This is a genomic window from Lysinibacillus sp. DFXJR4 (genome assembly GCF_057196045.1).
The window spans coordinates 1,146,297-1,261,639 of record NZ_JBXUNW010000001.1 but is presented as its reverse complement, the minus strand read 5'-3'; the positions used below and the strand labels follow the sequence as shown (position 1 = coordinate 1,261,639).

General features: G+C 36.4%; 126 protein-coding genes, 4 pseudogenes and 1 riboswitch (1 of these 131 only partly in view). Of the genes and pseudogenes, 35 read left to right on the top strand and 95 right to left on the bottom strand.

Annotation, left to right across the window (positions count from 1 at the left end; all coding sequences use genetic code 11):
- Window positions 1–154, bottom strand: partial view of a PepSY domain-containing protein gene (locus AC2CGN_RS06405; RefSeq protein WP_484513179.1) — the 5' portion only. 44 nt of this gene lie to the left of the window's left edge; the window shows 154 of its 198 coding nt (coding positions 1–154); the start codon lies at window positions 152–154; the stop codon falls past the left edge of the window.
- 437 nt (window positions 155–591) lie between these two features.
- Here AC2CGN_RS06405 and AC2CGN_RS06400 point away from each other — a divergent pair.
- The 5 genes and pseudogenes from AC2CGN_RS06400 to AC2CGN_RS06380 all read left to right on the top strand — a co-directional run.
- Window positions 592–1,539: pseudogene (locus AC2CGN_RS06400) on the top strand (beta-propeller fold lactonase family protein); the annotation flags it as partial.
- Between the two features lie 876 nt (window positions 1,540–2,415).
- Window positions 2,416–2,886, top strand: a complete 471-nt coding sequence (locus tag AC2CGN_RS06395; RefSeq protein ID WP_429981442.1) for a DinB family protein — start codon at window positions 2,416–2,418, stop codon at window positions 2,884–2,886.
- A gap of 199 nt (window positions 2,887–3,085) precedes the next feature.
- A complete protein-coding gene (locus tag AC2CGN_RS06390; RefSeq protein WP_429985115.1) occupies window positions 3,086–3,391 on the top strand; it encodes a DUF3784 domain-containing protein in 306 nt (101 codons plus the stop codon).
- Window positions 3,392–4,402: 1,011 nt separating this feature from the next.
- Window positions 4,403–4,603, top strand: a complete 201-nt coding sequence (locus AC2CGN_RS06385; RefSeq protein WP_429987096.1) for an RNA polymerase subunit sigma — start codon at window positions 4,403–4,405, stop codon at window positions 4,601–4,603.
- A 28-nt stretch (window positions 4,604–4,631) separates the two neighbouring features.
- A complete protein-coding gene (locus AC2CGN_RS06380; protein WP_484512754.1) occupies window positions 4,632–4,820 on the top strand; it encodes a hypothetical protein in 189 nt (62 codons plus the stop codon).
- A 444-nt stretch (window positions 4,821–5,264) separates the two neighbouring features.
- On the opposite strand, the gene AC2CGN_RS06375 is transcribed toward AC2CGN_RS06380, so the two are convergent.
- A complete protein-coding gene (locus AC2CGN_RS06375; protein ID WP_429985112.1) occupies window positions 5,265–5,426 on the bottom strand; it encodes a hypothetical protein in 162 nt (53 codons plus the stop codon).
- 390 nt (window positions 5,427–5,816) lie between these two features.
- Entirely contained in the window at window positions 5,817–6,887 is a 1,071-nt protein-coding gene (locus AC2CGN_RS06370; RefSeq protein ID WP_484512752.1) for a collagen-like domain-containing protein, read from the bottom strand.
- A gap of 227 nt (window positions 6,888–7,114) precedes the next feature.
- Here AC2CGN_RS06370 and AC2CGN_RS06365 point away from each other — a divergent pair, with 227 nt between their 5' ends.
- Both AC2CGN_RS06365 and AC2CGN_RS06360 read left to right on the top strand, forming a co-directional pair.
- Window positions 7,115–7,579, top strand: coding sequence for an aminoacyl-tRNA deacylase (locus AC2CGN_RS06365; protein ID WP_429981437.1), 465 nt, complete (start codon window positions 7,115–7,117; stop codon window positions 7,577–7,579).
- Window positions 7,580–8,127: 548 nt separating this feature from the next.
- Window positions 8,128–8,331 (top strand): translation initiation factor 2, encoded by a 204-nt coding sequence (locus AC2CGN_RS06360; RefSeq protein ID WP_429981435.1) that lies wholly within the window; start codon window positions 8,128–8,130, stop codon window positions 8,329–8,331.
- A gap of 138 nt (window positions 8,332–8,469) precedes the next feature.
- Here AC2CGN_RS06360 and AC2CGN_RS06355 read toward each other — a convergent pair whose 3' ends face one another.
- On the bottom strand, window positions 8,470–8,676 hold the full coding sequence (locus AC2CGN_RS06355) for a hypothetical protein (protein ID WP_484512749.1): 207 nt from the start codon (window positions 8,674–8,676) through the stop codon (window positions 8,470–8,472).
- Window positions 8,677–8,768: 92 nt separating this feature from the next.
- On the opposite strand from AC2CGN_RS06355, the gene AC2CGN_RS06350 reads away from it, so the two are divergent.
- On the top strand, window positions 8,769–9,212 hold the full coding sequence (locus AC2CGN_RS06350; protein ID WP_429987094.1) for a carboxymuconolactone decarboxylase family protein: 444 nt from the start codon (window positions 8,769–8,771) through the stop codon (window positions 9,210–9,212).
- Between the two features lie 261 nt (window positions 9,213–9,473).
- Here the strand turns inward: AC2CGN_RS06350 and AC2CGN_RS06345 are convergent, their stop codons facing one another.
- Window positions 9,474–9,725: a hypothetical protein gene (locus AC2CGN_RS06345; protein ID WP_429981433.1), complete on the bottom strand. Its 252-nt coding sequence runs from the start codon at window positions 9,723–9,725 to the stop codon at window positions 9,474–9,476.
- Between the two features lie 400 nt (window positions 9,726–10,125).
- Here AC2CGN_RS06345 and AC2CGN_RS06340 point away from each other — a divergent pair, with 400 nt between their 5' ends.
- The 3 genes from AC2CGN_RS06340 (at window position 10,126) to AC2CGN_RS06330 (ending at window position 11,753) form a co-directional block, all read left to right on the top strand.
- Window positions 10,126–10,515 carry a spore coat protein gene (locus AC2CGN_RS06340; protein ID WP_286923001.1) on the top strand — a complete coding sequence of 130 codons (390 nt, stop codon included), beginning with the start codon at window positions 10,126–10,128 and terminating at the stop codon, window positions 10,513–10,515.
- Window positions 10,516–10,956: 441 nt separating this feature from the next.
- Window positions 10,957–11,178: a DUF2642 domain-containing protein gene (locus AC2CGN_RS06335; RefSeq protein ID WP_484512747.1), complete on the top strand. Its 222-nt coding sequence runs from the start codon at window positions 10,957–10,959 to the stop codon at window positions 11,176–11,178.
- Between the two features lie 59 nt (window positions 11,179–11,237).
- On the top strand, window positions 11,238–11,753 hold the full coding sequence (locus AC2CGN_RS06330; RefSeq protein ID WP_484512745.1) for a ribosomal maturation YjgA family protein: 516 nt from the start codon (window positions 11,238–11,240) through the stop codon (window positions 11,751–11,753).
- 107 nt (window positions 11,754–11,860) lie between these two features.
- On the opposite strand, the gene AC2CGN_RS06325 is transcribed toward AC2CGN_RS06330, so the two are convergent.
- Genes AC2CGN_RS06325 through AC2CGN_RS06310 form a run of 4 tightly spaced genes read right to left on the bottom strand, consistent with a single transcriptional unit; the run spans window position 11,861 to window position 14,942 of the window.
- Window positions 11,861–13,033, bottom strand: coding sequence for a hypothetical protein (locus tag AC2CGN_RS06325; RefSeq protein WP_484512744.1), 1,173 nt, complete (start codon window positions 13,031–13,033; stop codon window positions 11,861–11,863).
- A gap of 15 nt (window positions 13,034–13,048) precedes the next feature.
- Entirely contained in the window at window positions 13,049–13,870 is an 822-nt protein-coding gene (locus AC2CGN_RS06320; RefSeq protein WP_429987090.1) for a hypothetical protein, read from the bottom strand.
- The gene (locus AC2CGN_RS06315; RefSeq protein WP_429985104.1) at window positions 13,867–14,556 is read right to left on the bottom strand and encodes an ABC transporter ATP-binding protein; all 690 of its coding nucleotides are present in this window, start codon (window positions 14,554–14,556) and stop codon (window positions 13,867–13,869) included. The genes AC2CGN_RS06320 and AC2CGN_RS06315 overlap by 4 nt, the downstream gene beginning before the upstream one ends.
- Window positions 14,553–14,942 carry a GntR family transcriptional regulator gene (locus tag AC2CGN_RS06310; protein WP_429985103.1) on the bottom strand — a complete coding sequence of 130 codons (390 nt, stop codon included), beginning with the start codon at window positions 14,940–14,942 and terminating at the stop codon, window positions 14,553–14,555. The genes AC2CGN_RS06315 and AC2CGN_RS06310 overlap by 4 nt, the downstream gene beginning before the upstream one ends.
- 394 nt (window positions 14,943–15,336) lie before the next feature.
- On the opposite strand from AC2CGN_RS06310, the gene AC2CGN_RS06305 reads away from it, so the two are divergent.
- Window positions 15,337–16,230 (top strand): DUF3221 domain-containing protein, encoded by an 894-nt coding sequence (locus tag AC2CGN_RS06305; protein ID WP_484512741.1) that lies wholly within the window; start codon window positions 15,337–15,339, stop codon window positions 16,228–16,230.
- Window positions 16,231–16,638: 408 nt separating this feature from the next.
- On the opposite strand, the gene AC2CGN_RS06300 is transcribed toward AC2CGN_RS06305, so the two are convergent.
- The 23 genes from AC2CGN_RS06300 to AC2CGN_RS06190 form a co-directional block, all read right to left on the bottom strand.
- Window positions 16,639–16,884, bottom strand: coding sequence for a cold-shock protein (locus AC2CGN_RS06300; protein WP_484512739.1), 246 nt, complete (start codon window positions 16,882–16,884; stop codon window positions 16,639–16,641).
- Window positions 16,885–16,931: 47 nt separating this feature from the next.
- Entirely contained in the window at window positions 16,932–17,477 is a 546-nt protein-coding gene (locus tag AC2CGN_RS06295) for a GNAT family N-acetyltransferase (RefSeq protein WP_429987087.1), read from the bottom strand.
- Window positions 17,478–17,587: 110 nt separating this feature from the next.
- Window positions 17,588–18,184 (bottom strand): DJ-1/PfpI family protein, encoded by a 597-nt coding sequence (locus tag AC2CGN_RS06290; RefSeq protein ID WP_429981426.1) that lies wholly within the window; start codon window positions 18,182–18,184, stop codon window positions 17,588–17,590.
- Window positions 18,185–18,635: 451 nt separating this feature from the next.
- Complete coding sequence (gene mdh / locus AC2CGN_RS06285) at window positions 18,636–19,574, bottom strand: malate dehydrogenase (protein WP_484512737.1); 939 nt, start codon at window positions 19,572–19,574, stop codon at window positions 18,636–18,638.
- A 49-nt stretch (window positions 19,575–19,623) separates the two neighbouring features.
- Window positions 19,624–20,016: a BMC domain-containing protein gene (locus AC2CGN_RS06280; RefSeq protein ID WP_484513177.1), complete on the bottom strand. Its 393-nt coding sequence runs from the start codon at window positions 20,014–20,016 to the stop codon at window positions 19,624–19,626.
- 10 nt (window positions 20,017–20,026) lie between these two features.
- Window positions 20,027–20,296: a EutN/CcmL family microcompartment protein gene (locus tag AC2CGN_RS06275; protein ID WP_054771700.1), complete on the bottom strand. Its 270-nt coding sequence runs from the start codon at window positions 20,294–20,296 to the stop codon at window positions 20,027–20,029.
- Between the two features lie 6 nt (window positions 20,297–20,302).
- Entirely contained in the window at window positions 20,303–21,160 is an 858-nt protein-coding gene (locus AC2CGN_RS06270) for a phosphate propanoyltransferase (RefSeq protein WP_484512735.1), read from the bottom strand.
- A 15-nt stretch (window positions 21,161–21,175) separates the two neighbouring features.
- A complete protein-coding gene (locus AC2CGN_RS06265) occupies window positions 21,176–21,454 on the bottom strand; it encodes a BMC domain-containing protein (RefSeq protein WP_054771699.1) in 279 nt (92 codons plus the stop codon).
- 21 nt (window positions 21,455–21,475) lie between these two features.
- The gene (gene fabG / locus AC2CGN_RS06260; protein WP_429981423.1) at window positions 21,476–22,246 is read right to left on the bottom strand and encodes a 3-oxoacyl-ACP reductase FabG; all 771 of its coding nucleotides are present in this window, start codon (window positions 22,244–22,246) and stop codon (window positions 21,476–21,478) included.
- A gap of 33 nt (window positions 22,247–22,279) precedes the next feature.
- Window positions 22,280–22,567 (bottom strand): BMC domain-containing protein, encoded by a 288-nt coding sequence (locus tag AC2CGN_RS06255; protein WP_429985098.1) that lies wholly within the window; start codon window positions 22,565–22,567, stop codon window positions 22,280–22,282.
- A 15-nt stretch (window positions 22,568–22,582) separates the two neighbouring features.
- Entirely contained in the window at window positions 22,583–23,191 is a 609-nt protein-coding gene (locus tag AC2CGN_RS06250) for a hypothetical protein (protein WP_286924902.1), read from the bottom strand.
- 5 nt (window positions 23,192–23,196) lie between these two features.
- Window positions 23,197–23,811 (bottom strand): phosphate propanoyltransferase, encoded by a 615-nt coding sequence (pduL, locus tag AC2CGN_RS06245; RefSeq protein WP_429990428.1) that lies wholly within the window; start codon window positions 23,809–23,811, stop codon window positions 23,197–23,199.
- A 17-nt stretch (window positions 23,812–23,828) separates the two neighbouring features.
- Window positions 23,829–24,110 (bottom strand): BMC domain-containing protein, encoded by a 282-nt coding sequence (locus AC2CGN_RS06240; protein WP_053995836.1) that lies wholly within the window; start codon window positions 24,108–24,110, stop codon window positions 23,829–23,831.
- A 14-nt stretch (window positions 24,111–24,124) separates the two neighbouring features.
- Window positions 24,125–25,612 carry an aldehyde dehydrogenase family protein gene (locus tag AC2CGN_RS06235; RefSeq protein ID WP_484512731.1) on the bottom strand — a complete coding sequence of 496 codons (1,488 nt, stop codon included), beginning with the start codon at window positions 25,610–25,612 and terminating at the stop codon, window positions 24,125–24,127.
- A gap of 15 nt (window positions 25,613–25,627) precedes the next feature.
- Entirely contained in the window at window positions 25,628–25,933 is a 306-nt protein-coding gene (locus tag AC2CGN_RS06230; RefSeq protein ID WP_484512729.1) for a hypothetical protein, read from the bottom strand.
- Between the two features lie 4 nt (window positions 25,934–25,937).
- Window positions 25,938–26,681: an HAD family hydrolase gene (locus AC2CGN_RS06225; RefSeq protein ID WP_286924906.1), complete on the bottom strand. Its 744-nt coding sequence runs from the start codon at window positions 26,679–26,681 to the stop codon at window positions 25,938–25,940.
- A gap of 21 nt (window positions 26,682–26,702) precedes the next feature.
- Window positions 26,703–28,109: an ethanolamine permease gene (eat, locus tag AC2CGN_RS06220; protein WP_484512726.1), complete on the bottom strand. Its 1,407-nt coding sequence runs from the start codon at window positions 28,107–28,109 to the stop codon at window positions 26,703–26,705.
- Between the two features lie 31 nt (window positions 28,110–28,140).
- Complete coding sequence (locus tag AC2CGN_RS06215; protein WP_484512724.1) at window positions 28,141–29,154, bottom strand: phosphotransferase enzyme family protein; 1,014 nt, start codon at window positions 29,152–29,154, stop codon at window positions 28,141–28,143.
- A gap of 43 nt (window positions 29,155–29,197) precedes the next feature.
- Window positions 29,198–30,463 (bottom strand): class-III pyridoxal-phosphate-dependent aminotransferase, encoded by a 1,266-nt coding sequence (locus tag AC2CGN_RS06210; protein WP_429981418.1) that lies wholly within the window; start codon window positions 30,461–30,463, stop codon window positions 29,198–29,200.
- Window positions 30,464–30,476: 13 nt separating this feature from the next.
- On the bottom strand, window positions 30,477–31,268 hold the full coding sequence (locus tag AC2CGN_RS06205) for a DeoR/GlpR family DNA-binding transcription regulator (protein WP_283872052.1): 792 nt from the start codon (window positions 31,266–31,268) through the stop codon (window positions 30,477–30,479).
- Between the two features lie 247 nt (window positions 31,269–31,515).
- Complete coding sequence (locus AC2CGN_RS06200) at window positions 31,516–33,000, bottom strand: aldehyde dehydrogenase family protein (RefSeq protein WP_429986689.1); 1,485 nt, start codon at window positions 32,998–33,000, stop codon at window positions 31,516–31,518.
- A gap of 24 nt (window positions 33,001–33,024) precedes the next feature.
- Complete coding sequence (locus AC2CGN_RS06195) at window positions 33,025–34,191, bottom strand: iron-containing alcohol dehydrogenase (RefSeq protein ID WP_283872051.1); 1,167 nt, start codon at window positions 34,189–34,191, stop codon at window positions 33,025–33,027.
- A 15-nt stretch (window positions 34,192–34,206) separates the two neighbouring features.
- Complete coding sequence (locus AC2CGN_RS06190) at window positions 34,207–35,364, bottom strand: M20 family metallopeptidase (RefSeq protein ID WP_429985091.1); 1,158 nt, start codon at window positions 35,362–35,364, stop codon at window positions 34,207–34,209.
- Window positions 35,365–35,642: 278 nt separating this feature from the next.
- On the opposite strand from AC2CGN_RS06190, the gene AC2CGN_RS06185 reads away from it, so the two are divergent.
- A complete protein-coding gene (locus AC2CGN_RS06185; protein ID WP_429981415.1) occupies window positions 35,643–37,244 on the top strand; it encodes a PucR family transcriptional regulator in 1,602 nt (533 codons plus the stop codon).
- A 63-nt stretch (window positions 37,245–37,307) separates the two neighbouring features.
- Here the strand turns inward: AC2CGN_RS06185 and AC2CGN_RS06180 are convergent, their stop codons facing one another.
- The 7 genes from AC2CGN_RS06180 to AC2CGN_RS06150 form a co-directional block, all read right to left on the bottom strand.
- A complete protein-coding gene (locus tag AC2CGN_RS06180; RefSeq protein WP_484512721.1) occupies window positions 37,308–38,075 on the bottom strand; it encodes an SDR family NAD(P)-dependent oxidoreductase in 768 nt (255 codons plus the stop codon).
- A gap of 11 nt (window positions 38,076–38,086) precedes the next feature.
- On the bottom strand, window positions 38,087–38,914 hold the full coding sequence (locus AC2CGN_RS06175) for a mycofactocin-coupled SDR family oxidoreductase (protein WP_283934533.1): 828 nt from the start codon (window positions 38,912–38,914) through the stop codon (window positions 38,087–38,089).
- Between the two features lie 15 nt (window positions 38,915–38,929).
- The gene (locus AC2CGN_RS06170; protein ID WP_484512719.1) at window positions 38,930–40,261 is read right to left on the bottom strand and encodes an ArgE/DapE family deacylase; all 1,332 of its coding nucleotides are present in this window, start codon (window positions 40,259–40,261) and stop codon (window positions 38,930–38,932) included.
- A 15-nt stretch (window positions 40,262–40,276) separates the two neighbouring features.
- Window positions 40,277–41,800, bottom strand: a complete 1,524-nt coding sequence (locus AC2CGN_RS06165) for a sodium:solute symporter family protein (RefSeq protein WP_429990433.1) — start codon at window positions 41,798–41,800, stop codon at window positions 40,277–40,279.
- A complete protein-coding gene (locus tag AC2CGN_RS06160; RefSeq protein ID WP_283872038.1) occupies window positions 41,800–42,075 on the bottom strand; it encodes a hypothetical protein in 276 nt (91 codons plus the stop codon). Before AC2CGN_RS06160 ends, AC2CGN_RS06165 begins: the two co-directional genes overlap by 1 nt.
- A gap of 262 nt (window positions 42,076–42,337) precedes the next feature.
- Window positions 42,338–43,285, bottom strand: a complete 948-nt coding sequence (locus AC2CGN_RS06155; RefSeq protein ID WP_429981410.1) for a stalk domain-containing protein — start codon at window positions 43,283–43,285, stop codon at window positions 42,338–42,340.
- A 127-nt stretch (window positions 43,286–43,412) separates the two neighbouring features.
- A complete protein-coding gene (locus AC2CGN_RS06150; protein ID WP_484512717.1) occupies window positions 43,413–45,185 on the bottom strand; it encodes a glycerophosphoryl diester phosphodiesterase membrane domain-containing protein in 1,773 nt (590 codons plus the stop codon).
- Window positions 45,186–45,432: 247 nt separating this feature from the next.
- On the opposite strand from AC2CGN_RS06150, the gene AC2CGN_RS06145 reads away from it, so the two are divergent.
- Window positions 45,433–45,657 (top strand): hypothetical protein, encoded by a 225-nt coding sequence (locus AC2CGN_RS06145; protein ID WP_286924922.1) that lies wholly within the window; start codon window positions 45,433–45,435, stop codon window positions 45,655–45,657.
- A gap of 105 nt (window positions 45,658–45,762) precedes the next feature.
- Here the strand turns inward: AC2CGN_RS06145 and AC2CGN_RS06140 are convergent, their stop codons facing one another.
- The 12 genes from AC2CGN_RS06140 to AC2CGN_RS06085 all read right to left on the bottom strand — a co-directional run bounded on the left by AC2CGN_RS06140 (window position 45,763) and on the right by AC2CGN_RS06085 (window position 58,612).
- On the bottom strand, window positions 45,763–47,337 hold the full coding sequence (locus tag AC2CGN_RS06140; RefSeq protein WP_484512715.1) for an amidohydrolase: 1,575 nt from the start codon (window positions 47,335–47,337) through the stop codon (window positions 45,763–45,765).
- A 13-nt stretch (window positions 47,338–47,350) separates the two neighbouring features.
- Window positions 47,351–47,908 carry a biotin transporter BioY gene (locus AC2CGN_RS06135; RefSeq protein ID WP_286924925.1) on the bottom strand — a complete coding sequence of 186 codons (558 nt, stop codon included), beginning with the start codon at window positions 47,906–47,908 and terminating at the stop codon, window positions 47,351–47,353.
- 279 nt (window positions 47,909–48,187) lie between these two features.
- Window positions 48,188–48,922, bottom strand: a complete 735-nt coding sequence (locus tag AC2CGN_RS06130; protein ID WP_286924926.1) for an ABC transporter permease — start codon at window positions 48,920–48,922, stop codon at window positions 48,188–48,190.
- The gene (locus AC2CGN_RS06125) at window positions 48,919–49,839 is read right to left on the bottom strand and encodes an ABC transporter ATP-binding protein (protein WP_484512713.1); all 921 of its coding nucleotides are present in this window, start codon (window positions 49,837–49,839) and stop codon (window positions 48,919–48,921) included. Before AC2CGN_RS06125 ends, AC2CGN_RS06130 begins: the two co-directional genes overlap by 4 nt.
- Before the next feature lie 37 nt (window positions 49,840–49,876).
- Window positions 49,877–50,554, bottom strand: a complete 678-nt coding sequence (locus AC2CGN_RS06120; RefSeq protein WP_484512711.1) for a TIGR04104 family putative zinc finger protein — start codon at window positions 50,552–50,554, stop codon at window positions 49,877–49,879.
- Window positions 50,541–51,056, bottom strand: coding sequence for a sigma-70 family RNA polymerase sigma factor (locus AC2CGN_RS06115; RefSeq protein WP_283872023.1), 516 nt, complete (start codon window positions 51,054–51,056; stop codon window positions 50,541–50,543). The genes AC2CGN_RS06120 and AC2CGN_RS06115 overlap by 14 nt, the downstream gene beginning before the upstream one ends.
- 141 nt (window positions 51,057–51,197) lie before the next feature.
- Window positions 51,198–51,956: an ABC transporter ATP-binding protein gene (locus tag AC2CGN_RS06110; RefSeq protein ID WP_286926412.1), complete on the bottom strand. Its 759-nt coding sequence runs from the start codon at window positions 51,954–51,956 to the stop codon at window positions 51,198–51,200.
- Between the two features lie 3 nt (window positions 51,957–51,959).
- Complete coding sequence (locus AC2CGN_RS06105; protein ID WP_484512708.1) at window positions 51,960–54,281, bottom strand: ABC transporter permease; 2,322 nt, start codon at window positions 54,279–54,281, stop codon at window positions 51,960–51,962.
- 52 nt (window positions 54,282–54,333) lie between these two features.
- Window positions 54,334–54,978, bottom strand: coding sequence for a TetR/AcrR family transcriptional regulator (locus AC2CGN_RS06100; protein ID WP_429981404.1), 645 nt, complete (start codon window positions 54,976–54,978; stop codon window positions 54,334–54,336).
- 239 nt (window positions 54,979–55,217) lie between these two features.
- Entirely contained in the window at window positions 55,218–56,663 is a 1,446-nt protein-coding gene (locus tag AC2CGN_RS06095; RefSeq protein WP_484512706.1) for a tetratricopeptide repeat-containing diguanylate cyclase, read from the bottom strand.
- Between the two features lie 244 nt (window positions 56,664–56,907).
- Complete coding sequence (locus tag AC2CGN_RS06090; RefSeq protein ID WP_484512704.1) at window positions 56,908–58,113, bottom strand: hypothetical protein; 1,206 nt, start codon at window positions 58,111–58,113, stop codon at window positions 56,908–56,910.
- Window positions 58,106–58,612 carry a sigma-70 family RNA polymerase sigma factor gene (locus tag AC2CGN_RS06085; RefSeq protein WP_283872017.1) on the bottom strand — a complete coding sequence of 169 codons (507 nt, stop codon included), beginning with the start codon at window positions 58,610–58,612 and terminating at the stop codon, window positions 58,106–58,108. The genes AC2CGN_RS06090 and AC2CGN_RS06085 overlap by 8 nt, the downstream gene beginning before the upstream one ends.
- Window positions 58,613–58,727: 115 nt before the next feature.
- On the opposite strand from AC2CGN_RS06085, the gene AC2CGN_RS06080 reads away from it, so the two are divergent.
- The gene (locus AC2CGN_RS06080) at window positions 58,728–59,168 is read left to right on the top strand and encodes a MerR family transcriptional regulator (RefSeq protein WP_286926417.1); all 441 of its coding nucleotides are present in this window, start codon (window positions 58,728–58,730) and stop codon (window positions 59,166–59,168) included.
- Window positions 59,155–59,508 (top strand): DUF4260 family protein, encoded by a 354-nt coding sequence (locus AC2CGN_RS06075; RefSeq protein WP_286926418.1) that lies wholly within the window; start codon window positions 59,155–59,157, stop codon window positions 59,506–59,508. The genes AC2CGN_RS06080 and AC2CGN_RS06075 overlap by 14 nt, the downstream gene beginning before the upstream one ends.
- A gap of 244 nt (window positions 59,509–59,752) precedes the next feature.
- Here the strand turns inward: AC2CGN_RS06075 and AC2CGN_RS06070 are convergent, their stop codons facing one another.
- From AC2CGN_RS06070 to AC2CGN_RS06040, 7 genes are all read right to left on the bottom strand, one after another.
- Window positions 59,753–59,887, bottom strand: coding sequence for a hypothetical protein (locus AC2CGN_RS06070; protein ID WP_429981400.1), 135 nt, complete (start codon window positions 59,885–59,887; stop codon window positions 59,753–59,755).
- Window positions 59,888–59,967: 80 nt separating this feature from the next.
- Window positions 59,968–60,189 (bottom strand): hypothetical protein, encoded by a 222-nt coding sequence (locus AC2CGN_RS06065; protein WP_054771675.1) that lies wholly within the window; start codon window positions 60,187–60,189, stop codon window positions 59,968–59,970.
- A gap of 10 nt (window positions 60,190–60,199) precedes the next feature.
- The gene (locus AC2CGN_RS06060; RefSeq protein ID WP_484512701.1) at window positions 60,200–61,264 is read right to left on the bottom strand and encodes a LolA family protein; all 1,065 of its coding nucleotides are present in this window, start codon (window positions 61,262–61,264) and stop codon (window positions 60,200–60,202) included.
- A 2-nt stretch (window positions 61,265–61,266) separates the two neighbouring features.
- The gene (locus AC2CGN_RS06055) at window positions 61,267–62,712 is read right to left on the bottom strand and encodes a HAMP domain-containing sensor histidine kinase (protein ID WP_484512699.1); all 1,446 of its coding nucleotides are present in this window, start codon (window positions 62,710–62,712) and stop codon (window positions 61,267–61,269) included.
- A complete protein-coding gene (locus AC2CGN_RS06050; protein WP_429990443.1) occupies window positions 62,709–63,407 on the bottom strand; it encodes a response regulator transcription factor in 699 nt (232 codons plus the stop codon). The genes AC2CGN_RS06055 and AC2CGN_RS06050 overlap by 4 nt, the downstream gene beginning before the upstream one ends.
- Before the next feature lie 243 nt (window positions 63,408–63,650).
- Complete coding sequence (locus AC2CGN_RS06045; RefSeq protein ID WP_286926422.1) at window positions 63,651–64,667, bottom strand: inorganic phosphate transporter; 1,017 nt, start codon at window positions 64,665–64,667, stop codon at window positions 63,651–63,653.
- A 15-nt stretch (window positions 64,668–64,682) separates the two neighbouring features.
- Complete coding sequence (locus AC2CGN_RS06040; RefSeq protein ID WP_429981396.1) at window positions 64,683–65,303, bottom strand: DUF47 domain-containing protein; 621 nt, start codon at window positions 65,301–65,303, stop codon at window positions 64,683–64,685.
- 387 nt (window positions 65,304–65,690) lie between these two features.
- Here AC2CGN_RS06040 and AC2CGN_RS06035 point away from each other — a divergent pair, with 387 nt between their 5' ends.
- Together AC2CGN_RS06035 and nhaC are read left to right on the top strand one after the other, a co-directional pair.
- Window positions 65,691–66,455 carry a sulfite exporter TauE/SafE family protein gene (locus AC2CGN_RS06035; protein WP_429985074.1) on the top strand — a complete coding sequence of 255 codons (765 nt, stop codon included), beginning with the start codon at window positions 65,691–65,693 and terminating at the stop codon, window positions 66,453–66,455.
- A gap of 149 nt (window positions 66,456–66,604) precedes the next feature.
- Window positions 66,605–67,987 carry a Na+/H+ antiporter NhaC gene (nhaC, locus tag AC2CGN_RS06030; protein ID WP_429981395.1) on the top strand — a complete coding sequence of 461 codons (1,383 nt, stop codon included), beginning with the start codon at window positions 66,605–66,607 and terminating at the stop codon, window positions 67,985–67,987.
- A gap of 103 nt (window positions 67,988–68,090) precedes the next feature.
- Here the strand turns inward: nhaC and AC2CGN_RS06025 are convergent, their stop codons facing one another.
- From AC2CGN_RS06025 to ytaF, 3 genes are all read right to left on the bottom strand, one after another.
- Window positions 68,091–69,041 carry an LCP family protein gene (locus AC2CGN_RS06025; protein WP_286926426.1) on the bottom strand — a complete coding sequence of 317 codons (951 nt, stop codon included), beginning with the start codon at window positions 69,039–69,041 and terminating at the stop codon, window positions 68,091–68,093.
- Between the two features lie 30 nt (window positions 69,042–69,071).
- A complete protein-coding gene (locus tag AC2CGN_RS06020) occupies window positions 69,072–69,716 on the bottom strand; it encodes a helix-turn-helix domain-containing protein (protein ID WP_484512696.1) in 645 nt (214 codons plus the stop codon).
- Window positions 69,717–69,810: 94 nt separating this feature from the next.
- Window positions 69,811–70,431 (bottom strand): sporulation membrane protein YtaF, encoded by a 621-nt coding sequence (gene ytaF / locus AC2CGN_RS06015; protein WP_429981393.1) that lies wholly within the window; start codon window positions 70,429–70,431, stop codon window positions 69,811–69,813.
- Window positions 70,432–70,727: 296 nt separating this feature from the next.
- On the opposite strand from ytaF, the gene AC2CGN_RS06010 reads away from it, so the two are divergent.
- Window positions 70,728–71,486 (top strand): class I SAM-dependent methyltransferase, encoded by a 759-nt coding sequence (locus AC2CGN_RS06010; RefSeq protein ID WP_429987068.1) that lies wholly within the window; start codon window positions 70,728–70,730, stop codon window positions 71,484–71,486.
- 186 nt (window positions 71,487–71,672) lie between these two features.
- Here AC2CGN_RS06010 and AC2CGN_RS06005 read toward each other — a convergent pair whose 3' ends face one another.
- Together AC2CGN_RS06005 and AC2CGN_RS06000 are read right to left on the bottom strand one after the other, a co-directional pair.
- Window positions 71,673–72,410 carry an urease accessory protein UreH domain-containing protein gene (locus AC2CGN_RS06005; RefSeq protein ID WP_429981391.1) on the bottom strand — a complete coding sequence of 246 codons (738 nt, stop codon included), beginning with the start codon at window positions 72,408–72,410 and terminating at the stop codon, window positions 71,673–71,675.
- 866 nt (window positions 72,411–73,276) lie between these two features.
- Window positions 73,277–74,146, bottom strand: a complete 870-nt coding sequence (locus tag AC2CGN_RS06000; RefSeq protein ID WP_484512693.1) for a LysR family transcriptional regulator — start codon at window positions 74,144–74,146, stop codon at window positions 73,277–73,279.
- A 111-nt stretch (window positions 74,147–74,257) separates the two neighbouring features.
- On the opposite strand from AC2CGN_RS06000, the gene AC2CGN_RS05995 reads away from it, so the two are divergent.
- Window positions 74,258–75,031, top strand: a complete 774-nt coding sequence (locus AC2CGN_RS05995; RefSeq protein ID WP_429987064.1) for a sporulation protein — start codon at window positions 74,258–74,260, stop codon at window positions 75,029–75,031.
- 45 nt (window positions 75,032–75,076) lie between these two features.
- Here the strand turns inward: AC2CGN_RS05995 and AC2CGN_RS05990 are convergent, their stop codons facing one another.
- The 10 genes and pseudogenes from AC2CGN_RS05990 to AC2CGN_RS05945 all read right to left on the bottom strand — a co-directional run bounded on the left by AC2CGN_RS05990 (window position 75,077) and on the right by AC2CGN_RS05945 (window position 83,766).
- Window positions 75,077–76,024, bottom strand: coding sequence for an ABC transporter permease (locus AC2CGN_RS05990; protein WP_484512691.1), 948 nt, complete (start codon window positions 76,022–76,024; stop codon window positions 75,077–75,079).
- Window positions 75,993–76,916, bottom strand: coding sequence for an ABC transporter ATP-binding protein (locus AC2CGN_RS05985; protein WP_286926434.1), 924 nt, complete (start codon window positions 76,914–76,916; stop codon window positions 75,993–75,995). Before AC2CGN_RS05985 ends, AC2CGN_RS05990 begins: the two co-directional genes overlap by 32 nt.
- 5 nt (window positions 76,917–76,921) lie before the next feature.
- Entirely contained in the window at window positions 76,922–77,617 is a 696-nt protein-coding gene (locus tag AC2CGN_RS05980; RefSeq protein WP_484512689.1) for an ATP-binding cassette domain-containing protein, read from the bottom strand.
- A gap of 10 nt (window positions 77,618–77,627) precedes the next feature.
- Window positions 77,628–77,984 (bottom strand): GntR family transcriptional regulator, encoded by a 357-nt coding sequence (locus AC2CGN_RS05975; RefSeq protein ID WP_484512687.1) that lies wholly within the window; start codon window positions 77,982–77,984, stop codon window positions 77,628–77,630.
- On the bottom strand, window positions 77,981–78,766 hold the full coding sequence (locus tag AC2CGN_RS05970) for a hypothetical protein (RefSeq protein WP_484512685.1): 786 nt from the start codon (window positions 78,764–78,766) through the stop codon (window positions 77,981–77,983). The genes AC2CGN_RS05975 and AC2CGN_RS05970 overlap by 4 nt, the downstream gene beginning before the upstream one ends.
- A 105-nt stretch (window positions 78,767–78,871) precedes the next feature.
- Window positions 78,872–79,128, bottom strand: a pseudogene (locus AC2CGN_RS05965) (hydantoinase/oxoprolinase family protein); the annotation flags it as partial.
- Window positions 79,129–79,163: 35 nt separating this feature from the next.
- On the bottom strand, window positions 79,164–79,322 hold the full coding sequence (locus tag AC2CGN_RS05960) for a hypothetical protein (RefSeq protein WP_429985065.1): 159 nt from the start codon (window positions 79,320–79,322) through the stop codon (window positions 79,164–79,166).
- A gap of 348 nt (window positions 79,323–79,670) precedes the next feature.
- Complete coding sequence (locus AC2CGN_RS05955; RefSeq protein ID WP_429981383.1) at window positions 79,671–80,708, bottom strand: hypothetical protein; 1,038 nt, start codon at window positions 80,706–80,708, stop codon at window positions 79,671–79,673.
- An 18-nt stretch (window positions 80,709–80,726) separates the two neighbouring features.
- Window positions 80,727–82,184 (bottom strand): MBOAT family O-acyltransferase, encoded by a 1,458-nt coding sequence (locus tag AC2CGN_RS05950; protein ID WP_484512683.1) that lies wholly within the window; start codon window positions 82,182–82,184, stop codon window positions 80,727–80,729.
- A 427-nt stretch (window positions 82,185–82,611) separates the two neighbouring features.
- Window positions 82,612–83,766, bottom strand: a complete 1,155-nt coding sequence (locus tag AC2CGN_RS05945) for a hypothetical protein (protein WP_484512681.1) — start codon at window positions 83,764–83,766, stop codon at window positions 82,612–82,614.
- A 406-nt stretch (window positions 83,767–84,172) separates the two neighbouring features.
- Between AC2CGN_RS05945 and AC2CGN_RS05940 the strand changes: the two genes are divergently transcribed.
- Entirely contained in the window at window positions 84,173–84,328 is a 156-nt protein-coding gene (locus tag AC2CGN_RS05940) for an Arm DNA-binding domain-containing protein (protein WP_484512679.1), read from the top strand.
- On the opposite strand, the gene AC2CGN_RS05935 is transcribed toward AC2CGN_RS05940, so the two are convergent.
- Window positions 84,276–84,614, bottom strand: coding sequence for a hypothetical protein (locus AC2CGN_RS05935; protein WP_429983965.1), 339 nt, complete (start codon window positions 84,612–84,614; stop codon window positions 84,276–84,278). The two genes, AC2CGN_RS05940 and AC2CGN_RS05935, sit on opposite strands and share 53 nt — an antisense overlap.
- 350 nt (window positions 84,615–84,964) lie before the next feature.
- Between AC2CGN_RS05935 and AC2CGN_RS05930 the strand changes: the two genes are divergently transcribed.
- Complete coding sequence (locus tag AC2CGN_RS05930) at window positions 84,965–85,831, top strand: pentapeptide repeat-containing protein (protein ID WP_429981381.1); 867 nt, start codon at window positions 84,965–84,967, stop codon at window positions 85,829–85,831.
- Between the two features lie 46 nt (window positions 85,832–85,877).
- Here the strand turns inward: AC2CGN_RS05930 and AC2CGN_RS05925 are convergent, their stop codons facing one another.
- The 10 genes from AC2CGN_RS05925 to AC2CGN_RS05880 form a co-directional block, all read right to left on the bottom strand.
- A complete protein-coding gene (locus AC2CGN_RS05925; RefSeq protein WP_484512677.1) occupies window positions 85,878–87,593 on the bottom strand; it encodes an FTR1 family iron permease in 1,716 nt (571 codons plus the stop codon).
- Complete coding sequence (efeB, locus tag AC2CGN_RS05920) at window positions 87,568–88,827, bottom strand: iron uptake transporter deferrochelatase/peroxidase subunit (protein ID WP_283871964.1); 1,260 nt, start codon at window positions 88,825–88,827, stop codon at window positions 87,568–87,570. Before efeB ends, AC2CGN_RS05925 begins: the two co-directional genes overlap by 26 nt.
- Before the next feature lie 6 nt (window positions 88,828–88,833).
- Window positions 88,834–89,703 (bottom strand): iron uptake system protein EfeO, encoded by an 870-nt coding sequence (gene efeO / locus AC2CGN_RS05915; RefSeq protein WP_484512674.1) that lies wholly within the window; start codon window positions 89,701–89,703, stop codon window positions 88,834–88,836.
- A gap of 163 nt (window positions 89,704–89,866) precedes the next feature.
- The gene (locus AC2CGN_RS05910; RefSeq protein WP_484512672.1) at window positions 89,867–91,066 is read right to left on the bottom strand and encodes an MFS transporter; all 1,200 of its coding nucleotides are present in this window, start codon (window positions 91,064–91,066) and stop codon (window positions 89,867–89,869) included.
- Window positions 91,067–91,077: 11 nt separating this feature from the next.
- Entirely contained in the window at window positions 91,078–91,497 is a 420-nt protein-coding gene (locus AC2CGN_RS05905) for a MarR family winged helix-turn-helix transcriptional regulator (protein ID WP_286926454.1), read from the bottom strand.
- A 386-nt stretch (window positions 91,498–91,883) separates the two neighbouring features.
- A complete protein-coding gene (locus tag AC2CGN_RS05900) occupies window positions 91,884–92,828 on the bottom strand; it encodes a nuclease-related domain-containing protein (RefSeq protein ID WP_429981377.1) in 945 nt (314 codons plus the stop codon).
- A 176-nt stretch (window positions 92,829–93,004) separates the two neighbouring features.
- Window positions 93,005–94,012, bottom strand: coding sequence for a FecCD family ABC transporter permease (locus AC2CGN_RS05895; protein WP_484512670.1), 1,008 nt, complete (start codon window positions 94,010–94,012; stop codon window positions 93,005–93,007).
- Complete coding sequence (locus AC2CGN_RS05890; protein ID WP_484512668.1) at window positions 94,005–95,006, bottom strand: FecCD family ABC transporter permease; 1,002 nt, start codon at window positions 95,004–95,006, stop codon at window positions 94,005–94,007. Before AC2CGN_RS05890 ends, AC2CGN_RS05895 begins: the two co-directional genes overlap by 8 nt.
- Window positions 95,007–95,029: 23 nt before the next feature.
- Window positions 95,030–95,956, bottom strand: coding sequence for an iron-hydroxamate ABC transporter substrate-binding protein (locus AC2CGN_RS05885; protein WP_484512666.1), 927 nt, complete (start codon window positions 95,954–95,956; stop codon window positions 95,030–95,032).
- 13 nt (window positions 95,957–95,969) lie between these two features.
- A complete protein-coding gene (locus AC2CGN_RS05880; protein WP_286926460.1) occupies window positions 95,970–96,758 on the bottom strand; it encodes an ABC transporter ATP-binding protein in 789 nt (262 codons plus the stop codon).
- Between the two features lie 511 nt (window positions 96,759–97,269).
- Between AC2CGN_RS05880 and AC2CGN_RS05875 the strand changes: the two genes are divergently transcribed.
- Complete coding sequence (locus AC2CGN_RS05875) at window positions 97,270–97,407, top strand: hypothetical protein (protein WP_484512664.1); 138 nt, start codon at window positions 97,270–97,272, stop codon at window positions 97,405–97,407.
- 44 nt (window positions 97,408–97,451) lie between these two features.
- Here AC2CGN_RS05875 and AC2CGN_RS05870 read toward each other — a convergent pair whose 3' ends face one another.
- A complete protein-coding gene (locus tag AC2CGN_RS05870) occupies window positions 97,452–97,694 on the bottom strand; it encodes a hypothetical protein (protein ID WP_429981372.1) in 243 nt (80 codons plus the stop codon).
- 198 nt (window positions 97,695–97,892) lie between these two features.
- Here AC2CGN_RS05870 and AC2CGN_RS05865 point away from each other — a divergent pair, with 198 nt between their 5' ends.
- The 4 genes from AC2CGN_RS05865 to AC2CGN_RS05850 all read left to right on the top strand — a co-directional run bounded on the left by AC2CGN_RS05865 (window position 97,893) and on the right by AC2CGN_RS05850 (window position 101,612).
- The gene (locus tag AC2CGN_RS05865; protein ID WP_484512662.1) at window positions 97,893–98,600 is read left to right on the top strand and encodes a class I SAM-dependent methyltransferase; all 708 of its coding nucleotides are present in this window, start codon (window positions 97,893–97,895) and stop codon (window positions 98,598–98,600) included.
- Window positions 98,601–98,753: 153 nt separating this feature from the next.
- Window positions 98,754–99,884, top strand: a complete 1,131-nt coding sequence (locus tag AC2CGN_RS05860; RefSeq protein WP_429981370.1) for a DUF418 domain-containing protein — start codon at window positions 98,754–98,756, stop codon at window positions 99,882–99,884.
- 499 nt (window positions 99,885–100,383) lie between these two features.
- Entirely contained in the window at window positions 100,384–101,010 is a 627-nt protein-coding gene (locus AC2CGN_RS05855) for a sensor histidine kinase (protein ID WP_484513174.1), read from the top strand.
- Window positions 101,007–101,612 carry a response regulator gene (locus tag AC2CGN_RS05850; protein ID WP_429981369.1) on the top strand — a complete coding sequence of 202 codons (606 nt, stop codon included), beginning with the start codon at window positions 101,007–101,009 and terminating at the stop codon, window positions 101,610–101,612. Before AC2CGN_RS05855 ends, AC2CGN_RS05850 begins: the two co-directional genes overlap by 4 nt.
- 124 nt (window positions 101,613–101,736) lie before the next feature.
- Here AC2CGN_RS05850 and AC2CGN_RS05845 read toward each other — a convergent pair whose 3' ends face one another.
- From AC2CGN_RS05845 to AC2CGN_RS05815, 7 genes are all read right to left on the bottom strand, one after another.
- Window positions 101,737–102,408, bottom strand: a complete 672-nt coding sequence (locus tag AC2CGN_RS05845; protein WP_484513172.1) for an ankyrin repeat domain-containing protein — start codon at window positions 102,406–102,408, stop codon at window positions 101,737–101,739.
- A 146-nt stretch (window positions 102,409–102,554) separates the two neighbouring features.
- The gene (locus AC2CGN_RS05840; protein ID WP_429981368.1) at window positions 102,555–103,241 is read right to left on the bottom strand and encodes a response regulator transcription factor; all 687 of its coding nucleotides are present in this window, start codon (window positions 103,239–103,241) and stop codon (window positions 102,555–102,557) included.
- The gene (locus AC2CGN_RS05835; RefSeq protein ID WP_484512659.1) at window positions 103,213–104,697 is read right to left on the bottom strand and encodes a sensor histidine kinase; all 1,485 of its coding nucleotides are present in this window, start codon (window positions 104,695–104,697) and stop codon (window positions 103,213–103,215) included. The genes AC2CGN_RS05840 and AC2CGN_RS05835 overlap by 29 nt, the downstream gene beginning before the upstream one ends.
- 169 nt (window positions 104,698–104,866) lie before the next feature.
- On the bottom strand, window positions 104,867–106,228 hold the full coding sequence (locus AC2CGN_RS05830) for a PepSY-associated TM helix domain-containing protein (RefSeq protein ID WP_484512657.1): 1,362 nt from the start codon (window positions 106,226–106,228) through the stop codon (window positions 104,867–104,869).
- Between the two features lie 176 nt (window positions 106,229–106,404).
- The gene (locus tag AC2CGN_RS05825; protein WP_283871933.1) at window positions 106,405–106,581 is read right to left on the bottom strand and encodes a hypothetical protein; all 177 of its coding nucleotides are present in this window, start codon (window positions 106,579–106,581) and stop codon (window positions 106,405–106,407) included.
- A gap of 61 nt (window positions 106,582–106,642) precedes the next feature.
- Window positions 106,643–106,765, bottom strand: coding sequence for a hypothetical protein (locus AC2CGN_RS05820; RefSeq protein ID WP_283871931.1), 123 nt, complete (start codon window positions 106,763–106,765; stop codon window positions 106,643–106,645).
- Between the two features lie 30 nt (window positions 106,766–106,795).
- Window positions 106,796–106,987: riboswitch (cobalamin riboswitch) on the bottom strand.
- A 228-nt stretch (window positions 106,988–107,215) separates the two neighbouring features.
- Entirely contained in the window at window positions 107,216–107,953 is a 738-nt protein-coding gene (locus tag AC2CGN_RS05815) for a hypothetical protein (protein WP_484512655.1), read from the bottom strand.
- A gap of 314 nt (window positions 107,954–108,267) precedes the next feature.
- On the opposite strand from AC2CGN_RS05815, the gene AC2CGN_RS05810 reads away from it, so the two are divergent.
- The 4 genes from AC2CGN_RS05810 to AC2CGN_RS05795 all read left to right on the top strand — a co-directional run bounded on the left by AC2CGN_RS05810 (window position 108,268) and on the right by AC2CGN_RS05795 (window position 110,927).
- Window positions 108,268–108,813: a hypothetical protein gene (locus AC2CGN_RS05810; protein WP_429981365.1), complete on the top strand. Its 546-nt coding sequence runs from the start codon at window positions 108,268–108,270 to the stop codon at window positions 108,811–108,813.
- A 244-nt stretch (window positions 108,814–109,057) separates the two neighbouring features.
- A complete protein-coding gene (locus AC2CGN_RS05805; protein ID WP_429981364.1) occupies window positions 109,058–109,237 on the top strand; it encodes a hypothetical protein in 180 nt (59 codons plus the stop codon).
- Between the two features lie 378 nt (window positions 109,238–109,615).
- Entirely contained in the window at window positions 109,616–110,338 is a 723-nt protein-coding gene (locus AC2CGN_RS05800; RefSeq protein WP_484512653.1) for an MBL fold metallo-hydrolase, read from the top strand.
- 7 nt (window positions 110,339–110,345) lie between these two features.
- Window positions 110,346–110,927 carry a TetR/AcrR family transcriptional regulator gene (locus AC2CGN_RS05795; protein WP_484512651.1) on the top strand — a complete coding sequence of 194 codons (582 nt, stop codon included), beginning with the start codon at window positions 110,346–110,348 and terminating at the stop codon, window positions 110,925–110,927.
- A 72-nt stretch (window positions 110,928–110,999) separates the two neighbouring features.
- Here the strand turns inward: AC2CGN_RS05795 and AC2CGN_RS05790 are convergent.
- From AC2CGN_RS05790 to AC2CGN_RS05780, 3 genes and pseudogenes are all read right to left on the bottom strand, one after another.
- Window positions 111,000–111,669: pseudogene (locus AC2CGN_RS05790) on the bottom strand (5-methyltetrahydropteroyltriglutamate--homocysteine S-methyltransferase); the annotation flags it as partial.
- Window positions 111,670–111,695: 26 nt separating this feature from the next.
- Window positions 111,696–111,989, bottom strand: coding sequence for a hypothetical protein (locus AC2CGN_RS05785; RefSeq protein ID WP_286926477.1), 294 nt, complete (start codon window positions 111,987–111,989; stop codon window positions 111,696–111,698).
- Between the two features lie 345 nt (window positions 111,990–112,334).
- A complete protein-coding gene (locus tag AC2CGN_RS05780) occupies window positions 112,335–112,709 on the bottom strand; it encodes a hypothetical protein (protein WP_484512649.1) in 375 nt (124 codons plus the stop codon).
- A 207-nt stretch (window positions 112,710–112,916) separates the two neighbouring features.
- Between AC2CGN_RS05780 and AC2CGN_RS05775 the strand changes: the two are divergent.
- The 4 genes and pseudogenes from AC2CGN_RS05775 to AC2CGN_RS05760 form a co-directional block, all read left to right on the top strand.
- A pseudogene (locus AC2CGN_RS05775) lies at window positions 112,917–113,413 on the top strand (cation diffusion facilitator family transporter); the annotation flags it as partial.
- Window positions 113,414–113,470: 57 nt separating this feature from the next.
- Window positions 113,471–113,779: a cation transporter dimerization domain-containing protein gene (locus AC2CGN_RS05770; protein ID WP_484513170.1), complete on the top strand. Its 309-nt coding sequence runs from the start codon at window positions 113,471–113,473 to the stop codon at window positions 113,777–113,779.
- Between the two features lie 260 nt (window positions 113,780–114,039).
- Window positions 114,040–114,612, top strand: a complete 573-nt coding sequence (locus AC2CGN_RS05765) for a TetR/AcrR family transcriptional regulator (protein WP_484512647.1) — start codon at window positions 114,040–114,042, stop codon at window positions 114,610–114,612.
- Window positions 114,613–114,631: 19 nt separating this feature from the next.
- Window positions 114,632–115,024, top strand: a complete 393-nt coding sequence (locus tag AC2CGN_RS05760) for a DUF5367 domain-containing protein (RefSeq protein ID WP_484512645.1) — start codon at window positions 114,632–114,634, stop codon at window positions 115,022–115,024.
- Window positions 115,025–115,343: the final 319 nt, after the last annotated feature.

Below are 115,343 nucleotides of genomic sequence, written 5' to 3'. Positions count from 1 at the left end.
TCTTTGCGTTTACTTCTACTTTGTAAATCTTATTTTGAGATGTCAGAATAAATATTTCATATACTAAAGTACCGTTTTCCATATCCATTCCATAATGTATGATTTGTCCAGGTACTCTTAGCACAGCAATCTGCATTGCTTGTTGCGGAGAAATTCTTTGATTATTTTAATCTATTATCATTTATGTCAATTAACTCAGATTGTCAACGATTTCTTGCTAAATCCTATGGTGAAACCCAATCCGGTAAAGTGATAGTTTGAAAGGAATGTCAGTACAAATACAAAGGCTCAAAACCTTGGCTAACAGGTTTAGGGCCTTTGTCTATGTTTATTAAAGTACAATTAAATTATGTTCTGACAACCCCTTGAATTTTACCTAAACTGTTTAAAATTCTAAGGGTTTGGGAATCAACTTTAAAAATTACCCTTTAACCCTTTGTATATTTGAACCATTTACATGTTCGATACATATTGTATCAATATATGATAGAAAGGGTGTACCGTGTGGAGAAAGAACATAAATATTTTAAAAAGATCAAGTTCAAATCAAATCCAAGTTGTCATTGTCATTGTTGTGGTTTTTGTTGCCCTTGTCGTTGCAAGCCACCATTTTTACCTGTGCCACCAAGTTGTAATTATCTCGTTTATGTTACAGACGCTGGACAGTTAGTAACTCCTGATAATAGGGTATCCGTAATTGATACAGCTACGAATACTATAGTCGCTACCATTCCAGTAGGGACTGGTCCTCTAGAAGTAGCGATTACACCAAATGGAGCATTTGGATATGTTACAGCTTTCTTATCGAATAATGTAACGGTTTTTGATACTGCTACTAATACGGTAGTCGCTACCATTCCGGTAGGAGTCAACCCACTTGGTGTTGCAGTTTCACCAAATGGTACACTTGCATATGTTGCAAATCATGGATCTAATACTGTGTCTGTTATAGATACAGCTACGAATACCGTGACGACTACTATTCCAGTAGGACTCCAGCCTCAGGGCGTAGCTTTCACGCCGAATAGTGCGTTAGCTTACGTTGCAAACGAAAACTCAAATTCAGTATCAGTTATAAATACTGCTACGAATACCGTTGTTGCTACTATCCCTGTAGGAATCCGCCCAAGATCAATTGTTTTCACACCAAGTGGGCAATTTGCTTATGTGACAAATGAAAATAGTAACACAGTATCTGTCATTAATGTTGTTACTAATACGGTAATTGCTACAATCCCTGTGGGAACAGGACCTGTGGGAACAGCCATTACCCCTGATGGAACACTTGTTTACATTGTCAATAAAGGTAGCAATACGGTATCTGTCATTAATACAGCTACTAATACGGTAATTGCTACAATCCCTGTAGGTTCATCCCCTGACCAAGTAACCATCTTACCGAACGGAACACTTGCATATGTTACAAATCAGGCGGATAATACTGTGTCTGTTATAGATATAGCTACAAATACAGTAATCGATACAATTCCTGGATTTAACGGTCCTACTGGTATAAAAACCGGAACAATCTGCTTATAAAAAGCCTTTTATACGAAGGATTTATTTCAAAGGACACCTGTTTTACTTGAATATAATGATTTTGGGATAGCTGACGTATTCATCTTCTAAAATAATTGCTACTATGCTATCCTAGCTTTACATATTAAAAACCCATACCTAGTTAGACAATACCTACATTCTCTTAATGGCCTGTTAGTCTTTCAATGTTTTTTATGAGCTAAGTAATAATGGCTTCAATTTCTTTCGCTATAATTACCCTAATGACTCGACCTCTATCTTGTACTTAGTTACTTCCCCAATGTTTTCATTCACATTTTATTATTGAAAGCTTGAATTCAAACTTGATACCGTAATTTAAAAAGTAAAGGTCTGCTTGAACCAGTATCATTACTTGTAGAATATCCCGAAAAATAATTTATATTTAATTGACAAACCATTTCCCCAGTCTTAACTAAAGATTTTTCAATTTGAATTTATTCCACGAAATTATTTTTTTAATTAAGCTACCCAACATCAATCTAATCTTAGCTATAACGTAAAGACTTTATTTAATGTATAAGTAACCTTCATTTGCACACATTATTATTAAGTGTATCGCACGCACTTTATATAGGCTGTGGCGTTAGTGGACCGCCATGGCTTTTTTCAATTCCACAACTTTTTTCACAACAATTTTTAAATCACTACATTTGATTACTTCCGATTACATACGTTTTATCTTATTGTAATGATTTTTACTGCGGGATAGCATCCTTTTGCATTACCCGGACTTATCGCACGCGTTATCCCTAATATCCCTCACACATTATTTAGTAGATTTATAAAAAAACCTATTTCCCAACAAACATACATTCGTATATAATTGTAAATATACTAACGAGTGGAGGGCAAATAATGAACGCAATCGATTTAATCCTTTTAAATTTCAACGAAGTGCGAAGACGTAGTATCAAGCTTTGGACGTCAATCCCACAAGAAAAATTAAATTGGCGACCAGATGATGAAGCTATGTCTTGTATTGAAATGATTAGACATGTTCTAGAAAGTGAATATTATTATCATCAGGCTATTAAAAATAAAGGGAGTATTCCTGTATTTGAATCTCCATTTGAAAAACTACCATTTAACACTGTTGAGGATGAATTAATTTTTGCAGGACCGTTTAGAGATGAATTTATAGAAACTATTAAATCATTTTCAGATGAAGATTTAAAAATTATTAAAATTGACCGTTCAGATGTTGGGTACATAAGAGACTTAGGAGATATGTTGCTAAGAATTGCCTATCATGAATCAGTTCATACAGGTCAATTACTCGATTATTTACGAACTGCAAAAGTTACAGTCCCTAATATTTGGGATTAATTTATCATTGGGTGTCTTCATTTATTTGAGACACCTTTCCTTTTTTCAAAATCCTCTAGCACCTCTTTACTACCTTTTTGTTTTAATGGGGCATGTACTTAGCGTTAATTTTTACGCCTTTATTCAATTTTGAGAAATATGAAACCTTTTTTTATTCCAACCGTAAAATTGTTAGAACCAAAACCTGAGGTGACGTAAAATGATTGTTGGATTTATTGTTTGTATAGTTCTTGCTTTAAGTATTATTTTTATGGGCTATCAAATCCATATAAAAAAGAAATTGTGGCTTATTGCAGGTTACCAAGAAGAGAGTTTTACTGGCGATAAAGATAAACTTTCTAAGCTATTTGGTATTTTCTCTTATATTGTAGGTATTGCAACTTTCCTATTGCCTTTTGGACTTGAGTATTTGGGTTCTATAAGCGGTATTATATATGCTGTTTGTATCTTTGTAGGTTCAGTAACCGTTATAGTATGGAAACAATTCATTAATAAACCAATTTAAAAGGGTCATATTCCTATTCGGTTCCTTGAGCTACTTGTCTCTGCACATTGTCTAAAGCTATCTCTCTGTAAGACATGCCTTCCACAATAAATGGTGGTTTCGCTTCTCTTCAAATGATTCAATACATTTAAGTTCCATCCTACTTTTATCTTTGGAATCCTTTAGCAATGCTGCCCCTACTCGGTATTGTGCTACCCAATTTTTGATAGGTTTGCTGTGCCCATATAAAGGCTTTTGAGAACTCGTTATGCATTCTTTTGAACTCTTTAATCGTTTGAGTGATGATGTAGAACATATCATTATATTCAATTGCCTTCGCTTGCTATAGATTGATAGTTTGTCATAGGTTTGCCATTTCTACGGTGTGATATAATACTTTTGAGAACCTTAAAGGACTAAACCAATTTGAGCTGTAACGTGTGACGACGCTGCAGCTTTTTTATGTTATCATTTACAAAATACATAAAGAGGTGATTCAACGAATATGTTTTTGGACATATTTCCGGGTTTATACCTTATTGGAAGGCTACTTTGTTTCATTCCACCTATATTATTACTACCTTTTGTAATTGGGGTTTGTTTGGAAATTTATAGAATTTCACTTAGAAAGGTATTACCAACTAAGGTTTATAAATTATTACTTGGCCCGATTGCCCTACTTGGATTTTTTATTTGGGCTATTCCGATGGACATGGGATTTTATGAGTTTTTTAGAGCGATATTATAATCGCTCTATTTTCGTTTTGTTCATTAGTTTGTTGAAGCGTTTGAAACGCTGAAGTTTTTTATATGCTATAATTTACATATATTACATAAATAGTGTAAATAATGGAAAATATAAAACTAGTTTGTAAGAGTTGTGGTAAGGTTTCTTTTATAGCTGGACAAGTTGGTGGTAATAATAGTCACGGTAATTTAAGACCAATAGGATCAATGATGGCATTTGAGTCACCATTCCTTATGACACTGCGAAGAGGAATCCAAATAGTATTTCTATGTTAAAAATAACCAATGGGTGAAATAATGGAATTTGTCAGGGAATATATTTATATTTTCCAGTTTTTATCTCTGTTTTTAATTTTTTTGATTCGGGATTATTTCAAATATGGTAATTGGGATTTGCTTAGTAACTTCTTCTTTTCTTTATGGGCTGTCATTATTTTTGCTTTCTTAGATTGGGCATGGGATAGCAAAAAATATGAAAAGAAATAACAAAATATTGAGTAATAGGAGGTATAAAATGCTTAGTAATTTACGTTTCTATACGCAAATTGTTTCAACAGTTTTAGTTATCGTCTTTGTTTTCATGAATTTTTTAGGGTATTGGACAGCAGACAGATTCGTTCAAATCATATTTTTCTTTGGTATGATATTTGCTGTTTTCAGTGTAGGTATTGAAACGGAAAAAAAACTAAAAAACAGAAGCTGATTGGAATATGCTAATCGGCTGTTTTACTGCACAGTATCTTCATATTTTGTAGTTGTTTGTTGTAGCGTGTGAAACGTTGCAGTTTTTTCTATGCTATAATTTCCATATACTACATAATGAGGTGAAATTTGGAAAATGAAAAATTAGTTTGTAAAACTTGTGGTAAGGATTCCTTTATAACTGGACAAGTTGGTGGTAATAGTAGTCACGCTAATATAAAACCAATAGATCAATGATGGCATTTGGGTCACCATTTCTTATGACTTTTTGTAAAAACTGTGGAGAGGTTGTTTCAATCAAAGTTGATAAACCTAATAAATTCAAATAATATTTCTATTTAGGGTCACTTCCACCCAAGTGATCCTAGATTTAGTTTTTTGGGAAAAATAAGTTTAATGTTTAATAGTCAATGTTCTATCACTCTTTCTAATGAACATTTTCTTTCTAGTGTTTAAAATGAATAATTTCAGTAATGATACACCTTGCTAAATTAGGGTAATCTGTATTAAATTTTTCTATTGCTTTTTCTTCATTGCTTGCTGTAACGAAAGCACAAAGAATAATCTTTGGAAAATTTGCAAAGTGAAAATTTAATTTCCATCCCAACTAAATCACTCCTACGATTTTCAGATTGTTCAGTAACTAAATTCTAATGATTGTCGTTTCCCTTCTTCCTTAATCACATTATATTTATGGTATAATCACACAAAAAGGGGTTTTATTTGAATAATGCTTGTAATATTATTTTTTATATTTGTAATTTGGTTTTTGTTTAAACTCATTAACTTGAAAGAAGAACAAAATAACATACTAGAGAAACGAAACAGCTTGCAGGATGAACAAAACGAAATTCTAAGGAATATATCCAACAAGTTAGATAAGTAGTATACATAGTTGGGAAATCCCATCTTTTTTCACTGAACAAAATCTTTCATATTGTACCCCCTTCTTTGTTTATTTGTTCTTTCCTCAAAAGTTTCAGTTAGTAAAAACATTTTAAGGTAAATTATATCGAATAGTAGCTGATACACCGTTTGCAAAAGAACCACCAGATGTTTTTATTTCTACCGACAGAAGAGTACAACTATTTACTGAGAAATTTGACGTTGTAGTTGCACAACAATTTGGTGAAGTAGATGTACTTGGTCCGGTAATAGTTACAAGAATACCCGTAGCTATTGGAGCAGTAAAACCACAATTGGTACTTAAATATATTTGTGCAGAGGCGATATCTCCAACAGTTAAATTATGATCTCTAATATTAAGAGTTAAACTTGTTATAACTGCATTTTGAGGGACTACAAATGTATTTTTGATGAAAGAAACTGAGGAACTCCCGATTCCAAGAAAATCATTGTTTGCAACTGATTGATCTGTGCTTAGGAAAACTTCCATTTGTCCTGGACCAGTGGAGCCGGTTACTCCTGCTATTCCTTGGAGACCTGTTGGACCTGTTGCCCCCATTATTCCTTGGAGACCTGTTGGACCTGTTGCCCCCGTTATTCCTTGGAGACCTGTTGGACCTGTTGCCCCCGTTATTCCTTGGAGACCTGTTGGACCTGTTGCCCCCGTTATTCCTTGGAGACCTGTTGGACCTGTTGCCCCTGCTATTCCTTGCAGACCTGTTGGACCTGTTGCCCCTGATATTCCTTGGAGACCTGTTGGACCTGTTGCTCCTGCTATTCCTTGGAGACCTGTTGCTCCTGTTGCTCCTGCTATTCCTTGGAGACCTGTTGCCCCTGCTATTCCTTGGAGACCTGTTGCCCCTGCTATTCCTTGGAGACCTGTTGGACCTGTTGCCCCTGTTGCTCCCGTTATTCCTTGGAGACCTGTTGCTCCTGTTACTCCTGCTATTCCTTGGAGACCTGTTGGACCTGTTGCTCCTGTTGCTCCTGTTGCTCCTGTTGCTCCAATTTTACCCTCTATTATTTGTAAGCCAGGTGAACCTATCTTTTCTACTAGTCCTTGGAAATCTGTCGAACCAGTTACTCCTGTTATTCCTTGATAGTCTATCTCCCCAGTTACACCTGTTTCTCCGTTTACCCCTCTTTGAAAACTAAATCTCATTAGATCACCTCCCCTTTTTTATAATATTGTTATTAGAAATAATGAAATAGACATAGCACTAGTGATTTGACTGAATGAAAATATAAATTTACCTTTATTGCTAATAAACGATTTGCTTGCTGAACATTTTCTTTCTAACATGCTACTCATATTGTTCTATAATGTTTTTAAGATTTACTTTATTGTGCTAATATTTACATAAATAAAAATATTAGGAGGCGACCTTTATGAATTCGCATGAAAACAAAGTAAAGGAATTTTTAAGCACCAATAATGTAAAAGCTGAACACTTTGTATTTAATCAATCTTGCCATTCCGTAAAAGAAGCCGCTGAAGCTGTTAATGGCTCGGAAGACGATTTTGTAAAGAACATTTGCATGATTGACTCAAATAATGATTTAATAGTGGCCATTGTAAAAGGAAACAGTAGAGCTAGTACAACCCGAGTTGCAAAATCATTAAATATAGAAAAGCCAAGACTTGCTAATGGAAATGAAATTATTGAACGCACAGGTTTCCCACCAGGTGGAGTTCCTTCTTTTGGTTTTCAAGCTAATTTTTTAGTTGATCCAAAAGTGACAAATATGGATTACATATATACTGGTGGTGGTTCCGAAAACTCATTAGTTAAAATTAATGTTCAGGACTTATTAAAAATCAATCAAGGCACTATTGCTAAAGTAAGTAAATAGTAACTCTTAACAACCGTAAAAAATGACGGTTGTTTTTGCATTTTAAGCTGCACATTTTCTTTCATTTCCGACAATGTATGAATCCAACAAAGTTTTCGATTACCTATTCTTCAAAATGTTCAGTATGGATTGAAAAATAGTCTTTTCCTGTGAAAAACCCTTTTTCTATTACTTCTTTAACTGTACCTTTAGATTTCACCATCTTCACTCTAAAGTACTGTTGTGTAATCTGATCACCAGTAGATTCATCTCTTTGCTCAACGAAAGTGTCTTATCCTACAAGCTCTGTATAAAAGTCAACGCATCTTCCCAAGAATTATGAAGTACATGGTTATAATTATTCATAGCGTATATGCTGTGCTATCTCCGTTTAATTGCAATAGAATTAATCACTTCTTGCCTCGCTTTAATAAGTTTTTTCATTTCATTTTTTAAAGTGAAGCATATGATACAATAATGGACTTATACAAAAGGAGGGATGGAAAATAAATAACAGTAAAAGTAATTCAAGTCAATCAAATGATTCTCTTGAGATTTATGCTGCCAAGTTGGCCTATGTCGGCTTAGTTATTACTACACTAGGAAATGGAATTCAAACAATAGCTGCTGGTCTAGCGTTAGAAGCGTTAAAAAAATCCAATACCTCAAATTCTCAAAATGATATGGAACAATCCATGAAGAAAGATAATATGCAAAAACAAATCAATTATCTTATTTACGAATTAAAACAAGTAAAAAAAATTATCAACTAAATATCTCTAATATTCGTAACACCTTACCTAACATATAAGAAATAATTACACATGGTCTAAATATCATTAATAACGCTTTAATATTAATTAGATAGAATTAATTACGTCTTGGCGTAATTGCGACTGGAGGCTTTATCTTCATTCAGTTTGGACACCCACTGAAAAGAAACCAAAACCGCATTCACCCCACCATCTGTAGAGGTGGGAGTCTTCTGTATCTGCCGCAATACTTTCGATATAAAATACATTTCCCTGAATGAAGATAAAAATGTAAAAAATACACTCTATAAAATAGACCGTTTGACCTTTTCCAAATAAACTCATCTGTTCTTTCTTAAATTCCATTTAAATCGAATTTCACAAAGCTAAAAACCAGTACAAACGTTCGTGATAGTGTTATAATAAACTTATCTTATATACAAAAGGAGTCTTGCCGTATGAGCCAAAGAGTTGCTTACTATGATGTTGCACCTGATGGTATGAAAATTATGATGGATATGGAAAAATACACAAAGAAGTCTACAATTAATCGAGTAACTAGGGAACTTATCAAAATAAGGGTCTCCCAAATCAATGGATGCGCGTTCTGCTTAGACTTGCATACATCCGATGCTCGTAAGATGGGTGAAACAGAACAGCGTATTTATTGTTTAACTGCTTGGAATGAATGTGCTTTTTATACTCCTGAGGAGAAAGTTGCTCTAGAATTATCTGAGCATATAACTTTAATTCCTACTAAAAGAGTTCCAGATGAACTATATAAGCGTGTATGTGAATACTATGACGACAAACAGTATGTTGACCTTGTTCTAATCATTAATCAGATCAACAATTGGAATAGAATTTCTATTGCAATGGGGAATACAGTAACTGAAAAATAATAACGCTTAAACGAATATCTCACGGTGTTCGTTTTTTCCCTCCTTCGTTTCAAATTTCTTTCGACTAATCCTCATAGCCTCCACGCTTTTTTATCATCATGTGGTTTCAAACCAAATTTGTTCTTTTTTACAAAGTTGATTTTGATCTACAAAGTAATACTTACCTTCTGTTCTAGCCAAATAAACCGGCTTTTTTACGACACAATCTCTTTCAAATATTCGCTTATCGCCCTCAGAAATTTTGGGAGTAAAGCCTTTGTTTTACTTTCTTTTATTTTTTCTAAATTTTTCGTTACCACGTTTAAAATTACCCGTAATTTTAGCTAATAATAACTGTATTGCTGTTATATTATCTTCAACTTCTTTGATCCTTGTGATAAGACGCTCGGCTTCCCTATCCTTTACAATTTTAATTTGTTTCCCTTTGTAATGTATGACAACAGTTCCTTTTTTCGTTATTTCATAATTAAACGGTTCTTTGCTTAATCTGTTTCGTTTATCTATTTTGCTCACTACACCATCCCCTTCATTCTTTTAGTTTCAAACATTCCCCTTATATTGTTCATTAGTTTTCTGTAGCGTGTTACGATGCTACGGCTTTTTTATTAATTTATTTCACAGGCAATTCACTATACATATATAGCTATCACGACATATTAATAGTAATGTAAAGCTAATTTAACCTTACACCTCCGAATCTTGTTACTGAGGGTCACTTCTATCCCAAGTGACCCTTTTATAGTTTCTTTACTCAAAAGTACCCTATAGGATTGACTTTGGTCTAGAAACACCATGGCTAATTATAAGTATTGAAAAAATAATATTTATATATCTTCACTCCACCTTCCTAATTGTCCAAACATCCGTATTCGATATGAATAAAATATTATATAGAATAGGAGGTGAATATAAAATGGCATCATTTGAAATTGGAGCGAGAAGTCTTTTCAACTTTCGAAACGAACGCTTTTTCCTATTAGTTGAAGATGAAATTACAATTCCAGATAAAGGTGTGGAGATTGATCCAGTGAATATCTATGAGATTGACCAACAAACTTTCAATTTTATCAGAGATGAAGGAGATACGCCTATAGTTGTACCACGCTTTAATCTTCCTCCTGTACCACCTGGATTTAAATTAGAACGAAAATGTATTTTCACAGTCGATAATTCATACTTTGTCATCTATGATTTAGAAAATGGCACTGATAACAATGTTTTATTAAGAATCAGTGCAGCTTTATTTAACTCATTAAGAAATTCTGGTGTTCGTGAATGTGTTCCTCAAGATTTCATTAATTAATAAAAAATCCAACCTTCAGTAAAATTATTATCATCATATTTACAGTAATGTTCAGCAAGATTTCTCCTTCCTTGCTGAACATTTTCTTTTAATTGAATGTCTAAAATCGCATTACTTTTCTTCTATGACAGTCTATTTTCAGATTCCTCTTGCTGAATATGAATGAGTTATTTAGTTAATCAGTTAAAGCCACCGTATCAAAAAAATAGCAGAAATATAAGTAATCATTAACAAACGAGCAGGTTAATGTTACCATCGCCGTTCATTGGAACACCTTATAGCTATTTGTCATAAGTTATAGAAATGCTTTTCTACTTAGGACAAAGGAGCATACAACATATGAATAGATTTGTGTACTATGGCTACCCGCCCCCCTACTCCTCATTTCCACCCCCTCCACATTATCAGAATGAAGATGTACAGCACTGGGAAGCTATGAGAATGCCGAAAAATGTTATGTACATGACAACTGTTGATCCCAAATTTATCGAGAATTTGATTCAACATAAAGGGCTAATGATGGTCATCACAACAACTGTCGGCAAATTGATAGGTACCCTAGATAATGTTTTCATTAATCATGTAACTCTTGTCGTTAATGGAAATTTTCATCATATTAGATTATGTGAAATCGTTTATTTTGAAAAAGCAGAAGAGAAATAAATATACATATGAGCCCGATTTCATCATAAAAATAATGTCGTTAAAAGAAATGGTCCTCGATGACCTGCTATGAAACTAAATGTAATAGTTTTATTGCCACCATGTATGAGATAATGAAAGCAAAAGAATACGATCAAGATGCTGAAAGAGTGATCCTATTGAAACCTTCAAACTCACAATCCCGAAACATGCGAATAGTTTATTTAATAACGATTATAATCACTATTTTTTTAGGACTTGCCTCTAGAAAATGGAGTCTTTCCCTCTCACCCTTTGTAGCTCAAAACGCTGGAGACGTCCTATGGGCTATAATGGTCTATTTGGGATTTCGATTTTTGCTAGTACAGAAGAGCACTCTCACAGCTATTTTGCTCAGTTTTTTGTTTAGTTTCAGCATTGAATTTAGTCAGCTATATCAGGAAAATTGGATCAATCAGATTCGTGCAACAACGCTTGGGGCTTTAATACTTGGTAAAGGTTTTCTTATAGAGGATTTAATTCGATATACAGTAGGGATACTAATCGCTGCTGTGTTAGATAAGGTTTCACTTAAATTCACACTTCGCAGTTATTAACTCAATAACCAAAGAACTAAAAATTGGCTGGAATGAACCACTATTGAATTCATTTCAGCCAATTAGCTACCTACGTGATTCGCTTAATTGAACAACCTCGAATAGCTTTAATAGATACTATATATTTGATCGATAGTAAGCGAGTAATCTTTATTAAGATTTTCTCTGTTTTCATCGATGATTTTACCTTCATACAATGATTTCCCTGTACGTAAATCTCCGATAAATAACGAATAACCGTCAGAAATACGATTCACTAAATAAAGTTTACTACCTGTAAGCTGTAAAAAAGGTTCTTCTTCATTATTAGCCTTAGTTGGATAGTTAAAGTGTAAAGGCTCTCCCCATTGTTTCTTTTTAATATTATAACGATTCAACTCTAAACCGTTGGCTGAATGAACAGGAATGAATACCTCTCCTCCATGAAGAATCATCGAGTTCATCGCCGATTTTAATTTGTCAGCAATATCTATTTCTTCCACTTCATTATTGAGGTTGTTGTGAAGGTTCGCTTGGCTAGAAATAATTTCAGACTCAGCAACTTCACTTTTATTTTTATATTTATCTACCTTGTATAAGTAATAATGCTCATTTTGAATTTTATTGGAATCATTATATATGCGGATGCTGGACATGCCTGGCTCTGATTTTGCAATGATTGAATCATCTTCTAATTCCTTTTTGTTTTCATTTACCGTATATACGTGTAATTCCTCTTCATCGTTATAGAGATAGCTCGTTACTAGTATCTTTATTTCCCCATTTTTCACAAAGACATCATTCACCTGTATCCAGCTAATATTTGCTTGGGTTGGGGTAGTAATTTCAAATGATGTACTATCGTTTGTCTGCTTGTCAAGAATATCGATTTGAAGTGTTAACACTTGTCTATTTTTAACCGAAAAATCTGTGTAAATCAAACAAGCATCATCTTCAAAGTAGTTACTCGGGTCAAATACTTTTCCGCGCATGAACTTGCGATAATCTTGAATATATTTTTCAAACTCCATAGGTACAGGATCAGCTATTAAATCTTCAATAATAAACCGGCTTCTCGGATTAGTTGAACCATCCTTTGATATGTATAACGGATGATAAATATCACCATTCTTATAGCTTGCCTGAAGCACAAGATTTTCAATTTCTTCCTTATTTCCACTAGTCGTTTTAAATTTAAAGGTTACATCGTTTTTAGAAGACATTGCTCCTTGGATATAGAAAGTACTAATTGTTGCCACGATTACTAAGCTAATTACGATCGTTCTCCAATATTTTTTCATTGTCATTCCCTCCCATTAGACCATTATTTTATGTTTAAGCAAGTGATTCGCGATCCAAATGGTACTACCTAAAACAATGAAGCTTGTTACAATCCCCATTAATATGATTTCAAGTGGATAAAAATAGCGTGGGTAAAAACCATTCAATAATAAAGGTGCAAAAAAGACACCTAATGAAAGCACTCCATAAACGATTGCAAAGAAAATACCCTTTAAACGGTAACTCCGCTCAAATAATATAGCCGTGAATAGTACTGCTACGAAGATTAGCCCAATTCCATAAATCAGGATAAATTCAGTAAATGTGTTAGGATACAGTAAGACAAATATATCTATATTACTAATCCCATAACTATATGTTCGGAAATCTGCTGGTACAATACTATTTACAATTTGTATTTCGATTAGTACTAATAATCGTTGTAAGGTAATTAGACCAAGAAGCAAAAGCATAATTGCCGTCAGTTTAGCGAAATAAATAGTAATTCTTTCAGTTGGCAACATCAATAATCTGTAAATGAAAGAGTTTTTTCCGAGCCAATCTCGATACCAAATTAAAAAAACATAAATTATTAACATAGCGATACCAATATAAATTGACATCAAAAACCATTCAGAATAAACAAAACGTTGGACAGAAAAAGTTCCATATTGCTCAATAAATCGGCTCACTGATAGTTGATTTTTATCCATCACCTTTTCAGCTAGATCCATATATCCTTTTGAGACTCTAATTACTCCAATTAACTGACAGACTATTGTCAACCCTATTAGAATTAAATACAATTTGAAAAATCGGCTTATTTCAAAGTTTACAAGCTTTAAATAATTTTTCATCCTCGATACACCTCCCGCATTACATCAACAACTGATTTTCCTTCATTCTCACGCACTTCCTCCACGCTAAATTCCATTATTACTTCACCATTATCAATAAGTACGGCTTTATCAATTAAGTGTTCAATATCACTGATTTCATGGGTTGTGAGAATCACACCACGTTCTTCAATTAAATGGCTTGTAAACACTTCGGCAATCTGTTCCCGTGAGAACATATCAATACCAGAGAATGGTTCATCCATCAGTAAGTAATCCACATCTAGCGCTAAGCCTAACAGCATATTGACTTTAGCCGTACTCCCCTTTGATAAATTAGCAATTTTTTCAGTTGGGTCTAGTTTAAAAAATTGCAACAGCTCCTCCGCCCTTTGTGGGTTCCAACTTTTATAAAAATCCGCCATGAACGTAAAAGCCTCATCAATCCTCATTTGTGGCAGCGTCGCGATTGTATCCGGAATAAAAGTTATTTTTTCAAAACTGTCCTTCCGAATTTTTTCCCCATCTATTAAAATTTCACCGCTATTAATCGGTGTGAGTGCCATAATAGCCTTCATGATTGTCGTCTTTCCTACTCCATTTATCCCAATTAAGCAAGTAATTTCACCCTTTTTAGCAGTAAAGGAAATATCTTTTAACACTTGTTTCCTGCCGTATTTTTTATGGACATTTTTCACTTCGATCATATTGATTCCTCCGTTTCCCCACTTTCAGCCACATACTTTTTCTCAACTAGTTTCAACACTTCAGATAACGGCACATTGATGGCTTTTATAGAACCTAAAAATAAGTCAACGGCTTCGATAATTAATTCTTCACGGACATTTTTAAGGACCCCTTCATCTTTCGTAATACAGCTTGGCATATTTCCCTCAGTAAAAATCAATCCTTGTTCCTCCATTTCCTTATAAGCCCTTTGTGCAGTATTTGGGTTAATCTTCAGCTGATTAGCTAGTTCCCTTCTTGAAGGAACTTCCTGACCAGGTTCAAAGAATCCCTTGGCAATTTGCTCTTTAAAATGCCGGATAACCTGTACATAAACCGGATCTCGATTATTAAACTTTACAGTCAATTAATTCAACTCCTTGCAATAATATGTCGTGTATTAATCACTTAATACACAATACGCAAAATGAGAGGCAATGCATTGGTTCAACTATGCACTAAATCATATAACTTTAGCACCGAACTATCTGTATTAATCACCTAATACACCATCTCAAAAACGTATTAAGCCCATAATACACTTCGAATGTATTATAGGCTTAATACACGTTTTATGTCAACCAAAATTATGGGAATTATTAAATAAAATTTACAATGTCTTCTTTAAAACTGAATTTTTAGAGAAAAATCCTATCATGCTTGTCCTTTGTTCGATGTGCCATGAATGCTCAACTTGATGATAAAACTAGAGTAACCTATCAGAAAGGAAAGCGTCTAATTCAAAAATAGGAGGAATCGCTTTGAAAAAAATAATATTAGTATGTATGATAATCCTTATTTTAGCTAGTTGCGGCACAGCAAATGGTACCAAAAACAAACGAAGCTCTGCTACTATGGAAGGATATATAACAGCAGCAGAAGATGGTAGATACTTAGTTGTCAGTAATGAGCCGATCTATTTAAATAATTCGAATCCACAGTTTGTGAATGCATTATGGGTTTCCACAACCAAGAAATTAGCCGTGGGTGACTATGTAAAAGTATGGGCTAGGGCAATTAATGAATCTTATCCAGGTCAAACAAGTACAGATAAAATTGAAATTGTACCATCAAACTTAAATAGTACACTATCTACAAATGAGGTCCTCTCTAAAGTAGCAGAAAATCTTGAGTACACCCCAATTTTCACCAATATAAAGTTTGATGCTAAAAAGAACATATGGACCCTGCATTATAAAATTGATATTGCAGGTAATGATACACTTGTCGGGATGGTTATTCAGGATCAAAAGCCTATCGCGCTTGGACAACCCATCTATGAACAACCTCCTCAACTAGCATTTGCAATAAACGAAGAAGAACAACTCTCCTTATACCTCCAGCAATATAGTTGGACATACACTGACATTAAAACAGGAGAAAAAAAGCAAAAAGAACACGAAACACCTCTGTCGAATATACAAGCATCCTTTAATGAAGCTATTCCCCTTCAGAAACCAGAAAAAGTAAAACTGATGACTAATGACTTGGATATACTTCACAGTGAAATTGTGTTTTTGGATGAGCAAATGAACAAGGTTGAAAAGATTATAAATGAAGATGGCACATATCCAATAGGCACGTATTATATGCATGTAAAAGTTCAGTTCGAACAAGGAACAGCGACTTATATGGATACAATTCAATTTAAGTAATTCTCATTACATTTTAAAGCGGCTGGACATAACTTCGATTTTTATGAAAAATATCGAAAATGGATAATAAATTTTTACTTCATTAAGTTAAGAGTTTCTTCATGAATCAAAAAAATGTTAGACCAATTGTATCTTGGTCTAACATTTTTTTGTTTTTACCCCAGTCTCATTCGATTCAAAAATATTCATCATGTATCAAGACTTCTGCCCCCGTCATTTTCCCAACGATCAATATCATCCCAACCTTCAGATGTACCTCCTCCCCTAGAAAGGGAGCCATTTTGTGCTTTGGAAATCCTTGCTGACATGTAAGCATCATCCTTTTATAACATTTTATTTATTCTATGTTATGTAAGATGTTTTAGTTCATTTAAAATTTCATCACCCATTACACAGGGTAATTAAGCTTTAGTCAGAAATTATCATCACATTTTCAGCTACATACTTCTGATCACCTGTCATGGACGTTTCAATTAAATCAAAGGTGACTTTTTGCTTCTGACGAAGGTATCTAAAATCATCAGGAAATCGATCTTTATCCACAAGAATAGAACTAAAATGAACAAAAACATGTACTCCTTCTTTGCCTTCAAGAAGAATCCGTCCATAGCCCTCCTCTTCTTTATACCATTCTACAATCCCCTCTCGTTTCAAATTAGCACACTTCCTTCTTGTTTATTTTCAGAATAGCTCATAAGGTTTTAGACCTTCCATCTACCCATAATCAAAGTATGATAATATTTGCCATCAGAAAGGCGTTTATCATTTTTTAAAATACCTTCTACAGTAAAGCCAAGTTTTTCATAGAGTCTCCTTGCTTTGTCATTTGTCTCTAAAACTTGTAAGGCTATTTTTTTTATATTGTTGGCATCTGCCCAATCGATCGATACTTGTAAAAGGTTCTTACCGATGCCATAGCCCCAAAATTCCTTTATTACCCCTACACCAAATTCCACTTTATGCGCCAATCTTTTTAATGCTGATCCCTCGCATCTTGAAAATCCGATAATCCGGTTATCGACAACAGCTACTAAACATATATTGCTTGGGCTTTCTGTATCTTTACGAATCATCTGCTCAAATCCAGATTTATCGATAAAAGCTTCACCCTGCTCGCGATCAAAATTTTCCGTTTCTCCATCTAATTGTAATCTTAGGTCTGATAATGCTTGTGCATCTGGGATAGTAGCGGATCTAATCATGTAACGAAGACCATTTATATAAAATTCCTGTTGTTTGATAAGCATCATTGAATCCTCACTTTTATCAGTTTTTAAAGTTCATTAGCTGGGTAGTGACAAACCGTTGTTGTCAAATCGATTCGTGACGCTTTTTAATTTGATGGCCATTTTATGATTTAAATAATAATTTCGTATTCCATAATTTTAGCAGTATTCTGAGCAACTTCAGATCCTAGTAATCTTTTCACAATATGAAATGACATATTGATACCTGCTGAAATTCCACCAGATGTGATTATATTGCCTTCATCTACAAATTTAACTTCCCGTTGTACTTCGACATGTGGAAATTCTATCTTTAACCTTTCAAGACTTGCCCAATGAGTCGTCGCCATTTTACCATTAAGTAAACCAGCCTTTGCTAATAGTAAAGCACCCGTACATACAGAGGTCATGAGTTGCACCGTTTTCATTTGATTTGTAATCCAGTTTATTACATTATCATTATACATTTCTCGTTCTCTTGCACCTAGACCACCAGGTAAAATTAAAATATCAAATTTAGGAACATTATCAAAACTGTAATCAGGCTGTATCTTTAACCCATTAGTAGCAATTACTAAGTTCCCTTTCTCTGATACTGTTTCTACGACAAATGGCTGCTGATCATTTTCTATTTCTGTGACAGAAAAGACTTCAAATGGCCCAGCAAAATCTAAAACCTCTACATCATCAAATAAAAAAATCCCTACTCTCCACTGTCTTTTATTCATATGCAATTCCCCTTTTTTAATTTTTATCTTAGTTTATTTTACAGAAAAATTGCGCTAATTCTGTTCGATAAATGAATCCCATGATGTTTTTTGAATTTCATTATCCTCTAATTAATAAAGCTCCAACCTAGCTTGTCAAACATACAATCCCCCCATTTGAATGGTAATGCTGGTTAAAAAATCCCCACTTGGCTGGAATTTCTCAAGCATCAATATTTTCAAGCACTTTTTTCTACCTCAAATAAGAGACTTGGCTACTAACAATGACTAATGGAAACTTCCTTTGTTTTAAGCTTCCGACTTTAACCTACTAATTGTACAGAAATCTTTCATTTATTGAAAGAAAATTATGAAAAACGAAAGCAATCTAACATTGTGTTAATGTTAAGCTGCTTTCGCTAAGTATGTAAAAAACCATCTAATACACCTTCCTTATTAGATGGTAAATGATTCATTTAATATAGTTTAAGGTATGTTTGACAGCCTGAACAGACTTGCTGAATGCCTGATGCTCCTCTTCGTTTAAGTGTAATTCAATAACACTTTCTATCCCATTCCCACCAAGAACAACTGGTACACCAATACAAGCATCGGTTACATGGTATTCACCCTGTAAATAAGCGATAACGGGCATCACTTTTCGTTTATCCTTGATGATGGCTTCTATCATTTGGACAATTGATGCTGCTGGCGCGTAATAGGCACTACCATTGCCAAGAAGCTCCACAATTTCGCCGCCACCTTTCCGTGTCCGTTCCACTAATTGTTGGATTTGTGCTTTTGGCAGCATTTTTTCGAGCGGGATTCCACCGACATACGTATAGCGCACAAGTGGCACCATCTCATCTCCATGCCCTCCCAAAACAAAGCTCGACACGTCCTCTACTGCTAGCTGAAGTGCCTCTGCAATAAATGTATTAAAGCGAGCTGTATCTAAAATGCCTGATTGCCCCATAACACGATTCTTGGAAAAGCCAGTTGTTTCTAGACAAACATAGGTCATGGCATCGACAGGGTTACTCAGCACAATGACATAGCTGTTTGGGGCAAAGCGCTTTACATTTTCGCTTACAGAACGAATAATCGAAGCATTTGTTGTAATCAAATCCTCTCGAGTCATTCCAGGTTTTCTAGCAATACCTGCTGTTATGACAACAATATCTGCATGGGCAATTTCCTCATATTGTGCTGTACCTGCAATATGCACATTAAACTTTTCTATTGGGCCTGTTTGTAAAATATCTAGCGCCTTCCCCTTAGCTGGTTTTTCTAAATCTGGAATATCGACTAGAGTGATATCTCCGATTTCTTTTTGAGCAACCATTAAAGCTACAGTGGCACCTGTATGACCAGCACCAACAATGGCGATCTTTGGCCTTTTAAATACCATTATCATCACTCCTTCAGTGATGCATTATGATATAGATACAGAATCTATTTTATTTTTCACTTTGAACATCTGTAGAAGAATTTTGGGCATTTTCTTTTACTTGAGCTTTACTGCGGGAGGATGTTTTCTGTACTCTTTCCACGTTTTTTTCTACTTTTGGTTTTGCTTGGGGATGATCAATGATTGTTGTAAAAACATCGTCTGCTGCCCTTGGAATCACATGTGCACTTAACAATGTGCCAACGCGAGCAACTGCTGCTTTTCCTGCTTCAACAGCTGCCTGCACAGCTCCAACATCTCCCTCAACAATAACAGTCACAATCCCACCATCTATTAATTCATGTTTGACTAATTGGACATTCGAGGCCTTTAGCATTGCGTCTGCTGCCTCAATAGAGCCGACCATACCATATGTTTCAATCATACCAATCGCTTCCTTCATTGCTTTCACCTCACGATCCCTCTGTTGCATCAATTATGCCTACAATAATGGCATCAATCGGACAAATTGTTTCTTTTGAAAAGCTTCGAACAGCAGCACTGCCCATCGTTAAAATCACATCATCACCAACACCCGCGCCAATTCGATCTGCCGCAACGATTTGCTCATCTCCAAGTTGTCCATCCGTTTTTTTGGGTTGAATAATAAGTAATTTCAATCCCTGAAGCCCTTCTTCTTTACGTGTTGCCCAAATATTCCCTACGACTGTACCTATACGCATGCATCATCATCCTTCATCTTTATACTGTATAGTAATCCCTAAAGTTACCACCGCTTCCATAGCGAGTGCAGTGAATCTCGTAAATTGAGGAACGATAATTGTTTGTCCCTGAAAGGCTAATAAATCCTTTTCAGTAATTATTCTTTCATTAATTTCATTTGCCTGCACGATAGTTGCTTTTTGGGAGGAATTATACGTAAGCTCTTCCATATTTTCTTTCACTAAAGTACCTGTTGCTCCGGATTTTAGGAAGCCAGCATTTGCTTCATCTGTATCAATATGCATCTCTAAACGATAGCGCTCTGAAACTCGTATTTTCACATGATGAAATGTCACAGGTCGGATACCTTGCGTTTTAATGGAAACATACTCTCCATCAAAAACGTTTAACCCGTTTGCTTCCTCTGGTGACATATGGATGTGTGCCTGGGCAATAATAACACCCTCATGTAAATATAAACTACCTTTCGGGCCAACTAACGTGCAGCTTGCTGATCCTGCAATATTGCCTGATTCTCTTATTGGTGGCTGAATGCCTAATGCAATAGCATCTGTATGGCTAACTTCAACCTGTGTTAAAGAACGAGCAGGGCCTAAAACACGGACCTTTGAAATACTGCCCTTTGGACCAACAACCATTAATGTTTCATTAGCTGCGAACTGCCCTGGTTGGGACAGCATCTTTTTTGCTGTTAATTGCTCTCCCTTCCCAAAGAGATGCTCTACATGCTCCTGTTTCAAATGGATATGTCTCGCTGAAATACCGATAGGAATGTCGTATTGTGTAATCGGCGCTTCCTGCTTTGTTTGCAGTAATTCAGCAATGACCTCATTCACAATTTGCTCTATTGCTTGTTGATTCATCATTCCACCTCACTTCTAAGTCAAAGGTAAAATCGCTTCTAACTCTGCATGTGGGCGTGGAATCACATGAACAGACAACAGTTCTCCTACTCGCTGTGCGGCTGCTGCCCCTGCATCAGTTGCTGCTTTTACTGCTCCTACATCTCCACGTACAAGGACTGTGACAATCCCCCCACCTACATGTACCTTACCAATGATATTGACATTTGCAGCCTTTACCATAGCATCTGCCGCCTCAATGGAGCCGACTAGCCCTTTTGTTTCAATCATTCCTAATGCACCAAAATTATTCATCCTTCAATTCCCCCTACGTTTTTAAAATGCTTCAGCATCTTCTGGTAATGTTTGTCCACCATCAATAATAATGGATTGTCCTGTAATAAAACCTGCTTCTTTGCTGCTGAGGAATAGTGCTGCATAGGCAATATCCTCAACACTGCCCAATCCACCGAATGGAATAGCCTTTGCCATCTTCTGCAAATATTCCTCTCCAAGACCATCTAATCCTTCTGTTGCAATATTGCCTGGAAGAACTGCATTAACGGTAATATTATAGTGTGCTAATTCAAGTGCTGCAGTCCGCATAAAACCAAGCTGTGCTGCTTTGCTTGCTGCATAGTGTGTCCACCCTGCATATCCTGTTACTGGACCTGTAATGGAGGAAGTAATAATGACTCTTCCATAATCCGCATTCTTTAAATAAGGAACACATGCTTTCACAGCAAACATTGTTCCTCTCGCGTTAACATTCAACACATGGTCCCATTGGTCTGTGCTCATATCCTCTAGCTTGACAGATGGAAAAATACCAGCATTTGAGCATAAAATATCGATGGCCCCATATTTACTAGCAACCTCTTGTGCCATGTTTTTCACAGATTCATAGCTTTCTACATCAACGGCTGCCCCAGAAGCAGAGTAGCCCAACATTTGTAGCTCAGTTGCTAATTTTGTCGCATGCTCTAAGCCTCTTGCAGCAATAACGACATGAGCACCCTGCTTAGCAAACACTGTCGCAATGCCTTTACCAATTCCTTTACTTCCGCCAGTAACAATAACAACCTTACCAGATAAATCTACTTTCAAATCCATCTCCCACCTTTTCAAATGATTGTGCGATTAAGTCGGTTTTCTAGCAATTTCCATCACTAAACCGTTAACAGCATCTTCAGGGCGTAAAATAGTAGTAGAGGCAATCCACTGGTTAGCAGCTTTGGCCATTTTCGTACCAATTTCAATTGCTTCCCGAATTGCCTCCGTATCACCTTCAATAGCAATTGTTACAAGTGCTAAATCAATTGTTTCTTGTCGAAGCAATCTAATAGCTGCTCCTTTTAACATGGCGTCTGCGATTTGAATAGAAATGGCAAGACCTCTCGTTTCCACAATACCAATCGATTTTGTCATGTAACAACACTCCTGCTAGTTTCTTAGAATGCGAATGCCTTTCTCATGAATCAGATCAAGGGCAAGTGGTGTGATCTTTGTATGAAATGGAAGTTTCAACTGCTGCCCTTTGTACGACCTAATCATTTCCTCTGTAATAAAATCTGCTTGGATATCGTAATGATTGAGATTTTCTTTATCCTTGATAGAAGGAATTAGCTGTGAGAATAACTGAAACTCACAGCCGAATTCCTGTAAGCTTTTCATATGCTGTAGAAGCATTTTCATGTAAGCATTTGGTTCATTCGTAGTAAAAACAACAGACATTTTTTCATTGGGGACTAAAATAGCTGGCTCATCTTTCAGAAGTAATTCAGTCAGGAACAAGGATGCCGGGGAATGGGGCAATCCTTGTGCACTGCTGACAATGAAAGACTGATCAACTTCAAGAAAAACTGTTGCGTCATGAAACATTTGGGATGGGGTATCCGCTTGCCACTCCTCTACTTGAAAATAGCTTTTTAATGTTTCAACCTGCCTATTTGAGATTGTTGTCTGGGGATGAACAATCAATACTCTTTTATTTGTGTTCACAATGGTAGAGACCACTTCTTGAATAAGTCGTTGTAACGCTTGCATATCCATTTGTGTCACCCCATTTTCATGAGCTTTCCGGTTTGATTTGTAGTGATAGATGCTGCATTGGCCTCATCTGTATCAATATGCATCTCTAGCCTGAAATTTGGTGACACACGTACAACTACATTCATAATTTGGATTTGGCGAACCTCATTTGTAATTTCTACCTTCACAATGTCTTGATCCGCTACATTAAATGTAGCTGCCTCTGTTTCGGACATATGAATGTGAGCCTGTGCAATAATTAGCCCGTTCTCTTTATGCAATATTCCATGTGTCCCTATCAATATAATCGGTGAAGAATTTTCTAAATCACCTGACATTCGAATAGGTGGGGAAACACCTAGCTTAATTGCATCTGTTTGGCTGATTTCGATCTGTGTTTCCTGACGGAACGGTCCTAATACCCGAACTTTGTCAATTTGGCCTCTAGGACCTTTAATAGTAATAACTTGCTCTGCAGCAAATTGGCCTGGCTGTGAAAGCTCCTTCCACACCTTTAGTTGAGCATTTGCGCCAAATAAATGAAAGAAATCCTCTTCACTGACATGGCAATGACGAGCTGATACTGCAATGGGGATTGCTCCAGCTACAGAATTAGACACAAGCGTTTGATGGTTTGACATTCAAACACCTCCAATTCTTATTTCGGTAAAATGGCTAATAGCTCTGAATGAGGACGTGGAATCACATGCACGGATAATAATTCGCCCACACGACGTGCAGCCTCAGAGCCTGCATCTGTAGCAGCTTTAACCGCTCCTACATCTCCCGTTACTAAAACCGTTACAATGCCTCCACCAACATGTACTTTACCAACAATATTAACATTTGCAGCTTTCACCATGGCATCTGCTGCTTCAATAGATCCAATTAACCCTCTAGTTTCAATCATTCCTAATGCTCCATTAATTTCCACACTCATTTAAAATTCCTCCTCTAGACACTTAATTTCGTGACGATTTCTTCAACTATTTTTTGAATCATGGTTGCATTCCATTGTGCTTCTTCATTTACTTGAAATGAAGGAGATGTATCTTGTATATTTTTCGGGTGTTGTGGCTTTGGAATCGAAAGTTCCTTGATGCCATAAGCAACTCGTTTTTTATTGATTAAGTGACGGGCTGAAATATTATCACTTGTAATATTTCCTCCGTATGCCCCACAGCCTAAGGTAAAGGAAGGCATTAAGCTTGTAGTGCCACCAGCAGCACCAACAGACGCCAATGTATTGACTAAAATTCTAGACACTGGCATTTGTGCAGCAAACTCTTTAACAAAGCGCTCGTCTTGAGCATGGATAGCTAAACTATGCCCCCTACCACCAACATCTAATAACTGTTGACAAATGGATACTGCATCCTCATGAGAATTGGCAGTATAAATTCCTAATATCGGTGATAGCTTTTCCATAGAAAATGGATACTCCTTGCCAATTAGATGCTCCTCAGTCACTAATACTCTTGTAGATGAAGGGACATTAATATTTGCCATTTTGGCGATGACTGTAGCTGGTTTGCCAACAATTTTGCTATTCAGTGTACGCGGGACAGGAGAAATAACCTTTGCTAATTTTTCCTTATCCGCTCCTTTTAGTAGCACAGCTCCATTGTTGGCTAAGGCTATCATTACTTGATCCTTTACATCCTGATGAACCACAATCGCCTGCTCCGTTGCGCAGATAGTAGAATTATCAAATGACTTACTATCCATAATTTGCTGGACAGCACGAGCTATATTTGCCGTGCGATCTATATACGCAGGGACATTTCCTGGTCCAACACCATATGCAGGTTTACCTGAGCTATAGGCAGCCTTCACTAGCCCTGATCCTCCAGTCGCCAAAATTAACTGTACGTCTTTATGTTGCATTAATGCCTCTGTTCCCTTTAATGTGGGATGGGCAATCCATTGAATCAAGCCCTCTGGAGCACCTGCACGAACAGCTGCCTGTTGACATATTTTTAATGCCTCAATCGTACAGTTGACGGCTGTTGGATGGGGACTAAAGACAATTGCATTTTGAGCCTTCAGGGCAATTAGTGTTTTATAAATCGCCGTAGCAGTTGGATTTGTAACAGGCGACACCGCTGCAATAACCCCATATGGATAAGCAATTTCTACCTGCTGTGCTACTGAATCCTCCTGTATAATACCGATTGTTTTTTCATTACGTATCGATTCATAGACTCCTTTTGTAGCGAGCTCATTTTTTATTTTCTTATGCTCAATGACACCCATCTGTGTTTCTGTAACAGCTAATATGGCCAAATTCTCTGCTTGCTCAAAGGCTGCCAGAGCGATTGCTTCTATAATTCGATCCACCTGTTCTTGCGAAAAGCTTGAAAACTTTTTTTGGGCACTAGATGCTGCCATAACAGCATCTCTTGCTTCTTGAATCGATAGTAAATCTTGATCCTTTATCATTCGACCATCCTCCCATCATGAAAACTTTTTAATGGCGATTAAGTCGTCTGTCTGGGATGGTGCTGATTTAGAGACAACAAATGCTTGCTGCTGATGTAAGCTATCCCAATTTTGCAACTCCTGCGCAGTTAAAGCCTCGTAAACACTAGCAGCAACGACAGGCTGTTGAGACATGCTTATGCTTGGATTCATCGGATGAAATGACTGCCATTCCTGCAGCTCGCCTTGTGTTAGACCTTGATAGCTACCATCCGATTGAGACGTTTGTGAAATTTTCTCCAATACTAACTCAGTAATTTTTGCAATCAATTGATGGTCCATATAATCACTCCTTTTTTACAAACATAGCTACTAATGATTCATCATAGGATTCAATGATTTTTGTAGCATCTGGTAAATAGTCTTTTGGGTAAACTTCTTTTGGGATAATGCCGATGGAAAATTGCATACCAGCATTTTTAGCAAAAAGCATGTCAGCATTTGAATCACCAATCATCACTGTCCGTTCAAGTGGCACATGATAGCGTTCCCTTGCTACATAAGCTAAATCTGGAAATGGCTTACTATAAACTGCTTGATCACTTCCTAAAACAAATTCAAATTGCTCTAGAATACCTAGCTGTTTAAGATGGTTCTCCGCTCGAGCAGTTAAATCAGCCGTGATAACGCCTAATTTTATCCCATTATTTTTTAAAGCCATTAATAGCCGTCGAATACCTGGTAGTTCTTTTACAGTTACATGCTCTTGTTTAGTAGTAGCTAAACTTGCTGCAGCTCTCGCCATTGTCACACCCTTACTCCATGCTATACCTTCTTGATAAAGTAAATAGGCAACAATCGTTTCTGCTTCTTGTATACTTCCAATGGCTAATGGACTTGTTGGATCAATGGAGCGACCATTGTCTTTTACACCTATATTTTTTAAAAACTCCTGTAATGTAAAACCAACTTCAAAATCCGAATTTTCAGTTAAATTGAGGTAAAAATTTGTGGCCCATGCTATCCATAAGGAATCCATTTCAATAATGGTTCCATCCTTATCAAAAATAATCCATTCTACTTGATTCATTGGAGGACACATCCTTTTACTCTATTCTCTAATCGCTTCAATGGGCGCTGAAGTAATCTGACTTTCATACGAAGTAGTCGCTTCTTTAGCAAAACGTTCTTCTGGAGCATCCTCATTAATTTGATGACGAGCCCAAATCCAATAATAGATACTTGCAACAGCAAAAACAGCTAACGACACGATGAAAAATGTAAAATTGGCAAAGAAGCTTGCAAAGATAGCAATAACTGCTAGCACAAGAGAAACAATTGGTGTAAATGGATATAAGGGTGTTTTAAATGTTCTTACAAGATTTGGCTCTTTTTTACGTAAAATCAACACTGATAAATTCATCGTAATATAAGACACTAATGCCCCGAATGTAGAAATTAAAATGAGATCATCAGGATTGAATAGGATAACAAGCGCTAAGCCGATAAAGCCTGGTAAAATAATCGCCATATAAGGTGTCTGACGCTTTTTATGCATCTTTGCTAAAATGCTTGGTAAATAACCTGCTCGAGATAATGCGTAAACTTGACGTGAATAAGCTAAGATAACACCTGAGAAACTAGCAATTAATCCTACTAATCCTACAGAAGCTAAAATTTGAGCTAGCCAGTACGTATTACCAAACGCCGCTGCAATTGCTGCTGGAAGTGGATCTTCCGCAACAGTCATAACATCTATACCAGCAAGACCTATTGCCACAGTTGTCGTTAAAACGGACAACACTAATAACGTAATCATTCCGGAGATTAAGCCCTTTGGCATGTCCTTTTGTACATCTCTCGTCTCCTCAGATAGCATTGGTAGCATCTCAATGGCTAAAAATAACCACATAGCATATGGCAAGGCAGACCAAACCCCTTTAAATCCACCAGGTATTAAATCACCATTTTCAGGGAATAAATGAGCCATATTAATTTGTGGTAATCCAACAAAATACATTAATACTAATAATCCAAGTGCTATAAAGACGAGCACCATTTCAATTGTTGCATATTCCTTTATACCGATAATATGGACACCCATAAAGAGGGCATACATGAAAGCTGCTGCTACTACTGTCGGAACGGATGGGAATAAAAAGCTTATATAGCCACCTATACCAATGGCAATAATCGGTGCAGCAATCACATATTGAAGCACAACTCCAATCCCTGTAATAAAGCCAATATATCTTCCCATTGCACGTCTAGCAAAAGAGTATGGGCCACCTGCATACGGTAACATCGTCGATAATTCTGAGATTCCTAAGGTCATCGTTAAATACATAATAGCCATGAAGAGTGTAGCGATTAGCATCCCTAAGTAGCCAGATTGACTTAATCCAAAATTCCAACCAAAATAATTTCCTGAAATAACAATCCCAACACCAATTGTCCATAAATGAATCGGTGTAAGGGCTTTCTTTAATACAATTATTTCACCCTTTTTAGAAGACATATCATTCGCCACCTTTTCTCATATTTAGATGTTACAGTACTCTACTTTTTTCCAAATATGCATTCACTAAAGCATCACTCTGCATTGTATAGTTTTCACCTAGTAATCTTGTTGTTTCATTATCGCGGCTACCTATCCAAGAAATAAGCTGTAGTCTTCTCATTAAAATAAAAGTTGGAATCATTTCAATTTCTTCATCCGTTAAGGTTCTTATTTTACTATAGCCTTTTAACCAAGAAGCAATTAAATCATCTAGGTAAGGCATATGCTCTATAAAGCTTACTGACGTGGCTAAATCATATAAAAACCAACCAAAGCCACAATCATCAAAATCGATAACCTTTATTTCATCTCCACAAATTAATAAATTGGCTAGACGTAGATCTGAGTGTATTAGTCCAAATCTTGCCTTACTTTTACCAAACGCTTCTAACTTCTTTTTAATAATAAGAGATGCTTCTTCATATAAAGCTAATCGTGACGGTGTCATACCAAGGCCATCCTGCCACCTAGCCCATTTCGGTGAGCTTCCTACAATCGTGTCATAATCCCACGTCATTCGTTTAAAGTCTTTATAATACTCATGCTGCTCAATTGTATGTTTATGGAACATCGCGGTAATTGTTCCTAATGTTTCAAATTGTTGAATTAAATCTTCTTCGTTATTTTCATCCGGTGCATTTCCCTCCAAAAATGTAAATAACGTGCTATAATAGATGATGTCATTTAATTTATGAGCATGTACGTAGTCACCGTCATCTGCTCGAATTGGTAATGATACATCGATGGGAGATTGCTCGTGTAATGAGTTTAACCAAGCAATCTCCGCTTCTATCTCTTCTTTTTTATGATAATTTGGTCGACTAATTCTCAAAATATACTTTTTACCTTGACCATCCTCTACTAAATACGTAGAGTTTTCGGAATAATCAATCATTTTACAAGATGCGCCTGCTAAACAGCTGAATTCCTTCAAGGCATCATGCGCAGCTTGATGAAAATTAGATAGTACTGCTTCTAAATCTAAGAAATCCATTTGTCCCATTTGAAAACCCCCTTGTTTACAAATCGCCAATCTTTCTACCCCTTCAATAACGTGCAAACTTTACAAGCTGTGCAGCCTCTTTAATACCTGCTTCACATTTTTCAAGTAACTCATCACAGTATGCTTTATCGCATAATAAACCTGGTTTAAATTGAAGAACTCGTGTATCGAGCATTGAATAAATTGCCCACACCCCGTGCTTGTACAGGGAGCTCATTACATGCTTTGCCCCTTCAGGATGATTAAACTCTAGCCCCATGACAACTCCTAATTGACGAATGCCAACAAAGAAATCCGGATATTGCTGTTGGATACGCTCTAAGCCTGAACGTAAATAACGTGCGACATATTCCACATTTTTAACTACTTCTGGTCGTTGGGAAATTTCTAATACCTTCATGGCAACAACACATCCAAGCTCAGCACCACCGAAAGTAGAAATATGGGCTAGTCCATCCTCCTCCATCCAACCGCCAGCTCGTTCATTTACAACGGTTGCTGCAATTGGGTAAATACCTCCACTTAAACCTTTGGCTGTTACTAGTATATCCGGCTTCACACCATAATGATCAATACCCCATAGCTTCCCTGTTCTCATTAATCCAGTTTGCACTTCGTCTGCAATATATAGTGCACCGTAGCGCTCACACAAGGCCTTTACCCCTGATAGATAATTGGCATTCGGTAAAGGGAAACCATATGTTGCCGGAATTGTTTCGATTATAACGCTCGCTACATCCCCTTTGGACAGCTCTCGCTCCATCGCCGGTAAATCATTAAACGGCACATGTACAAATTCACTTGGATCGCCTTCACTTAAAAATGGCTTAGAGTAACGTTCATTCCCTAATGACACGGCTAAACCACTATGTCCATGATAGCCATTTTTAATCGAAATGGTTTTTTTACGTTTTGTGGCATAGCGAGCGCATTTTAAGGCAACATCAATCGCTTCACTTCCACCACTTGAAAAAATCGTATATTTTAAGCCTTCTGGTGTGCAGGCTGCTAATTTTTCAGCTAATTGGGCACGAGCTGTTGAAGGAAAATGATGATTACCAATATCAAAATAATTTGTTCCTTCAATTAATGCTGCGATAACTTCTGGATTACGATGGCCTAAATTATAGGTTCCACCATTTAAATGGGCATTCATTAATTTTTTGCCATCTACATCATAAAAGTAATAGCCTTCTCTTTTTCCGATGACGACATCAACGCCATCTACTTGCCATTGTTTGGTTTTCCCTGGATTCCACCAGTCAATTGATTTTTGTAAGGTTGCTTGTTTATTCGCAAAATAATCCATGTTTTCCACCTTCCTATACGTTGACATCCTCCAAAATTTCACCTGCTATTAATAGTTCAACCTTTTTTTGGGCCAAGCGTTCTTGCCATTGCGTAGAGCTTTTTTGATCTGTAATCACCATAGCAACATCTTCCAAATGACAAATATGTGCGAATGTGGAGACTCCAAATTTCGTGTGATCTGCTAAAATAATCGTATTTTCAGCTCGTTCTATTAATTTCTTTGAAATAGCAGCTCCAGTAATATCATAATCTGTAATGCCCTCATTTAAAGAAATTCCGCCTGCAGCTACGAAGGCTTTATTTGCCTTTAATTGATTAAAAAACAAATCAGCTAAAGGACCACCCATAAATTTTTGTCGATGCTCATACTCACCTCCTGCAAAAAGCACTTTGCCTTGAAAGCATTCTGCTGCTAATGAAAGAACCGGGAGAGAGTTTGTTACCACTATTACATTTGGTTTATCACTTAAATAACGAACGATTTCATAGGCTGTTGTACCATGACCAATAAAAATAACGTCTCCATCCTCCACAATACTCGCTGCAGCCTTACATATCATTCTTTTCTCTAAGTTGTTGAGTGAAGTTTTCTGTTCAAATGTCCGTTCATACTTTTCTTTAGCTTTCACGGCACCTCCATAAACTTTGTGCAGGAGCCCTTCCTTCTCCAATCGGTCCATATCTCTACGTATAGTCTCACCTGATACGTTTAATAGTTGTTCGGCATCACTTACCTTCACTTTGCCTTCTAAATCTAATATATCTAAAATTACTTTTTTGCGTTCCTCAAACGAAAGGGACATACACAATCACTCCAAACACATAGTAGAATCCAACAAAATCCACAAAACCAACATTCATATTCTGTATTTATGTGGATTTGTTTTGAATTTTATAGAATAGTTAGATAATTGTCAATACTATAAATATTAAGTTTATCTAAATTTCGTGTATTTTTTCTCCTTAATACTATATTTTTCTACAAAAATATAGTTCCCTAGTAGTTTTATGATAACTAGGGAACTTGTTTAGTTTCATTAAAATACAACATCAATCCAAATTAATCCAAACACTCTTCACTTCCGTGTAATTTTGTAAAGCATACGAGCCCATTTCCCTGCCGATGCCTGATTGCTTATATCCTCCAAATGGAGAAGCAGGGTCTGTCATATTATAACAATTCACCCATACTGAACCCGCATTTAATTTTGCAGCTAATGAATGTGCGTTTTTTAAATTCTGTGTCCAAATGCCTGCTGCTAGCCCAAAATTCGACTTATTTGCTCTTTCTACTAATTCATCCAAACTATCATATTCTAGCACAACAACAACAGGTCCAAAGATTTCTTCTTGTGCAATTGTCATCGTATCAGAAACATTTGTAAAAATAGTAGGCTCCATAAAATAGCCATTATCAGTGGATTTACCACCACATGCTAATGTTGCTCCCTCTTCGACACCTATTTCAATATAGTTTTTAACACGATTTAGCTGTTTTTCCGAAACAAGTGCTCCCATTTGTGTAGCAAAATTTAAAGCATGACCCTGTTGAATTTTTGAAGCATAGCTCACCATTTGTTTAATGATCTCCTCGGACTGGCTACGATGAACAAATACTCTCGAACCCGCACTACAAACTTCACCTTGATTGGCCATTATACCCGAAAGAACACCTGGAATTGCTGTACTTAAATCAGCATCCTGCAAAATAATATTAGGAGACTTTCCTCCAAGCTCTAATGTCACTCGTTTCATTGTGTCAGCTGCTTTTTTCATTATGCCCTTTCCTACATCTGTAGAGCCAGTAAATGCAATTTTATCGACTTTCTCATGTATCACTAGCGCCTCTCCAGCAATTGGACCAAAGCCAGGTACGATATTAATAACACCTGGCGGAAAGCCTGCCTCAGACACTAATTGAGCAAAATAAAGTGCAGACAGTGGTGTTTGTTCCGCAGGCTTAAGGACAACGGTACATCCAGTTGCTAATGCTGGGGCAATTTTCCAAGAAACCATCATAAACGGAAAATTCCAAGGGATAATCTGCCCTACTACACCTACTGGCTCATGCCTTGTATAATTTAGGAAATTACCCGCTACAGGCAGAACTTGTCCCATATTTTTGGTTGCCCAGCCCGCAAAGTATCTAAATTGCTCAACAGCATTAGGAATATCATTTCCCAAAACCTCATTAATCGGCTTACCATTATCCAAGGCATCAATTTGAGCGATTTCCATTTTATGCTCTTCCATTAAATCCGCTAGTTTTAGCATCAATAAGGCTCTTTGAGCAGCATCCATCTTTGACCATGGTCCATGATCAAAAGCATCTCTGGCTGCTTCCACTGCTGCATCTATATCCTCCGCATGTGCTTCATATACATCCGTTATTTTATCTCCAGTAGAAGGATTTATGGTATCGAAGGTTTTCCCGGCTTTTGATTGAATGAATTCTCCATTAATATATAAGCCCTTTGTTTCCTCTAAAAAAGCTTGCACCTTAGGTAATAATTCAATTGCTTGTGGTAATTTCATCTCTAGCATCTATAGACCTCCTTATTAAATTGATTGATCTAAAATATTATAGATGTCCTGTCTAGACATTTTGCGTGGATTCGGCACCATGTACTGAGCATCATGGAAGGCAATATCAACTAAAACATCGATATGCTCTTTGCTTACACCAATAGCACTCAACTTCTCAGGGATACCAGCTTCTTTCGTTAAATTCTTCACATAGGCTACAGCTGCTTTGGCTGCCTCCTCTACCGAAAGTCCTTCGATATTGACACGTAAGGCTTCAGCAATATCTTTAAATTTCTCAGGATTCGCAATCCAATTGTATTCTAGTAAATAAGGCAATAGAATAGCATTGACAATACCATGTGGAGCATCATATTGCGCACCAATAGCGTGTGATATCCCATGTACCATTCCTAACCCTGAATTAGCCATTCCTAAGCCTGTAATAGAACTAGCCAATAACATGCCATGCATTGCCTCTGTATTTTCACTATGGGCAATGGCAGGTAATAATGATTTTCCAATGACTCGCACTGCATGTAGATTAAGTGCATCGGTAAAATGTGAGCTCCAAATAGATACGTATCCCTCAATAGCATGTGTTAAAGCATCCATCCCTGTTGAGGCTATTAGACCACTTGGCATAGCACGTAATAAGCTTGCATCTAATATCGCTACTCTAGGGAATAAATCTTCTCCAAAAACTAATTTTTTCGTTTTCAATCCATCTGTCTCGTCCGTAATAACTGCTGCATTTCCACTTTCACTCCCTGTTCCAACCGTTGTTGGAATAGCAATTAGCGGAAGTGCTTTTTCAGTATATTGATCGAAGCCATAATAGGCTGAAATAGAGCTCTCATTTGTTAGTACAATTGCTAAAGCCTTGGCACTATCAATTACACTACCTCCTCCTACAGCTACTAAAGCTGAAATCTCTTTTTTCCTATAGTTATTGGCAGTTTCATCAATACTTGCAACATCTGGATTAGGTTTTACCTCGTCATAAATCAAAACCTCCATATTTTCAGGGATTTCACCAAGCACATTCTTTAAAATACCCGAGTGCTTAATTCCTTGATCTGTGACCATTAAAATACGATGAGCACCAATTTCTTGTAGAACAGGCCCCAAATTTTTTATAGAAGATACGCCTGTATAAATCTTCGTTTTGGCATTAAAAACAGTTTCCGAATATGCATTCATTTTTAATCCTCCCTATCAAGTTAAATATCTCTCTGCAAAAACACTATAAAATTCAATCGCATCAAAAAAGGCATTCATTTCAATATGTTCATTTGGCTGGTGTGCCAAATTTTCATTGCCGGGACCATAGATGATTATAGGTGCATTTGTAGCAACTGAAAAAACAGAGCCATCAGTATAGTAATTAACACCCTTTTCTAGTAATGTCACATTGGATAATTCATTTTTCACCGCTTTCAATTGTGCTAATAATGCTTGGCTACCTGAATAATCAATTGAATTTAAATCATGAAGCACATGGATCTTTGCATTGAAGTCATGTTCTGTCTTTTGAATTTCTCCAATAATTCCTTTTATATCCTCTATTATTTCTTGATGAGATAGCAACGGTGTGGATCTAATATCTATACGTATTGCACAATAATCTGGTATTACATTTGTAGTAACCCCTCCTTTTATCGTGCTGATGACAAGTGTCGGTCGACCTAATAAGGGATGCTCTTCCACTGCTCTAAATGAATAAGTTTGCAAGGCGCTTATAATTTTGTGCATATGCGTAATAGCATTTATGCCATTTTGAGGCATTGAACCATGTGCCGTTTTACCGAAAGTTTCAATCTCTAACCATAAAACACCCTTATGCGCACAAAAAATCTCCCCGCTGCTCGGTTCCGCAATAATAATGGCACCTGCATTTTTTACAATATCTGTTTCAATGGCTTGTTTTGCGCCTATACAATCCACCTCTTCACCTGCTGTCCCTAAAAACAATAAATCTCCTTTTAAAGGAATCTTTTTTTCCTTTAAAATAATCATTGCCTCTAGTAAGGCAGCTACTCCCCCTTTCATATCTGTCGTTCCCCTGCCATACATTTTGTCATCAATGATTTCTGCCGAAAAAGGCTCGTAATCCCAAGGTATATCCCCAACAGGAACTGTATCCAAGTGACCACTGAACACCAAAGAAGCATTCTTTTCTTTTGCATTACTTAAGAGTCTTACAATGATGTTTGCTCTAGCATCATCTATCATTTGAATATCTACTTCTAAGCCGTAGCTCGTACAATGCTCAGCTATTTTATGAGCGACTACCAGCTCATTAGCAGGTGGATTAACGCTATTGATTTGAACTAAAGTTTGTAAGAATTGCGTTGCTCTTTCCTTATTAATCAAAATAACACCTCCCTTCCTAGACTGGATCACAATAGAAATGTAGCGTATGTTCCTAGTCAATATTGTTAAGAATCTAAAGCTACTAATCAAAAAATAAGTGAAAATTACAAAAATTTAGTGTATTATACTAGTAATCTCACCTTTCACTTACTATAGCATTGTATTTTTTGGCTAAGTGCCAAAAGAATGCTTCCATTTTTTTATAAAATAAAATTACTATGATGTTGCTCAAAGCATACATAACCATCTTTTCATTCATACATTATGAGGTGATTAACTTGCGGATAAAAGATGTTATGCTTTTACAAGAATTTACACATGCCAAGATTATCGCTGGAAAAGATTTATTGGAAAAGGAAGTAACAGGTGCTACAATCGTGGACGCACCAGATGGATTTGCTTGGATTGAACGAGGTAATTTCATTCTTACAACGGGTTTTCCATTCTTAAAAAACGAAAGTAGCTTAGATGAAACATTAAAAAAATTAATTCTGACACTCTCTGAAAAAGGTGTTAGTGGCTTAGGCATTAAAATTGGTCGGCATGTTCCGTCTATTTCCATAGACGTGCAGTATTTTGCAGAACAGAATGGGATTGTTATAGTTGAGCTGGACAACCAAATTGCTTGGGCAGATATGATTATTCCAATTGTCAATCATATTAATAATGAACAAAGGCTCGAATTAGAAAAAGTAAAGAATATCTATGAAGAATTTCAATATTTCTTATTATCTAAAACGGATTTTCAACAATTACCATTATTAATTGAAAAATTGACTTCCCGAAAAACTACTATTTATTTACATTCCATTGATAAGTTGTATAGCTCATTTGAATTGACATCCGTTTATGAAGAAATTACTTCAGAGATTATCCATATTATTAAAACAAAAAACCTAACGAAAGAAAGTTTTCAGGAGCTGCCCATCCAAGTATATGTGAAGCCGATTTATGAAAACCGATATCTTGAGGGATGTATTATTCTTTGGGATTGTCAAGATATTCACGCTCCATGGGAAAAGGTTGCCATTTCACAAGCAACTGCTATTCTATTAACTGAGCTACAAAAGATAAAAAGTATTATTTCATTATCTCAGCAAAATAGAAGCGGCTTTCTAGTAGATTTATTACATGGAAAATTTAGTAGTACTGAGGAGATTATTCGAGTATCAAGAGAGGTCAATTGGGATTTGAAGGATCACCCGTATCAATTACTTTTAATTGAATTAAAATTCCCGGATTATAACAAACAAGATACACTTATCTTAACATCAAATTTTATCTTCTTATTGGAAAAGTATACTTTAACCAAGATAGGGTTTGATTCCAATAATTATTTAGTTATGCTGTTAGATGCGACAGCAGAAATTGATGTTGCATTTATTTGTGAAAAAATCGATTATCTATTAGCCAAATATAATGTCAACAATGCCTATTTTGGCGGTATTGGGAGATTATATGATTTACAATCTATTGTAAAAAGCTACAACGAAGCATTAGTGTCATTACATTTTGCACAAGCGAAAAAAAATCAATTATCGAAGGTCGTAAATTTTGAACAATTAAACTTTGAACGAATCCTTTTTTCTAGTCAGCCAATTAAAGAAGCTTCATTTCTTCAGCAGGAATACTTAATGCCATTGAAAGAATTCGATGAGAAAAAGACAGCGGAGCTCTATAATACGTTGAAAGTATTTTTATTTAATAACGCCGATTTTAATAAAACCGCTGAGCAGCTTTTCGTTCATAAAAATACAGTCCGTTATCGTCTTAGCTTAATTAAAGAAATCACAAAGCTCAATCCTGAAAAACTACAGGATCAAATTTTATTTTATATTGGCTTCTTACTAGAAGAGCTTCAATTGCCTACCTATCAATAATGGCAGTACCAAAAACAGTCTATTTTTATGTAATCGATAAAAATAGACTGTTTTTTAGATAATTTAAGTTGCCGTATAGCCACCATCCACAGGTATTAAGGCCCCCGTGATAAAGGATGCTTCATTTGAGGCTAAGAATGAAATTGTATTGGCGATTTCTTCTGGTCTACCTAATCTTCCTAATAAATAGGCATTTTCATAAGCCTGCCGTATAGATTGACCGCCGCCATCTCCCTCGATTAGCTGCTCTGCCATATTCGTGTCTGTTAATCCTGGGCATACTGCATTAACACGAATCCCATACTGCCCAAGCTCTACGGCAGTACTTCGTGTAATACCTACCACTGCATGCTTTGTCATAATATACAAATTATGATTTTTGGTACCGATCATACCTGAAATAGATGCCAAATTGATGATAGAACTACCCTCTTGTCCCTTTAAATATGGAATGGCATGTTTAGTGCTAAGCATCACACCTTTAATATTGATATTAGCAATTTTTTCAAAGGTGATCACATCAAACGTTTCGGCTGTATTATTGACAAAAATACCTGCATTATTAACAACTGTTGTAATATAGCCATATTTTTTTATTGCTTCCTCATAAAGCTTAGCAATATGCTCTTCATCTGTGATATTACATACTACTGCATGAACATCAAAGCCATCTAGCTGTAATTGTCTAGAAGCATCCTGTAATTTTTCCACATTAAAATCCGAAATAACGACTTTCGCTCCCTCTTGGCCACATTTCCTCGCTGTTGCAAAGCCGATTCCCTGTGCAGCACCTGTAATCACTACAACTTTATCCCGTAATCTACCTACCATATGGTTCCCTCCTACATTGTCAAATAGCCAGCATCCACTGCAATATGTGATCCTGAAATATTGTTGGAATCATCTGACACTAAGAAAAGTGCTGCATTAATAACATCCTTCGGCGCGATAAAATCTTGATGTGGGAATACATGATGATTGCCAAATGCGGGTGTCGCTTCTTCTCTTGTAGCTCCTTTTTTGTTAGCCAAACGATCATAGGTAGCTTGATTATTAGCCATTGTTGTATCAACAGCGGTTGGACAAATAGCGTTGACATGAATATTATAGGGCCCTACCTCCATTGCTAAAGTTTTGACTAATCCTAATACACCATGTTTTGCAGCCACATAATGCCCTACATTTTGACCGCCTCGAAGTCCATTCACTGATGATACACATAAAATTTTCCCTGCTTGACGATCAATCATATGTGGAAGTACATATTTACAGGTTAACCAGGTACCCTTTAAGCAAATATCGAGCATTTCATCCCATTGCTGTTCTGACATTTCCCATAGCTTGTTATACGATAATATGCCCGCATTTGTTACTAGAATATCGATTTTTCCAAAATGTTCAATGGTCTTTTGTACAGCTAATTCAAGCTCCTGTGCATTACGAACATCCGCTACTAAACCTAAGGCATCTACACCGTGCTTTTTTATTTCATCCACGGTTTGTGCTAATTCCGATTGCTTTGCCATTTCATAGGCAACAGTCGGGACATCCTTCGCAATATCAGTAATCACGATTGCTGCGCCTTCCTCTGCAAACCGTAGAGCATACTCCCTGCCCATTCCTCGAGCACCACCTGTAATAAAGGCGGTTTTCCCAGCTAATTTTCCCATCATCTACACCTCTCTTTATAAACCATCAATACCGCACCAATCTATAGCTGTTAAGGCATATGTTTTAGCAGCTTTTATTAAATCCTCAACTAGTACGTACTCATTAGCTGCGTGGGCTACTAAAATACTTCCTGGACCATATATAATAGAAGGAATTCCCTTGGCATTTAAAAATGCTGCATCTGCCACGGCTACAAAGCCATGAACTGTCGCTTCTTCACCGGTTGCTTCTTTGTGTGCACGACTTGTTGCCTGCACAATCGGATGATCTACCGCTACATCAAATGCAGGCCAATGCAATAAAAATTCAACTTCTGGAGGATTATTTCGTAACCATAAATCATTCTGCACAGCTCTTTCTACATGTCCTAAAATTTCTGCCTTTACTTCCTCAAAGGTTTCCTTAGGATGGTGCCATACTGCATATTGAATCGTACAATAATCCGAAACGACAAACGGTAAATCTACATCATAGGATTTTCCATGAATGATGCCAGGATGAATTGAAAAATGTCCTGGTTCAAACAGCTCATGTTTTTTTGTAAATCCCCACTCATCTTCTAACTGTTGTAGAGCCTGTACAATATACATTCCTTTTTCAACAGCATTGATGCCAACCTCACCATGCTTCCCACCAGCCCGAATAAATTCTCTTCGTACAGATGCATGTGTTGTTTTCCCTTTGACTGTAATATGCATTCGAATGACACCTGGACTAACTGGCACTACAGCTAAACTTTGTGGCGGCCCAGAGGGTTCAGATACAATTGCAGCATCAGCCGTATAGCCTCTTTCAACAGTAGCAGTAACACCTAGTTCATGGTCCATTGTTTCTTCACCGACAACCGTTTCTAGCAATAAATCCCCCTTCAATTGCACACCTAATTTCTTCAAGGCTTTTGCTGCCATTATTTGAGCAGCAATTCCACCTTTCATATCGCAGGCGCCACGTCCATATAGTCTGCCATCTTCCACTCTACCCGAAAAAGGATCATTAAATTTCCAATCTGAGTTTGGTCCTGGAGGCACAACATCGATATGTCCATTAAAAATAAGTGATTTACCGCCATTACCAGAGCCTTTCATTCGTCCTACTAGATTTGGCCGTTGCTCCTCGACCTCCCACATATCTACTTCATCGCAAATCCCTTCAAAGATTGGCTTCAAAAATAGCTGTACATTCTTTTCTCCACCAATCACTTCAGCCTTGTTAACCCCATCGTAATTTGGGTTTACACTTGGAATTTTCACCATATTACTTGCTAATTGAATGATTTCTTCACGCATCTCATCTATGGTAGCTAATACGTCTTGCTGAATGTTTTCAACTGATAATGTATTTTTCATATTATTCCTCCTGTTTTACTCATTTTTCAAGCCGATATTCGCCATGGCTGGTTCCGTTTCTGTTGTGTTCTGCGAAACTGCCTTTTTATGTTGTCTTGCTGTTTCTACATCTTGCCACAGATCCTCAACATGTGACTCTATTGGTTTCATATACCCAGCGATAATCATAATAATAGTTGTTATTATCAGACCGTATACACCAGCAGACCATCCTAAATCTGCAATAAATGCTGGCTCTGTTACAGTTAGTGTCATGGATACAATTGTGCCAACAATCATTCCTGCAATTGCCCCCTCTTTATTCGCACGCTTCCAATATAGACCAAGAATCACCACAGGGAAAATCATAATAATCCCTTGATAGGACAATAATGCTACATTAATTAATGCCCCTACATCTACCGTTGCTAATACTGCACAAATGGCTCCTATTATAAATACTGAAATTCTTGCAATTTTCATTGCCGTTTTTTCAGAAATATCCTTTTTCATAACGGTCGCAACATCTCGAGAAATCGATGTTGACATAGCTTGAATAATTCCACTTACTGTTGCAATACTTGTCGCCATAATAACTGTAGACATGAGAGCAAGTACGAATGGTCCAATTTGTCCAGCTGCCCACATGTACGCTTCTTCAGGATTACTTCTTGCTGTATCATTCATATACAGTACATTTCCGAGTAGCTGGAACGCTACATAGAAGATCCCTCCGATAATAGGCGCAATTAATGCAGATTGTTTGATGGAGCGAATACTATCCGAGGCAAATAATTTATTATACACCCATGGCCACATGAATCCTCCTAGTCCACTAGTTATAATAATCGACGTCCAAAACGGAGTAGGTAATTCCCAACCAGGTCCAGGGAATGTTAATGTTTCAGGATAGTTAGCCACTAAAGAATCCATACCTGAAGATATTCCTCCAGCAAATTTAAAAATCATATAAATCATTACACCTGTCCCAACGAAAAACATAAAAGCACCTTGGAAAATATTCGCTGTAATGACTGATTTCATTCCACCTAATGAAACATAAGCAAGCACAACAATAATGCCAATAATCATCCCAACAACAGGACTAATTAAGCCGTTCGTAGCATAGTTGAAAATAACGCCCTGGGTAATCCATTCCATTAATAGCCATGGGGCAGTAAACACAATTCCTGCAATACCGACAACTAACCGCACCATGCTGCTTTTGTAGCGTAAATCCATTAACTCAGCCTGCGTACCAATATGATATTTTTTACCCCAAATATATGTTTTTTCGGCAACCAAATACATGGAAAGCATTGTTAAGGTTGCATATGTCAGTACGTAAAGACCAATAAATCCATAGCCCACTGAATAGCCTGCAAAAGCCGTAAATGTGGCACCAACATACCAGGTTGAAAATACGGCTAATGAAATCGCCATAACCCCAAAGCTTCCTCGTGCAGTTGCATATTCCTCGAATGACTTAACACCAAAATTTTTAGCATTGATTGCAAAAACGATGACAAAAAAGATGACAATAAAGGTAATAGATAACATTAACGAGTCACCTCTCTTTCTAGCAATTCGGCTTTCGTTAAAGGCTCTATATCAATATCTAAATCCCCATACTTGGAATCTACAAAATACCAAATTATTAATAGCGCAAAAATCAAGATATTCATAGAAATTTGCCAAAAATAAGCAAAGGATAAACTGAAAATTCTTGGCTCAATTTTATTACTAAAATCAAATAAGCCTGGAAAACTTGCTAGTAAAATTAACCCGATAAAGCAAGCAGAGAAAATGATATTTCTTGTTACAACTGATTTCAAATCAATCACCCCTTGTGTCTTTATATCATTATTCAAACATTTAATTGCTGCTTTAAAGCATTTATTTGTTAAACCGGTTATTGTACATATTATTTTCAGGTCAGTAAAAAGTCAATAAATTATCAGATTATTATTACTATTTTGAATATAACCAAAAACATGCTATTTCTTTTGTTTATTGTCCAAAATTATTTATTGAAAATTTGTTTTAAGAGAAGATAAAAACCCTCCATAGCTAAATGCTATGGAGGGTTCATAGTTGTTATTTCATTAATTCTTCCACAAATTCAAGTGGAACATAGGTTTTTGTTGGCTCTAACAAAGCTGGTGCTGCTTCAAAGTGACGAATTGCCTTATTATAACCATATTCTTTTTGACCTCGCGTAATTGTATAAGATCGTGCACCTTTAGAAACAATTGCGCCTTTTCCTGTTGATTCTACAGTAAAGCCTAATTCTTCAGCAATTAAGCGTAATGGTACCATTTTTGTTCCATCTACTTCATAAAAATCTTTATTAATGATTTCTTGTACAGCAGATTCAGATGGCTCCCCTTCTTCAGGATCAACCTCACCTGGCTTTTCAGTAATTGTATCAATTACAACCACTTTTGAAGGTGGTGTTTGAGCTGGAATGCTCATTGTTGCGATTGTATAAAACACTAGTAAATGTTGCTCTGCTAAATCAGCTACTTTTACTTCTTTACCAGATAGGCTAAGTAATTTTGTCTGTTCACCAATATTAAGTTTTAACGTGTTATTTGTATTGACTAAATCTTTATTGAAAAAATCAAGCTCAACACTTCCCATTTCTTTTGTTTCCACAATAATTGCCTCTGGGTTATATTGAGGCGGATAAATCATAATCATCGGCTTATTGGCATACGTATAAGCCGTTACTTTATCACCCTTTTGAAGCTTAACCTCTTTACCCGTATTATCAAATACTAACGTATCGTCAGTGACCACAAATACATTTATATTTTCGCCATCTTTCACCGTATAATATGTCGCTTTATTATGAGTTTCAACATTTTCTACAGTGCCAGCTACTTTTATAAAAGTAGGCTGAATTTGTGGATTTTGCTCCTTATTATTAGCTGCATTTGTCACAGCTGCTGCTTCTTCGTTTGCGAATGCAGATGGAACACCGATTGCGCTCCCGATTAATAAAGCTGTCATCGCAAATGGTACGACTTTCTTCATTTTCATAAAAAGCATCTCCTTCATCATTTCGAATTCATAAAAGTAGTCGTATTCAAATGAAAAAGGTTACAGCTCCATATTTTATTTGATAGTTATCCTAAAATTCTTCCTCCATATTTATTTGGGAGGCTATTTAAAATATAAATTGAAGTCTATTTAGGACACGCTGTAAAAAGTATTGATGCTCGTTCTGCTTTGTTCGGATATCCAAGGCAACATCGGGATGATCAGTAATCACACCGTTGACATTTTTCTCAATAAATTCATGCAATGAGCGATCCTTGTTTAACGTCCATACAAATAAATCAATTTTTTGTTGCTTCAAATCAGCAATTAGCTCAGCTGTCACCCAAGATTCCTCAAGAGCTATAAAGTCTACTGTTTCAACCATTGGTCCGATATTTAAAGCATAGACTATACCTACACGTAAATTTGGGGCCAATTTTTTTAATTGGGTCATCATTTGTGGATCAGAGGATTGCACATAATATGAATCAAGCACCTTATAAGCCCGAAGCTTTTCTACTAATTTGGGCAGAGCATCTTCTGTTTCCTTTCCATGTACCTTGAACTCAATTAACAATGAAACGTTTAAAGCCTTTGCAATCTCAATAAAATCATCCAAAGAGGAAATTTTATCGCTAAAACCATTTGCATGGATCTTCAGCGTTTTTAATTCGCCGAGTGTCATATTGGCAATCACACCATTTTTCCCGGCTAATCTTCTTAAGGTTCGATCATGAAAGACCACAAACTCCCCATCAACAGTTTGCTGAATATCAATTTCGATTAAGTCTGCTCCAGCACTAGCTGCACTAACAAGACCACTGATTGTATTTTCCACATTGCCTGCTGTGTAGCCTCGATGAGCAATGATTTTAGTATCGGGTGCATAGACACTTTTCTCTAAAGAGATAGTGTTCATCACACTTAAAGCAATAAAAACAGAAAATACAATAAATGACAGTGGTTTTAAACGCCTTTTCTTAAACTTGGGCACATGCGAAAACTTGCCTAAAACAGATGTATTAAAGGTAATAGCCACCATTACCTGTGAATAGGTTGCTTGCAGTAAAGTAAATAACACGACAAAAACCATTTCTAAAAATGCCAATGTCATCCCTGCTGTAAGAAGCGCCATACTGGGCATAAAACGCTCCAAAATATACAATGGCAACGTACCGATAATCGTAACTCCTACTAGGACAAGTAAATGGCCAGTTAAAAGCATAGCTAATAAAACGAGGATTTCAAACAGACCACGTTTTGAGAAACGCCAACTCTGTATCAATGATTGGAAAATAGAAATTTTGGGTTGGACTGTAAAAATTGGTAATGTTAATATACTACGGATGCCTACGATAACTAAAATACTAGCGACGGCTGCATACATTAGTCTTCCCTCATGAGTACTCATAATCTCTTCCATCAAAAAACGTGGTAAAGTAATTGCTTGAGTTAATGTTAAAGGTAACATAAACGAAGCCAATGGTAATAACAGAACAAGATAAACAATAAAAAAAAGTATTTGCACACTAAAAAAAGAAAAAACCTTTCGATTTAATCGCTGCCAAATGGTTAGAAATCGGTATCGAATGCCTCTTTGTTGGTAAAAGGCCATTAAAAAAAGAAAGCCCATTTCATAATAAATAAAAAGCAAAAATACCATTATTACCAAACATAACATCAAAATAACAAAGGGATGTGAAATAAAGCTTTGAATATTTTGCTCAGTAATATGCGTATAACCTGTTACCCGCAGCATTAGTTTGAAGACAATCGTTGACACAGGTAAAAAGAATAAAAACTGACATAACCGAATAAGCGCGAAAACCTGTATATAATCAAAGCGATAATGATATATATTGTAGATAGCATGTCGCATTACTTGTCCAGCTCTTTGCATTTAACTCACCCCAGTCCATACTACCGTATTCCCCCATTTTCGCTTACTACACATGTTCCTATATAATATGCTCAATTTGCAAAATTACGTTAATCAATAGAAATGAATTTGAATTCGTCTCATATCATATGCCAGAAAGATGCTTAAGATTTGTGTATTTATAGTATTAGACAATTTTCTTGAAACTTTTAGATAGGTCATCCAGTAAATACTATAATGGAGAAGAATTTAAGGGGGTTAGGTAATAATGACACAGAAGAGTTTTAATCTTGGGGATATTATTAGTACGAGTATAGTTCTTGTTATGTTCCTGGCTATATTTTTTGTCATGATTCATATGATAAAGAAAATGAAAGCTACTACCCCTCTGCCCCCACAGCAGACATTACAGCAACAAGTAGAAGCACTAACAAAGCGTGTACAAAGCCTCGAACAACAACTTGACAAGCTATCCCGCACAAACGGGCAATAAGGCGCCTACTTCTTGAAGCTAGAAAAAGAGGTGAGATATCATTGCCCAATTACAGAAAACTATAACTAAAATCATTTCTAAAACATTAAAAAATCGCTGTCAGGATTAACCCTCACAGCGATTTGCGTAAACAATACGGCCATCAACAACCGTGTAGACCACTTTTACATGCGGTAATTTTTCAATGTCAATATGCAATAAATCCTCCTCAAAAATGGTGAAATCTGCAGTATAGCCTTCTTCAATCTTACCACGAAAATGGTCCTGGCCTATTATTTGCGCAGCTCCAATAGTGTAAAGGTGCACTGCCTCATGGCGTGTAATCTTCTCATGAGCATTATAGCCGTTATGTGTCTCACCGAAGTTTCGTCTTGTCACCGCTGCATAAATACCATGCAATGGATTTGGCACTTCAATCGGAGCATCACTGCCTCCTGCGACAATTAATCCCCGCTCTAAAAGCGATTTTAACGGATGCAATCCTAGTGCTCGCTGTTCACCCAGTCTAGCTAGCTCTGCTTGAAACTCTCCCTGCACAAATTGCGGCTGCATATCCACTGCAACAGGTAAGGATGCTAGTTTTGCTAAAATTTCGTCATCTACTAAGCTACAATGAATAACACGGTCTACCTGCCCTTGTAGTGGCGGATACTCCTTAAATACCGCTAAAATGGTTTCAATGGCTAAATCTCCAATCGCATGAACTGCCACAGTTTGTCCATGCTGACGGGCAAGTTGAACATAGTACTTTAACTGCTCCGTGGAATGAACAAGCATACCACTATTATTGGGTTCATCACAGTAAGGCTTACGAAGTGCAGCTGTGCGTCCACCAAAGGCACCATCAATAAAAATTTTCATCGCACCAAATTCCATATAAGGTGATGATGTCTCCCCCATTTTAGCGATTTCCTCAAATACTGTATGATGCTGCAATAAATGCACCTTAAACGATTGTTGATCGTCTACAACCTTTCGGAACGCTTGAATGGGTTGCATTGGTGGTCCATAATAGCTTAAATCCTCTGAATGACCGCCTACTAAACCGAATGATAGTAGTGATGCTACAGCCTTTTTCAGTGCATCCTCAATATAGCTGGGTGTGATATGAGGCATGTTGTTTACAATCATATATAAAGCTGTATCCTTTAATACACCAGTTAGCTGTCCTTGTACTTTCTCTATAATGCCCCCCTTGGGTGAAGGCGTTTCATTGGTAATACCCGCAAAAGCGAGTGCCTTAGAATTGGCTAAAATTAAATGATGGCAGCTACGCTTTATAATAAGATGAGCATCACCTAGTGCGTCGAGTTCCATCAGGGTTGGAAAAATAGGTTTATCAAACTGTGTTTCATTCAACCCGATGGCAATAACCCATTCATCACTTGAGGCACTTTTCATTCGCTCACCAATAATAGAAAGTAGCTCATCCTTATTGGTGACGTTCGATACATCGATATGCTTTAATTTTTCCCCATATCCAATTATATGTAAATGACTATCCACAAACCCTGGATACATGACATTTCCTTGTAAATCCTGAATAGAAGTAGCATGTGGCGACAGACTATCGACTGAGCCTGTCGCCACTATTTTTCCATCCTTGACAAGGACAGCTTCAACTGTTTCGCCAACTTTCGCCATCGTGTAAATTTTCCCGCCTGTCCATATCGTTGCCAAAACAATTCGCCTCCTATGCGGTTGCTTCAATTAAACGAGCAGATTCTAAGCGGCGTCGAACAATAACGCCAACCCATGCAGCAAGTACTGCTTTTGCTAAACCTAGAATAATAAATGGCGCTGCACCTGACATAAATGCCCCCATCCAAGAAAGATTCATTGCAAATTTCAACCATACCGTACCAAATGCTAAAGTTATAACCATCCCTATTACATTTGAGACAATCGCATGTGGAATTGTAAGACCAAATTTCTTTAAATAAAGCCCCATGATGATAGCTGTTGGTAAAAAGCCGACAATATAGCCACCAGTAGGACCAAAGAGAATACTAGGGCCGCCAGAAAAATTACTATAAACCGGTAAACCAGTTGCTCCAATTAAAATATATAATAGCACTGATAATGTGCCCAGTCTTGTTCCGAGGATTGTTACAACTAAGCCAATGGCAAGTGTCTGCCCAGTAATAGGTACAGGTGATAATGGGATTGGAATACTGATTTGTGCTAAAACTGAAACAATAGCAGCTCCAAATGCTGTTAATACGTATTGATATGTACTACTCTTTTTCACACTAAATTGCCTCCCCTTGTGCGTTAACTACAATATAAAATAAGTTAACACAAAGATTAAAGCAAATGAAAACCGTTGTCAATCAATTTTGAAAAATAGCTATAAAAAATGAAATTACAATGTTTAGCTAGCAATTTCTTTACAACAAATTTATAAATACCCACTTAAATATAGTAATAGCATCAAGAGAATAGTCCCTTGTATAAAACCCATAATTATCCATATTTTCTTTTTACTTATTTTTTTAGAATTCATAAACACTCACCCTTATAAAATTTTTTAAGTCCATCTAAAACAACGAATTGATAGAATAAAAAATACGAAAGCCATTCCTATTAGAATTATTATATTTAACCATATAGAATTGACTGATTGACCTGTCCAAGCAAATGTTAATATGTCATTTACATAGTGTAATGGTAAAGCTTTTGCCACAATTTTTAGAGGTAGAGGCAAAATTTGATAAGGTATTACCCCACCAGATAAAAAAGTTTGTAAGTTTAAAGCTAAAACACTTATGCCAGCCGCTCCTTGCATTGTGGAGCTAATGCCTGTTACTAAAATTCCAAACGAGAATAACGTTACCATACTTAACATTAAAGAAAAAATTACTGCTATTAGATAAATGGGTGGTTGTAAATTGTAAATGAAATGACCACTAACACAAGCAATAATAATGCTAAAAAGGGAAATAATTACTCCCAATAAACAAAAAGAAAGAATGATTCGAATAGAATGTAATGGCGTTATTTGATAAGTTTTCAGTAACTGGGATTCTTTATAGCTAACAATTCGAGTACCTAATGTAAATAAAGCTGTACTTAACAGACATAGTGCTATCATATTTGGAATTAATAAAGTTTTATAGTCCATTTCACCCACAGCAGAATTACCAAATAAAAGTCCTAAAAAATAAATCATGACAAAGGGAAAAATAAAAGTCCAAATTAACGATTGTAAATCTCTAAAAAATAATTTCAATTCAATTAAAGTTAATATGTGAATTGCCTTCACAACATCATCTCCTCTTGCAGCTGAGGTAATTTGACAAATAAATCATCTAATGAACCCGTACTAAATCGAAAATCATCTACTATCAAGCCTTCAGTACTAATTAATTTGAAAAGCTCAAATGTCGTCCATTCTATATTATCTGTGAAAATTTGAAGTAGATTATTTTTTGATACTACTCTTGAGACACCTGCTATCTTTTGAACCAATGCTATATCCAATTGTTTACATGCTATTAATATTGATTTATCTTTGTTCAGGCTTTGAATAAGTTTTTGAGGCGTATCTAACCCAACTACAGAGCCATGATTCATTATTGCTATCCGATCACAAAGCTGTTCCGCCTCTTCCATATAATGTGTCGTCAAGACAATTGTTGTTCCAGCATCTCTTAGCGAAACAATCATTTTCCATAGTTCTCTTCTGGACTTTGGATCTAGCCCTGTACTTGGTTCATCTAGAAAAACTATTGATGGTGAATGCAAAGTTGCTAAAGTTAAAAGTAATTTTTGTTTCCATCCTCCAGATAGATTTTTAAAATACGTATGACGAAAAGGTTCCAATTTTAAATTTTCCAGTGCAAGTGTTGTATCAATCTGACGTGGATAAAATGAGGCAAATAGTTCAATAGCCTCACCTACTTTAATTTTTGACTGTAAATTTGTATGTTGAAACATTACACCAATGTTTTCCTTCAATTTTTTCGCATCTTTCCAAGGATCATAGCCAAGAACTGTTACTTTGCCAGATGAACATTCCTGCAAACCCTCTATAATTTCAATTGTTGTCGTTTTTCCAGCCCCATTTGGACCAATTATGCCAAAAATCTCTCCTTTTCGAATGCTAAATGTTAAATCTTGAATAGCTTCAAAGGAACCAAAAGATTTTTTTAAATTTTCTATCTGTATAACCGTTTCCATATCAATTCCCCTTTCATAAATTCTTTTTAAAAATTTTTTACCAAAGTGGTTTTTGAGGCTCTTTCATCGGATCATTTTCTTGTAAAGCAAATATATATGGGGATAGTATAAAGTGATATACAGGGATGCTTAATACATAAAAGGCTATGCCAACTAAAATATTGTTAAAATTAAAATTTACTAAAAATAAAAGCTGAATTAATGGTAGCTGTACTAATCCATTTAATTGCATCGATTTGTTTGTACGATACTGTTTTTTTCCACAATGTTTACATGTAATTGGTTTAGCATTATTTTTCCAAAAAAGCATGAGAGCTTGTTTTTTTGACCATGATTCACCACACTGAATACACACTGGTAAACCATATTTTTTCTTTTTTAAATATCTCCTTAAAAAAAGAGCTAATAATTGAAAAATACTAAATATCAAGATACCTTTGACAAAGTCATTTTCTAGCAAACCCAAAATACTCCATGTTTCCTGCTGTATATTTGTGGCTTGTTGACTTCCAAGTTGTTGATCTTTTTTATTTGATAATAGAAACACAAAGGAAATCACAAAAACCGTAAACGTTGTAAGTACAACACGATATTGCCAAGGACTGCTTCTTCGAATACTTTTATGTCGTGCTTTTTGGGCAATCGCCTGTTTTTTTTCAGTTGTAAGCTTTACCTCTTGAAGTTCTTTTAGCATATCTTCTTTAAATCGATTCATGGCGTAACACCTCCCAATCATAATCTCCCATTGCTGCTGCTAGCTGTTTTCTAGCACGTTGCAAGCGTGTTCGGATTGTTGCCTCAGGACAACATACGAGCTGTGCAATTTCCACAGTCGTCATTTCTTCAAAATAATAAAGAATAAGAACCTCTCTGTAGGCAACTGATAAGGTAAACAACGCTTCCACTAGCTCTCGCTTCGTTGACTTAGCTAGAAATTCCTTTTCAGGTGTGACTGCTGTTGTACGTCCAGTTATTTTTTCTAGCAGTGTTAATCGTTTACTTTTCCAGCTTCTTAAATAATCGTGGCTTCGATTGACCGTCATTTTCACTAAATATGTACGTAACGATGATTCCTGGCGAAACTGCTCCTGCTTTTGATAAAAGGCAATCAATACATCCTGCACAATGTCCTCAGCTGTTGCTGTATTTTTCACATATAGATAAGCAACCTTTAGTAAATAGTCACCGTGCACCTCGATAATCTTTTCTATATCCATTGTTGCCCTCACCTTCTTTCTAAACTACTGACGGATGTCAATGCCATTCCGATTCATATTTTTTGAAATTTTTTTCCGCCATAAAAACAACCCGTAAAGATTCATTACGGGTTCGTTACATTTGAGGGTCTAATAAAATAATTAGATTCCTATTTCTCGCATTTTTGCTGTCACTTTATTCGTTCTATCATCCATATTTGTGTTAGTGAACTTTTCTAGGTGCATCTCACTCACAATCATTCCATCACGCATAAACAGGATTCGCTCTGTTCTAGCAGCAACCTTTGGGTCATGCGTCACAAGCATAACAGCAGTTCCTTCTGCATTTATTTCAGAAATAATGTTCATGATTTCCTGTGCAGATTTGGAGTTGAGAGCCCCTGTTGGTTCATCACCGAAGATGATGGTTGGATTACTCATTAGCGCACGGCATATGCCTGCTCTTTGAAGCTGCCCGCCTGAAACCTGTGTAATATCACGTTTTTCCAATTCTGCAATTCCAACTCTTGTCATTATAGCTTTAGCTTGTTTGATAATATCCTCACCGTTTTTTCGATTATCTCGCATGGAAGGTAGAATAATATTATCTAGAATATTTAAATTTTTGAGCAAAGTTGGCTGCTGAAAAATAAAACCCATTTTTGTTCTACGTATGTCAGCAAGCTCCTTGTCATTAAATACTGATAAATCACTGCCATTAAAGGTAACCTTCCCGCTATCAATATAATCCATACCGCTTAGTGCATACAACAATGTTGATTTTCCTGACCCTGATGGACCCATAATTGAAACGAATTCACCCTCATTTATGTCAACAGACACATCCTTAAGAACAGGATGTCTTTCATTCCCTACACTAAAAGATTTCATGATCTTTTCAGCAATAATAATCTTCTGCATAATCTACTCCTTTATATTATCAGTTATTTTTATCTGACCTGCGCTAGCTGTACTGATAACCGTTGCTACTAGGACAGTACACCCCATCACCAATGGACATAATACATAGGCAGAAAGTGGATTGACAACGAATGTAAACGATGATGCTCCAAATGAAGCAATGACTGCACTTGCAAGTAGCTCACCAAGGGTATTAGCTAAAAGTGTTCCTAGGACAATACCTACAATGAGAACAAATAATGAACGGGCCACATATTGGATGGTTACATCCGTATTTGTAAAGCCCAAAGACTTCATAATAGCGATCGAGTATCTGTCTTTTGCAATCAGCATTTTCATAAATAATAATGTCACTAAGATCGATAAAATTAAGGCTATGATAACTGACAAAGAGGACGCCTTTCCAATAGAGCCTATTGTTGAACCAAACGTCTGTTTAATATAATCGTCAATGCCCGAAATCTTTGCAAATTGAAAGCTTTCTGTATATTCAGAGATTTTCGCATCAATCAATGTTTTATCATTAAGCTCAATATAAATAACACTCCACATCGTATCTGCCTGTATGTTAGTGAAAGCCGCCTTTGCGGTTTTACCACCGTTCGTAATATCAGAATAGGTTCCAGATACGATGAGGTTTCTCTCCTTCCCATCCACTAACAGTGTCATGTGATCCCCAACTTTTTTTCCTAATTCCTCAGCGTTCATGACTGACAGCGCAATTTCATCTTGTGAAACAGGTGCCTTCCCTTCTGCATACCTAAGCGGGAAAATCGAGTGGTCACCAAGCTCAATTTTTATACTTTCCTCAGAGCCATTGGTTGTCTTCACATTGAAAGTTTTGGTCGAAAGCACAGCATATTTAGAAATTGCGCTGTCCTCGGCCAATGCTGCTACAATTTCCGCAGCTTTTTTCGGAATATTGTCTGTCTGCTGAATATCAATACGCAAATCACTGCTCCCTACTCCCATATAGGTGATGAAGCTTTTAGAGGAAATCGTATTGTATAGATTTTGTGGAACGATGATGATGAATGTTGACATTATAAGTACCGCAAGCATAGTCATGTAAAGACTTTTTCTAGAAAGCACATCCTTTATCCCTAAAAATAGATTCGTATTTAGTAGTCTATTTTTGCTCAGATAAAAGCCCTTTGCGCCAGAGGATTTTCCGTGTGAAAAACCAAAACGTAGAGCCTCCACTGCAGAGATTTTTCGAAAACGTCTTAATACATAACTCACATAGGCTATCATTACAAAAAACACAAGAAATACACCAATTACTCCAACTAATAAAGCCAAAAATCTATTTTCATTCACTCCCATATAGAGCCTTATGTTTTCAAGAAGCATACCCTTGAAAACAAAGGTCAGAGCAAAGCCAAGTATACAACCAACTGCTGCAATCACTGCGTATTTTGCGAGATAAATCTTTTTAATATCTGAAGCACGTAGCCCTATGGCTTTCATAACGCCGATTTCTCGGTAATCATCCTCAATTTTTGCAAGAAGCGTAAATCGTATACACATAAATGTGATGGTTACGACAAGAACACTTATTAGAAGTATGACTGCTATCATTAGACCATCAGAAATGGCATTCAACATTTTGAAAAGTGGATATGTAATTGTTGGACCATTTGCTTCAAGCCCTGCGGAAGTGTATGCCGTTTCAAAGGTGCTTATCTCAGACATATCCTTTAATCTAAACTCAATTAAATATTCTGTACTTCCGAAACTCTTTATTGCTGCATAATCATGCTCACTCACCAAAAACCTCTTTGATGAGGTCAGTAACGAATTCATCTGTGAATCACGAAGAAAACCTGCAACGATGAATTTCTTCTTATTGTCTAGAACAATCGTATCCCCAATGTTTGCCGTTCCATCCTTCATATAGCCTACTGGCACATATATCTCTCCATCTGCAACCTTTATCATCTGTCCGTCAAGATCCAGGAGATAATCAAATTTTTCACTTTGGGTCGTGAAGCCATTGTCCTGAACATTGCCTGCAAGCGATTTTCCGTCAATAACGATATGTGCTCCATCCACATTAAGAAATTCAAGCACCTGAAATTCTTCGACATTGCTATTATTGTTAGCGAAGTTCTCCAATCGATCAGAATTAATATCGCCTGAATGCATTTGCAGGAAATGCGGCGTTTTCGATTGCTTCATAAGCGTATCTATCGCACCTGAAAGATTCACCATTAATATGGCCGAAAGGGAAACAAGCAATGCCGCAGCAGTCACAAATATGATTGTAGTCAATGATATTAACTTGCTTTTTGCCATATCATTACGAATAATTCTGTAATACATATGTCACCTCTTTTATTTGATTTACAGAAGAATGCCCTGCGCAAAAGAATTATTATTCACTGTTTTCATTTCCATTGGCAAACATCCTCATCATATACATGAGACTTCCATTTTCAACACCCAGCAGTCTCTCTACATTGAATACTAACGCCACTATTCGAGAAGTGCGTTCTTCATCTGTTAAATGAACCATTTCATCATCAAAAACGGTATTCGTATAGGCCACTATCATTTCCATGCATTCGTACGGATATTGTGTGTTAAATAATCCCTGCTCAATGCCTTCACGAATGATATCCGCCAGAATAGATGGCACATTGTTGAGAATGATTTTTTGAATTTTTTGGTGCATCAACGCATTCTGAGGTTTATGAATATGCTCCATGATTTCCTTACCGTTTCCCCCGCTAATATTCAAAGCCATTACAACTCGAATCATTCGCTCATTAACTGGGATACTTTTATTTGCGCCAATTTCTTTTGCCGCCTCTAAAATCGTATCTGTCATTCGATCAATTAATGCGTCCATAATATCCTCTTTTGACTTAAAGTGATAATACAGTGTTCCTCGTGCAATTCCGACCTTCTCAAGAATATCGTTTGTACTAGTACCATCAAAGCCCTTCTGGTTAAATAGCTCCTCTGCTGCATCAAGAATTTCATTTCTACGTTCTTGTGCTTTTTTTATCGTTCTCATGAAATAACCCCTCTCGATAGACCGACTGTCTGTCTATTTAATTTCATAGTAGCATACAACTGATTTCATTTACAATATTCTTTAGAGAAATTAGAAACCAATTTTTAAAAAGGTGTTTCATTGCATTTAGACAATAAAAAAATCTGTAAGCTCTCAGCGTGTAACCCGTGAAAACAAACAGATTTTAACTTTATAGACAGCGCTTACATTCAAGCTTTCAAAAAACCACCTTATTGTTATCAATCATTTCCAATATCAATATGTTGTTTAAAAACAGTAATTTGATTGCGACCATTGCGTTTTGAGGCATAGAGGGCGGTATCAGCCTGATGAATAAGCTCATCGACTTTTGTTACCTGCCCCTTGTTATTGGTGCTCACGCCAATACTAAACGCTAAATGAATCGCTTCATCTTTTATGACTAAAGATAAAGATGCTAATTTTTTATAGAGATTTTCCGCCAATGTTTGGGCAGATTCCCCCAACTTTATTTGACTAAGAACAATAAATTCATCTCCTCCAAAACGCGCAACGATTGATTCAAAGGGTTGGAAAAATTCCTTTAATGTTGTAGCTGTAATCGTTAGTGCATCATCACCAAACAAATGACCATTCCTATCATTAATGGCTTTAAAATGATCTAGATCAACCATTATTAATGCTAACTGCTGTTTTTTAGTTGCAGCTTTCTGCACCATCTTTTCTGCGTTCTCATCAAAATAACGTCGATTATAGATATTCGTTAATGGGTCAATATAAGAGGATTTTTCTAGTTGCTTTTTCTCGTCATTATACTCCATTTCAAATAACACATGTGTATAATTTTCTCGTTGAATTTCTAGCAAAATATTAATATATTCCTTCTGAATCGCACACAATATTACTTTATTCCCCTGTTCCTCAATTAGCTTCACTAAAGAATCGTAAATGGTTTGTAGCAAAGCAAGATCATTATTTTGGAGGGCATAGTGCTTTGATTTTTGATATAAATCGATGGCCTCTCCAATACGACCCTGTTTTTCATAAAGTAAAGCATTGGCATTCATAATCTCCAACTGAACTTTGGAATACGGAGGTTTCTGAATAGTCGAGAGTAGCTCTTGTAAGACTTCATGTGCTTTTTCAAATTCTTCTAGCCAAATTTGCGCAACGGCTAAGTTTATTTTGGGATGGATAATTCCTGTATATGGATTATCATGCTTTGTCTCAAAAGCATTTGCATAATATAAACTCTTTAATGCGAATTCTTTTGCTGTTTGATAGCTTCCTAATGCAATTTCTAAATCACTTAGATTATTATAAATTTTTCCCATGCTTTCTACATGTTGAATGCGTTCAGCAATTTTAAGTCCCTTTAGCATAAGCTCCTCAGATTTTTTTAAATGACCAAATGTTCCCCAATAAATGGCCGCTAAAATATAATAGTGAATTACATCAATGTCATTGCCGTATTGAAAGGTTAATTCACGATATTGCTCAAGCACACTGATGGAAACCTGCAAATCACCTGTTTGAAAATAACTGGCACAGCGATACCGTAATAAAAGGATTGCTTTATCATACATCTCTATCATAATAGCACTTTCGATTGCGGCACTACTTAATTCGATATATTCTAAAAAGCGATTCGCATTATATAATTCATTTAGCGTAATCCATAGTTCTTCAAACTCCTGTGTATTCATACCGCCCCTCCTCATTTTAACCCCTTACACCTTTAATACTACCCCGCTTAATAAAATATTACAATTCTTTGGACTCATTTATTTTCAAATTAATGAGTAATTTAACCCAAATAAAAATCAAACTGAATATATCCTCCTAAAAATTATTTAACCTAAATAAAATCCTTTGAGCCTACTAATGATATCAGTACACAAAACTATAATTTTCTGCCAATAAAAAAACAAGCCTCGTTTTAGAGACTTGCTACGATTCCTGTAAACCTAATATTGCCTTTAATTGCTCCGATCTTTTCTGATTAAGATGGATAGTACCAGATTCCAGTTTTTGAAGATAAAGTGTTTGGCCATAGCTGAACCAAACATCAACTCTTACTCCCTCTAGCATAAAAGAATACGCTGGAGGATGGTTCATCTTTTTATAATTATCTGGCGGCTGCCAATCTGTTTGCTGGAAAAATTGAATGATTTCCTGTTCATTTTGAATAGAAAGTTTCTTCGTTACAGTAGGCTCAATCCATTCAATACTGTTTAAAAAGCCATTTGTAACCTCTACACCATTTTCTTCATATGACATACTTCCTGGTGATTCTAATGAAATGTAATCTCCTACCTTGACAGGAGAATCATCCAAGATTGGATACCATGTTGCATTATTATATTTCTTCATAATTTGTTCCTCCGACAGCTTTGTCAGATCCTCAGGAATGGCACCCTCCACAAATAAAAAAGCATTATCCTCTATTTTAATGACTGTTCCTACGTAAATGGAGCCTTGTGAGTGTGTACGATTGACGATGCCCATTTTTTCTTGAAACGCTATTGATTGTTCAGCAAAATGGGTTTGAAAATAACGAAGGGCGTCCCTTGCAGCGATTTGATCGGCTGTTCTAGCTAAGGTTGGATATTTTTTTTCATAAAATGCATTCATCTCTTTTCTCGCTGCATAAAACGGTATCATGGGCTCAATATACGTCTTAAAATATTGTTTTAGCCCTAGCCCCTGAAAAAGCTCCACATATTGAGGAGAATCTTGTAGCATGACAAGCTCGTCATAGCGTGCCTTTTTTTCCGCCTCTAACTCTTCCTTAGTAGATGTTATGCCTATTGATTTTGCAAAATAATAATAGGCAACTAGCTGCTCATATTTTTGATAGGCCTCTCTCTTAGAAAATTCCTCACCTTGTTCTGGCCACATCAAATATACAACATGTTCAAAGTGCTCAAACTGCTTCTCGTTAAACATCTGTGTTGCCTGCTGCGTATCCTTATTTAACAGCTGCACCATCACAAATCCTGCTAAGCATAAAGTCACAACTGAAGTCAATAGTGCGAAACGAATGGGCTTTTTTTGTTTGGTAGGCTGCTGTCTTAGGATGCGTTTTTTGATACGCTCCTTACTCGTTGACATTTCACCGGCTACCTTTACTAATTCCTTTTGCCATTCATTCATGCCCAAGCACCTCCCATTCTTCCTGCTTTAAATGTGGCTTCAGGGCTTCCCTTGCCCTTTTCAGCCTTGTTTTCACAGTATTTTCTACAATCCCTAGAACCTGTGCTATTTCAGCAATCTTCATTTCTTCATAATAGTACAGGATGATGGGCTCTCTATAGGATAACGGTAGTTTTAAGATAGCTGCCCCTATATGTGATCTTTCCTCCGCTTCAATCAGCTCATCGCGCTGTTTTTTTGCCTGCACTGGAAGAATCTTTTCCTGAAAAATTAGTTTTTTATAATGCCAGCTTTTTAAATAATCCTTACTTTTATTAATGGTTAATGTGGATAAATATGCTCGAAGCTGCCCACGCTCCTCATAGTCATGCTGTGAAAATTTGATAAAGGTCTCCTGTACAATGTCCTCTGCAACATGCCTATTTTTCACGTAGAAATAGGCGAGACGAAGTAAATGCTCTGCATGTTCATCGATTATTTTTTCAAGTATGCCGTTCACCTCCCCCTCTTACACTATAAACGACTGCCAATTAATGACCGTTTCACTTTCTAATTAATATTTTCTTGACCTTGGAGTGCACTCCAATGTTAGGATAAATTCAGGAGGTAGTTAGATGAAAATTAAACAATTTGCTGAGAAATATCAATTAACAACCGATACAGTGCGCTACTACGAGAAGGAAGGGCTACTGTATCCACATAAACTAGACAATGGCTATCGTGTGTATGATGACACTTGTGAAAATACGATTAAATTAATCCTAGTATTAAGACAGCTTGGCTTTACATTACAAGAAATCAAGCAATTACTCATGCTTGAACAAAAGCCTGTTTCTGAATCCTGCAATCAAGAAACCGTTCAGTTATTCTCTACAAAAATCGCTCATATTGAACAGCAATTATTGTTTTATCAGCAAGCACTCCAATCCTTACAGCTTGCGAAGACCTTGATGGCTGATGGAAAGTATGCAGAAAATCAAGTGGTAATCGCCTCGCTCATCGAAGATTTGTATAAAAAATTACAGGAAGGGCGTGGTCATTATGAAACTACGTAGAATCATTTCTCTTGAATATTTACTAGCATTTTTAATCAGTCTATTTTTCTATTGGCAGTTTGACTTTTCATTATTCTATTTTTTCTTATTTTTATTGCTTCCTGATCTTAGTATGCTCGGCTATACTGTCAACACTAAAGTTGGGGCTTTATTTTACAATTTAGGTCATAGCTTAATATTGCCAACTATTCTAATGATGATTGGCTTTGGCATGATGTCTACACTACCTCTAATGGCATCGATTATTTGGCTAGCCCATATCTTTTTAGATCGTGCGCTTGGCTATGGCTTAAAATATGATGAAGGCTTTAAGAAAACACATTTACAGCAAATAGCTTAAAATCAATTTCACCTCGGCATAATTGTAGCTGCCGCTTTGCTTTCAAAACATTTGCTGAATGAAAATAAAAAATCCACTTTAAAAAACGTGGATTTTTTAGCCTTTTTGACAGTACATGTAAACCTTTTTTAGATTAGCATGGTAAACTCTCCTATAGTATTATATGGGATATCCATATGCTGCACTTGCATGAAAATCGATAATAAGTTGACAAGATTGTAGCATCGCTATATACCTAGGAAAGCTATTTTTTCTTCTGGATATTGCATGGTAAATATCCCCATCTAAACAATTTAATTTTTTGGAACCTCGGCTTTGCAAACATCGTAAAAACACCCTCTCTAGGATGTAAAGTAAAATAGTCGATTTCCAGTGTCATTCACAATCCTCCCAAGCGATTTTTACCTATTACATTAAAATAAAAATCCACTCTATAACAGAATGGATTTTCAAAATTTATTAAATAAATCGCTTAAACAGCGTTTCATATAAGGCTACAATTAATATGCCACCTAATACAGGCAGGAGAGAGCTAAAGCTGAAATAAAACCCCTCCTCATTGAAGTCACCAAAGAAATGAAATTGCAGCCATGACACATCATATGTTTCACCTACACCATATAAAAAAACTGTGCTAAATAAGAACAATGCGAGACATTTTATACACTCATTGCGCTTCATACCTTTCACCTCATTTATTGATGGTCATTTGATTGGCATATGCGACTAAGTCTTCTTTTGTTAGCTCTGGATTTTCTCTAATGATATTGTATTGGTAGCCATTTTCCTGCCAGCTAATCGTTAAAAATTCGCCTAACTCCATGTAGGTACCTTGCTGCCCACGCACCTCAATCGGTTTCTCATCTTGAATGCCACCAAACTCCGTATAACTTTCTGTCATTTTAAACACTGAAACTGAGAAAGCAGGCTGTTCATCTTTCTGATAATCAAATGAAAACTCTGGACGTTCCTCCACCTTCATATCCTGAATTGTCGTTAATGCAATACCATTTTCTTCTGGGATCATTAGAAATTCACCAAGCTGCTCTTTCACTACATCTAGTGTTACTACCTCAGGTTCCTGTGTCGTTATTTCTTCTATTTCAACATCATCTGGAACATCCACTGTAAATTGCGTGTCATCGATTTTCGCATTAACATCAATTTTGGTATACTCCACAGTCAATTTACTTCCTGCACTATTCGTTACGGTTTTTAATGTTAGCCATGTTTTTTTATCAATCCATACTTCCATGTCACCAGTTAGTGTATCTTCCTTTTTTACTTTTGCTACCACTTTATACGTATCTCTACCTGCAATTTTCTCTTCGCCGGCAATCTTCACATCATGTGTATCCTTCACCATATTAAATAACAATTTTGCCTGATCTCTCGGTGATTGTAGACTGTCCAAGTCACCCTCTGTATATTTCATCTTCTGTGCTGTTTTTTCAACAACATCATACATCATAATTTCAGAACCGTTATTGATAGAAATGACATGTTCTCCATTTTCAGTTGTCATATCAATACGTCGTTTACCCTCCTTAGACCACTCCTTGACATGAGCTGTTCCACCTGCCTCGCCCAAATCCATTGTAAATTCGCCGTAAAAAGTAAGTGGTTCTTTCGTTTCCTGTAACGCTTGATCAATAATTTCCTGTGGTGAATACGATGCCTCCGTATTACAACCTACTAAGCTAAATGTTAGTGCGGCAACTAAACCTGCTGCACGTAAAGTTTTTTTCCAATTCATCATCAATTCTCTCCTTTAAATGTCGGAATCCAGCATAGTACAGCTGTTCCAAAGCCTTCTTTTGATACAAGCTCAATTGTTCCACCGTGTTTTTCTATGATTTGTTTCGCAATATTTAAGCCAAGCCCTGTACCACGGTCTCCTGCCTTTGTTCGTGCCGTATCTGCCTGGTACATTGGCTCAAATAATTTCTCAATCTCCTCTTTATGAATCCCTTGACCGCTATTTTGTACAATCACATAGCACCCTTCCTGCTTTGTTAGGACAGATTTTACAAAATCAAAGCACCATGTAGGACACTTCCCAGCATTTACGGCTGCTAAACCTATTGTGGTCCCTACTTTCCCATAGCGCCAGGCATTACTCATTAAATTATCGATTACCCGCTGAAGCTGCTTAGGATGCACAGCATATTGACCATCTACTTGACAATGAACATCAAGCGTAAAGCCCTGATCCTCACAAAGTGGTTCGTAATCTGACAAGACCATCTCAAAAAACTCTGCCCCATCAACCGTCACTAGTTCTAAATCATAGCTTGAAGATTGAAGTAATGTATACATCATCAAATCCTCCAACATATGCTTCATCATGTCAGCCTTTGTTAAAATAATCTCTCGATATTCATACTGCTGCTTTTCTGATAGGGTTTTATTTTGCAAAGACTCTGCATATGCCTGAATGGAGGTAAGTGGTGTTTTTAAATCATGTGAAATACTAGCTATCATAAGCTCCTTCTGCTGTTGTTCAGTTTTTAAGTGAGTGCGTGCCCGTTCAATTTCGTTCTGCATCGTAAGAAAGGCTTGCGCAAGTTCACCGATTTCATCTTTTCTAATCCCTAAGTCAGATGTCACCTGCTCTCCCTTAGCAAAGGCACGCATTTGTCTCATTAGTTCTTTTAGCGGACGATTTAATTTTTGATGCAGTAGCAACATAGCTGCCACGTATATTAGAAGAAACAGTACTATTGAGCCAGCTAGGACAAACCAAGAGCGATTTTGTACGCCTTGTACCCAGTCCGTTCTTACTAAATGAATTTCATAAATACCGAGCAGTTCTCCTTTTTGATAAACAGGTTCTTTATACGTAAAGGCGTTATACTTTTGTTTTAATTCGTATAAATCTTTAAACATTTGTTCTTTTGCAGCAAATCCCGAAGTTATTGGATTTGAGGAATACAAAACAATGCCTGTTTTCGAGTAAAGTGTTATCGCAAGCTGATCATTTGTTAATGCTGCTACATCTTTCATATCAGCATTTTTTTTATAGTACTTCGTGTTATTGAGCACAGATTTAATATGATTCAACTCTGTCCACTTTTCAAAATACTCAGTAAAGTTTTTATCATGATAATAGCCGTTAATCCATACATAAAGGCTATATGCACCTGTGACTGGTAAAATCATTACGAGGAAGAAGGTAATGAGTAGCCAAGTTTTAATTTTCATAATGGTTCACCAATAAAGCGATACCCCTTACCCCATACTGTTTGAATATAATGAGGCGTTTTTACTGGATCTTTAAGCTTTTCACGCAATTCTTTAACATGGACCGTCACAGTATGCGTCTCATCTACACTCGCTTGTTGCCAAATATGCTGATAAAGTTCCTCCTTTGAAAAGGTTTGACCTGGATTTTTGGCAAGCAGCTTAAGCAGGGCAAACTCCTTTTGTGTCAATGTCAATTCCTCATTATGGAGACACGCTGTTTCTGTTTGCCAATCAATTTTTAAACCATGGGAAAAGGTATTTATATCCTCCACTACCTCTTGTTTGTTATAACGTTTCCAGCGACGTAGATGTGAGGCAACCCGTGCTTTTAATTCCTCTAAGCTAAAGGGCTTTGCGATATAATCATCAGCTCCCTGCAAGCCTTCCACCTTATCTGCCTCTTCGTTACGCGCACTCATCATTAAAATAGGCACTTCGCTTTCCCAGCGAATATTTTGGCACACCGTAAGCCCATCCATTTCAGGTAACATCCAGTCAACGAGCACTAAATCGAATGAATCATTTTGAAAATCAGCAATTCCCTCAAGCCCTGTAGTTGCCCAAGTAATTTGATAGCCCTCCTGCTCAAGCGTATCCTTTACAATACGTCCAATCGCCGTATCATCCTCAATTAGTAATAGCTTTTCTCTCATCTGTTTTCCTCCTGTAATAACCTTACTATGTAAATGGCTTAACTTTTTAAACTTTATACTTTCTTTATAATTACCATAAATCGATTTTCACGTTTCCACAAGCTACAATACTTTAGCTTTCTATCCGTCAGTTTCATCTCTCTATCCATCAATTTGAAGATTCTATCCGTCACTTTAATGGTTCTATCCATCCAATTAAAACAAAAAAAGAATGCACCCAAATTGTGCATTCTCTCATTCTTATTAGAAAAATAAACTTAAGATAAAGTAAATAGCTCCAGCCATCACCGCAGAAATTGGCATTGTGATGACCCATGTTGTCACGATTTTACGTGCCATGCCCCATTTTACACCCTTTACACGATGTGCTGTTCCAACTCCCATGATAGATGAAGAAATCACATGTGTTGTTGATACTGGTAAATGAATTAATGTCGCCCCAAAGATAATCGATGCAGAAGCTAAATCTGCTGCCACACCATTCACTGGACGAATTTTCATAATCTTTCCACCAACTGTTTTGATGATTTTATAACCACCTACAGAAGTACCAAGACCCATTGCACATGCCGCTGCGAAACGTACCCAGAAAGGAATATCATCGCCCTGATGCAAGCCACCCGCAATTAAAGCGAGTGTAATAATTCCCATCGCCTTTTGAGCATCATTTGTACCATGTGTAAATGATTGTAGAGCGGCAGTACCAATTTGCATTGTTCGGAAACCTTTATTCGTGCGATATAGATTCATATCCTTAAAGAGTACTTTTAATAAGGTCATCATCAGGAAACCTGCTGCAAACGCAAGCAATGGTGAAAAAATAAGTGCTTGAATAATTTTAATAAAGCCTGCATAGTTCAAAACATCAAATCCTGCTGCGGCAATCGCTGCTCCTGCAACAGATCCAATTAATGTATGAGAAGAACTCGATGGAATGCCAAAATACCATGTTAGCAAATTCCACGTAATAGCAGATAATAAGGCTGCTAAAATCACAACAGAGCCAGTAATATCACCATCATAGGCATTTAAGCTAAACGGGTCCACTATATCTTTTGTGAGTGCTTTGGCAACCCCAACAAAAGTAATTGCTCCAACGAAGTTCATCACCGCAGCCATATATACTGCTGTCCGCGGCTTTAAAGCCCTTGTTGATACAGAAGTTGCAATCGCGTTGGCTGTATCATGGAAGCCGTTAATAAAATCGAACACAAGTGCGAATAAAACGACTAATATTGTTATTAGTAATATTGTATCCATTTCCTACACTCCATCTTACGCGTTGCGCATAATTATTGTCTCAATTGTGTTTGCTACTGTTTGACAGCTGTCTGCTATATCTTCAAATTGCTCATAAATATCTTTAAACACGATGATACGCATTGGATCTTTTTCTTGAATAAATAATTGCTTCATGGAAGAACGGAAAATTTCATCGCATTCACGCTCATAGTCCTTAATTTGAATAGCATGTTTACGCATTTCAACAAGTTTCTTACTATTTAAAAGCTCCATCGCTTGTACCATTTCATCTGTACTTTTTGCAATATATGTGAGGAATTGACGCATCGGCTCTGTTACTTCTGTTAAATTATACATATTAAAATGAGCAATACAGCCCTCCATGCCATCTATTACATCATCCAATTTATTAGCAAGTGCTAAAATGTCTTCACGTTCAATAGGTGTCATAAATGATTTATTTAGCATCACAATAAGCTCATGAATTAATTTATCGCCACTTGTTTCATATTGCTTCATTGTATCTGCAATTTCTTTTAGCGCATCTATATCTTGAATACGTGCATTATGTGCAAAGTAAATACCTTCATTGACATTTTTCGAGATATTCAATAATGCCTTAAAAAATGGATCTTGCTTGTTTGAGTTGAACATGATGTTCCTCCTGTTGAATAAATTGTCGATTTCTGCAATCATCATAACAAAACTTTTACACAATTCTACAGATTTTTAAACATAAACGAGTTGAATTTACAAAAATGTAATATTAAAATTGCCACAATTCATTTCAAGCTCTTTTCCAAGTTGAAAACGTTGGAAATCGAATAATAAAAATACCCGTTTTTTCTTTAAATATTACCGTTTTTTCTTTTATTTTTAGAAAAATACTTGAAAAAACTTTTTTTCTTTCTATTTTTCTGAGCAGTCAATTGTTAAGGAATTGTAAACGTTATTTACATAGAATTTTGAAATTTCATTGTTATTTCAAATAATTCACAGTACTCTTATAAGTACAATATAAAAAGGATGTGAAACATACATATGGACATCGATTTACTGTCACTTGCCATATTATTAGTACTTGGCTTTATCGCATCCTTTTTAAATGCGATTGTTGGTGGGGGAGGATTAATTTCCTTGCCTGCATTTATGGCTGTTGGGCTGCCACCCAGTACTGCTATCGCTACAAACAAACTTGCCAATACAATCAGCAATGGCACAAGCATGTTAACTTTTTTACGAGCTGGTAAGGTAGACTTAAAAAAAATCGGACAGATCATCCCTTTCATCTTCATCGGCTCTTTAATTGGAGCCTATACGGTCCATCTTGTATCTCCTACCATTTTAAAGCCCTTAATGATTGTTATGCTCGTCCTTGTGACCACTTATACAGTTTTCAAAAAAGATTGGGGACAGCGGCCTGAGGAGAGAATATTAACAGCTACTAAAAAAATCGCTTTCATCAGTGCTTTTGCGGTCATTGGCTTTTATGATGGTTTTTTTGGACCTGGAACGGGTTCATTTTTTATTTTTATTTTATTAATGTTGGGAAATGATTTCTTACAGGCTGCGGGCAATGCAAAAGCGTTTAATTTCACGTCAAATTTAGCAGCACTTATTATGTTTTTACTGTTAGGAGAAGTTAATTTTTTATACGGACTACCTGTTGGGTTTGTCATGATTTTTGGGGCCATCTTAGGTTCAAAATTTGCACTGAAACGCGGGACAAAAATGATGCGCTTTATTTTCATTATCATGACATGTACATTAATTCTTAAAAATGCTTGGGATTATTTTATTCAATAAAGTGATACGATTAAAGGTGTTTTAGAGGTAAAAAATATCATTCTATTTATATAGCAATTTTCCGTCAATTGACAAAATTAATTAGCGTGCTATAATTCTTTTGGGCTTCACCGCATTGAAGCGAAGAAGTAATTACTAGGAGGATTAGCATGTTTCGAATTGAAGCGAAGAGTAACCCTCGATTTATTGAGGCAGGCTTCATCATACTTTTAATTATCGCTATGATGGCATTTAGTATTGGGTATTTAAAAGCAACTCCCCATATCCCTATATTTTTGGTTATTTCACTTTTAATTGCCTATGGACTACTTAAAAAAGTTCCTTTTCACGAGCTTGAAGGCGGGATGATTGCGGGTGCAAGTGCAGGGCTAGGAGCTGTTTTCATCTTCTTCTTTATCGGTATTTTAATTTCAAGCTGGATGATGGGTGGCACTATTCCTACACTTATCTATTATGGCTTTTTAACCGTTTCACCTAGCTTTTTCTTTGCAATAGTCTTTTTAATTTGTAGCATTGTCGGCATATCTGTCGGAAGCTCATTAACAACCGTTGCCACAGTCGGCGTGGCATTTATGGGGATTGCTGGTGCAATGGACATCTCCTTAGCCATAACAGCTGGTGCAATTGTTTCAGGGGCTTTCTTTGGTGATAAAATGTCTCCCCTATCAGATACAACTAATCTTGCCTCTGGTACAGTTGGCGTGGACCTTTTCGAGCATATTAAAAATATGGGCTGGACAACGATTCCTGCTTTCATTATTTCCATAGTTTTATATGCTATTTTATCCCCATCAGGTACAGACACATCATTTGATACAGTAGAGCAATTTAAACAAGGATTACTTGGAACAGGACTTATTCATTGGTATACACTATTGCCAATTGCTGTACTTATAATAATGACTTTTTATAAGGCGCCTGCACTAATTACACTTGCAGTCGTTTCGATTCTCGGTGTAGGTCTTTCCTACATACAAGAACCAATTGCTCTTTCTACTATATTCAAAATGCTTTTTGAAGGCTATGTCTCTCAAACTGGTAATAAAGAAGTAGACGCATTGCTGACACGAGGTGGTATGAGCAGTATGCTATCAACTATTGCCTTAGTGTTACTAGCATTGACAATGGGCGGATTATTATTCACTTTAGGTATTATTCAAAGTATTCTAGCAAAGGTTGAGAACATCTTTAGAAGCGCTGGTTCCGTGATCACAGGTGCTGCTATTACAGGAGTAGGTATCAATACACTAATCGGTGAACAGTACCTTTCCATCTTATTGACAGGTGAGGCATTTAAAGCACAGTTTGCAAAGGTCGGGCTTGCACCTAAAAACCTTTCCCGTGTAATGGAGGATGCTGGTACAGTTGTCAATCCACTCGTCCCTTGGAGTGTTTGTGGCATATTTATTGCTAGTGTCCTTGATATATCTACAGTAACTTATCTCCCCTTCACCTTCTTCTGTTTACTAGGTCCTATTTTAACCATCATTTTTGGATGGAGTGGAAAAACATTAACAAAGCTTGAAAAATAAGATAGGTAGCTGATGCAAAATCATCAGCTACCTTTAAATTCTTTCATGATCTGTTCAAAGTATTGTTCTATAAAAGTTGAAATTCTGTGTTCAAGGGATTCTCTTATGATGAAACCACATAAGTCGTATCATTGTCCCCTGATGATAAAAATTCTTGTAATGCACCTTTGTTTTTATCTAAATCAATATCTAAAACTTCACCTACATTTACACGCTTATCTTCAAAAGAGCCTGCAATAGGAATGCGTAAAGTGTCCAAACCTTTAGATTCTCCTTTTACGATCCCTTTTCCAATTGTAAGAATTGTTTTATTTTCAACATTTGTATCGATGTAGGAATCTACAACGCCAAGTATTTTTGGTAAATTCATTAAGCTTGAAACACCGATTTGTTCTTTTACCTTAGTCAAGACTTCTTGCTGACGTTCCACCCGTCCAAAATCACTTAGACGATCGTGGCGGAATCGTACATAGCCTAAAAGCTCATTACCATGTAAAATTTGTTCTCCAGGCTTTAATGTCATGCCAATTCCATGAGACATTTCATATGGAATATCAACCTCAATCCCATCAGGTGCTAAAAGATCAATAATCTTAGGGAATCCCTTAAAATCCACTACAGCGTAGTAATTAACATCAAGATCAAAATTTTGCTTAATTGTTTTCCTTACAAGTTCAGGACCTCCAAAAGCAAAGGCAGCATTTATTTTATTCATTCCGTAATCTGGAATTTCGACATACGTATCCCGCATAATAGAAATAAGCTTAACATTATTGGTTGTTTGATCATAATGTGCAATCATTAATGTATCCGATCTACCATCCTCATCTCTTGCATCACTTCCTATTAATAGCACATTTATCTGACCAACTTGAACATCTGCACCTTCGAATGGGTCAAATGTCTTTCCGTCATATTTATAAGGACCATCGTCTGCCATTGCTAATCCACTATTGTATTGGTAAACCCAATAAACAATCCCTGCTGCGATTACTAATGCGAATGCTAAGAATAAATTTCTTAGCCATTTACGTCTCTTTTTACTTCTTCTCATAACTAAATCCACCTATCATTTATCTCTATATTATTTTTTTAGTAATGTCTTTGTAGTTAGTTGAACAGCTATTGCATCATCTAAATAACCAATTGGAAATAGATAATCTGGTAAAACATCTACAGGAATAATAAAATATAATAATGTACTTCCAATTATGGTAAGTTCAAAAAGTGTACCTTTCCCTGATAAGAATCTTTCATATAATTCTTTTAATTTGTTTATAAAAGGACCTACGCTTCCTACATTCTTAATTTTCTCATCAAAATCTTTAACAATCGTATTTTTTCCTTCCTCTGTTTGCGCAAATAGTCCATAGCTCTCTAGTTTCTGTTCAACCTGTGCCACCGAAAATTCATCATCATAAACATTAGAAGACTTAAGAAGAGCCTGTATTGCGTCAACAGATGTATGAATATCCGATTCAGATTTCTCCTGTCTTTGTTCAATGGGGTATCCAGCAGCTTCAAAAAGATTAATTAAAGGAACTCCAAGGCAGTCAGCAAATTTTTCTAAATGCTGTGGGGTTGCGTTTCTCTTATTATTTATTATCCGTGAAATTGTAGCGGTATCAATACCAGTAAGTTCACTAAACTTTCGCATAGATAATGAACGTTCTTTCAAGAATTCTTTAAGTAATAAGCCAAGATTATTATTGTTTCTTGTCTCAGTCATTTCCAATTTACCTCCTTGCCTTTTCTACTGTGATTTTACAATATACCATTCTCAAGAAGTGTATTATTACGTTGACATTTTGTCAACACATTCGTTAAAAGAAAGCTAGAAATGCAATTATTAATAAAATCACACCGCTAATTATGGTTCCAAATTGCCCTACAGTAAATGTACCGACTCGAACATCAGCTACTTTACTTCCTAATTTGACCCCCATCCAAACCGTAATAAAACTTCCAATAGCAGCGGTTATCGAAATGATAAGAGGAGAAAGACCCAGTAAACCGGCACCTACACCATTTGTTAATGCATTCGCCGATAAGGCAACACCGAGCAGTACAGATTCTCCCCAGCCAATCTCACCAGACTTTTTGAAATGGGCTTCCTCGGGATTTCTTAAAATATCTTGAACATTTTTAGGCTGCATTTCATTGTTACTATCCATTTCATTCTGTGGTTTTGCCAAAAGAATAATTCGAATTCCAATAATAAATAAAAGCAACGCTCCTATGATAACAGGAAGCATACCTGGAAGAATGGTTGAGAGCCAAACGCCAAACGTAATGCCGCCCATACTCATAAGAAAACAAATAATCGCAATTAATAAATTTTTACCAAATGCAACATTTATTTTTCGAACCCCATAGGAAAGGCCTACACCTAAATTATCGATACTGGATGAAAAAGTAAAAGCCAAAATAATTAACCATTTCACTAAACCACATCCCTTATTTTTTTATATCATATTATTCACGTTGACAAATGTTGCTTAAATGTTGACAAAAAATCAACGATCATACAATGGAATAATCAATACTGTTCCAAAAAGGGGGTTCAACTTAGATATTCTGGTCACTAGCCAAACTTTGACACAGTCTAATCAATTGATGTTACAATTTTTTGTATTTCCATGTCTCCTCTTTATTCCAAAGTGGAATCAAAATTGCTATTTTCTAGAATTTCTATTCAATTAAGCTCTTTGTTATGCTCAAATAAAGGAGATGAAGTGAAATGATAACAAAATGGAATGCCAATTTATACGATCAAAAGCATGACTTTGTTTCAAAATTTGGAGAAAGCTTAGTGGACCTACTTAGACCACAGAAAAATGAAATGATTGTGGATATTGGTTGTGGGACAGGAGATTTAGCACGCGAAATTGCAACTCATGGTGCCATCGTTCAGGGAATTGATGCCTCTCAGGACATGATAATTGCAGCACAGCAAAAATATCCTAACATCCAGTTTCAAGCTGTGGATGCTACAACATTCTCCATTAAGAATCAATTTGATGCTGTCTTCTCAAACGCAGCCCTTCATTGGATGAAGCAGGCAGATCAAGTTATTGAAAATATTTATCATTCCCTAAAGCAAGGAGGCCGCTTTGTTGCTGAAATGGGTGGAGATGGTAATATCGCCTCTATAGTATGGGCACTCAAAAAAAGTATGGAGGAAATGCAACTACCATATCAGGAAGAATATTTCCCATGGTATTTCCCGACTTTAGAAGAATATCAATCTAAATTAGAGAAAGCCGGCTTTACCGTTGCTATGATTACATTATATGAGCGACCAACCCCTCTTCAGGGAGAGGACGGGCTTCGTAATTGGTTAGTGATGTTTAGTCAGAACATCCTTCAGCATTTAACGGAAAAAGAGAAAGAGCAAATCTATGTAAAATGTGAGCAGCTATTAAAACCTAACTATTATCAGAACCAACAATGGGTTGCTGATTATTGTCGACTACGCTTTGTTGCGATCAAAAAGTAATAAAAAATTATAAAAGAACGTATATAATCCAATACGTTCTTTTATCTATTTAAAATACATTAATGAAGAATCGACCTTTTAGTGATGAGCTGTAGTATTCTATTGGTCGATAGGAAATTGAGGTACAAGATAAAATTCAAAAATCCTGCATCAAATGCTAATAAAATAACAGTTTGGCAGCTTCCTTCAGTATAACGCCCAGTATGTAATGGTATCTGTCACACCTATTAGGATTAAAATAACACCTGCCACATTTTGAATGACTTTCCCCATTTTCATGCTAAAATGCATAATGACGCGCTTTTCATAAAAGAAATGAATCAGTGCCATCATGATCAAAAGCGGCACAGAGGTTGCGACACCAAAAATTGCTGGTAGCACTAAGCCATACGAAGTTGAGGCAACTGTTGGCATTAGCCATACAAAGAAAAGTACGAACATTGTTGGGCAAAAGGCTAAGGAAAAACTAGCGCCCATTAGCAGTGAGCCAATTCTCCCTTCTTTTAACACTGTTGGAATAAGTAAAGAAATTCGATTCAGAAATTTTAATTTAAAAATGCCAATAAGCACAAAGCCCGTTATTAGCATAATTGGACCAATTGCCCGGCGAAAAACTGGAAAATACACAGTCATTTTTGTTTCAAAGGATTGACCAAATATCCAAGCGAAAAAGCCCAAAAAACTAAACACAATAACCTTTCCTATTATAAAAAACACGATTTCCTGCCAATTACTTTTCATTTGAATAGTACGATTCCCATAAAAGGTGATAGCGCTCATATTACCTGTTAATTGACAAGGAGCTAAAGCACCTATTATACCAAGTAAAATCGCAATTATAAATGGAGCATGCTCATAGGTATTTAAAAATTCTGTTATAGGATTGCTCATGATTTGGCTTATTTCTGACATCAAATTATACATTTATAAAACACCTACTATATTATTGATAAGAATGTTCATTTGCCCAAATATTTCTGGGATCTGAGCGTTTTTTGGCCATACCTGAGCGGTTTTACCTTCGAACCGAGCGCTTTTTGGGAACACCTGAGCGGTTCTCTCTTGGGATCGAGCGCTTTTCCGCTGTACCTGAGCGATTCTACCTTGAACCTGAGCGTTTTTCGGCTTTGCCTGAGTGGTTCTACCTTGGACCTGAGCGGTTTTCGGTTTTACCTGAGCGGTTCTACCTTGGACCGAGCGCTTTTCCGCTGTACCTGAGCGGTTCTACCTTGGACCTGAGCGTTTTTCGGCTTTACCTGAGCGATTCTACCTTGGACCTGAGCGTTTTTCGGCCACACCTGAGCGATTCTACCTTGGAACCGAGCGCTTTTTGGGAACACCTGAGCGATTCTCTCTTGATACCGAGCGCTTTTCCGCTGTATCTGAGCAATCTACCTTGGACCTGAGTGGTTTTCCTCTTTACCTGAGCGATTTTCTCTTGAGACCGAGCATATTTCCGCTATACCTGAGCAATTCTCCTTTGGACCAGCACACTTCCACTGTACCTGAGCGATTCTACCTTGGACCCGAGCGTTTTTCCACTATACCTGACTGCGGTTCTTCCCTGAACACATGCACTTCTCAGGAACACCTGTCTCCTGGAACTGTACAATGCTTGATGACACCTGATAGGAACTTTCCTGAACTTATACGGCTAGATGGAAGAAATTGTCTTCCTATTTGTTTTATGCGGATTACATACCACCAGTATATATAGTAAATATGAATAATTGATGCAGATTCGTGTTTTTAACAGAGACACTTTAACCAAAGTTTTATAACTTGTACTTCTAATCACAAACTAAATCAGCGTAAATTAGGTGACAAACTGCTAAAAAGCTGTCAATATCTGCTGATAAATATTTTGCTAGAAAGTAGCTATTGGACATAATATGAGAAAATTCTTGTATGGAATAGCTATGTAATAAATTCTGTTGGTAATCATCCTCAATAACACTTCTTGGCAAAAAGGCAATGCCAAGTCCATGCTTTACAAAATTTTTAATAACTTCGGTTTGATTTATATGCATGCTTTTATAGCGTTTAAATTGTTGTAATACTTGCTGGATGTCTTGCCAATAGGGTGCATATTCATGTGTTAAAATCATTTCCTGCTGCAAAAGCGTAAGTGCATCTGCCTCTTTTTTTGCTATTGGAGCAATTAATTGAAGTGATTCCTGTGCGAGGAGGACAGTATGAAGTTCTCGAGTTGATGTTAGTTTTGATAAACCAATATCTACCTCCCCTGTATAAACCGCCTCTCCTATTTCATTTGACTTTAATAGCTCAATCGAAATTTGGATGGAAGGTTTCTGCTGTTGAAATGTTTGGATAATGGCTGGTAAAGTAGAATTAGCAATTTGAGGTGCAACCCCAATCGTTAAATGGGATGTATAACCATGCAAAAAGGAATCCATATTGTGTATACCTTCATCAACAGTCATCATCATTTTTTCTGCCTGTTGAAAAAAGTAAACACCAAAACGATTTAGTTTCACTTGCTTCCCCTGTCTATCAAATAACGTTGTTTGCAATTCCTTTTCAAGATGCTGTATATGCTTTGATACTGTAGATTGTGTAATAAATCGTAGTTCAGCTGTTTCTCGGAAATTTTCTGTTCTGGCAGCAATTAGAAATGTTCTTATCCATTCTGTTTCCATCCTGACACCCCATTTGTTTTTCATACATTATAACGAAAACTTTTTATATCTTGAAACCTTTTCAAAAAATGTGCGTATGTATAATTATTAATGTCAATTGGAGGAATACAGATGTCGTTTTTTAACAATGTACTTGCAAGTATTGGGGTAGGCTCTGCAACGGTTGATACACGATTAGAGAAAACTACATACAGAGCTGGTGAAATTATGCGCGGCGAGATTATAGTACGTGGTGGGCAGGTTGAACAGCAAGTCGATACAATTTATTTATCGATCAATACGACCTATATTCGAGAAGCAAATGACAATAAATATACGGAAGTAGCTGCTCTACAAAAAATTAAAGTATCAGAGCCATTTATTATTGCAGCAGGCGAGAGGAAGACCTTCCCTATTTCACTTACATTACCATTCGAAACACCAATAACAGCAGGCAAAACCCAAGTATGGATACAAACAGGACTTGATATTAAAAACGCAGTGGATCCAAGTGACAAGGATTACATTCGAGTCCAACCAACAGAGCTTGCTACACATATTCTAGATGCTATAAGTGCACTTGGTTTTCGTTTGCGTGAAGCAGAATGTGAACAGGCACCAGCTCGATTCCGTGGTTACTACCCATTTATTCAAGAATTTGAATTTGTGCCGATAGGGCAATATCGAAATCATTTAGATGAGCTAGAAATTGTTTTTCTATCACAATCTAATCATTCGGCAGAAATATTGCTGCAAATAGATCGTAAAGTTAGAGGCATTGGCAGCTTTTTCGCAGAAGCTCTTGATATGGACGAAAGCTATGTCAGAACCACAATTACCAAGCATGATTTACCAATGATCGAAACGAAACTACAGCAAATTATTGCTAAGCACTTAAAAGGATAAAATAGAAAAACACGGTATGAAAATGAACATCATACCGTGTTTTATTTATGCTGTCACATCACGTTTCATAAAGGACGTATAGCTGATTACAAGGAAAATAACAGCATAAATCGCCAGGACAGTAAGTGAGAATGGCATTGTGATACCTTCTGTCACTGGATTTCCTGATTCATATTGCGTTAAATTAGAATGTGTTAGCCAAATATATTTGACAATTTCATACCGACTTAAGAACATTACAATCATTCCACCTGTAAACGACAAGAACATCGTTAAACCAATCGCTAAAGAACTTGAGCGGAACACTGAACCTACTAAAAAGGCAAATAACGTTGACATCACAAAGTCACCGCCAGATAGTAAGTAATGATAACCCAAGTCACCCCATACCGCTTTTTCGGCTATTTTGCCATTAACCATCTCTAACTCGACTCCTGTACCATTGCCGAATAGTAGGAATCCTACTATGACACTTACTACGACATTAACCACAAATAAAAACAAACCAAATATAAAAGTTGTAATTAATTTGGAGGTTAATATTTTTGCCCGCGACATTGGGCGTGTTAACAGCATTTTAATAGTACCTGTTGAGAATTCACTTGATACAATACTCGCTGCTGTAATCACTGTAAATAATGTTACTAACGTGAGCATATTACTTGTAAATGACATAAAGCTCGCAAGACTTCCCTCATTTTGAGATGGTACATCATGCGCTAAACGATACTCAGATATCGCAATTTGCTCTTCGAAATGCGTTTTATCTGCCGGAGTAAGATCGTCTCCTGCCAACATTTCTTTATAGTTGTTAATGGCCTGTTGTTCAGTTTCTTTCCATGAAATATCCTCTGAATTTTTTGTATCATAGTATTTCAACATAATACCAGGTCCAATAATAAAGAGGATTATTAATGCGACCATTGCCCAAGTCCCTTTTTTATACCACAATTTCATCCATTCATTTTGAATTAGCTTCAGCAATTTGGCCACCTCCTGTCATTTCTAAGAATTGGTCCTCTAACGTTTTTTGATGTGGTTGAACAGCGAATAATTGAATTCCTTCATTAACAAAATTTGTAATGAAGGATGGAATATCTTCTTTTTGTATTTCAACCACGTAGCCGCTATTTTCTGAAACAAAATTGATATCAAGCTTTTGAAGAAGCGATACAGCTTGTTCGTTAGGAGTAGCCTCAATATAATAAAATGAAGAATTATCACTATGAATATCACGAATATCAATTAATTTACCACTTTGAATGACAGCCACCCGATCACACATTAATTCAATTTCAGATAATAGGTGACTAGAAACAAAAACAGAGACGCCATCCTCAGTCGCTATTTTCCGTAGATACATACGAAATTCACGAATACCTGCTGGATCAAGACCATTTGTTGGCTCATCTAAAATTAAAAACTTAGGCCGATGAAGCAATGCCTGTGCTAATCCTAAACGTTGACGCATCCCAAGGGAATATGTAGAAACTTTCTCATGAATACGTTTCTCAAGACCCACTTGGTTCACTACCTCTTGAATACGATCCTTTGTTACATTTTTATGCATTCTTGCAAAATGCAATAAGTTTTTATAGCCTGTCATAAATTTATACATTTCAGGGTTCTCTACAATTACGCCAACCTTACTAATTGCCTCCTCATAATTCTCCTGAAGTGAAAGTCCATCAATGATTACTTTCCCTTCCGTCGGATGCATAAGCCCTGTCATCATACGAATAGTCGTCGTTTTTCCTGCACCATTTGGTCCTAAAAATCCAGTAATTTGCCCTGGATATAAATCGATATTCAATTGCGAAATTAATTGTTTACCACGAATGATTTTTGATAAATTTTGCAATTGAACAATTGGTTGTGTTGTCATTGGTTTCATCCTTTCTTATAGTAGGCCTTCATCCATTGCACAGCATCCGTATTCGTCAGATCTCGAATCCTTTCAAGTTCCTCATGTGCAATAATCGAGCCATTTTGTAATAAAATGATTTGATCTAAAATCGGCTCTACCTCATATAGCTCATGGGTGGATAAAAGAATTGTTTGATGTTCCATATCGGTAAATTGAATGAGTCCTTTAATGAGTTGCTCACGAACAATTGGATCAAGCCCAGCAAACGGCTCATCCATTAAATAAAACGGGACCTCTCGCCCAAGTGTTGCAGCCATCTTCATACGACCACGGTTTCCTTTTGATAGCTGCCTTAATCTCATTTTTTTATCAACCTGCAAAAACTCTGCAACGATACAGGCCTTATCATATGAGAAATCCTCGAATTGAGAGGCATAGTACTGAAATAGCTGCTCTCCAGTATAAAAATCGTAAAATAAATCCGTATCTGGTAAGTAGGCAATCTGATTGGCACTTCTACGTGTAACTGGGTTACCATTCAGTAAAACCTCACCGCATGATGGAAGTAACAAGCCAGCTAATACCTTTAAAAGTGTTGACTTTCCACTACCATTTTCTCCAACTAGGCCAATAATCTGTCCAATTGGTAAAGAATAAGACACATCTTGCAGTATTGTTTTTTTCATATAACGAAAAGAAACATTTGAAAGTTGTAGCATTTATCTCACCTCACGATTTATTTTGCAAAACAATTAGCATCTCTTCCTTCGAAAACCCAAGTGCTTCAATAGAGGATAAAAAATTATCTGCTAATTGATTTTTCATAGCTTCTCTCAACAGAATAATTCGCTCTTCATTCGTTGTGATAAATGTACCCTGCCCTCTTTTAGTTTCCGTTATATTCATTGCCTCTAACTCCTTATATACACGTTGCACTGTATTGACATTAACCCCAGTCTCTACTGCATACTCTCGAACAGAAGGAAGTCGGTCCCCAAGCGCTAACTTCCCTTTTAAAACATCTCCACAAATGCGATCAACAAGCTGGCTATAGATTGGTTTATCACGTGAAAAATCAAGTGTCATCGTAAAACCACCTTTTCCAGCCACTTTGTAGCAATGATAAATAGCAATGCGAACAAAATGGTAAGGGCTAGTTCCTCCACTACATACAATGTGCCAAGTCTAATACCCATTGAAGGCAATTTGAATTTTGGCAAATACTGTTCAAGCCAGCTTAACGAGACACCCATATGTTGGAAAATTTTAACGTATATTATACTTTCAGTAAATCTAAACCATAGATAGATGCATCCAAAAAAGGCTCCCATCATAAGGACGATAGCAAAACGACCGATGAAGTACTTCATTTGCAGATAAAATGCTAAAAATAAAAGAATACTTACAAATATCATTAATTGAAACAATGCAATAATGGCTACCACGAATACTAGCAATAGCAATACCTGTCCAAAGCTGGCTATAAAGGCAGCTCTTAATGAATAGATTGCAATACCTGTAAAAAGAATATTAAACATTGTGTATCCTGTTAAGGAAAAAACAATTTTTACACCTATAAGCTGCCGAATGGAGCTTGTTGAGTGTAGCCATATTTCTTTACTTCTTAAATCCAATCGTAAGCTAGCCACAAATTGCAATACAGAATAAAAACCTCCTAAAGCAAGGACTAAAAATGTAAAAGCAAATTGAAGTTGATTTTCCTCTGAAAATCCATCACCATATCGTTCTATTAAATAAGGAATAACTATGGATATTAAGATTCCTAAAAAGATTCCCACATATAACCATGCACGAAAGAGCACCCATTCTTTTTTAAATTGCCCAACGAAACTTTTCAACGTAAACACCTCGCGTCATAGTGTACTAGTCAAATATTACACTATGACTTTTTGAATTGCAAGCACTAAAAAGCAAAGGGAAGAATCTATTTATCAAAGATCCTTCCCTTTGCTTTATTTCATTTTTCCCACTACCTCAACCTTTAATCTAGTCGCATTTTCAGGATGATAACCAAGTGGTGTTTCTTCCACTTCCACTAATTGAATTGTTTCTGAAAGTGCGCCTGCTAAAATCGCCTGTTTTAACAATATTGGAAACTCCACGAATAGTATTCGGCACAATTACACTGCCTCCTCCAACTAAGACAAGTTGCACCTTGAGATGAAGTTTTCATTTTATCGATAGCCTGCTCAATAATAGTAGATATTTCTATTATTTTTACCAAAATCTGTATGTTTGAAATCTTTATTTTTTATTTTTTTCTGTTGATTTTATAATTATTAAACTAACAATACTAATAACTGCAATTCCATACATAATAGTTTTATTGCCTTCGCCCCAAGTATCCACCATTGATATAAAAATTATTAGTAGTAATAAAAAGTAAAATAAGTAACTACGCATTTGTTAAACTCCTATTTTTCTTAAGTAAAAAAACAGAATTAAAAAATTCCACTTTTAACCACGTCATGTTAAGCTAAATTCTTCAAAGCATTTTCATTAAAGAAGTAATTTACATCATCATATTTATTATTTTCGTATGAAAATAAAGATCAGCAAGCTATCCATAAATAATTGTTTTGATCCTGCAGATAACTTACTAGCAACAGAAAAATCTACTAGAGCTTAACCTTTAGCCCTTTTTCCAGTTAATTACTTCCCTCTTAGTTGGGAGATTAACTGCCCGTAAACGTCCGATTGGTGAAAGCTAATAATCAGTGGGGATGAAGAAAATCTCCACTGATTTAAGTTTCACTTTATATCTACCACGACATTTTTAAGGTACTCATCAAGATTCCCTTGATCTACAATCTGCATAATAGTTGATCGTTCTTCCCTGTTCTCTAAAGCTTTAATGATTAAATCCCCAACGTTTGAATAGTAATGCAACCAGTCGAAAAAGTTGTTCACATTCGTCGTTACTTCATTCACACCATGGAAGCTGTACACGGTACCAAACACATCTACCATATCATTCATCCATCTACTATAAGCCTCGAAACGATTTTCATTATGCAAAATTGTCTGAAGCCGTTTCGCAGGCATTACTTCTGTAAAGACCACTAGTTCTGTATTTGGGAATGCATCTTTTATAGCTTGAAGCCTTTTTCGATAGTCGATATCGTACATAAAAGGTTTGGCTGTCTCTGCTTTAAAATTCTTCTGGAATTTTTGCCACCCCTGCTCCATATCATCATTTGAATACGTAGTTTGTGCAATATTATTACGTGTGTAACTGCGAGCACCATCGTAATGATTTGCTTTTGAAATATCATAATTAAAAAGAGCATAATGCATCGTGCTTGCTGAAAATAAGGACTTTATTGCATAAAAAGGTGCCTCCGCCGTCTCGATATAAGTTTGCGGCGGATTCGATTTATTAGGTTTTCCAGCATTCGCTGAATCAAAATATAACTCAATAAAAATTCTCTTAAACGGCTTTCTGTTTTTCTTTTCAGCATATTTCATGTAAGGTAAATATTCTTTAATATGCAGACCGCTCATTGAATAATTATAAACTTTTTCTTTTGTAAAAGCCCTCTCATCAAGATACGTAATCCTGCTCGTTCCAATTAACAAACTATCATAGTTAAAATCATGGCTATTCATATAATTAGTTTTTAATTGTCTTTCATCAAAGCCAAGCTGATAGTCGTTAAAGTCATTCGCATGTGTGTAATTCCAAAGAGGGTCAATATAATAATTAAAACCCATAATTCCGTAAACAGGTAATCCTGTTACTATGAAAGATGCGGCAAATAATTTTATTAACCATTTTTTAGGATCCAAGTTCATTCACACCTATATTTAGAAATTAAAATATAAAAATATACTATTTTTTTGCATATAGTAAATCGATACTAGTACTAGTGCAATCATAAATTGCGTATAAACGATTGCTCCCCAATTAAATTTCATCTTATCCATTAATTGAATAGAATTTAATGCCGTAAATGCAATAACAAGTGTAATTAAGAGTCCTACAACAATCACTATTGGATTACTGAATGATAGTCCCAAAATATTAAAGGCTTCCATTTGAACAAAATTAGTGTACGGCTCCGTAAAGAAATTAGATATAGCTGTCATGTTTGGCGTAAACATTTTGGCTATAATAGTATTCGCTTGCTCAATACTTGTTGCACGGAAATATACCCAAGTGATATTAACAAATTGGAAAGTCATAAACCACGAAAATAAATATGGAAGCTTAATACCTGTTCTACTAAAAAGTCTCACAACAACAGACGCAAAGCCATGAAGAAGTCCCCATAAAATAAAATTCCATCCTGCACCATGCCAAAATCCACTGATGAAGAAAATAATTAATATATTTATATAGGTTCTAAAAGCCCCTTTATGACTACCACCTAATGGAAAATATACATATGTAGTTAAAAACCGGTTCAACGTCATATGCCACTTTTTCCAAAACTCCTGAATATTACGTGCTTTATAAGGAGAGTAGAAATTTACTGGCAGTTTAATATTAAATAATAATGCTAAACCGATCGCCATATCAGAATATCCACTAAAATCATAATAAAGTTGCACTGTATACGATAATGAGGTAATCCAAGCTTCTATAAAACTTAAGTTACTATAATTGGCAAAGCCTTCATTCGCCCATACGCCAACCGTATCAGCAATAACAACCTTCTTGACTAAACCAATTGCAAAAATAAATAAACCTCGTGCAACATATTCATGAATAATTTTACGATTTCCCTTCTTATCATACTGCGGAAGCATTTCATCATGCTGAACAATTGGTCCTGCAATTAACTGTGGGAAAAACAAAATGAACAGCGCATAATGACTAAATTTATAATGAGCTGTTCCATCACGATAACTATCAACAATAAAAGCAATCTGTTGGAATGTAATAAAACTAAGTCCTAATGGTAGCAATAAGTGCAACAATGTAAAATTTGTACCAAATAAACTATTAATATTATCAATAAAGAAATCGGTATATTTATAGTAACCGAGAATGATAATATTGAAGATGACGCCAATAATCATATACGTTTTTCTCGAACGACTATTGGTATTATTAATCACCCGACTTAAAGCAAAGTTCACAACTATTGAGATCGTGATGATTATTAAATAGGTTAACTTAAAATAGCCGTAAAAAAGCAAAGAGCTCAGTACCAACCAATAAATTGCAATTTGCTGGTTCCTGAAACGGTTTAATAAAAAATAGACAATAAATGTTATAGGTAAAAACAAGAAAATAAATTCAAAGGAATTAAAAAGCATTGCACCACTTCCCTAATAGCCATTCCTTTATATTCAAAATTTAAGACTCCTCACCACAATTTATGGTTAATTCCGAGGCGCTTACCTAAGGGCGTTCGCTAGCGCTTCAGGGGTCTCATCTTTAACGCTTTGAACTGCACCCAAAATAGTCGTCCAGCCCCTACAATCAAGCTAAAACACGACATACGTTTAACAAGAACAAAATTATGGATCCCTGTATATATTAACCATACAATTGGAATTAGTTATAGCTGATTTTCCTTAAAGGGAAGGTTTATCTTAGATAAACCTTCCCAGATGTTAATAAAACTGTTGTTAAAAAGAAGTACAAATGGCCAAGTAAAAGAGGGTATATTGTGCGGAGATAAGAAAGGAATATCCCTAAATCATTTTCAATGACTTTTGGAACAACCCCAAATTCCATTACCTATTGAGGTAGATATTCTTGGCCGTTTATCGTTACTTTAGAAGCTGAGATTAGAATTTTTTTATTTGCTGTAAAATATGGTTCTAAAATTTTGTGAAATTCTTCCCATTTGCCTTCTTCTTTATCAAGCTCCTCTTTTTTATTAAGTGCTCTGGCTTCTTCATAAAGCTGTTTTAATTGCTTGCTATCTGTTTCACTAACCTCGAAATTAAAGTCAGCCATATATTCTTCAAATGTTGGGGGATTATAGAATTGACCAAGGATTTCATCGAATTCATTCCATAGCTTATCAGACAATTCTTTATTTCCATCTTTATCTGCTTCTCGAGCATTATTAAAGATTGTTTTTAGTTTTGCTAAAGTTTCAGCAGGAATTTCTGATTCTAGGCCATCTAAAGTTTCTTCAAAAGTTTGTGGTGGATATAGCTCATCCAAATATGGTTTAAGGATTTTATCAAACTCTTCATATTTTTCGTTAGCTTTTTCTTCATCACCGCTTTTTTCAAGCTTTACCCATTCTTCATAAATAGCTTTAAGCTGTTTTTTATCGTTTTCTTTAATTACTATGTTACTTTCATTAAATCCGTATTCTTCTTCTATAAATTCATCAAATGATTGTGGCTGCCAATTAGCCAATAAATATGGCTTTTTAATTTTATACATTTCGTCATAAATTTTATCCCATTTCTCGAGTTTCTTTTCTATCTCTTCAACTGAATAATCACCTTCATTTGTTTCTTTTTCTATCTTCTTCATTTCATTAAACAACTTTTCTAATGTTGTTAAATCTTCTTTTGTTACCTCTTTAGGTAGGTCTTTTTTATAAGCTTCAAATGTATTGAAGTCATTATGATTTTCTACAACATTGCCTTCTACAGAGATTTCTTGTCCTTCTACTAAGCTCATTTTTTCTAGTTGTTCAGTAGAAAAATTACTGAAACTAATAAAATAATTTTTACCATCTTGTCCTTTAAGGTTCATTCCATAATAGGGAAAGATATCTTTAATAGTCCCTTTAATTTGTTGTTCCTTTTGAACTGATGCTTCAATTGTTTTTTCTGCTGATGCAGCTCCTGCTTGAAGTGGCGTTAGAACAGCCATTCCTATAGTAAGTGCTGAAGCAATCATCCAAGTTTTTTTAATAGTTTTTTTCATTGTTAACTCAATTCTCCTATCGAAAAGTATTTGTTTTACAATAATTAGACCCATTTACCATATGAAAACGTTCATTTAAAATTTAAAAAATAAAGAAGAAAACTAAAAAAAACATCCGGTCCTGCACCCCTAAGTCAAAAATCTAACTTTAGGGGTGTTTTTTATATGGCGAAATACAGTGAAGAATTCAAAATAAATGTGGTGTGAACATATGAAAGGTCCTTCAGGTTAGCGAAAAAACATGACATACCAAATCATTCGGAAATAAAGCGTTGGGTACGTGCCTATAAAGAAATTGGAGAGGTTGGATTACGTAGAAAAGTAACAAAACAGACATACTCTATTCATTTCAATTTTTGTAGGAAGGATAGAGGGCCTGCAAGAAAAAGTGAAGGGACGGCCACCTATGACTATATGGATGTTTCGGCATAAGTATTATGATTCTACCGGAAAGCATTGGAAGAAGAAAAAAAGCGGCTTTAAAATAGAAAAAGCAGCATTGAAAGCGCTCATGGAAGTAAAGGCTGCAACGCTGCGCGGTGAAACAAAACATATAGGATAACATTTTGAGGGTATCCTATACTCTGTAAATGCTCTGGTAGTAAGGAGACCTTTTCTAATGTTTCCTTTACAAAATGATCATTCACTAGCTGATTATGAATGATTGCTTCCATGACTTCATAGATTTCCTCGTTATAACGAAGAGAATAATCATTTTTAGGCATACAAATAATGATAAAATCCTGGGCATCTGCTAAATGCAGCACCTTCTCTGGGATTTCAGGTAAAACAATCCCAACATAATATAAGATTAGACCTAATTCCCCAAGATCATGTAAGTGCTGAATCGTTTCACATTGTTCATCAACACTATTCCGAACAGAACCTAAAAAGAGCTAATCACAAGCTCCTCCGCGCACGTATGAATAATTTTAGAAAAGAATCCTCCTTCTGAAACTTCTAATACTGATAAAAGAAGAGACTGTTCAATGAAGATTATTTTTACTGTCCGCTCCTCTAAATGAAGGCAATTGCAAGACTTCCTTTACCGTTAATCCAATTTAAGTCACCGCTATCTTTTCTATAAATTCTCTTGTAAAACAAAACAGACATTCCTGTAAGGTCTTTGTCCCTAGAGCTGACAGAAATATAGTGGTAGAATAATCTATAAGTTTATAAATAAGTGAGGAAAATAACGATGTCCAAGGTAAAAAAAATAGATGACTCATTTGGAAAAAAGATACGTGAAAATCTTCAGGCCGATTGTCAAAATTGTTTTGGATTATGCTGCACAGCTTTAAATATTGTTGCTTCCAGCGATTTTGCGATGAATAAACCTGCTGGTATCCCCTGTCAAAACTTACAAACTGATTTTAGCTGCCAAATTCATGGTAATCTTAGGGACAAGGGGTTGAAGGGATGTACCGTTTTTGATTGCTTAGGGGCAGGACAAAAGGTTTCGCAAACAACCTTTCGTGGACAGGATTGGCGCCAGTATCCTACACATGCTGACACAATGTTTCAAGTGTTTCCAATTATGGAGCAATTATTTGAGATGATTGCTTATATTGCAGAGGCATTATCCTATACGGTTGACCCTCAGTTATATAATAGGTTACTTGAACAATTAGAAAAACTTCAATTTGCTACGGAATTAGATGCAGCAACCTTATTAACAATTGATATTCCTAATTTTAGAATGCCTGTTAATATGTTATTGCTAGAAACAAGTACGGAAATTCGTCAACGCTTTATTAAAACAGCCGGTGGAAAAACGTCTCGAAAGTATAGCTATCAAGGGGTTGATTGGATGGGCAAAAATTTAAAGGGCAAGGATTTACGTGCTATAGATCTAAGAGGAGCTTACTTAATTGCAGCTAATCTTCAGCAGGCTGATCTACGAATAGTCGATTTTATCGGTGCTGATTTACGAGATGCTAATTTACGAGGAGCTGACCTTTCTACAGCTATGTTTTTAACTCAAATGCAGATTAATTCTGCCCAGGGAGATAAGCAGACAAAATTGCCTTCTCACTTAAAACATCCTACTCATTGGCTTCATTAATAAGAAAAAGGTAGATGAACGAGTATTCCTTCATCTACCCTACTATTTATTTTTGTTTCTTTTTATAAATAATTGTTGCTACAACTAGTAACAGTAAAATTGCTTGTCCAAGCATGGTTTCAATCGTAGGATAGAATCCTATGATGCTAACCACAGGCAAGCCATCTACAATTGTTGTTGATACAGTATCTCTTAATTGGAGCGTATGCAGACTAACACCAATAATTTTAAAGGCCAATACATAAATTAACACAGTTGCCACGGCGAAGAATTTATGAATCGGAATTTTTCCACTTGCTTTAAATAATACAAGAGCAAAGATTGCCAAAATAAGAAGAGCTACCACAATTCCTAGCACAAATTGTGAGGTTTCCATTTTTGGAGCAATCCCTGCATAAAATACAAGAGTTTCTGCGCCTTCACGGAAAACGGATAAGAAGCTAATGGTTGCCATGGCAAAGACAGAGCCACTGGAAATAGCACTACCTATTTGTTTAGAAATATAGCGATTCCAGCTTGCAACACTTGATTTACTATGCAACCAGATTCCGACACCAATCATCATAGCCGCAGCAAGTAAGCCTACATAGCCTTCCATTAATTCCCGATTTGTATCAATAGTTGCTGAGTTCAGAATAGTTGACATTAGGATCGCCGCTACAGCAGACAACAGGATACCAACAAATGCTCCAACATAAATCCATTTGCGCATCTTCTTTTGTCCTGATTTATCTAGGAATGATACCAAGGCCAAGATAATCAGTAGCGCCTCAAGTCCTTCGCGAAGTAATATTAGTGCTGCATCCCATATTGTATAATCCGAATCACCTTGAATAAGCTCGATTTCGGTATGGAAATTTTCTAACTTTTTTGTAATGGCTTCTTTATCAACAGCGGATTTTAATAAATCACTCGCAATAATGGGCATATCACTTTCAATTTTCGTATAAAGACTACCATTTCTTGTTGAGATTTCTATTTCAATACTTGGCCATACTGTAATAAATTCACGAATTTTCTCAGAAGCTGCCTTAAAATCCCCAGCTTCAATGAAATCATTAGCTTCATCAATATAAGCAATTAATGTAGCCAAAGAAAATTCTCCTTCTACTACTTCCGCTGTTTCTTTTCCTGCCACAAAATCATTTATCGTTTGCTTTAAATCTGCAAATTGAGACTGCATTAGATTAATATCAGGCTCTTCAGCAGAAATAGAGATACGCAGAAATGCCATTTGTGTTTCAATTTGCCCATACATTGCAATACTTTGCTCACGTACAGGTCGCTCACTTTTATTCCATTTTATATTAAAATCCTTGTAGGCTTCATCTATAGCCTGAACGTCCCCACTGGCTAAAGCTTTTTCAAAGTCTGCTATGATTGGCTTCATCTTTTGTCCAAACTCTACACGCTGTGCCGCTTCGTCTACAGGATTTTCAAGTTTTTCTAAGTTTCGTAGTGCATGTGACAGTGCAGAAAGTGCCTCCAAACGTTCATTTTTTGAAGTTGCTTCCGTTGCTTGCAAAAGAATCTCATCGACCTTTACCTTCGCCTCTTTTTGCTCTGAAGTGACCTCAGCCCAGTCTGTGGCAAATTGTTCAAGTGCCTGCTTTGCCTCAGTTTCATTATCCTGCTTTGTATTCATCAGTGCATCACTAATTGCAATATATAAATGACTATAGGATTGCGCAGCTTGCACTGGTACAGCTAATGACAGGATTAAACAAATAATCAAACTACAGCGCGTTAAAAAGTGCTTCACCTAAATAACTCCCCTTTTGTACACCAGGGAAGCATGCAAACACAGCACTGCCTCGATGGGTAATGTATTCATTCATTTTATCCATTCGTCCTAAACTATTTTGAATGGCTGTAAATTGTGCTGGGTCTTTTTGAAAGGAAATGAATATTAGCCCTGCATCATGTGCACCAGTATTTGACATAACACCTGATGCATAAGAATAAGAGCGACGTAAAATACGGGCACCTGATTTCCGTGCCAAATGTACATGCGATGTATCTGGCATAATATATTCACCCTTACTATCCTTTGCCTCGACATCGAAATCATCAAATTCCTTTGTTTTTCCAAACGGAGCACCACTATCACGATAGCGCCCAAATGTTGCTTCCTGATCCTTTAAAGATGTACGATCCCATGTTTCAAGATGCATTTGTACTTTACGTGCAATTAAATAAGAGCCACCTTGTAGCCAGCCTTTATCAACCCAAACAACCTCATTTAGATCTTTCTCATCTGTAATCGCTGGATTCACAGTGCCATCCTTAAATGCAAAGAGATTTCGTGGTGTTCCTCCACCAGCAGGAAACGAGTTAAAGCCTGCTTGAGACCATTTAATTTCTACCTTACCAGAGGCTGCACGAACTAAATTACGTACTGCATGGAATGCCACCTGTGGGTCATCTGCACAGGCTTGAATACAAAGATCTCCACCCGTAAATTCTTTTTGTAGCTGATCTTTCGGGAAATGTGGTAAATCCTTTAACTCCGCTGGCTTCAGATGCTGGATACCAAGCTTCTCAAACAAAGAGGGACCTGCACCGATTGTAATGGATAAATTGGAAGCATCTAAGCCATCCGCTTCCCCAGTATCGCCTGTTGGAACTCTAGTATTCGTTGTTAAATCAACCATTAATTCACCATTCATTAAACGTACAACAAGAGGTGTCCATAGTTTGAACAACTCTTGAAGGTCTTTCTTAGATGTAAATAAAACATCCAAAGAAGCAAAATAAATATTAGTTTGAACAGGCGTAGTAATGCCCGATTGATGCTTTCCGTAGAATTTAACTTTATTGCTAACAGTAGTGCTGTCTGCAACAGGCTCAAAGACATCATAGCCCATTACTTTCATAACACCACCTAAGCCAGAGGCACCGATTGCTGCACCTGCAACACCAATACCTGTAAGTTTTAACATTTCACGTCTAGATATTTTTTTATCGATCCATTTTTCATCGTTTGACGCTGTCATTATATATCACTCCAAAATAATGCCCATTTGACTTAATGGTTCACCAAGTTGATTAACAGCTGCCGCAAGTGCCTTTGTATTTTCCTCCGTTAACTCCTCATAGGAAACAAAGCCACCATCAGCTGTTGCATGCTGTGCTAATAAGTCATCCACCGCTTTGAATTTTTCATCTAATGTTGCTACTAGCTCTTTGTCTTTCGCCTCTAATTTAGGACGTAGAATTTCAAAGATTTTTTCTGCGCCTTCGATATTAGCCTTAAAGTCATAAAGGTCAGTATGAGAGTAGATTTCTTCTTCACCAGAGATTTTTGATGTTGAAACCTCATTTAATAAATCAACAGCACCAGTGATCATTAAATCTGGTGTCACTTCTACTGTTTGAACTAATGCATGTAATTCCTTTGCATCTGCTAATAATTGATCTGCAATTGCTTCAAAGCCTGCTGTTTTATTTTCTACCCATAGTGCATGTTCAAGCTTATGATAGCCCGTCCATTCTTCCTCACCTTTACCTTCTTCTTGAATATCGGCTAAACGACCGTCGATTCGTGGGTCAAGGTCACCAAAGCTTTCTGCGATTGGCTCAGAACGCTCGAAATACATACGTGCTGGTGCATAAACTGCTTTCGCCCCTTCAATGTCACCCGCTTTAAATAAATTCACAAATTTTTCAGTTTCTAGTAGGAATTGATCCATCTGCTCTAAAGCAAACTTTTGATAGGCTGATAGTTCTGCAGATAAATCCACTTCTTCTTTTGCCGTCTCTGCTTGTTCTGTCTTTGGCTTTTCTTCTTTTTTTGCTTCATCTGTACTGCCACAGCCGGTCATAATAATACCCCCTGCAACTAATACTGACAATAACGATGTTTTCTTCATGCAAAAATACCTACTTCCGAATTAGTTTATATTGAGAATGATAATGATTATCATATTTGATTGCAAGAAGTATTTTTATTTAAAGAAAAAAACGTCATTTTGTAGTTGAATTTTATACACAACTAGAAAAAAGACGTTTTTTCTACAATATAATGATTCTAATCTATGAAATTCTTGCTTGTTTCAATTTTTCATATTTTCCATATAAGAAATAATAAAGCACAATTGACAATAATATAACAAATATCATTGCGAAAAAAATTGTACTGTAGCCCGTTGAAGGAACAAAGAACCCTAAGAAATATGGACCAACACCTAAGCCTAAATCATACAAAATAAAGTATGTAGATGTCGCAAGTCCTAAACGTTCATTGGGTGTTACCTTAATGGCTATTGCTTGTGCTACAGAATTGAAGTTTCCATAGCCAACACCAATACAAGCAGCAGCGATTAAAAAGGCTATTGTAGTTGTCGCTGAACTAAAGGCATACATACCTATCGCAAAAATCACTAGACAGGGATAAATAATAATATTTGCTCCTCTAGCATCTAATAATTTACCTGTAAATGGACGAGTCGCCAAAATCACAACGGCATAGATAATAAAGAAATAGCTTCCTGCTGTCACCAAATCAAGCTCTTTTGCGTAAAACGTCATAAAGGACATTACACCAGAGTAGGCAAAACCAATAACAAGCGCTACAAACGCAATTGGTAATGCGCGCATCTCAATAAAGTTTGAAACCTTAAAGCCAGCTTTCACTGTTGTTTCTGTTGCTTTCTTAGGTATGAACGGCACTGTTACCATGAAATACATAAAAAAACAAATAATCGCTAAAACTGAGTCAACAGCAAAAATCATACGATAATCCTCAAACAACTGTGTTAAAAGAATCCCAATAAATGGACCAATGGCAGTGGCTAAAATAGCACTTAAACTGTAATAGCCAATTCCTTCACCACGTCGTTCAATCGGTAATATTTGTGCAATAATTGTTCCAGTTGCTGTACTTGCTACACCAAGTGCAATTCCTTGTACTAAACGATTCAGCATTAATAAAGGAAGATTTCCTGCTATAAAATAGGATATTGTTGACAGCATAAATAGTAATAATCCGCAAAACAATGTTTTTTTACTACCCCAGTCACCAATTATACGACCTGTACCAAGGCGCCCAAATAATGTACCGATAATAAAAATACTTGATACTAACCCTGCTGTACTTGTTGAGGCATGGAATTGCTCCACCGCATAGGCTGCAATCGTCACCATTAATAAATAAAAAATTAAGGTAATCGTAAAATTGATAAGGGAGACGATTAAAAAATCCTTTGTCCAAAGTTTCTGTCTTGTTGCTTCCACATTGCTCTCTCCTATTGATTAATATTCATACAAATTCTTGCTAAAACCTGTGTCGCAATTTCAATATCTTGCTGGGGTACACCTGCAAGTGCCTGCTCAAAAAAAGGGCTCAGCTGCGACTTTATCTCCTGCACAAGCTCTTCTCCATACGTCGATAGGTGAACAAGCTTTTCACGCTTATCCTTACCCACTACCGTTTCTACATAGCCCAGCTCCACAAGTTTATGGACAAGCTTCGTTACACTCGGCTTTTCTATAGACATGAAATTAGCAATATCTACAAATGAATGAGGACCTCTATCATTTAAGAAACGAAGTACAGCCCATTGCGAGCTATATAATTGATATGTTTCAAGTTGAACATTCAACTGATTGATAAACGGCCTATACATTAAACGGTATTGATTAAAGAATTCCTGTTCCACCGTCATAAAATCACTTCCTTTACTATTAGTTAGCCTAGCTAACTATATACCTAAAATATTTATTTGTCTAGCAGTGCCTGTTGGAGTATCAGGTAAATGAGCAATTACTTGTGCGGTTCCGCCACTTTTAACGTTCTATCCTTCACTTTGCGGGGTCTATCCGCTACTTTTAAACTTCTATCCTTCACTTCTCACACGCTATCCAACAACTTATGCGGTTCCTCCACTTTTAAACTTCTATCCTTCACTTTGCGCGCTCTATCCGCTACTTTTTAAATTCTATCCTTCACTTCTCACGCGCTATCCAACAACTTATGCGGTTCCTCCATTTTTAACGTTCTATCCCCCACTTCTCGCGCTATCCATCTCTATCCTCCTAAAATTGCAAACACCTACTCCATAATCCAATACTTTCTATGCCTTTTTATCCCCTCTGCTTTCAGAGGTAGTTGCTGCAACAACTTGTATGCCAGGTTTGGAGAATCGATGGCAAAGAACTCGCAAAAGCTTTTATTTGTTAGCTTTGTGCCAACTAATAATCGGTAGTCCTCAAGCGTCCTAATCAAAGCATCACGATCCACTAATCCACATCTTGGGCAAAGCCATTTTTTGTAGTGATACCTTAATGGCTGACCATCCACACAATTTGTACATAACACTCCTTTCACAATATCCCTGAGAGGTACATTAATCTCTCTTTTAACCCTTGTGTGCATAGTCAAGAGAAGGTTGGCAAATCGAAACAAATCTTCTCTTTTCTTTACGCTGGGATGCAGCTCTAACCATTTTTGCATTTGGGAGCGTAATCCCGTCACATGAAATATAGGTTGACCCTTAAAATCTTCTGTCAAGATACCATTCTTCGTTGCCAACACTACGGCATGTAGAATGGGTAAGCTAAGGCGTTCTTGTTGGATCAGCCTTTTCATCCATGCCACATGCCGCTCAAGTTGCTGAAATGGGTCAGACATTCCTTCCACAGTGCCATCTGCTGTTGTCCGTATAAATTGAGCGAAGGATGCATCATAGGAGAGGATTCCTGTGATATTTTTAATTTCTAGGATGAGTAAAAAGTGAGGACAGAGAAAAATGGTGTCCATTTGGTGAGTAGAACCGGCGTGATTTATCACTTGAAAATCATGGAGAATATAATGAGGGGATGGTAAATCTAATTCCTGCCATTCTTCATCAACGCGCTGTTCGCCAGCGAAACCTGCCTGGATGCGTCGTAAATGCTCATAATAATTGAAGTACTGATTGTAGGTTCTAGGCAGTCTCCTTACAATTACCTCTAGTATTTTCTGTAACTCCGAAGTTTGACGTGCTAATAAAATCATTTTTACACCTCCTACCATGATTATACAAAAAAAGAACCTCCACAAATGAGGTTCCTAAAAATTTGAAATACAAAGATCATAAAATAAATATTTCATTATTTTTTTTAGATAAAAAGTACAATTATTTACGCATTCACTATTGTTTGCTATTACCTTTCTGCTTTCTATCTACCGGCTCATACATTCTTCCTTAATAAATACAAAAAGTATGGTGCGCCGATAAAAGCAACAACAATTCCAGCAGGAACGGTTGCTGTCGCAATCGCAACACGTCCAATTGTATCAGCTAGCATCAGCAAGCTCGCTCCAATAAACAATGTCAATGGTAAAAAGAACTGATAGCGTGGACCGACTAGCTGTTTTGCAATATGCGGGGCCATTAAACCAATAAAAGCTATACCGCCTGTTACAGAAACTGCGGCTGCTGCTAGTGCCACGGCTACAATTAATAAGCGTAATCGTTCGCGGCCAATATCCATACCTAGACCAACCGCTGTTTGCTCTGTCATGGCTAAGACATTTAAGACATTGGATTTATAGAAAATATAAGGAATACCAAGCACAAGCCAAGGCACTAAAGCCCAGAAAAATGGCCAATCCGTTCCCCAAACGTTGCCTGCTAGCCATTGCGCAATAAATTGCACATCACTCCGCTCTGCTGAGGAAATTAATACCATCATAACCCCAGATAAAGCAGAGGCTACACCTACCCCTATTAAAATAAATTGAATAGGATGCACACCTTTATTACGTTGATAAGAGAAGAAATATATGCAAAGCGCTGTCAATAAAGCACTACAAAAGCCCACCACTGGTAAAACGTAAGCAAAGTGAGGAAGATCACCGTTTACTAATAGATAAAAGACAGTAATCCCAACACCTGCTCCTGAACTGATCCCAATCATGCCGGGGTCTGCTAAATCATTGCGTGTAACACCCTGCAGGACAGCTCCCGCTAATGCTAATGCCATTCCTGCCGCTGTCAGTACAAACATTCTTGGTAATCGAACGGATAACAATACAAAGGACTCTTTAAAACTACCATCCCCCAGCAAGGTTGGGATAATGCGATCTATTGAAATAGAGGCTGGTCCTAATGAAATGCCCATAACAAAAATCAATAGTGTTACTACAAACCAAGTAAAAAAACATTTTCGTTGTTTTTTGCGACCTTCTTTAAACAAATTGTCGTCCTCCCTTCCGCACTAATAATAGGAAGAATGGAAGACCAAGAATTGAGATAATCGCTACGACTGGCGTCTCAAATGGTGCATTAATCATGCGCCCTGCAAAATCAGCAGTGACCATAAACCAACCGCCAACAATGGCGCTCATCGGTAATACAAAACGGTAGTCTGTCCCTACAAACACACGAACAATATGCGGCACCATTAAACCAACAAATGCTAGATTCCCAACGAGTGCCACGGCAGAGCCTGCTAGAATGACAACAACAAACATCATGATTCCTTTAATCAATGTTGTATTTTGCCCAACACCGACCGCTACTTCTTCATTTAAGCTTAAAATCGTTAATTGACGACTAAAAGCAAATGACAGTAATAGCCCAAGGACAATCACAGGGACAATCAATAAGGCCTGCCATGTTGTGCCAATAAAGCCACCACTTGTCCACATCGATACATCCTTGGAAATTTGAAATAAGATGCCTGTTCCTTCAGCGATCGCTTGTAATAAAGCAGTCACTGCCGCACCTGCTAAAACAAGCCTCAATGCAGAGAAGCCTTTTTTGGTAGAAGCACCAATCCCATAAACGATCATCATGCCAATGCCAGCTCCAATAAAGCAAGCTAAAATTAATGTATAATAGGAGAATTTCGGGATAAATGCCATCGTTAAAGCAAGGGCAGCATTTGCCCCTGCTGTTAAACCAAGTAGCCCCGGATCAGCTAATGGATTTCGTGTAACTCCCTGCATAATCGCCCCCGCCACTGCCAGTGCACTGCCAACAAAAATAGCAGCAATGATACGAGGAAATCGAATTTCACGTAAAATCGTGTAATGCTTGCCACCACTTTGTCCGACAATTGCTTGATAAACATCCTGAATGCTCGTATTCGCTGCACCTAGGCACAGCGAGATACCAGCCGTGCCGATTAATACGAGCAATGCAAGCAATACCTGAAGCCAAAATGGAAACTGTCGAAACTTTGTCATTTGCCTTCGCTACTCTCTACTAATTATTGTAAAAATTTCTCTTCAAAGAACTTCAGTTGATGTTCTAATGTAATCGGGTCGTTGAAATAAAAGGCATTCGCATTCACTTCAAATAAGTGACCATTTTTCACCGCTTTTAAATCTTTAAACCATGTTGCATCTGTAAAAGAATTATCTTGGTCTTGGAACATACTGAAAATCACATAGTCACCTGCATAGTCCCCTAAAACTTCTTGAGAAATAGCATAATATCCCGGCTCTAAAGCAGTTTCTTTTACTTTCTCAGGCATTTTCAAGCCCATTTCTTGATATAAAATCTCTGTTCCACGACCCCAGTTATCGCCATAAATATAAAATTGTTTATTAAAGTTTTCTGCCACTGTTACAGTCGCATCTTCACCAATTTTTTCTTTGATTTTTTTACCAGCTTCTGCTGCACGTGCTTTAAAATCTTCTACCCATGCTGTTGCTTCTTTTTCTTTGTTCACGACTTTTCCGATTTCAATAAATTGCTGTAAATAATCCACTTTTCCATACGTAAATAATACAGTAGGTGCAATTTCGGATAATTTATCAGCATTTTCAATACCATTTAAGCCAATGATTAAATCTGGCTCTAACTCAAGAATTTTTTCAATATCTGTGTTTTCAATAACGACTGCATCTTTAATGGCATCTTCGAAGTTTGGATTTTTGGCTGCCCATGCATCCACACCAACAACATTCACATCTAGCTGTAATAAATCCCCTACAAAAGAAGATAACACGACTACACGTTTTGGGTTTGCTGGAACTTCAATAGGACCTGCCTCAGATTGATATGTGATTGTTTCTGCTGAAGTTGCTTCTTTTGAGCCTTCATCAGCCTTTTCAGTTTTCTCTTCTTTATTGCCGCACGCCGCAAGGACTAGTACGAGCATCATAAACATTGGTAATAACCACTTTTTCATTGTCATTCTCCTCTTATACTGTTTGTAATAAGTTATATGTAATGCACATTGGTTTGTTTGTTCGTGGATCTTGACCAATAACCGCATCAATATTAAACACTTTTTTTAATACTTCTGGAACCATAACTTCCTCAGCTGTTCCAAACTTTACAAGCTCCCCTTGTGACAGTGCCACAATATAATCAGAGAAACGTGCCGCTTGATTTAGGTCATGGAGTACCATGACAATCGTGCGCCCTTGTTCTTCATTCAGCCTGTAAAGCAGCTCTAAAACCTCTAATTGATGTGCCATATCTAAATACGTTGTCGGCTCATCTAAAAAGATGATGTCAGTTTCTTGAGCTAATGCCATCGCAATCCATACTCGTTGACGCTGTCCACCTGATAAAGCATCTACAGATTGCACGCGGAAGTCTTCGGTTTTTGTCACCTGTAAAGCCCAGTCAATAACATCTTTATCCTTTTGTGATAAATTGCCAAAGCCCTTTTGATAGGGAAATCGACCGTAGGATACAAGCTCTTCCACTGTTAAACCATGTGCACTTTCTGGACTTTGTGGTAAGATGGCCAGTTCTTTTGCTAAATCTTTCGTTTTCATCTTGGAAATATTTTGACCATCGAGTATGACCTGTCCACTCTCATGCTTTAAAATACGTGTAATGGCCTTTAATAAGGTGGATTTCCCACAGCCATTGGAACCAATGATCGTTGTGATTTTGCCATCTGGAATTTGTAACGATAAGCCATGCACAATCGTTTTATTTTCATAGCCAACACGAATCGATTCAACTTCTAAACGCAATTTGGACCCTCTCTTTCTTTTTCCTTCATTCCATGCTATGATAGGCACAGTTAAAAATGATAATCATTATCACTAGAATTAGTCTAGTTTTCTGATAAGATTTTGTCAATTACTTTTTTACTATTGATTAAGAAAATGGCAATAAAAATGCAACATGTTGATGATGCACTGATTATAGGTGAAGGTCCTGCTGGCTTGTTTAGCGCCTATTATAGTGGAATACGTGGATTGTAATTGAAAGTCAATCACAGCTCGGTGAATTACTTTATACCGAAAAGCTAGTGTGCACCCCCCTGTTCGAGCAAGACATTCAACCCAACCATTTTGACAGAGATTTTTATCATACATACGGTATCGGATATTATTCTAAAGTGATGCTTTTAGCAGTTGGAGGGGACATCATTAGCCCTCAAAAAATAACAATTGGAAAAATATGAAATGTCGAATTTATATGTCCAATCCTATTAATGTTTTGTAAATAAGGACATTATTGAGATGGGGGCGATGAGCCTTGCCTGTTGAGCTAGGTGAATTTTTAGAGCGGACAGCCTATCGCCATGATTTAGTGTCCTCTCATAATAAACTATTTATAGAAAAAACCGCTCCATTATCGAAAAACAACTTATCCCAGTCCATTCATCCAAAATAGAAACCCTCTCAAGTAGGAAACTTTCTTAAGAGGGTTTCTTCCTTTTATCTAAATAAACTTAAAAATGCTCCCATCTGCCTTAACATATATACTCCATTCGTAATCGTGCCAGCATGCCCCATAATCGTATTTAAATGATTTGGCAAATTTCCTAATCTAGAAGGTTGATATTGTTGGTTTGGAAAGTAGGAAGGTTGCATCATTCTACCTCGAAAAGGAGGTTCAAAATATTGTCTATTGCTTGGCTGATATGGTCCTCTTCTAAAATTCGGCTGAAAATATGGCATTGATTCACCCCCTATCAGAAAGCTTCTAACTAGTATATGCACTTATGCCATTTCTAAATTAGACTTTTGAAGAAGTAGCTAAAAATATTATATTTTTGTCTAAACCAAAAAAATATGGAACTCTAGTGTTTGGCCCTACAGCATGATATTTTGAAGGAACCATACTAGTTTCTTTCTCATACTATATGAAAAAAGAAGGTGGTTTTTATTCAAGGTTCTACTTATCTCGAATTTTTAGCTAAATTGGGTGTTGGGGGCGCACACCCTGGTGGCATTAATCTATCGAAGGAACTATTTAAAGCAGAGAATATTCAACAGACTTCACATATTTTAGATGTCGGGTGTGGTACAGGGCAAACGGCTGCCTATTTGGCTACTCACTTTCAAGCCATTGTAACGGGAATAGATATCAATCCCATCATGATAGAGAAAGCTCGTCACAGAATGAAAAAAACACGTTTGCCTGTTAACATCATTCAAGGCTCTATTGTGCAAACTACATTACCAAATGAGTCATTTGACTTGATACTCGCTGAATCAGTTCTTTCTTTTGTAGATCAACAACGTGCATTACAGGAGATTTATCGTTTATTGAAGCGAGGTGGACGCTTCATTGCCATTGAATTCACCATTCCAGAATTACTGCCCTCTCAACAAGTAGAAGACATCCAACAATTTTACGGATTTGATGCTCTCTTGATGAAAAAGGATTGGGTAGTCTTATTGCAGCAGGCTGGTTTTCATAATATTCGCATACAAAAAAATAAATCTATCTCATCAAAGCCTGAATTTAATTTCTCCAAAGATATTGAATCAGCGCTATATGATAAAATGGATCAACATATCGCCATGAGCGTTAAATACGAAAAAATTTTGGACTATCGAATTTACTCCTGTACAAAATAATTGCATTTCGCCAGCACCCAAAGCGTTGCTGGTTTTATTGTTTCATCACTTTATGACAGGTGTCATAAAAATCCTTTGACTGCTGTGAATAGGTTTTCTCTCTGCCCTTTCTTATCATTAATGTAAGAAAACAAAGAAAGAGTGATGGAACATATGCAAACACAACAAAGACTCCCCTTTATTGATATGTTAAGAGGCTTCGCCGTTTTAGGAACTCTTGGCACAAACATCTGGATTTTTGCCTATCTTGGCGATCTATCGTATATCACAACAAGTAACTATAGTGGTTGGTGGTCCTTGAATGATTTTTTACGAATGTTAGTATTATTTTTAGTCAATGGTAAGCTGCTTGGGCTGTTAACAATTATGTTTGGCGTAGGCTTGCAATTAAAATATCAGCAAGCGTTACGAAAAGGAAATGCTTGGCCTGGCATGTACCTTTGGACAATTATTTTTTTAGGTTTGGAAGGGCTACTCCATTACACACTTGTCATGGAATATGATATTCTAATGAGCTATGCTGTAACAGCTTTCATCGTTGCCTTTATAATAAGATTAGGCGACAAAGCAATGACATGGGCTTTCTATCTTTTTGGTAGCTTTCACATCCTCTTGATTATGCTTATTTTTATAAGCTCATTACAAGGGGCAATGGTTTCCTTCAATGGCATGGAGTCAGTCGCTGCACTATATGAAAATGGCACATGGCTAGCTCAAGTACAGCATCGCCTGACAAACTTTTTGTTTTATCGCACGGAAGCTATTTTTATTATCCCTATGAATGTCTTTTTATTTATACTAGGTGTAAAGTTTATGCGTAATGAGGTTTTTTCATCGACAGACAAAGGTCGTCTGGCTCGACAAAAGCTTTTCAAAATCGGTGTATTCATTGGTATCCCTTTAAATCTTCTTATTTTTATTCCTGGAGGACTTTTTGATTTTCCTGTTCGTTATTTATGTGCGCCGATTTTATCGATTGGCTATATTGGAATTTTTGGTAAGCTGGTAGAATATAAGAGGCTAGATTGGCTTTGGCACCGCTTTGCAGATGTTGGCAAAATGTCTTTGAGCTGTTATGTCCTACAAAACGTGCTTGCGTCTATTATTTTTTATGGCTGGGGTCTTGGGCTTGGAGGACAATTAAATAGCATTCTTATTATTAGCATTTGGCTAGCTCTATCTTGCCTTCAACTAGTTCTAGCATCATTTTGGCAGCAGCAGTTTCATATAGGCCCGTTGGAGTGGATTCGGAAAAAAACCATTCAAGCCATGACAAAGCATTAAGCAACAAAGGATGGTGTAAGCAATAAAAATTTATCCCAGAGAGCAAGTAAAGCATTATTTAATCATCGATACTGTATCCTTGATTGTCCTGATAACAATGGTGTTATGGTCAGATTCAGCGCTCCCCTTCCCGGCAAAAATAGCTGTCTTAGGCTTGTACTTAGGTGCTTTCTATATCGCTCTATGGTATCAGGATTGGAAGATGCTTCTTGCGTCACTTGTAGGATTCGTTGTTATTAGCATCTTGGGTATTTACGAGGACATCTTCATGCTTATCTTCGGATTTACCTTTGCAGATTTATTAGGAAGAGCTAAATCTAAATGGCATATCGCTTGTGGTATGCTAGGCATTGCAGTCATGTTTTTAGTCGTCATAAGGATGACCACAGATTCCCTATTACCCATTGAATCGCAGGTACTAGCACCCATGATGATTATTCAATTAGTATTCCCTGTTCTCATTTATTATGTAGAAAAGTCGAAAAATCTACAATCCGAATTGGCTGATGTCAATACCCAGCTGGTTCAACAAGAGGAAAGACAGCGTATTGCTAGAGATCTTCATGACACGATTGGTCATACCCTAACGATGATTAAAGTTAAAACAGAACTTACAACAAAACTTATTGATCGAGATCCTTCAAGCGTTAAACAAGAACTAAATGATATATTAGCTACAACACGTAAAGCCTTAAAACAAGTACGTGAACTAGTATCTGATATGAATTTTGTTTCGTTACATACGGAGCTACTTCACTGCCAGCAGCTTCTACAAAGTGCTAATATTACTACAACTATAAACAATTACTGCCCTAAAATCGTTCTTTCAAGTGTAGAGGAAACGATGCTAGCTTTATGTGTACGAGAAGCTACTACCAATATGCTCAAACATAGCAAGGCAAAAAACTGCCAAATTACAATACAATGTCAAAATGGCCAATATAGGCTTATTATCAAAGACGACGGGATTGGCATACAACAAAAAGGACTTGGTAATGGCATCAACTCGATGAAAGAAAGAATGTATGCTCTTCAAGGTGATGCCATGTTTGAAGGGAGTACACCAACAGGTACGAGGGTGTTATTCAGCATACCAATTCAAGATGGAAAGGAGCCTCCAACATGATACGTATTTTACTAGCAGAGGACCAACAAATGTTACGTGGTGCCTTAACATCGCTTTTGTCCTTTGAACCAGATATTGAGGTAATAGCTGAAGTTTCAGATGGGCAAAAAGCATGGGACTACATCCAACAGGAGCTACCTGATGTTTGCTTAGTAGATATTGAAATGCCTAATCTATCAGGATTAGAGCTTGCTGAAAAAATTAAAGAGGCTCATTTACCCTGTAAAGTGATGATTGTCACAACGTTTGCACGTCCTGGCTATTTACAAAAAGCAATGGATTGTGAGGTGCACGGCTATCTACTGAAGGATGAACCGATAGATTATTTAATTGCTACTATTCGAAAAATTATGCAGGGTGAAAAGGTTGTTAGTAAGGATTTAGCCGCTACCTTATTTATGAAGGAGCACAATCCTTTGAATGAGCGAGAAATTGCCGTTTTACAGCTGGTGAAGGAAGGCTTGACCACTCAAGAAATCAGTAAACAGTTATTCTTAACAAAAGGTACTATTCGCAATTACTTATCGACCTCTATTCAAAAGCTTCAAGTTGAATCTAGACAGCAAGCTGCTCAAGTTGCTAGTGAGAAAGGCTGGCTATAACAAAAAATCTCGCCACGTTGTGACGAGATTTTACCTATTTGTGATTACTTTCCTCACATATTGCTATAGCCTTGGTGGTACATTTGCCTTTGTCACTGGCAATATCAAAGAAACCTATATCCCTTTATTCAGCACCTGCTTCAATAAGGATATTTTCAATCTCTTTGAATCCTTGCTTTTTCGCATGCTGTAATGGTGTCACATTATCATTATCTGGTATATTCACATCGGCACCATGGTCAATTAATAATTGAACTACCGTTTGCTGTATTGAGTTTCCATTATTTAGAACAATTGCCTCCATCAATGCAGTCCATCCCAAAAGATTCACATGGTTGACATTAATAGTCGTATCGTTCAATAATTCCTCTATGACCTCGACATGACCATGCTCTGCTGCCGGAATTAATGCCGTTCCTCCGTAGCGATTTACAATGGTAGGATCTGCGCCTGCTTGAATCGTGAGTTTTAATATATCCAGATAACCTTCCGCACCTGCATATAGAAAAGGCGTATTTAGTAAATCATCCTGAATATTGACATTGGCACCTGCATCAATCAATAATTTTACTGCTTCCACATCCTGATTGTACGTGGCAATCATTAATGCTGTTCTTTTTTTTGAATCCTGAGCATTGATATTCACCTTTTGATCCAAAGCATTTTGGAGCGCGACCAATTCCCCTTTTTCTACTGCTTGAAACAATTGATTAGTCAAATCTGTAGCCATCTCCTCATTATCATTTGAGGCACATCCTTGAAGTATAAATGTTAAAGCTATGATGACTGCCTGCATTTTCTTCAACTGTCATACACCACCCTCTCTGTTAGGATGTCGCCATACTTTCTTTAGCGTAAGTGGTAATGTTAAATAATCCATTAACCTCAATGAAAAGATAAAAACTTATAAAAGTCCCTTCTATCACAACCAGATATTCTCTTTTAAACATTTAAGCGGTATCCTGCCCCCCACACAGTTTCCAAAAACTTTGGCTGAGCTGGATCATGTTCAATTTTTTCACGAAGCTTTCGGATATGCACCGTAACTGTGGAAACATCCGCAGCCGATTCATAGCCCCAGTTCTTTTCATATAGCTGCTCTTTACTTAATACTTGATTTGGATGTTTGACAAAAAACACGAGCAAATCAAATTCCTTTGTGGTAAAGGCAATTTCTTCGCCATTCACGAAGACCTTTCTGGCAGATGTATCGATGGTAATGCCATGGATAGACATCATATGGTTCGTTTGCTGGTTTGTGGCTAGACGCTCATATCTCGATAAATGTGCCTTGACCCTAGCGACAAGTTCACTTGGACTAAATGGCTTTGTAATATAATCATCTGCACCTAGACCAAGACCACGAATTTTATCAATATCCTCTTTTTTGGCTGAAACAAATAATATTGGGATGTTGTTCACTGCACGAATCTGTTTACAAATTTCAAAGCCATTCATCCCTGGAAGCATAATATCCAAAATTATTAAATCATAATCACCCTGTATTGCCTGCTTCAGCCCATCATCTCCATTATGCTGTATATCTACAGTAAAATCATTGATCTCTAAATAATCACGTTGGAGCTCCGCAATGCTCACTTCATCTTCGATTAGCAGTATTTTTTTCATTTTCTCTCACCCTCTCCTCAGCCCTTTTCAGTGAAATGAATATGCTAGACCCCTTAGTTAATTCGCTCTTCGCCCAAATATCGCCACCCATTTCAAGCACGATTTGTTTCGCAATAGCCAACCCTAAACCACTACCTCCTGTTTGCGAATTTCGAGAGGGCTCCGCACGATAAAAACGATCAAAAATATACGGTAAAGCTGTAGGTTCTATGCCCATACCATTGTCTGTTACTTGTATAATTGCATCATCTACTTGCTCATGCAGGGAAATAATAATTTGCTTGTATGGTTTATCCATATATTTTTCACTATTGCTTAATAAATTCGACAGTACTCGTCTTAATTTATCACGATCAGCCATGGCAAAAAGAGCTAAACCTCCTGATATATATTGAATATGAATGTCTCTTGCAATAAAGTCAAAGCTAGCATCCTCTACATAATCGTGCATATATTGATGAAGATTCACACTTTCCATTTGAAAAGGAATCTTCTTTAAGTCTAATTTAGAAAATAAGAAGAGCTCATCAATTAATACATCCATATCCTTTGCCTTCGTATAGATGGTTGTTAAATACTTATCCATTTTCTCCTCTGTATTTGCCACGCCATCTTTAATTCCTTCTACATAGCCAATAATTGAGGTCATGGGCGTTTTTAAATCATGCGAGATGTTTGATAATAATTCTTTGCGATTTTCTTCATATTGAAGCTGAAGTTTGACGGATTCCTTTAGCTTTACTCTCATTTCCTCAAATGATCGATTGAGCTGACCAATTTCATCATTCGAGCGAGAAGTAATTTCAAAATCTAAGTCCCCTGATTTAATCCGCTCAGCACCCTCCCTTAAAGCTGAAATTGGATTGATGATACTTCTAGATACTAGATAATTTAATAAGCCGATAATCATCATAAATAATAGAAATAAAATACCTAGAAGAATAGGTAAAAGCTCTCGTGTTAATTCCGCATGAGAACTAACCTCTCTCAAAACAAAAATACTCCCCTCTGATTTGTCAGGAAAATAAAAATCGAACTTAACGTACGTATAAAATGCTTGATTAATCATAATTGTGTCGCGTGAATTAATATTGGTTGCTTCAAAACCTGGTAAACTTTTGAGCAATAATTTTTCATGATCTTTCTGTGATGCATAAACAATTTGATGATCTTTTCGCACAACGGTTTCAATGGATGGTGCATTTATTTTTTGTAGCTGTTCGATGTCTAATAGCTGCAGGGGATTATTTTTTGCCAGTAATTTTAAATCTAAAAAAGCATTTTCTTCTACCGTTGTTAAAGGCTTTTGTACATAGGATTTTTTGTAAAAATGCTCAATTGCTTTGACATCACCTGTTATTGCAAAGGAAAAAAGAAAAACTGATGCTAATAAAAGCGTGATAGCAATAATAATTACCCCTACATAAGATAGCAAAAACCTTGTTTTAATAGACATATGCATTCCCCCAATATGCTGAAACTATTAGCAATGTATCATACAAATCTTAAAACTTTATAAAAACATGCTGAAAAATCTATAAACAATTCATCAATAATATAGTATTCCACTTTCTAACGAAAAAAAGATACGGCACATTCACTGCAATGCCGTATCGATATTATTTTTATTTAACCTCTTCTGCCCTTAATTTCTTCTTTGTTTGCCAGCCTAAGATAATGAATTCAATCAACACCACAGCTATCAATGAGGCACCAAACAATGGCATTAAAATTCCTAAAAGTATGAGGAATATAACGAAAGGTATTGAAATTTTATGAGAAATTTGTGGTGGCGCAGATAGCTCCCCTTTTTTCTTCCGTAAAATCCAAATGCGAATTCCCCACGCAATCACTGCTAAAAAGGCTAGACAGATAACAAGGTTTAATAACTTATTTGGCCATCCGAACAAGTGACCTTCATGTAAAGGAATTCCCCATGTAAAGAACTTAGCCAACATACCATAATTCTCGTAGTTAACTTGATCAATAAACTTGCCGCTATATTGATCAAAATACATAGTTGCTTCTTCTGTAGGCTTGACATCAAGACCTGTTACACCAGAGTTACTAGCCTTTGCTACTGTATAGACGCCCTCAGCGTTTGAAGGATAAATAATCGAAAAAGGCTTGGCAATATTCATGGCAGTGATTTCTTTTTCAAGATTAGCGATCGAAATTTGGTTGTCGTTTGTATAACGGACAGCGCCTCCACCATGATGCTGAGCATGTTCACCCTCAGATGTTGGTGCTTCTAATTGACGGGTTGCCCATGGAATTTCAGACACATCAGAAGTTGGTGGCTTTTGCTGTAATAATGGGTAACCGAAAGTTGGGCTTTCTGACGCTATATCAGCAAGTATCGAACCTTGAAAGGCCGACCATAAAAGCCCTGTAGAGATGAACATCACCATTGGAATCGTAATGAATGTCCCAACAAGCGCATGGTATCTTTTACTTTTTTGTCGTTTATTTTCAGACTTGCGCTTTTTCAATAAATTCCCTTTAAAGGTCATATAAAGTCCTGACAGTAATAAAAAGATCGTCCAGCATGCCGCTAGTTCTACTAAATAATTGACTAATGTACCACCAATAAATAGGGAGCTATGCGTATTTCTCATAATATTAGAAAATGTATAATTGGCATCCTGACTGCCAACCATTTGATTATTGTCATCTAAAAATACGTATTTCTCTTCTTTCCCATTTGATAATGTTAAACGAGTATTATATGGTTCTTCTAACATAATCACTTTAGTAGTAGAATAACCTGCAAATGCCGCTTCCGCTTTTTCTACGGCTTCATCAATTGTTAAGATCTCTTCTTTATGACTTTTGCCAAAGAAGTAATCATCATATAACTGATTCTCAACATCTGTGAAAAAAAGATAACCAATTCCACTCAATGTTAGTGATAGAAGCAATGGCGTAATAAAAAGTGCTGCGAAAAAATGCAGCCGCCAAAATCTTGTATAAAGTAAATTTTTCATAATTAATCTCCTATCTCTCTATTTATAGCAGATTAATTATATAAGTAAAAAGTGAAATATGAATGAAGTACTAAAGGCGGTTTTATGACAAACAAATGTATTCCAATTGGTATTATTATTATTTACACCAACAAAATGGCTACCTCAAACACCTGCGAGGTAGCCTAAAAAATATTCTATCCTACTAATTCTTTCATAACATTGGCATATGCAGCTAAAATGGACTGCTCATGTGCGCCATCATGTCCAAGATATTGTTCAACAAGCTCCTTTAGTGGTTTTGCAGCATAAGGCTCTTGCATAATTTCAAATTTTAATAAGCTTTCATAGTATTCAACGACTTGTGGATTCATGTGGACCACTCCTTTAATTTTTTACATAAAAAAACATCTTCCCTCATCAGAAAGATGTCTACTATGACAAATACACGACATAATACAGTGATTGCCATGGTGAAAAAAGCTTTCTATTAAACATAGAAGCTACCTGTTTTGCAATCATCGTACTATGAGCATGCAGGAGAATTTCTCTAGTCACACTCAACACCCCCTATCCTCGTAGGTTTTTTGGTTGTACTAGATAAAGGCAGGTCTCCTGGCTTATGTTCATCACACCTTTCACCTTCCCATTACAATACGTAACAGTGGTCCATTGAAACGTGCTCCCATTTACAGTTGCGGGACAGCGTCGGATTCCCACCGAACTTCCCTTTTAAACAAATCAAAAATTCCGATTTGTACCTCTATCTTATTATTCCGTTTTTATTATTATACCATAAAGGTTTGTGTGCATATTTTATAGTCAAGGCAACATCATCCCCACATTAAAAATTGTTGCTTCATGTATTCAAAATATTTACTCCTTATGCATTAATTTTGGTACCACATACTTTATGTGTAGACTTAACTGCTATAAATTGCTTATTGGCTAACCATAAAAATAACCCCCTTATCAAATAAATAAGAGAGCTATATAATTCATAATCTATCACTTATCTCCAACTGGCTTTAATGAATTCACCGGAATCCAAACATTCGCACCGTGAGCGTTATTTACATCCACGCCTACAAATAGATAGCCATTAATTTCCTCACCCCATGAAATTACAATACTCCCCTTTTTATGCATTGTTTCAGATTTAGCTCCATTTAATGGAGTACTTTTCCCACCTGCATCTTTTGTTAACTCAAAAAGTACATCTCTTTTTCTCGACATTGTCTCAGCGATTTTAATGTCTGTACCAGGATACTTAATACACTCACCGCCAGAGCAATATGAAAGTAGTTGTCCATTATTTGTAATAGAAATATTCCCATCGCTTCCTTTGAACCACGTTCCATAAGATCCGGCACCATAAATACCATCACGATTAATAATGATATAAGTTGGATTGTTATAGAAAGATGAACGAATTTTTATTGGCACTTCTTTGAAAACTACCAAATCTGTTGCTTGTACCCGATATTGCCCCATCTGGTAGAATGTTTTTCCATCATATTTTTCAATATCATACGTTTTGAAGAAGTTATTTCGCTTTACCACTAACGAATCAAACGTACCATCTGAATTTTTTCTATATACCTTGATGTCTTTTTTAAAGGTCATTTTTCCTGTTTGGTCTTTTACAACCTCTGCTCCATCATACATCACTTTTGCTTCTGATTTTGTTGGATTTACTACTGCAAATACAAATGCTGCTAGTAACATAATAAAAAATTTTCTCATTATTCTCCCCCTCGTATTTTTAAAAAAACATAATCTTAGTATTATATACTGTAATCAAATGTTCTACCAACGAATGTTAAAAAATCTAACAAAAGTAATATAATCTCATGCTCTCGTAATTTAATTATATTTCCTTGTTCTCATTTCTATTATTATTCCAAATTAAAAACTAAAGCTCCCCTTTAGCTCAATAAGGTAATTTACAAATGCCTATTGAGGTGTGAGACTTCACTGAAAGAAGTTAAAAACAAACTTTTTTTGATTTTAAGACTATGTTACCATATGTGGAAATACATGTTTCGGGAGGAATACATATGAAATGTAATAAAATCAGAATACTACTATTAATTTGTTTACTCATTATCTTAGTTTTATCTGCTTGTAGTAAAGAAAATGATACAGGTTTTGATGATCAATTTATTGCTGATTTAAAAGACTATATTCAAGTAGAATGGGAATATAAAAACATAGAAGAGAATAATATTATTAGTTTGATTAATTTACATAAGTCACAATCTCACTCATTTCTAAATTCTAGTGATGAAATAAAAGAAACTCTTGCCCAACAGCTAGTATTCTATGAAGATGCAACAAATTATTCAGATATGAAAATTGATTTCAATCCTAAAACTAGCTCGCCAGAGGAAAAAGAAGTCTATGATGCGATAGATGATTTTAAAACCAAAAAACTCTATCATTACACTTCAACTACCAATTTAGTCGATACAATTAATCAAGTTCCTATACAAAATGCTAAAGAAGAGTATGAAAATACTTTACGTGAACTAGATAAATCATGGGATCATATTAAATCTCTATCAGAAAAGTATAATTTGAATCTTTTTGGAGATGAAGAATGAACTATTTTTTATAAATTAATCAAAGAAGCCTCGTTTTATCTAATGTATAGGGCTAATTCATTACCTTACTCGTCATCTATTTTGGACGTTTTATCATTAAAAATCTCATAAACTATACATAAAAACAGTTTATTGTAAATATTTTACATTAAATATATTTGCATTCCATTTATGTTTAATATACCCTATGTATATAGACATCTTTTTACAAGGAGTCAATACAAATAAGAGGAGTGCATTAAACATGGCAAAAAAAATGAAGAAAAACAAAAATGAGGAAGCTGTAGCTGAGAAAAAAACAAAGAAAAAAGCTGACAAAAAGAAACTTGAGAAAAAGTTAGCAAAGAAAAAAGCTGAGAAAAAAATTGAAAAGAAAGCTGCTAACAAAAAAGATAAAAAGAAAAGCAGTAAGAAAGCAGCCTAACAAAAAAAGTAGCTGGAGAAAACGAATGGTTATTCTCCAGCTACCTTTATGTGGATTAAAAATATGACATAATAGGCAGTCATACTACTATTTCACTTAGCAAGCAAAAATAGCGCCCCATATTAAAGACTTCTAATAGGATCTCATTACCCACAAAAAACACCTCCAATAGATTTTAATATTCACTAATAGTGTCAGTGGCTTTACTTGCACACTATTTCTTTTAATTTTAAATGGAAATTTAAATTTCGTACTTAATTGCAAATAAAACTTAGGGGTTGATTTGTTTTCTTTTTTTTTAAAGGTGAAATATTGCAAAAACTAATATAATTAGTTAAAATTGAAATACAATTAGTTTTTGGAGGAGGTATTGTCAAAATGAAAGTTACGAATATTGGTACGGTGTTTCAATTGTCATTTATACCAAGAATATTTCCTGTTAATTGTTATTTTGTAGAAGAAGAAAGCGAGCTTACCCTTATAGATACAGCACTGCCTTATAGTGCAAAAAGTATAATCAATGCAGCGAAAAAAATCGGAAAACCGATTACAAGAATTATCATTACCCATGCACATAGTGATCATATAGGAGCACTAGATACATTAAAAGAATTACTACCAACTAGTCAGGTATTTATTTCTTCCAGAGATGCGCTTCTATTAGAGGGAAATAATACCTTCCTTCCAAATGAAAAAAACACACCCATTCGAGGTGGCCTTCCAAAAAGTATTAAAACCAAACCAGATTTATTACTGGAGGAAGGTGATCGTGTTGGCTCCTTAGAAGTAATTGCAACACCGGGTCATACACCTGGTTCCATCACTCTATACGACACACGTAATAGAAGTTTAATTGCTGGAGATGCGCTTATAACTAGAGGAAAGCTAGTAGTATCGGGTATGATGAATCCATTTTTTCCGTTCCCTGCCCTAGCTACATGGGATAAAAGCACTGCTCTTGAAAGTGCACGAAAATTAAGTGATTTTAATCCAGGCTTACTTGCTGTGGGACATGGAAAGATGTTGGAACAACCACAGAGACTTTTAAAAATAGCAATAGCAGAAGCAGAAAGAAGTCTTTACAAACAAAATAGGAGATGAAAATAAAATGTCTCGTCGTATAAAGTTAGATTTACCGATTATTTTACAAAAGGCAGTAGAAATAGTAGATGAACAAGGCTTGGACCAACTTTCAATCGGACTATTAGCAGAAAAATTGGACGTGCGACCGCCTTCCTTGTATAACCATCTTGATGGATTACATGAATTGAGGCAGAAGTTAGCCATTCAAGGAGTAAAAAAACTTAATGAATATATGCTTCAAGCTGCAATTGGACGTTCAGGTGATGATGCCATTCGTGCAATTAGTAAAGCATATATTCAATTTGTTCGAGAGCATCCCGGATTATATGATGCTAGCACTCGCTTTCCTGATGCTAAAGATCAAGAATTACAGCAGGCCCAAAGATCTGTTGTACAACTTGTCCTTCAAGTGCTAGATGCCTATAATTTGCAAGAAGAAATGGCGATTCATATGGTCAGAGGATTACGAAGTATTCTACATGGATTCACCTCCATTGAACAGATGGGAGGATTTGGTATGCCCCTTGATATCAATAAAAGCTTTTCAATCTTATTAAATACCTTTATTGAGGGCATTCATGCAGTTACGCTTAATGAGGGCAAATAAATAACTTTGTGAATGGAAAAACTTGACCTCGCAAGGAAGTCAAGTTTTTAATTACAATGCAGCTTGTTGTACCTACTGACGAAGGGTTTTTGTCGCTGCAACCATATACGCCAGAGCAGCGACCGTTTCTGGTTCCTTTCTTGTTTTTAAACCACAGTCGGGATTTACCCAGAATTGATTGTGTTTTAAAACTTGTAGGCTATCCTGCATAATGGTTAACATCTCCTTTTCACTCGGTACACGAGGACTATGAATATCATATACCCCTAAGAAAATGCCTTTTGCATACGGGTTGACTTTTAGGGAGGAAATTAGCTCTCCATGACTACGTGATGTTTCAATTGAAATAACATCAGCGTCCAATGCACTAATTGGTTCAATAAAATCATTAAATTCACAGTAGAACATATGTGTATGAATTTGCGTTTCATCTCTCACACTGGAAGTGGCAAGTTTAAAGGCATTTACTGTCCATTCCAAATATGCTCCCCAGTTTTCTTTACGAAGTGGCAGCCCCTCTCGTAAAGCTGGCTCGTCAACCTGTATAATAGAAATTCCTGCAGCCTCTAATACCTCTACTTCCTGACGAAGGGCAATTGCAATCTGATAGGTTACATCTTTTCGTGAAATTTCATCACGCACAAAGGACTAATTTACTATAGTTACCGGACCTGTAAGCATGCCCTTAACATAGCGCTTTGTTTAAACCTTGTGCAAAAGCTGTTTCTGTCACAGTCATTGGTAATTCCCATGCTACACCCAACTTACTTATGATTTTGAAGAATTACCAGTTAAATTATTAGCAACAGCTTGTAATGGCTGAGTCATTTGTTGTGACGATTGGTTTGTTTGCTGTTGAGGTTGCTTCGCTTGTTGCAAAGGCTGAGTCATTTGTTGCAATGGTTGTGCCATTTGTTGTATTGGCTGCATCATTTGTTGAGCATTCTGCAGATTTAATTTATTCGAAATATTTTTTGTGAACTGTTGAAGATTACCATTTTGCATTCCTCTAGCTACACCCAAAATAACAGCTCCAATTACACCCCATGTAAGAAATCTCATTAACAAAAGCCTCCTTATAAATATTTTTGAAACAGGTTTAGTATTGGGAATCAGGCTAATACTATACTGAACATTTTTTGGGTTATTATTGTGTATCTCGATACTCTAACCAGTTATAGAAAGGCACTGGACGCTCTCTGTGTGCTTTGCCCTCCACAGATGATTTATAAAGGACTACACCATTGAATAAGAATTTTTAAATCATACATTTTTGATTTACATAACATTCCATTAAGATAATAATATTTGTTCCAGATGCCAATTGAAGAGTATCTGTAAAGGGGGCAATTTGCAAACAACTTGTGTCTTAGTCTAAGCCACTTCATTAATTGTACATAGCCTATACTATATCAATTGAAGGGAGTTTAAAAAAATGGTAAATCCAATGCGTTTTAACCAAGGACGCCAATTTTCCCCAGGTATGAGACCATTTTTTCCAGGTATGAGTCCGTTTTCTCCAGTTGGAAGACAATTCTTTCCAGGTGTGAGCCCGTTTTCTCCAGTTGGAAGACAATTCTTTCCAGGTATGAGTCCGTTTTCTCCAGTCGGAAGACAATTCTTTCCAGGTGTAAGCCCGTTTTTTCCATCGGAGATCGAGTTTTTCCCAATTGAGATTGAGAGTCCGTTTTTTGGGAACCCATTTTTCCCAGTCGGAACTCCGTTTTTCCCAGGTATGAGACCATTTTGAATGTTTAAAATCATTAGATGATTTACAGTCATTTTAATGATAAAGATGATTTAGGTTTTCCAAAAATTGCTGCTCTTATCATGGGATAAGTCACTCAAAATGAGTGGCTTTTTATATTTTCTTTGTGCAACTCTTTTTCCACTCCCTAATTTACTAGTATGTAGGCAAAAACCTTGCCATAGACCTACACGATATTGACCTGTCATCATAAGTTTATATTTTATTGGGAGTGAATTATTATGCATTCATCAAAGGTTGCTTTTTTATCAGTTAATAGCAATTCTCTTGTGGTTATTCTAAAAATCATTGTTGGACTTTTTACAGGTTCGGTTCCCATTTTATCGGAGGCAATCCACTCATTTCTTGACTTACTAGCCTCTTTAATTGCATTTTTCTCTATACGAATTTCAAATAAACCAGCAGATAAAGAATACCCTATGGACATGGTAAGGTTGAATATATTTCAGGGACAATTGAAACACTTTTAATTTTTGTTGCAGGTACTTGGATTATTTACGAATGTGTTCATAAAATTATTACACCCCCACCTATTAAACTTCCACTAGGAATACTTGTCATGTTTTTTTGGTGCATTAGTTAATATTTTTGTGTCAAGAATTGTGTACAGAACAGCTAAGAATACTAACTCTGTAGCAATAATTCGAATGCACTCCATTTACTTACAGATGTTTATACCTCGTTAGGAGTTGCCTTAAGTTTATTAATTGTTCATTTAACTGGTTGTTATATTTTAGACCAAATAATCGGTATAGTACTAGCATTTTATATTATGATGGAAGAAGCATTTCCTCCACTATTAGATGCAAGTTTATCAAAAGAAGAAGAAGAAGAAGAAATTAAGTTAATAATTGAATCATTTAAAGATGAATATATTGAGTATCATGATTTCAGAACAAGGCGCTCAGGTGCTGAGGAGTATATCGATTTTCATTTAGTAGTAGAATCGCAAAATAGCATTGAAACAGTTCATGATCTATGTGATCGTATAGAAGAAAAGATTAAAAATACCTTTCAAAATGCAAATATTGTTATTTATTTAGAGCCAGAAAATGAAAAAACAAATTATTTTTTTTATCTATAATCAAGTAGTGGACCAGGTGCTCACTGTTGGGTGGGATGATAAAGGGAGACAAATAAGAAAATATATTAGCTATCATGAGAAAAGGACAGATGCACTCATTGCCCTTGCCCAATACAATGACAATCCAATGTGTAGATTTAACCGTCATTTTGGCGAACCTATCCGTCACTTTTAATGTTCTTTCCACTTGTCAATCAATAAATTTTTTGATATTTTAGAGTTAGTTATCCAACTAACTAATTAAGCAAGGAGGAATTTTAATGGCAAAACCAACTGGTATAGCAAAAGCAGAGCTATTAACAGCAGCCAAGCAATGTTTAGTCAACAATGGTATTGAAAAATTCACATTGAAGGCAGTTGCAGAGCAAGCTGGTGTGACACAAGGCACCATTTATTATCATTTTAAAACGAAAGAGCAAATTTTACTTGAAATTATTCAAAGCATTTGTGAAGATTCCTGGAGTGAGCTTTCAGTAGTAAGCAAAGAATTTATTCAAATTGCACTTCAATCAGCTAAGAGCCGTTACGAAAATAATGTATTTTATCATAAACTATTTTTCACCTTGATTGTTATCGGCTTTAATAATCCCTCCATAAAACAGCAAATTGCTGATATCTTAAAATCTGAAAATGAAAGTCTATTCAAGGCTATGTCAAAGCTATGGGAAAAGTCACCAATAGAAGGTGTCTCGTTGGAGAGTTGGAGCATTTTCTTTAATGCGCTAATGGATGGTTTGGCTTTACAGGTCATGGTGCTAGAGGACTTTCCGATCGATCAGTTTTATGAAGAACTTGAAAAAATTATCGTTACACTTTATCAGCTAGGAAAATAATTTTTCAGGAGGTAAAACAATGCCATTCTTTTTGCTCTGGGGATTTTTTATTTGGCTAGCAGCAAGCGCGGTTTTTAGGCTCGCAGGTCAATTCTTTTTTACGCTTGAGCACCCTTTAATTATTATGTGTACATTTCTAATTGTCGTTCCAGTAATTTGGACGGTGACAATCCCTATTTATTCAATAAAAAATTGCACAGGCATAAGACGATTACAAGCAGCCATTTATATTGCACTGCCTGGTATGCTAATAGATGCTATTGTGCTACTATATTTTGATAAAATATTCACCAATTTATCAGCAGACATGGATCGCTATTTTGCCTCGTGGCTGCTATGGGCATACGCTTTGATTATATTTACTGGATGTGCAAAAAATCCCTTTCGACTCCAATTTAAAAGGGTTTATTAAATCATTCTAGAATTAGTCATTATAGATCAATTTCGCCTTGGCGTAAATGTGTCCGGATTTTAAATTGTGCCTGCACAATTCATTCCTTTGAAAATCCGTGACATCCACCGGGGGCTTTGGGCCAACAGATGTTTTTTGTGCGAAAGCGTAGTGCTAACGGAGCGGCAGCAACATGATGTTTTTTGTGCGAAAGCGTAGTGCTAACGTAGCGACAGCAACATGATGTTTTTTGTGCGAAAGCGTAGTGCTAACGGAGCGGCAGCAACATGATGTTTTTTGTGCGAAAGCATAGTGCTAACGGAGCGGCAGCAACATGATG

Excerpts from the sequence above, each read along its gene's own strand:
- AC2CGN_RS05760 (WP_484512645.1), top strand. The coding sequence starts at position 114,632 with ATGCCATTCTTTTTGCTCTGGGGATTTTTTATTTGGCTAGCAGCAAGC.
- AC2CGN_RS06225 (WP_286924906.1), bottom strand. The coding sequence starts at position 26,681 with ATGAATCAAGTAGAATGGATTATTTTTGATAAGGATGGAACCATTATT.
- AC2CGN_RS06385 (WP_429987096.1), top strand. The coding sequence starts at position 4,403 with ATGGGTGAAATAATGGAATTTGTCAGGGAATATATTTATATTTTCCAG.
- AC2CGN_RS05815 (WP_484512655.1), bottom strand. The coding sequence starts at position 107,953 with ATGAGAAAATTTTTTATTATGTTACTAGCAGCATTTGTATTTGCAGTA.
- AC2CGN_RS05945 (WP_484512681.1), bottom strand. The coding sequence starts at position 83,766 with ATGAAAAAAACTATTAAAAAAACTTGGATGATTGCTTCAGCACTTACT.
- AC2CGN_RS06065 (WP_054771675.1), bottom strand. The coding sequence starts at position 60,189 with ATGAAGCGCAATGAGTGTATAAAATGTCTCGCATTGTTCTTATTTAGC.
- AC2CGN_RS06070 (WP_429981400.1), bottom strand. The coding sequence starts at position 59,887 with ATGACACTGGAAATCGACTATTTTACTTTACATCCTAGAGAGGGTGTT.
- AC2CGN_RS06355 (WP_484512749.1), bottom strand. The coding sequence starts at position 8,676 with ATGGAATTTAAGAAAGAACAGATGAGTTTATTTGGAAAAGGTCAAACG.
- AC2CGN_RS05825 (WP_283871933.1), bottom strand. The coding sequence starts at position 106,581 with ATGAATCCACAAGTCGTTGAATACTATGAAAGCTTATTAAAATTTGAA.
- AC2CGN_RS06250 (WP_286924902.1), bottom strand. The coding sequence starts at position 23,191 with ATGGATATGCAAGCGTTACAACGACTTATTCAAGAAGTGGTCTCTACC.
- AC2CGN_RS06110 (WP_286926412.1), bottom strand. The coding sequence starts at position 51,956 with ATGCAGAAGATTATTATTGCTGAAAAGATCATGAAATCTTTTAGTGTA.
- eat (WP_484512726.1), bottom strand. The coding sequence starts at position 28,109 with ATGTCTTCTAAAAAGGGTGAAATAATTGTATTAAAGAAAGCCCTTACA.
- AC2CGN_RS05860 (WP_429981370.1), top strand. The coding sequence starts at position 98,754 with ATGCAAACACAACAAAGACTCCCCTTTATTGATATGTTAAGAGGCTTC.
- AC2CGN_RS06120 (WP_484512711.1), bottom strand. The coding sequence starts at position 50,554 with ATGAATCGATTTAAAGAAGATATGCTAAAAGAACTTCAAGAGGTAAAG.
- AC2CGN_RS06370 (WP_484512752.1), bottom strand. The coding sequence starts at position 6,887 with ATGAGATTTAGTTTTCAAAGAGGGGTAAACGGAGAAACAGGTGTAACT.
- mdh (WP_484512737.1), bottom strand. The coding sequence starts at position 19,574 with ATGGTATTTAAAAGGCCAAAGATCGCCATTGTTGGTGCTGGTCATACA.
- AC2CGN_RS06330 (WP_484512745.1), top strand. The coding sequence starts at position 11,238 with ATGACCTGCTATGAAACTAAATGTAATAGTTTTATTGCCACCATGTAT.
- AC2CGN_RS06005 (WP_429981391.1), bottom strand. The coding sequence starts at position 72,410 with ATGTATAATTTGATGTCAGAAATAAGCCAAATCATGAGCAATCCTATA.
- efeB (WP_283871964.1), bottom strand. The coding sequence starts at position 88,827 with ATGACAGCGTCAAACGATGAAAAATGGATCGATAAAAAAATATCTAGA.
- efeO (WP_484512674.1), bottom strand. The coding sequence starts at position 89,703 with ATGAAGAAAACATCGTTATTGTCAGTATTAGTTGCAGGGGGTATTATT.
- AC2CGN_RS05885 (WP_484512666.1), bottom strand. The coding sequence starts at position 95,956 with ATGAAAAAGTGGTTATTACCAATGTTTATGATGCTCGTACTAGTCCTT.
- AC2CGN_RS06105 (WP_484512708.1), bottom strand. The coding sequence starts at position 54,281 with ATGTATTACAGAATTATTCGTAATGATATGGCAAAAAGCAAGTTAATA.
- AC2CGN_RS05835 (WP_484512659.1), bottom strand. The coding sequence starts at position 104,697 with ATGTCTATTAAAACAAGGTTTTTGCTATCTTATGTAGGGGTAATTATT.
- AC2CGN_RS06230 (WP_484512729.1), bottom strand. The coding sequence starts at position 25,933 with ATGGACCATCAATTGATTGCAAAAATTACTGAGTTAGTATTGGAGAAA.
- AC2CGN_RS05765 (WP_484512647.1), top strand. The coding sequence starts at position 114,040 with ATGGCAAAACCAACTGGTATAGCAAAAGCAGAGCTATTAACAGCAGCC.
- AC2CGN_RS05870 (WP_429981372.1), bottom strand. The coding sequence starts at position 97,694 with ATGCCATATTTTCAGCCGAATTTTAGAAGAGGACCATATCAGCCAAGC.
- AC2CGN_RS06040 (WP_429981396.1), bottom strand. The coding sequence starts at position 65,303 with ATGTTCAACTCAAACAAGCAAGATCCATTTTTTAAGGCATTATTGAAT.
- AC2CGN_RS06075 (WP_286926418.1), top strand. The coding sequence starts at position 59,155 with ATGAAACTACGTAGAATCATTTCTCTTGAATATTTACTAGCATTTTTA.
- AC2CGN_RS06045 (WP_286926422.1), bottom strand. The coding sequence starts at position 64,667 with ATGGATACAATATTACTAATAACAATATTAGTCGTTTTATTCGCACTT.
- AC2CGN_RS05850 (WP_429981369.1), top strand. The coding sequence starts at position 101,007 with ATGATACGTATTTTACTAGCAGAGGACCAACAAATGTTACGTGGTGCC.
- AC2CGN_RS06060 (WP_484512701.1), bottom strand. The coding sequence starts at position 61,264 with ATGAATTGGAAAAAAACTTTACGTGCAGCAGGTTTAGTTGCCGCACTA.
- AC2CGN_RS06020 (WP_484512696.1), bottom strand. The coding sequence starts at position 69,716 with ATGACTGAGACAAGAAACAATAATAATCTTGGCTTATTACTTAAAGAA.
- AC2CGN_RS06035 (WP_429985074.1), top strand. The coding sequence starts at position 65,691 with ATGGACATCGATTTACTGTCACTTGCCATATTATTAGTACTTGGCTTT.
- AC2CGN_RS06390 (WP_429985115.1), top strand. The coding sequence starts at position 3,086 with ATGATTGTTGGATTTATTGTTTGTATAGTTCTTGCTTTAAGTATTATT.
- AC2CGN_RS06080 (WP_286926417.1), top strand. The coding sequence starts at position 58,728 with ATGAAAATTAAACAATTTGCTGAGAAATATCAATTAACAACCGATACA.
- AC2CGN_RS06235 (WP_484512731.1), bottom strand. The coding sequence starts at position 25,612 with ATGATAAAGGATCAAGATTTACTATCGATTCAAGAAGCAAGAGATGCT.
- AC2CGN_RS06095 (WP_484512706.1), bottom strand. The coding sequence starts at position 56,663 with ATGAATACACAGGAGTTTGAAGAACTATGGATTACGCTAAATGAATTA.
- AC2CGN_RS05845 (WP_484513172.1), bottom strand. The coding sequence starts at position 102,408 with ATGCAGGCAGTCATCATAGCTTTAACATTTATACTTCAAGGATGTGCC.
- AC2CGN_RS06240 (WP_053995836.1), bottom strand. The coding sequence starts at position 24,110 with ATGAGTGTGGAAATTAATGGAGCATTAGGAATGATTGAAACTAGAGGG.
- AC2CGN_RS06125 (WP_484512713.1), bottom strand. The coding sequence starts at position 49,839 with ATGGAAACGGTTATACAGATAGAAAATTTAAAAAAATCTTTTGGTTCC.
- AC2CGN_RS06050 (WP_429990443.1), bottom strand. The coding sequence starts at position 63,407 with ATGAGAGAAAAGCTATTACTAATTGAGGATGATACGGCGATTGGACGT.
- AC2CGN_RS05905 (WP_286926454.1), bottom strand. The coding sequence starts at position 91,497 with ATGACGGTGGAACAGGAATTCTTTAATCAATACCGTTTAATGTATAGG.
- AC2CGN_RS05980 (WP_484512689.1), bottom strand. The coding sequence starts at position 77,617 with ATGCTACAACTTTCAAATGTTTCTTTTCGTTATATGAAAAAAACAATA.
- AC2CGN_RS06365 (WP_429981437.1), top strand. The coding sequence starts at position 7,115 with ATGAATTCGCATGAAAACAAAGTAAAGGAATTTTTAAGCACCAATAAT.
- AC2CGN_RS06350 (WP_429987094.1), top strand. The coding sequence starts at position 8,769 with ATGAGCCAAAGAGTTGCTTACTATGATGTTGCACCTGATGGTATGAAA.
- nhaC (WP_429981395.1), top strand. The coding sequence starts at position 66,605 with ATGTTTCGAATTGAAGCGAAGAGTAACCCTCGATTTATTGAGGCAGGC.
- AC2CGN_RS06295 (WP_429987087.1), bottom strand. The coding sequence starts at position 17,477 with ATGCTTATCAAACAACAGGAATTTTATATAAATGGTCTTCGTTACATG.
- AC2CGN_RS05950 (WP_484512683.1), bottom strand. The coding sequence starts at position 82,184 with ATGCTTTTTAATTCCTTTGAATTTATTTTCTTGTTTTTACCTATAACA.
- AC2CGN_RS06290 (WP_429981426.1), bottom strand. The coding sequence starts at position 18,184 with ATGAATAAAAGACAGTGGAGAGTAGGGATTTTTTTATTTGATGATGTA.
- AC2CGN_RS06175 (WP_283934533.1), bottom strand. The coding sequence starts at position 38,914 with ATGGGAAAATTAGCTGGGAAAACCGCCTTTATTACAGGTGGTGCTCGA.
- AC2CGN_RS05805 (WP_429981364.1), top strand. The coding sequence starts at position 109,058 with ATGGCAAAAAAAATGAAGAAAAACAAAAATGAGGAAGCTGTAGCTGAG.
- AC2CGN_RS06000 (WP_484512693.1), bottom strand. The coding sequence starts at position 74,146 with ATGGAAACAGAATGGATAAGAACATTTCTAATTGCTGCCAGAACAGAA.
- AC2CGN_RS05780 (WP_484512649.1), bottom strand. The coding sequence starts at position 112,709 with ATGACTGTAAATCATCTAATGATTTTAAACATTCAAAATGGTCTCATA.
- AC2CGN_RS05810 (WP_429981365.1), top strand. The coding sequence starts at position 108,268 with ATGAAATGTAATAAAATCAGAATACTACTATTAATTTGTTTACTCATT.
- AC2CGN_RS06280 (WP_484513177.1), bottom strand. The coding sequence starts at position 20,016 with ATGAAGGAAGCGATTGGTATGATTGAAACATATGGTATGGTCGGCTCT.
- pduL (WP_429990428.1), bottom strand. The coding sequence starts at position 23,811 with ATGTCAAACCATCAAACGCTTGTGTCTAATTCTGTAGCTGGAGCAATC.
- AC2CGN_RS05985 (WP_286926434.1), bottom strand. The coding sequence starts at position 76,916 with ATGACAACACAACCAATTGTTCAATTGCAAAATTTATCAAAAATCATT.
- AC2CGN_RS05890 (WP_484512668.1), bottom strand. The coding sequence starts at position 95,006 with ATGACAAAGTTTCGACAGTTTCCATTTTGGCTTCAGGTATTGCTTGCA.
- AC2CGN_RS05995 (WP_429987064.1), top strand. The coding sequence starts at position 74,258 with ATGTCGTTTTTTAACAATGTACTTGCAAGTATTGGGGTAGGCTCTGCA.
- AC2CGN_RS06165 (WP_429990433.1), bottom strand. The coding sequence starts at position 41,800 with ATGTTATCTATTACCTTTATTGTCATCTTTTTTGTCATCGTTTTTGCA.
- AC2CGN_RS06380 (WP_484512754.1), top strand. The coding sequence starts at position 4,632 with ATGCTTAGTAATTTACGTTTCTATACGCAAATTGTTTCAACAGTTTTA.
- AC2CGN_RS06215 (WP_484512724.1), bottom strand. The coding sequence starts at position 29,154 with ATGGGACAAATGGATTTCTTAGATTTAGAAGCAGTACTATCTAATTTT.
- AC2CGN_RS05795 (WP_484512651.1), top strand. The coding sequence starts at position 110,346 with ATGTCTCGTCGTATAAAGTTAGATTTACCGATTATTTTACAAAAGGCA.
- AC2CGN_RS06180 (WP_484512721.1), bottom strand. The coding sequence starts at position 38,075 with ATGGTAGGTAGATTACGGGATAAAGTTGTAGTGATTACAGGTGCTGCA.
- AC2CGN_RS05900 (WP_429981377.1), bottom strand. The coding sequence starts at position 92,828 with ATGATTTTATTAGCACGTCAAACTTCGGAGTTACAGAAAATACTAGAG.
- AC2CGN_RS05830 (WP_484512657.1), bottom strand. The coding sequence starts at position 106,228 with ATGAAAAATTTACTTTATACAAGATTTTGGCGGCTGCATTTTTTCGCA.
- AC2CGN_RS06270 (WP_484512735.1), bottom strand. The coding sequence starts at position 21,160 with ATGAATCAACAAGCAATAGAGCAAATTGTGAATGAGGTCATTGCTGAA.
- AC2CGN_RS06170 (WP_484512719.1), bottom strand. The coding sequence starts at position 40,261 with ATGAAAAATACATTATCAGTTGAAAACATTCAGCAAGACGTATTAGCT.
- AC2CGN_RS05930 (WP_429981381.1), top strand. The coding sequence starts at position 84,965 with ATGTCCAAGGTAAAAAAAATAGATGACTCATTTGGAAAAAAGATACGT.
- AC2CGN_RS06325 (WP_484512744.1), bottom strand. The coding sequence starts at position 13,033 with ATGAAAAAATATTGGAGAACGATCGTAATTAGCTTAGTAATCGTGGCA.
- AC2CGN_RS06205 (WP_283872052.1), bottom strand. The coding sequence starts at position 31,268 with ATGTCCCTTTCGTTTGAGGAACGCAAAAAAGTAATTTTAGATATATTA.
- AC2CGN_RS06055 (WP_484512699.1), bottom strand. The coding sequence starts at position 62,712 with ATGAAAATTAAAACTTGGCTACTCATTACCTTCTTCCTCGTAATGATT.
- AC2CGN_RS06155 (WP_429981410.1), bottom strand. The coding sequence starts at position 43,285 with ATGAAAATGAAGAAAGTCGTACCATTTGCGATGACAGCTTTATTAATC.
- AC2CGN_RS05785 (WP_286926477.1), bottom strand. The coding sequence starts at position 111,989 with ATGAGATTTCTTACATGGGGTGTAATTGGAGCTGTTATTTTGGGTGTA.
- AC2CGN_RS06090 (WP_484512704.1), bottom strand. The coding sequence starts at position 58,113 with ATGAATGAATGGCAAAAGGAATTAGTAAAGGTAGCCGGTGAAATGTCA.
- AC2CGN_RS06315 (WP_429985104.1), bottom strand. The coding sequence starts at position 14,556 with ATGATCGAAGTGAAAAATGTCCATAAAAAATACGGCAGGAAACAAGTG.
- AC2CGN_RS05800 (WP_484512653.1), top strand. The coding sequence starts at position 109,616 with ATGAAAGTTACGAATATTGGTACGGTGTTTCAATTGTCATTTATACCA.
- AC2CGN_RS06115 (WP_283872023.1), bottom strand. The coding sequence starts at position 51,056 with ATGGATATAGAAAAGATTATCGAGGTGCACGGTGACTATTTACTAAAG.
- AC2CGN_RS06275 (WP_054771700.1), bottom strand. The coding sequence starts at position 20,296 with ATGCGTATAGGTACAGTCGTAGGGAATATTTGGGCAACACGTAAAGAA.
- AC2CGN_RS05975 (WP_484512687.1), bottom strand. The coding sequence starts at position 77,984 with ATGACACTTGATTTTTCACGTGATAAACCAATCTATAGCCAGCTTGTT.
- AC2CGN_RS06150 (WP_484512717.1), bottom strand. The coding sequence starts at position 45,185 with ATGCAAAGAGCTGGACAAGTAATGCGACATGCTATCTACAATATATAT.
- AC2CGN_RS06255 (WP_429985098.1), bottom strand. The coding sequence starts at position 22,567 with ATGACAAAATCGATTGGTATTGTGGAAACGAGAGGTCTTGCCATTTCT.
- AC2CGN_RS05840 (WP_429981368.1), bottom strand. The coding sequence starts at position 103,241 with ATGAAAAAAATACTGCTAATCGAAGATGAAGTGAGCATTGCGGAGCTC.
- AC2CGN_RS06335 (WP_484512747.1), top strand. The coding sequence starts at position 10,957 with ATGCCGAAAAATGTTATGTACATGACAACTGTTGATCCCAAATTTATC.
- AC2CGN_RS05770 (WP_484513170.1), top strand. The coding sequence starts at position 113,471 with ATGGAAGAAGCATTTCCTCCACTATTAGATGCAAGTTTATCAAAAGAA.
- AC2CGN_RS06340 (WP_286923001.1), top strand. The coding sequence starts at position 10,126 with ATGGCATCATTTGAAATTGGAGCGAGAAGTCTTTTCAACTTTCGAAAC.
- AC2CGN_RS06145 (WP_286924922.1), top strand. The coding sequence starts at position 45,433 with ATGACACAGAAGAGTTTTAATCTTGGGGATATTATTAGTACGAGTATA.
- AC2CGN_RS05940 (WP_484512679.1), top strand. The coding sequence starts at position 84,173 with ATGACTATATGGATGTTTCGGCATAAGTATTATGATTCTACCGGAAAG.
- AC2CGN_RS06210 (WP_429981418.1), bottom strand. The coding sequence starts at position 30,463 with ATGGATTATTTTGCGAATAAACAAGCAACCTTACAAAAATCAATTGAC.
- AC2CGN_RS06195 (WP_283872051.1), bottom strand. The coding sequence starts at position 34,191 with ATGAATGCATATTCGGAAACTGTTTTTAATGCCAAAACGAAGATTTAT.
- AC2CGN_RS06320 (WP_429987090.1), bottom strand. The coding sequence starts at position 13,870 with ATGAAAAATTATTTAAAGCTTGTAAACTTTGAAATAAGCCGATTTTTC.
- AC2CGN_RS06025 (WP_286926426.1), bottom strand. The coding sequence starts at position 69,041 with ATGAGAAGAAGTAAAAAGAGACGTAAATGGCTAAGAAATTTATTCTTA.
- AC2CGN_RS06265 (WP_054771699.1), bottom strand. The coding sequence starts at position 21,454 with ATGAATAATTTTGGTGCATTAGGAATGATTGAAACAAAAGGGCTAGTC.
- AC2CGN_RS06395 (WP_429981442.1), top strand. The coding sequence starts at position 2,416 with ATGAACGCAATCGATTTAATCCTTTTAAATTTCAACGAAGTGCGAAGA.
- AC2CGN_RS06100 (WP_429981404.1), bottom strand. The coding sequence starts at position 54,978 with ATGAGAACGATAAAAAAAGCACAAGAACGTAGAAATGAAATTCTTGAT.
- AC2CGN_RS06200 (WP_429986689.1), bottom strand. The coding sequence starts at position 33,000 with ATGAAATTACCACAAGCAATTGAATTATTACCTAAGGTGCAAGCTTTT.
- AC2CGN_RS06010 (WP_429987068.1), top strand. The coding sequence starts at position 70,728 with ATGATAACAAAATGGAATGCCAATTTATACGATCAAAAGCATGACTTT.
- AC2CGN_RS05960 (WP_429985065.1), bottom strand. The coding sequence starts at position 79,322 with ATGCGTAGTTACTTATTTTACTTTTTATTACTACTAATAATTTTTATA.